General features: G+C 60.9%; 100 protein-coding genes and 2 pseudogenes (1 of these 102 running past the window's edge). 59 read left to right on the top strand and 43 right to left on the bottom strand.

Annotated elements, in window-relative coordinates:
* From EFR00_RS27560 to EFR00_RS27550, 3 genes are all read right to left on the bottom strand, one after another.
* Window positions 1–734: the 5' portion of an aspartate aminotransferase family protein gene (locus EFR00_RS27560; protein ID WP_077988861.1), read on the bottom strand. Its footprint begins 601 nt before the window's first position; 734 of the gene's 1,335 nt are visible here — the first part of the coding sequence; its start codon is at window positions 732–734; its stop codon lies beyond the left edge, outside the window.
* A 100-nt stretch (window positions 735–834) separates the two neighbouring features.
* Complete coding sequence (locus EFR00_RS27555) at window positions 835–1,932, bottom strand: phosphotransferase enzyme family protein (protein WP_245345103.1); 1,098 nt, start codon at window positions 1,930–1,932, stop codon at window positions 835–837.
* A 242-nt stretch (window positions 1,933–2,174) separates the two neighbouring features.
* Window positions 2,175–2,843: a haloacid dehalogenase type II gene (locus EFR00_RS27550; protein ID WP_077988863.1), complete on the bottom strand. Its 669-nt coding sequence runs from the start codon at window positions 2,841–2,843 to the stop codon at window positions 2,175–2,177.
* A gap of 406 nt (window positions 2,844–3,249) precedes the next feature.
* On the opposite strand from EFR00_RS27550, the gene EFR00_RS27545 reads away from it, so the two are divergent.
* From EFR00_RS27545 to EFR00_RS27535, 3 genes are all read left to right on the top strand, one after another.
* Window positions 3,250–4,245, top strand: a complete 996-nt coding sequence (locus EFR00_RS27545) for an ornithine cyclodeaminase family protein (RefSeq protein WP_077988864.1) — start codon at window positions 3,250–3,252, stop codon at window positions 4,243–4,245.
* Entirely contained in the window at window positions 4,242–5,219 is a 978-nt protein-coding gene (locus EFR00_RS27540) for a threonine/serine dehydratase family protein (RefSeq protein WP_170961468.1), read from the top strand. Before EFR00_RS27545 ends, EFR00_RS27540 begins: the two co-directional genes overlap by 4 nt.
* Before the next feature lie 195 nt (window positions 5,220–5,414).
* Window positions 5,415–5,798 (top strand): aldehyde dehydrogenase family protein, encoded by a 384-nt coding sequence (locus EFR00_RS27535; protein ID WP_342635102.1) that lies wholly within the window; start codon window positions 5,415–5,417, stop codon window positions 5,796–5,798.
* Window positions 5,799–6,268: 470 nt separating this feature from the next.
* Here EFR00_RS27535 and EFR00_RS27530 read toward each other — a convergent pair whose 3' ends face one another.
* Window positions 6,269–6,958 carry a haloacid dehalogenase type II gene (locus tag EFR00_RS27530; protein WP_077988866.1) on the bottom strand — a complete coding sequence of 230 codons (690 nt, stop codon included), beginning with the start codon at window positions 6,956–6,958 and terminating at the stop codon, window positions 6,269–6,271.
* A gap of 527 nt (window positions 6,959–7,485) precedes the next feature.
* Here EFR00_RS27530 and EFR00_RS27525 point away from each other — a divergent pair.
* The 3 genes from EFR00_RS27525 to EFR00_RS27515 all read left to right on the top strand — a co-directional run bounded on the left by EFR00_RS27525 (window position 7,486) and on the right by EFR00_RS27515 (window position 10,728).
* Complete coding sequence (locus EFR00_RS27525; protein WP_077988867.1) at window positions 7,486–8,562, top strand: phosphotransferase; 1,077 nt, start codon at window positions 7,486–7,488, stop codon at window positions 8,560–8,562.
* An 8-nt stretch (window positions 8,563–8,570) separates the two neighbouring features.
* Window positions 8,571–9,941, top strand: a complete 1,371-nt coding sequence (locus tag EFR00_RS27520; protein ID WP_077988868.1) for an aspartate aminotransferase family protein — start codon at window positions 8,571–8,573, stop codon at window positions 9,939–9,941.
* 145 nt (window positions 9,942–10,086) lie between these two features.
* Window positions 10,087–10,728, top strand: a complete 642-nt coding sequence (locus EFR00_RS27515; protein WP_225882578.1) for a GntR family transcriptional regulator — start codon at window positions 10,087–10,089, stop codon at window positions 10,726–10,728.
* 40 nt (window positions 10,729–10,768) lie between these two features.
* Here the strand turns inward: EFR00_RS27515 and EFR00_RS27510 are convergent, their stop codons facing one another.
* From EFR00_RS27510 to EFR00_RS27500, 3 genes are all read right to left on the bottom strand, one after another.
* On the bottom strand, window positions 10,769–11,617 hold the full coding sequence (locus EFR00_RS27510; RefSeq protein WP_077988869.1) for a GNAT family N-acetyltransferase: 849 nt from the start codon (window positions 11,615–11,617) through the stop codon (window positions 10,769–10,771).
* 146 nt (window positions 11,618–11,763) lie between these two features.
* On the bottom strand, window positions 11,764–12,117 hold the full coding sequence (locus tag EFR00_RS27505) for a cupin domain-containing protein (RefSeq protein ID WP_040112450.1): 354 nt from the start codon (window positions 12,115–12,117) through the stop codon (window positions 11,764–11,766).
* Window positions 12,118–12,199: 82 nt separating this feature from the next.
* On the bottom strand, window positions 12,200–13,708 hold the full coding sequence (locus EFR00_RS27500; RefSeq protein ID WP_077988870.1) for an NAD-dependent succinate-semialdehyde dehydrogenase: 1,509 nt from the start codon (window positions 13,706–13,708) through the stop codon (window positions 12,200–12,202).
* Window positions 13,709–14,385: 677 nt separating this feature from the next.
* On the opposite strand from EFR00_RS27500, the gene EFR00_RS27490 reads away from it, so the two are divergent.
* A complete protein-coding gene (locus EFR00_RS27490) occupies window positions 14,386–14,829 on the top strand; it encodes an Lrp/AsnC family transcriptional regulator (protein ID WP_077988871.1) in 444 nt (147 codons plus the stop codon).
* Window positions 14,830–14,863: 34 nt separating this feature from the next.
* Here EFR00_RS27490 and EFR00_RS27485 read toward each other — a convergent pair.
* A pseudogene (locus EFR00_RS27485) lies at window positions 14,864–14,990 on the bottom strand (NAD(P)-dependent oxidoreductase); the annotation flags it as partial.
* Window positions 14,991–15,128: 138 nt separating this feature from the next.
* On the opposite strand from EFR00_RS27485, the gene EFR00_RS27480 reads away from it, so the two are divergent.
* A complete protein-coding gene (locus EFR00_RS27480; protein WP_077988872.1) occupies window positions 15,129–16,058 on the top strand; it encodes a LysR family transcriptional regulator in 930 nt (309 codons plus the stop codon).
* Here the strand turns inward: EFR00_RS27480 and EFR00_RS27475 are convergent.
* From EFR00_RS27475 to EFR00_RS27455, 4 genes are all read right to left on the bottom strand, one after another.
* Window positions 16,052–17,476: an aldehyde dehydrogenase family protein gene (locus EFR00_RS27475; RefSeq protein WP_077988873.1), complete on the bottom strand. Its 1,425-nt coding sequence runs from the start codon at window positions 17,474–17,476 to the stop codon at window positions 16,052–16,054. The genes EFR00_RS27480 and EFR00_RS27475 overlap by 7 nt on opposite strands.
* A 974-nt stretch (window positions 17,477–18,450) precedes the next feature.
* Window positions 18,451–20,886, bottom strand: a complete 2,436-nt coding sequence (locus EFR00_RS27465) for an ImcF-related family protein (RefSeq protein WP_077988874.1) — start codon at window positions 20,884–20,886, stop codon at window positions 18,451–18,453.
* Between the two features lie 32 nt (window positions 20,887–20,918).
* Window positions 20,919–21,818, bottom strand: a complete 900-nt coding sequence (locus EFR00_RS27460; protein WP_040112456.1) for a M15 family metallopeptidase — start codon at window positions 21,816–21,818, stop codon at window positions 20,919–20,921.
* 5 nt (window positions 21,819–21,823) lie between these two features.
* Window positions 21,824–22,594, bottom strand: coding sequence for a PP2C family protein-serine/threonine phosphatase (locus EFR00_RS27455; protein ID WP_077988875.1), 771 nt, complete (start codon window positions 22,592–22,594; stop codon window positions 21,824–21,826).
* 120 nt (window positions 22,595–22,714) lie between these two features.
* On the opposite strand from EFR00_RS27455, the gene EFR00_RS27450 reads away from it, so the two are divergent.
* Window positions 22,715–23,455: an OmpA family protein gene (locus EFR00_RS27450; protein WP_077988876.1), complete on the top strand. Its 741-nt coding sequence runs from the start codon at window positions 22,715–22,717 to the stop codon at window positions 23,453–23,455.
* 34 nt (window positions 23,456–23,489) lie between these two features.
* Here EFR00_RS27450 and tssH read toward each other — a convergent pair whose 3' ends face one another.
* A complete protein-coding gene (gene tssH / locus EFR00_RS27445; RefSeq protein ID WP_077988877.1) occupies window positions 23,490–26,222 on the bottom strand; it encodes a type VI secretion system ATPase TssH in 2,733 nt (910 codons plus the stop codon).
* A 147-nt stretch (window positions 26,223–26,369) separates the two neighbouring features.
* Between tssH and EFR00_RS27440 the strand changes: the two genes are divergently transcribed.
* The 18 genes from EFR00_RS27440 to EFR00_RS27355 all read left to right on the top strand — a co-directional run bounded on the left by EFR00_RS27440 (window position 26,370) and on the right by EFR00_RS27355 (window position 48,417).
* Window positions 26,370–28,463 (top strand): serine/threonine-protein kinase, encoded by a 2,094-nt coding sequence (locus EFR00_RS27440; RefSeq protein ID WP_077988878.1) that lies wholly within the window; start codon window positions 26,370–26,372, stop codon window positions 28,461–28,463.
* Between the two features lie 92 nt (window positions 28,464–28,555).
* The gene (gene tssA / locus EFR00_RS27435) at window positions 28,556–29,722 is read left to right on the top strand and encodes a type VI secretion system protein TssA (protein WP_077988879.1); all 1,167 of its coding nucleotides are present in this window, start codon (window positions 28,556–28,558) and stop codon (window positions 29,720–29,722) included.
* Window positions 29,719–30,255, top strand: coding sequence for a type VI secretion system contractile sheath small subunit (gene tssB / locus EFR00_RS27430; protein ID WP_009990230.1), 537 nt, complete (start codon window positions 29,719–29,721; stop codon window positions 30,253–30,255). Before tssA ends, tssB begins: the two co-directional genes overlap by 4 nt.
* Before the next feature lie 3 nt (window positions 30,256–30,258).
* Window positions 30,259–31,767, top strand: coding sequence for a type VI secretion system contractile sheath large subunit (gene tssC, locus EFR00_RS27425; protein WP_077988880.1), 1,509 nt, complete (start codon window positions 30,259–30,261; stop codon window positions 31,765–31,767).
* Between the two features lie 20 nt (window positions 31,768–31,787).
* Window positions 31,788–32,237, top strand: a complete 450-nt coding sequence (locus EFR00_RS27420; RefSeq protein ID WP_064684110.1) for an Hcp family type VI secretion system effector — start codon at window positions 31,788–31,790, stop codon at window positions 32,235–32,237.
* Window positions 32,224–32,985, top strand: coding sequence for a type VI secretion system baseplate subunit TssE (tssE, locus tag EFR00_RS27415; RefSeq protein WP_077988881.1), 762 nt, complete (start codon window positions 32,224–32,226; stop codon window positions 32,983–32,985). The genes EFR00_RS27420 and tssE overlap by 14 nt, the downstream gene beginning before the upstream one ends.
* Window position 32,986: 1 nt before the next feature.
* Complete coding sequence (gene tssF / locus EFR00_RS27410; protein ID WP_009994446.1) at window positions 32,987–34,861, top strand: type VI secretion system baseplate subunit TssF; 1,875 nt, start codon at window positions 32,987–32,989, stop codon at window positions 34,859–34,861.
* Complete coding sequence (tssG, locus tag EFR00_RS27405) at window positions 34,825–35,895, top strand: type VI secretion system baseplate subunit TssG (RefSeq protein WP_077988939.1); 1,071 nt, start codon at window positions 34,825–34,827, stop codon at window positions 35,893–35,895. The genes tssF and tssG overlap by 37 nt, the downstream gene beginning before the upstream one ends.
* Window positions 35,886–37,157 carry a type VI secretion system-associated FHA domain protein TagH gene (gene tagH / locus EFR00_RS27400; protein WP_009993829.1) on the top strand — a complete coding sequence of 424 codons (1,272 nt, stop codon included), beginning with the start codon at window positions 35,886–35,888 and terminating at the stop codon, window positions 37,155–37,157. Before tssG ends, tagH begins: the two co-directional genes overlap by 10 nt.
* Window positions 37,157–37,618: a type VI secretion system lipoprotein TssJ gene (gene tssJ / locus EFR00_RS27395; protein WP_077988940.1), complete on the top strand. Its 462-nt coding sequence runs from the start codon at window positions 37,157–37,159 to the stop codon at window positions 37,616–37,618. Before tagH ends, tssJ begins: the two co-directional genes overlap by 1 nt.
* Before the next feature lie 17 nt (window positions 37,619–37,635).
* A complete protein-coding gene (gene tssK / locus EFR00_RS27390) occupies window positions 37,636–38,970 on the top strand; it encodes a type VI secretion system baseplate subunit TssK (RefSeq protein WP_077988882.1) in 1,335 nt (444 codons plus the stop codon).
* A 4-nt stretch (window positions 38,971–38,974) separates the two neighbouring features.
* Window positions 38,975–40,300 (top strand): type IVB secretion system protein IcmH/DotU, encoded by a 1,326-nt coding sequence (gene icmH / locus EFR00_RS27385; RefSeq protein WP_077988883.1) that lies wholly within the window; start codon window positions 38,975–38,977, stop codon window positions 40,298–40,300.
* A gap of 1 nt (window position 40,301) precedes the next feature.
* Window positions 40,302–43,826 (top strand): type VI secretion system membrane subunit TssM, encoded by a 3,525-nt coding sequence (tssM, locus tag EFR00_RS27380; RefSeq protein ID WP_077988884.1) that lies wholly within the window; start codon window positions 40,302–40,304, stop codon window positions 43,824–43,826.
* Window positions 43,808–44,356 carry a type VI secretion system-associated protein TagF gene (gene tagF / locus EFR00_RS27375; RefSeq protein WP_077988885.1) on the top strand — a complete coding sequence of 183 codons (549 nt, stop codon included), beginning with the start codon at window positions 43,808–43,810 and terminating at the stop codon, window positions 44,354–44,356. The genes tssM and tagF overlap by 19 nt, the downstream gene beginning before the upstream one ends.
* On the top strand, window positions 44,353–45,465 hold the full coding sequence (locus tag EFR00_RS27370) for a DUF2169 family type VI secretion system accessory protein (RefSeq protein WP_077988886.1): 1,113 nt from the start codon (window positions 44,353–44,355) through the stop codon (window positions 45,463–45,465). The genes tagF and EFR00_RS27370 overlap by 4 nt, the downstream gene beginning before the upstream one ends.
* A complete protein-coding gene (locus EFR00_RS27365; RefSeq protein WP_077988887.1) occupies window positions 45,462–46,505 on the top strand; it encodes a beta-ketoacyl synthase N-terminal-like domain-containing protein in 1,044 nt (347 codons plus the stop codon). The genes EFR00_RS27370 and EFR00_RS27365 overlap by 4 nt, the downstream gene beginning before the upstream one ends.
* A complete protein-coding gene (locus EFR00_RS27360; protein ID WP_064684120.1) occupies window positions 46,505–47,491 on the top strand; it encodes a DUF4150 domain-containing protein in 987 nt (328 codons plus the stop codon). The genes EFR00_RS27365 and EFR00_RS27360 overlap by 1 nt, the downstream gene beginning before the upstream one ends.
* Window positions 47,488–48,417: a hypothetical protein gene (locus EFR00_RS27355; RefSeq protein ID WP_077988888.1), complete on the top strand. Its 930-nt coding sequence runs from the start codon at window positions 47,488–47,490 to the stop codon at window positions 48,415–48,417. Before EFR00_RS27360 ends, EFR00_RS27355 begins: the two co-directional genes overlap by 4 nt.
* Here the strand turns inward: EFR00_RS27355 and EFR00_RS27350 are convergent.
* The 7 genes from EFR00_RS27350 to EFR00_RS27320 form a co-directional block, all read right to left on the bottom strand.
* Window positions 48,408–48,758 carry a hypothetical protein gene (locus EFR00_RS27350; protein WP_077988889.1) on the bottom strand — a complete coding sequence of 117 codons (351 nt, stop codon included), beginning with the start codon at window positions 48,756–48,758 and terminating at the stop codon, window positions 48,408–48,410. The genes EFR00_RS27355 and EFR00_RS27350 overlap by 10 nt on opposite strands.
* Window positions 48,758–49,183 carry a DUF6484 domain-containing protein gene (locus EFR00_RS27345; RefSeq protein ID WP_009983572.1) on the bottom strand — a complete coding sequence of 142 codons (426 nt, stop codon included), beginning with the start codon at window positions 49,181–49,183 and terminating at the stop codon, window positions 48,758–48,760. The genes EFR00_RS27350 and EFR00_RS27345 overlap by 1 nt, the downstream gene beginning before the upstream one ends.
* 11 nt (window positions 49,184–49,194) lie before the next feature.
* Entirely contained in the window at window positions 49,195–51,501 is a 2,307-nt protein-coding gene (locus tag EFR00_RS27340) for a type VI secretion system Vgr family protein (protein WP_077988890.1), read from the bottom strand.
* Window positions 51,502–51,688: 187 nt separating this feature from the next.
* Entirely contained in the window at window positions 51,689–53,965 is a 2,277-nt protein-coding gene (locus EFR00_RS27335) for a glycosyltransferase (RefSeq protein WP_077988891.1), read from the bottom strand.
* Between the two features lie 64 nt (window positions 53,966–54,029).
* The gene (locus EFR00_RS27330; RefSeq protein ID WP_009990188.1) at window positions 54,030–54,350 is read right to left on the bottom strand and encodes a hypothetical protein; all 321 of its coding nucleotides are present in this window, start codon (window positions 54,348–54,350) and stop codon (window positions 54,030–54,032) included.
* Window positions 54,351–54,521: 171 nt separating this feature from the next.
* A complete protein-coding gene (locus EFR00_RS27325) occupies window positions 54,522–55,781 on the bottom strand; it encodes a phosphoribosyltransferase family protein (protein WP_225882581.1) in 1,260 nt (419 codons plus the stop codon).
* Between the two features lie 95 nt (window positions 55,782–55,876).
* A complete protein-coding gene (locus tag EFR00_RS27320; protein WP_077988893.1) occupies window positions 55,877–58,018 on the bottom strand; it encodes a caspase family protein in 2,142 nt (713 codons plus the stop codon).
* Window positions 58,019–58,754: 736 nt separating this feature from the next.
* Between EFR00_RS27320 and EFR00_RS27315 the strand changes: the two genes are divergently transcribed.
* A complete protein-coding gene (locus EFR00_RS27315) occupies window positions 58,755–59,924 on the top strand; it encodes a glycosyltransferase family 87 protein (RefSeq protein WP_077988894.1) in 1,170 nt (389 codons plus the stop codon).
* Here the strand turns inward: EFR00_RS27315 and EFR00_RS27310 are convergent.
* The 6 genes from EFR00_RS27310 to EFR00_RS27285 form a co-directional block, all read right to left on the bottom strand.
* The gene (locus EFR00_RS27310) at window positions 59,903–61,282 is read right to left on the bottom strand and encodes a hypothetical protein (protein WP_245435276.1); all 1,380 of its coding nucleotides are present in this window, start codon (window positions 61,280–61,282) and stop codon (window positions 59,903–59,905) included. The genes EFR00_RS27315 and EFR00_RS27310 overlap by 22 nt on opposite strands.
* 207 nt (window positions 61,283–61,489) lie before the next feature.
* On the bottom strand, window positions 61,490–63,109 hold the full coding sequence (locus tag EFR00_RS27305) for a hypothetical protein (protein ID WP_077988896.1): 1,620 nt from the start codon (window positions 63,107–63,109) through the stop codon (window positions 61,490–61,492).
* Window positions 63,106–63,855 carry an SDR family oxidoreductase gene (locus EFR00_RS27300; RefSeq protein WP_077988897.1) on the bottom strand — a complete coding sequence of 250 codons (750 nt, stop codon included), beginning with the start codon at window positions 63,853–63,855 and terminating at the stop codon, window positions 63,106–63,108. Before EFR00_RS27300 ends, EFR00_RS27305 begins: the two co-directional genes overlap by 4 nt.
* Window positions 63,852–65,174 carry an FAD-binding protein gene (locus EFR00_RS27295; protein WP_077988898.1) on the bottom strand — a complete coding sequence of 441 codons (1,323 nt, stop codon included), beginning with the start codon at window positions 65,172–65,174 and terminating at the stop codon, window positions 63,852–63,854. The genes EFR00_RS27300 and EFR00_RS27295 overlap by 4 nt, the downstream gene beginning before the upstream one ends.
* Window positions 65,175–65,180: 6 nt before the next feature.
* Window positions 65,181–65,615, bottom strand: coding sequence for a GtrA family protein (locus EFR00_RS27290; RefSeq protein ID WP_077988899.1), 435 nt, complete (start codon window positions 65,613–65,615; stop codon window positions 65,181–65,183).
* A gap of 7 nt (window positions 65,616–65,622) precedes the next feature.
* A complete protein-coding gene (locus EFR00_RS27285) occupies window positions 65,623–67,164 on the bottom strand; it encodes a UbiA family prenyltransferase (RefSeq protein WP_077988900.1) in 1,542 nt (513 codons plus the stop codon).
* A gap of 152 nt (window positions 67,165–67,316) precedes the next feature.
* On the opposite strand from EFR00_RS27285, the gene EFR00_RS33705 reads away from it, so the two are divergent.
* Window positions 67,317–67,628: a hypothetical protein gene (locus EFR00_RS33705; RefSeq protein WP_009987828.1), complete on the top strand. Its 312-nt coding sequence runs from the start codon at window positions 67,317–67,319 to the stop codon at window positions 67,626–67,628.
* Window positions 67,629–67,827: 199 nt separating this feature from the next.
* On the opposite strand, the gene EFR00_RS27275 is transcribed toward EFR00_RS33705, so the two are convergent.
* From EFR00_RS27275 to EFR00_RS27260, 4 genes are all read right to left on the bottom strand, one after another.
* Window positions 67,828–68,748, bottom strand: a complete 921-nt coding sequence (locus EFR00_RS27275) for an NAD(P)/FAD-dependent oxidoreductase (RefSeq protein ID WP_077988903.1) — start codon at window positions 68,746–68,748, stop codon at window positions 67,828–67,830.
* An 81-nt stretch (window positions 68,749–68,829) separates the two neighbouring features.
* A complete protein-coding gene (locus tag EFR00_RS27270) occupies window positions 68,830–69,660 on the bottom strand; it encodes an SIR2 family protein (RefSeq protein ID WP_077988905.1) in 831 nt (276 codons plus the stop codon).
* A gap of 177 nt (window positions 69,661–69,837) precedes the next feature.
* Complete coding sequence (gene ligD / locus EFR00_RS27265) at window positions 69,838–72,474, bottom strand: DNA ligase D (RefSeq protein WP_077988906.1); 2,637 nt, start codon at window positions 72,472–72,474, stop codon at window positions 69,838–69,840.
* Window positions 72,475–72,522: 48 nt separating this feature from the next.
* Entirely contained in the window at window positions 72,523–72,831 is a 309-nt protein-coding gene (locus tag EFR00_RS27260) for a hypothetical protein (protein ID WP_040142320.1), read from the bottom strand.
* A gap of 181 nt (window positions 72,832–73,012) precedes the next feature.
* Here EFR00_RS27260 and dinB point away from each other — a divergent pair, with 181 nt between their 5' ends.
* The 4 genes from dinB (at window position 73,013) to EFR00_RS27240 (ending at window position 76,233) form a co-directional block, all read left to right on the top strand.
* Complete coding sequence (gene dinB / locus EFR00_RS27255) at window positions 73,013–74,101, top strand: DNA polymerase IV (RefSeq protein ID WP_077988908.1); 1,089 nt, start codon at window positions 73,013–73,015, stop codon at window positions 74,099–74,101.
* A 158-nt stretch (window positions 74,102–74,259) separates the two neighbouring features.
* Window positions 74,260–74,796: a hypothetical protein gene (locus tag EFR00_RS27250; protein ID WP_010058678.1), complete on the top strand. Its 537-nt coding sequence runs from the start codon at window positions 74,260–74,262 to the stop codon at window positions 74,794–74,796.
* Entirely contained in the window at window positions 74,789–75,205 is a 417-nt protein-coding gene (locus EFR00_RS27245) for a phage holin family protein (RefSeq protein WP_077988910.1), read from the top strand. The genes EFR00_RS27250 and EFR00_RS27245 overlap by 8 nt, the downstream gene beginning before the upstream one ends.
* Window positions 75,205–76,233: a DUF3618 domain-containing protein gene (locus EFR00_RS27240; RefSeq protein WP_077988911.1), complete on the top strand. Its 1,029-nt coding sequence runs from the start codon at window positions 75,205–75,207 to the stop codon at window positions 76,231–76,233. Before EFR00_RS27245 ends, EFR00_RS27240 begins: the two co-directional genes overlap by 1 nt.
* 158 nt (window positions 76,234–76,391) lie before the next feature.
* On the opposite strand, the gene EFR00_RS27235 is transcribed toward EFR00_RS27240, so the two are convergent.
* Window positions 76,392–77,141 (bottom strand): sulfite exporter TauE/SafE family protein, encoded by a 750-nt coding sequence (locus tag EFR00_RS27235; RefSeq protein WP_009987183.1) that lies wholly within the window; start codon window positions 77,139–77,141, stop codon window positions 76,392–76,394.
* 323 nt (window positions 77,142–77,464) lie between these two features.
* Between EFR00_RS27235 and EFR00_RS27225 the strand changes: the two genes are divergently transcribed.
* Complete coding sequence (locus tag EFR00_RS27225; RefSeq protein WP_077988912.1) at window positions 77,465–77,653, top strand: hypothetical protein; 189 nt, start codon at window positions 77,465–77,467, stop codon at window positions 77,651–77,653.
* Window positions 77,654–77,841: 188 nt separating this feature from the next.
* Here EFR00_RS27225 and EFR00_RS27220 read toward each other — a convergent pair whose 3' ends face one another.
* Window positions 77,842–78,192, bottom strand: a complete 351-nt coding sequence (locus tag EFR00_RS27220; RefSeq protein WP_009990789.1) for a hypothetical protein — start codon at window positions 78,190–78,192, stop codon at window positions 77,842–77,844.
* Between the two features lie 94 nt (window positions 78,193–78,286).
* Between EFR00_RS27220 and EFR00_RS27215 the strand changes: the two genes are divergently transcribed.
* Window positions 78,287–78,676 carry a VOC family protein gene (locus EFR00_RS27215; RefSeq protein WP_040142327.1) on the top strand — a complete coding sequence of 130 codons (390 nt, stop codon included), beginning with the start codon at window positions 78,287–78,289 and terminating at the stop codon, window positions 78,674–78,676.
* A gap of 165 nt (window positions 78,677–78,841) precedes the next feature.
* Window positions 78,842–79,981 carry an ROK family transcriptional regulator gene (locus EFR00_RS27210; protein ID WP_077988913.1) on the top strand — a complete coding sequence of 380 codons (1,140 nt, stop codon included), beginning with the start codon at window positions 78,842–78,844 and terminating at the stop codon, window positions 79,979–79,981.
* Here the strand turns inward: EFR00_RS27210 and EFR00_RS27205 are convergent.
* Entirely contained in the window at window positions 79,978–81,024 is a 1,047-nt protein-coding gene (locus tag EFR00_RS27205; RefSeq protein ID WP_077988914.1) for a Gfo/Idh/MocA family protein, read from the bottom strand. The two genes, EFR00_RS27210 and EFR00_RS27205, sit on opposite strands and share 4 nt — an antisense overlap.
* A gap of 351 nt (window positions 81,025–81,375) precedes the next feature.
* On the opposite strand from EFR00_RS27205, the gene EFR00_RS27200 reads away from it, so the two are divergent.
* The 9 genes from EFR00_RS27200 to repC all read left to right on the top strand — a co-directional run bounded on the left by EFR00_RS27200 (window position 81,376) and on the right by repC (window position 91,914).
* Window positions 81,376–82,674, top strand: coding sequence for an extracellular solute-binding protein (locus tag EFR00_RS27200; RefSeq protein ID WP_077988915.1), 1,299 nt, complete (start codon window positions 81,376–81,378; stop codon window positions 82,672–82,674).
* A 237-nt stretch (window positions 82,675–82,911) separates the two neighbouring features.
* Complete coding sequence (locus EFR00_RS27195) at window positions 82,912–83,841, top strand: carbohydrate ABC transporter permease (RefSeq protein WP_040112497.1); 930 nt, start codon at window positions 82,912–82,914, stop codon at window positions 83,839–83,841.
* Complete coding sequence (locus tag EFR00_RS27190; RefSeq protein ID WP_040112498.1) at window positions 83,838–84,680, top strand: carbohydrate ABC transporter permease; 843 nt, start codon at window positions 83,838–83,840, stop codon at window positions 84,678–84,680. Before EFR00_RS27195 ends, EFR00_RS27190 begins: the two co-directional genes overlap by 4 nt.
* A 43-nt stretch (window positions 84,681–84,723) precedes the next feature.
* Complete coding sequence (locus EFR00_RS27185; RefSeq protein ID WP_077988916.1) at window positions 84,724–85,962, top strand: ROK family transcriptional regulator; 1,239 nt, start codon at window positions 84,724–84,726, stop codon at window positions 85,960–85,962.
* 29 nt (window positions 85,963–85,991) lie between these two features.
* Window positions 85,992–86,846, top strand: a complete 855-nt coding sequence (locus EFR00_RS27180) for a sugar phosphate isomerase/epimerase family protein (RefSeq protein WP_077988917.1) — start codon at window positions 85,992–85,994, stop codon at window positions 86,844–86,846.
* A 22-nt stretch (window positions 86,847–86,868) separates the two neighbouring features.
* Window positions 86,869–87,930, top strand: coding sequence for an ABC transporter ATP-binding protein (locus tag EFR00_RS27175; protein WP_077988918.1), 1,062 nt, complete (start codon window positions 86,869–86,871; stop codon window positions 87,928–87,930).
* A 237-nt stretch (window positions 87,931–88,167) separates the two neighbouring features.
* A complete protein-coding gene (gene repA, locus EFR00_RS27170; RefSeq protein ID WP_077988919.1) occupies window positions 88,168–89,376 on the top strand; it encodes a plasmid partitioning protein RepA in 1,209 nt (402 codons plus the stop codon).
* A gap of 68 nt (window positions 89,377–89,444) precedes the next feature.
* A complete protein-coding gene (gene repB, locus EFR00_RS27165; RefSeq protein WP_077988920.1) occupies window positions 89,445–90,416 on the top strand; it encodes a plasmid partitioning protein RepB in 972 nt (323 codons plus the stop codon).
* Between the two features lie 214 nt (window positions 90,417–90,630).
* Window positions 90,631–91,914, top strand: coding sequence for a plasmid replication protein RepC (repC, locus tag EFR00_RS27160; RefSeq protein WP_077988921.1), 1,284 nt, complete (start codon window positions 90,631–90,633; stop codon window positions 91,912–91,914).
* Here the strand turns inward: repC and EFR00_RS27155 are convergent.
* Window positions 91,907–92,377: a ProQ/FINO family protein gene (locus EFR00_RS27155; protein ID WP_009995655.1), complete on the bottom strand. Its 471-nt coding sequence runs from the start codon at window positions 92,375–92,377 to the stop codon at window positions 91,907–91,909. The genes repC and EFR00_RS27155 overlap by 8 nt on opposite strands.
* Before the next feature lie 233 nt (window positions 92,378–92,610).
* Here EFR00_RS27155 and panC point away from each other — a divergent pair, with 233 nt between their 5' ends.
* The 3 genes from panC to EFR00_RS27140 all read left to right on the top strand — a co-directional run bounded on the left by panC (window position 92,611) and on the right by EFR00_RS27140 (window position 95,924).
* Window positions 92,611–93,528: a pantoate--beta-alanine ligase gene (panC, locus tag EFR00_RS27150; RefSeq protein ID WP_009995656.1), complete on the top strand. Its 918-nt coding sequence runs from the start codon at window positions 92,611–92,613 to the stop codon at window positions 93,526–93,528.
* Entirely contained in the window at window positions 93,525–94,346 is an 822-nt protein-coding gene (gene panB / locus EFR00_RS27145) for a 3-methyl-2-oxobutanoate hydroxymethyltransferase (protein ID WP_077988922.1), read from the top strand. Before panC ends, panB begins: the two co-directional genes overlap by 4 nt.
* Before the next feature lie 177 nt (window positions 94,347–94,523).
* Complete coding sequence (locus EFR00_RS27140; RefSeq protein WP_225882576.1) at window positions 94,524–95,924, top strand: pilus assembly protein TadG-related protein; 1,401 nt, start codon at window positions 94,524–94,526, stop codon at window positions 95,922–95,924.
* Here EFR00_RS27140 and EFR00_RS27135 read toward each other — a convergent pair.
* Window positions 95,914–96,852 carry a hydrogen peroxide-inducible genes activator gene (locus EFR00_RS27135; RefSeq protein ID WP_077988924.1) on the bottom strand — a complete coding sequence of 313 codons (939 nt, stop codon included), beginning with the start codon at window positions 96,850–96,852 and terminating at the stop codon, window positions 95,914–95,916. The genes EFR00_RS27140 and EFR00_RS27135 overlap by 11 nt on opposite strands.
* A gap of 144 nt (window positions 96,853–96,996) precedes the next feature.
* Here EFR00_RS27135 and katG point away from each other — a divergent pair, with 144 nt between their 5' ends.
* Both katG and EFR00_RS27125 read left to right on the top strand, forming a co-directional pair.
* A complete protein-coding gene (katG, locus tag EFR00_RS27130; RefSeq protein WP_077988941.1) occupies window positions 96,997–99,183 on the top strand; it encodes a catalase/peroxidase HPI in 2,187 nt (728 codons plus the stop codon).
* Window positions 99,184–99,634: 451 nt separating this feature from the next.
* Window positions 99,635–100,360 carry an SDR family oxidoreductase gene (locus EFR00_RS27125; RefSeq protein ID WP_077988925.1) on the top strand — a complete coding sequence of 242 codons (726 nt, stop codon included), beginning with the start codon at window positions 99,635–99,637 and terminating at the stop codon, window positions 100,358–100,360.
* 81 nt (window positions 100,361–100,441) lie between these two features.
* Here EFR00_RS27125 and EFR00_RS27120 read toward each other — a convergent pair whose 3' ends face one another.
* The 4 genes from EFR00_RS27120 to EFR00_RS27105 all read right to left on the bottom strand — a co-directional run bounded on the left by EFR00_RS27120 (window position 100,442) and on the right by EFR00_RS27105 (window position 102,635).
* The gene (locus EFR00_RS27120; RefSeq protein WP_077988926.1) at window positions 100,442–100,846 is read right to left on the bottom strand and encodes a type II toxin-antitoxin system VapC family toxin; all 405 of its coding nucleotides are present in this window, start codon (window positions 100,844–100,846) and stop codon (window positions 100,442–100,444) included.
* The gene (locus EFR00_RS27115; RefSeq protein WP_077988927.1) at window positions 100,843–101,103 is read right to left on the bottom strand and encodes an antitoxin; all 261 of its coding nucleotides are present in this window, start codon (window positions 101,101–101,103) and stop codon (window positions 100,843–100,845) included. The genes EFR00_RS27120 and EFR00_RS27115 overlap by 4 nt, the downstream gene beginning before the upstream one ends.
* 81 nt (window positions 101,104–101,184) lie before the next feature.
* Window positions 101,185–101,736 carry a DUF3299 domain-containing protein gene (locus tag EFR00_RS27110; RefSeq protein WP_009989453.1) on the bottom strand — a complete coding sequence of 184 codons (552 nt, stop codon included), beginning with the start codon at window positions 101,734–101,736 and terminating at the stop codon, window positions 101,185–101,187.
* 443 nt (window positions 101,737–102,179) lie between these two features.
* Entirely contained in the window at window positions 102,180–102,635 is a 456-nt protein-coding gene (locus EFR00_RS27105; RefSeq protein WP_077988928.1) for an SgcJ/EcaC family oxidoreductase, read from the bottom strand.
* 238 nt (window positions 102,636–102,873) lie between these two features.
* Here EFR00_RS27105 and EFR00_RS27100 point away from each other — a divergent pair, with 238 nt between their 5' ends.
* The 4 genes from EFR00_RS27100 to EFR00_RS27085 all read left to right on the top strand — a co-directional run bounded on the left by EFR00_RS27100 (window position 102,874) and on the right by EFR00_RS27085 (window position 107,131).
* A complete protein-coding gene (locus EFR00_RS27100; RefSeq protein WP_077988929.1) occupies window positions 102,874–103,953 on the top strand; it encodes a sensor histidine kinase in 1,080 nt (359 codons plus the stop codon).
* Entirely contained in the window at window positions 103,950–104,609 is a 660-nt protein-coding gene (locus EFR00_RS27095) for a response regulator (RefSeq protein ID WP_040141498.1), read from the top strand. Before EFR00_RS27100 ends, EFR00_RS27095 begins: the two co-directional genes overlap by 4 nt.
* Complete coding sequence (locus EFR00_RS27090) at window positions 104,606–106,522, top strand: sensor histidine kinase (RefSeq protein WP_077988930.1); 1,917 nt, start codon at window positions 104,606–104,608, stop codon at window positions 106,520–106,522. Before EFR00_RS27095 ends, EFR00_RS27090 begins: the two co-directional genes overlap by 4 nt.
* 141 nt (window positions 106,523–106,663) lie before the next feature.
* The gene (locus EFR00_RS27085) at window positions 106,664–107,131 is read left to right on the top strand and encodes a response regulator (RefSeq protein WP_009994873.1); all 468 of its coding nucleotides are present in this window, start codon (window positions 106,664–106,666) and stop codon (window positions 107,129–107,131) included.
* A gap of 41 nt (window positions 107,132–107,172) precedes the next feature.
* Here EFR00_RS27085 and EFR00_RS27080 read toward each other — a convergent pair.
* Window positions 107,173–107,744 (bottom strand): annotated as a pseudogene (locus EFR00_RS27080) (pyridoxamine 5'-phosphate oxidase family protein).
* Between the two features lie 14 nt (window positions 107,745–107,758).
* Complete coding sequence (locus EFR00_RS27075; RefSeq protein ID WP_077988931.1) at window positions 107,759–108,463, bottom strand: SDR family oxidoreductase; 705 nt, start codon at window positions 108,461–108,463, stop codon at window positions 107,759–107,761.
* A 106-nt stretch (window positions 108,464–108,569) separates the two neighbouring features.
* Between EFR00_RS27075 and EFR00_RS27070 the strand changes: the two genes are divergently transcribed.
* The gene (locus tag EFR00_RS27070) at window positions 108,570–109,445 is read left to right on the top strand and encodes a LysR substrate-binding domain-containing protein (protein ID WP_077988932.1); all 876 of its coding nucleotides are present in this window, start codon (window positions 108,570–108,572) and stop codon (window positions 109,443–109,445) included.
* Between the two features lie 43 nt (window positions 109,446–109,488).
* Here EFR00_RS27070 and EFR00_RS27065 read toward each other — a convergent pair whose 3' ends face one another.
* Window positions 109,489–109,833 (bottom strand): nuclear transport factor 2 family protein, encoded by a 345-nt coding sequence (locus tag EFR00_RS27065; RefSeq protein WP_009989094.1) that lies wholly within the window; start codon window positions 109,831–109,833, stop codon window positions 109,489–109,491.
* Window positions 109,834–110,089: 256 nt separating this feature from the next.
* Here EFR00_RS27065 and EFR00_RS27060 point away from each other — a divergent pair, with 256 nt between their 5' ends.
* A complete protein-coding gene (locus tag EFR00_RS27060) occupies window positions 110,090–110,461 on the top strand; it encodes a winged helix-turn-helix transcriptional regulator (protein WP_040142348.1) in 372 nt (123 codons plus the stop codon).
* 394 nt (window positions 110,462–110,855) lie between these two features.
* Here EFR00_RS27060 and EFR00_RS27055 read toward each other — a convergent pair whose 3' ends face one another.
* Window positions 110,856–111,824, bottom strand: coding sequence for a zinc-dependent alcohol dehydrogenase family protein (locus EFR00_RS27055; RefSeq protein WP_077988943.1), 969 nt, complete (start codon window positions 111,822–111,824; stop codon window positions 110,856–110,858).
* A gap of 54 nt (window positions 111,825–111,878) precedes the next feature.
* Between EFR00_RS27055 and EFR00_RS27050 the strand changes: the two genes are divergently transcribed.
* The 3 genes from EFR00_RS27050 to EFR00_RS27040 are packed head-to-tail and all read left to right on the top strand — an operon-like array spanning window position 111,879 to window position 114,993.
* Window positions 111,879–112,295: an acyl-CoA thioesterase gene (locus tag EFR00_RS27050; RefSeq protein WP_009988151.1), complete on the top strand. Its 417-nt coding sequence runs from the start codon at window positions 111,879–111,881 to the stop codon at window positions 112,293–112,295.
* Window positions 112,296–112,298: 3 nt separating this feature from the next.
* The gene (locus tag EFR00_RS27045; RefSeq protein ID WP_077988934.1) at window positions 112,299–113,822 is read left to right on the top strand and encodes a class I adenylate-forming enzyme family protein; all 1,524 of its coding nucleotides are present in this window, start codon (window positions 112,299–112,301) and stop codon (window positions 113,820–113,822) included.
* A complete protein-coding gene (locus EFR00_RS27040) occupies window positions 113,800–114,993 on the top strand; it encodes a thiolase family protein (RefSeq protein ID WP_077988935.1) in 1,194 nt (397 codons plus the stop codon). The genes EFR00_RS27045 and EFR00_RS27040 overlap by 23 nt, the downstream gene beginning before the upstream one ends.
* The last annotated feature ends 350 nt before the right edge of the window (window positions 114,994–115,343 follow it).

The following is a 115,343-nucleotide window of genomic DNA, read 5'->3' as shown; positions in this document are numbered from 1 at the left end:
TCGCGCACCGCCTTGACTCCGTCGGCGATGAAACCCGGCGGGTCCACCCAAACGCCGTCGCTCGAGAAAATGCTGTCGAAAAGCAGCGCCGCAATGCCAATGCCTCGCCGGTTCAGGTCGGCGATAGCGGAGCGAACCTGTTGTTCAAAGAATGCCGCGGCTTGCTCCTCGGGTATGCCCGCAGGGCCGTGTAGCGACACCATGCGAACGGCGGGACTGAGATTGACGGCGTCGCCCAGATTGGGTGATACCATCGCCGTCGCTGCGCTTGTGCCATGATAGGCATGAGAAGAGACGATCACACCTTCCCGACCACTGGTCAGCCGGGCAATCCGCAGCGCCAGATCGTTGGATTCACTACCTGTGCAGGTAAAGACAACGCGGTTCAGTTCTTCGGGGAAAGTGGCCACGAGCCGTTCGGCATAGTCGACAAGCCGCGGTTCAAGATAGCGGGTATTTGCGCTGATCCGGCTGGCTTGTTCCGCCATGGCAGCATTGATCTCTGGATTGCAATGCCCGAGAGAGGGCACATTGTTATAGAAATCCAGATAGCGACGTCCGTCGGGGTCGTAGAGCCACATGCCTTCGCCGCGCACGAAATGTACCGGCCGGCGATATTGGAGCCTGTAGGAAGCTCCCAATACGCTGTAGCGCCGGGCGATCAGTTCAGATTCGCGGGGGGGAATTGTGGCTTCCCCGGGGGTAAAGCGGTTGGGCATGAGATCTGTTGACATGTCTTTGATCCTGCTTGAGTTTCCATTCGCGAGAAGATCGCGGGGGACCGTGCCGATGACCAATGTGAGGGCAATGCGCGTGTAGGGATACGGGTACGGGTTACGGCAACGCGCGCCTCACCGCCCTCTCGCCATCCCCGGGGCATAATGCCGACAGGATGGACAGCCCGTGTTCGGCTCGGCCCACGTTCTTCTTGATATATGCTGCTTCGGCCGGGAAGAGGTTTGCTCGCCAGTAGTTGATTAGGATAAGGGCGCTTTGGCGCGCCCTTATCAGTCCGACGAGCAGTTTTGCTTCGAGAGGGCGGAGCGGAATCACCGAGGCATAGCCAGCGATCAGATGTTCCGCGCCGCCCAGAGCCAGAGACGGGTCCGTCACGAAGTGGCTTGCCGCAATCGCCAGATCCTGAATCCGTGGCCCCCAGCAGCCGTCGCCGAAATCAATGAAGGCGATACCACCATCGGTCAGGAGTGTATTGAAGGGGCTAGGGTCATTGTGCGTGACCTGCCAGGCTACATCGCTTAGTTGCGGCTCGATCAACTCGACATAGTTGTTCATGGCAAGACGCACGGATGCCGCAACTGGTCCCGATGGCAGATGCTCCTCCAGTTCCATCAGGTTTGACCAGCATCCTACGTGCCAAAGAACCGGGCGGTGCATGGCGGAGAGGTTCAGTGGCTCGAGAGCCAAACTGAGCCTGCCGAGCGCCCGGCCGACCCGGTAGAGGATTTCCGGAGTAGGGTTCGCCTGATGCAGCGGTGCCCCTGAAAGTCGCGTCTGAAGGTAGCCACAAATCTCATGCTCTTCGAACATCAGCATAGCGTCACCGGTGCGCACAATCCGAGGTGCTGCGAAACCGAAAGCGCCTTCCAGCCCGGCGAGGGCTTCAACCTGGAAGCGGAAACTGTCTCTTCCTTCGGGCCGTGCCGAAGTTTTGAGGATTAACTGATCGCCGTTCAGCAGGGTGACCTCCGTGGTACACTCGACCTCAGAGGATAGAACTCTCATCGCTCCCTTCAGGCCGTAGTGGCGCAGTAGCAACTCACCCGACAGCTGGGCTTCTGCTGGGCTCGGCTTTGTCGCCAGAATAGCGGCAGCGGCCCCAAAATATGCTTTGGTGAACGGCTCGCGGACTGACTGTTTCCCGCCGGGATGACGGGCGTTGTCGTCTGAAACCGGATCGCTACAATCATTCACGACTGAGATCCTCGCACTGTTGGAGTCGACGGCATGCGCATCGGCAAGCGACCGTCGGAATGGCATCGCGGCCGCCGCGCCCGACCCTGAAAAGCGTCGGGCGTTTATGACTGAGGGCAATACCCGGTTTCCCGCCTTCGGACTGTCGCTCGGGCCCGGGCTCTTAAAGTCTCCTCGCCGGCGTCGCCATCCATGATTGCGCCGCCGGACACTGAGAAATATTCAGACGTACTAAGGGTTCCTCAGAGCCCGACAACGCCCGGCAAATCCGAGATCCCGGAGATTTCTGTATAGCCGTAATAGGGATTGGCCGGCTCGTGACCGCGATTGACCCAAACCTTGTTCTTGATCCCGAGGTCATGTGCGGACATCAGATCGTAACGGAACGAGGAAGAGCAATGCAGTATCTCCTCCGGACCGCAACCTAGCATATCGAGCATATATTCGAAGGCGCGGAAGTGTGGCTTATAGGCGCCGGCGTCTTCGGCCGTGTAAACGGCGTGGAACGGCGCGCCGAGCTTCTCGACGTTGGACATGATCTGCGAGTTCATCGCATTTGACAGAATGACCAGGGGAATTTCCTTGGCGACCTTGGCAAGACCCGCCGGAACGTCGGGATGCGGCCCCCAGGTGGGGACCCGTTCGTAAACCATCAGCGCGTCTTCATCCTTGAACTCGATGGCGTTGCGTTTGCAGGTCCTTGCCAATGCGTTATGGACGACCTCCGCATAGGGTTTCCAGTCGGCCATGACTTCATCAAGCCGGTATGCAGAGAAGTCGGCGATGAACTGCAGCATTTTCTGCTCGCTCATGCGCTCGGAATAGAGATCGCGTGCCGCCTCCGCCATCTGAAAGTTGATAAGCGTACCATGGCAGTCGAAGGTGATGTATTTCGGGCGGAAAGGAGTCATGTGCTTCGTCCTTGCTTTGCGGGGAGTTGTTCAAGTCATGATCAATCATAGCCCGGCGGGCGCTTTTGAATTACCCGGACATGTCGGATCATCAGCAGAAAATGCTGGAGGGCGACGTCATTTGCCCTTGTGATTGCGGGTCGAGAGTGATCCGCGATCGCTTCAGGCATCGACTGACACCAATTAGCCAACCGGTCTCTGTGGAAACAACCGGGGACTTGCTCGGCAAAATCTCCGGAACGGTGGGCGTCGAAACTCTCTGCCAAACCCTCCCGCGAAAACAAAACAATCTGCTCAAAGCCCCCTGGATTGCGGCCAATAGACCCACCGCTCACCTATTATAGTGATTGGAGTTCAGCTCCTGCTGCACCGATGCACCCGATGAATTGAAATGGAGGGATCACGCATGAGAACGCTGCTGCTCAAGAAGGACGAAGTCAGAAGGCTCGTCAGCAAGACGGACGTCATCGGCGCGGTCGAAGAGGCTTACAAGGCATACAGCAGTGGGCAGGTGGAGCAACCTCCTTATCTCGGAATACATCTCCCCTCTCGCCGTGGGGAAATCGACTTCAAGCTTGGCTACTATAGCGTCAACGAAATTATCTCCATGAAAGCGCACTCCGGAGGGTTCAAGAACAACCCCGCAGAACATGGCGTGCCCAACAGCATGGGCACGATTCTCCTGTTTGATGCCAGGAGCTGCGCATTGATTTGCATCATGGATGGAAGCTTGATCACTGGCATCAGAACGGGGGCTGCGGGGGCCGTCTCCGTCAAAGCATTGGCGAGAAAGAACGCCAAGACAATCGCATCGATCGGCACCGGCAATCAGGCAAGGATGCAAATCCGGGCGATCAACGAGATCATGAAGATCGAAAAGATCCACGCCTGGGACAGCACCCCGGAAACGGGTTGCAAGTACAAGGCTGACATCGAGCGTGAACTGGGTATTCCCGTCATCGTCGCGAGCTCTAAGAAGGAGGCGGTCGAGCAGGCCGACATCCTGGTTACGACGACACGTGGGACGGGGTCACTGGTGGAAGCGGATTGGGTGAAGCCCGGCACACACATTGTCGCAATCGGCACAGATCAACGCGGCAAACAGGAGCTGGATCCGGAGCTTTTCAGGAACGCGAAAATTATCGTCGATTCCTTCTCACAATGTACGGAGAAGGGCGAGACTTGGCACCCTCTGAACAAAAACATCATCGCAAAAGACGACATCCATGGCGAAATCGGCGAGGTATTGCTGGGAAGTAAGCCGGGACGAGAAAGTGACGATGAAATCACCATCTTCGATTCCACAGGGATGGCCATACAAGACAATACGACCGCCAGCAAAATCTATCAGAACGCCATAGCCAATAACGTCGGCACTTTCTTCCAGTTTTTTGAGGAATGACCATGCGCAACTATCCAACCATTCAGGACATCCGCGAAGCTCAGCAACGACTAAAGCCGCATGTCAGGCACACGCCGCTGTTGCGTGCCGACAAAATCGAGAAAGCGGCTGGTTGTCAGCTCTACCTCAAGCCGGAAACCCTGCAGATCACGGGCGCATTCAAGATCCGCGGCGCCCTGAACAAGGCTCTCTCGCTCCCCCGAGAGGAGATCGCAAACGGCATCATTGCGACCTCGTCGGGCAACCACGCCCAGGCGCTTGCTTACGCAGCCAAGATGCTCGGCGTAAAAGTGATTTTGGTGCTGCCGGTCACCACACCCAAAATCAAGATCGCCAATACGGAAGCCCTTGGCGCCGAAGTCATTCTTTTTGATGGTGATAATGCCGCTAGATGGAGAAGAGTCTACGAGATCGCCGAAGGAAACAATTATGCGGTCATTCACGGCTTCGAGGACCCCGTCGTAATGGCTGGTCAGGGAACGATCGGGTGTGAGATCCTCGAAGACTTGGAAGATGTGGACACGGTTATCGTACCCGTGGGCGGTGGAGGGCTGATCTCGGGGATCGCCACTGCGATAAAAGAAACCAAGCCATCGGTGCGCGTTATCGGGGCAGAGCCTGCCTTGACACCGAAGTATTTTCACAGCCGGATAAACAAGGAGCGCACATCGCTTCCGTTAAAGAACACGATCGCGGATGGTTTGAGGTTGAGTGTTCCGGGTCAAAATCCTTACCCGATTATCGAAAAGTATGTCGACGAGATTGTTCTTGTTGAAGACGAGCACATCATTGCCGGAATGCGTGCTCTTGCCAAGGATGCGAAATTGATCGCTGAACCCGCCGCCTCCATAGGAATAGGAGCACTGTTAGCGGGCAGCTTAGACGTAAAGCCTGATGAGAAAGTATGTGCGGTTTTGTCTGGCGGAAATTGGGATCTATCCGACCTTGCCGAGATTTACAATGTGGCGCCGTGATCCGTTTCACCTTCGGTCAGCACACCAACCCGATCGCCGTTGAACATGTGCGATCCGCCATATCCTCTGTGCAAATACAAATGGTCTGCCGCGGGCGAACCGCGGCTTTCATTCGGCAGGGACGACAGACCGAGTATGAGAGCGACCAATGAAACACGCCCACAGGTTTTATATTGAAGGGGGGGTCGCTTCGTTGTGTCGAGAACATGTGAGGTCATCGATCCCTGTACGGAGCAATCGATCGGTACGATCGCACTCGGCAGTGCCGCCGATGCGGAAAAGACGGTCGCGGCCGCGCGGCGGGCCTTTGCCTCCTTCTCGCAGACGACCAATGAAGAGCGCATCGAACCACTGAAGCGCATTGTTGGTGATCCAGAAGCGCCGCAACTACGAGCTAGGCGAAATCAGCTCACGGGAAATGGGCGCGCCGCCCTCCATCGCCCGGGCCGAGCAGGCGGGCATGAGCGCTGTCATTTCGAGCAGGCGATCAAGGCCATCGAGAAGCTTTGCCTTCGACTACCCATAGCAGGGTTGTCGAAAGTGGTTACCGAACATCGGGCTTTTCCCGACACTGGCTGAAGCGGATAAAGGTCGCCTCACATCGACAATAAGACGGGAACATGGCCGCCGCTGTTGCTCGGCCACCAGAGGCTGGAGAGCACCGGCGCAATACTTCGGGATCGAAGTCGACCACACCTTAACCATTCCAGAGCGAGTTGAAACGGAGCTTGTGGCTGCGGCTTCTAATTGAAGCGCCCTTTCTGCAGGATCCAACCGAAGATCGACTTGGCCCAGCCATCTCCCACGCTTGCGGACGAGCGCTGTGGGCCCCAATCAATGGTTGAGGAACAGCCTCGGTTATTCGAAAGCGGACATGGATAGCGGCAGCGCACCAAACGCGCCCCGATCCCGACGTTCGGATCGCACCACAGCCGAACGCCGGCAAGTCACGCGTACGCAAGGGAGGCCATGCTTGCCCTCCGAACGATAAAGAGAAGGGGCGAAGGACCGCCCCGGTCTCATTAGCAAAATGGCCTGAGCCCTGATTTTCAGGCACGCTTGAGAGCTGGCTCCAGGCCAACGGCGGCAGCCAACCCGCCGATATCCTTGATCTCAGTGTATTCGTAATAGGGATTGGCCGGCTCATGGCCGCGGTTGACCCAGACCTTGCTCTTGATGCCCAGGTCATAAGCGGTCATCAGGTCGTAGCGGAAGGATGAGGAGACATGGGTAATGTCTTCCGGTCCGCAGCCGAGCTTGTCGAGCATGTATTCGAAGCCCTTCATCAGAGGTTTGTATGCCCCGACTTCTTCTGCCGTGATTACCATATGGATGGGCGCGCCCAGCTTTTCAACATTCGACATGATCAGGCTGTTCATGGAATTGGACAGGATGACCAGCGGGATTTCCTCGGCCACCCTGGACAGACCAGCCGGGACGTCAGGATGCGGACCCCAGGTTGGCACCTCGTCATAGATGCGTTGCGCGTCTTCGGGTTTGAATGGGATACCGATGCGCTTGCAGCTGCGTTCGATTGAATTGTGCACTACTTCGACAAACGGTTTCCATGGCCCTAGCACCTCGTCAAGGCGATAGCCCCTGAAAGCCTCGACAAAAGCGGCCATCGCTTGAGAGGAGAGGCGCTCGCCGTAGACGCGCCGAGCAGCGCCGGCCATATCGAAATTGGTGAGCGTGCCGTAGCAGTCGAAGGTTACGTACTTCGGTCGAAATTGGGTCATTGTGTGTATTCCCTCCAATTTTCATGGCACGGTGTGCCGATCCAAGGTCATCGTAGCGGGCCTGCCGCCTGTCTAATAAGGTCGCCGTTCCGATAGACCGCGATGCAGCAGCGGCGCAGGAAACTCTGCGAATCCGTAACTGGTCACTTCCGCTGCCTTTGTTGATCCCGGCTAATCCAGCCAACCGGAAGACTCCAACTAGTTTGCTGCATTCCGACCAGTGGGTGCACACTGACATAACTTTGTCGCTATGGCAAGAGATTGTCCAACAATCCTTAGTATTTTCTCTTGGGTCGCTTTCCGACGACTTGTGTGTCGTCGCTCCTCAACTTACAACCGAGTGGCCATTTTCATTGTTTTAACGCTGAAATATCTAGTCGATTTTCGAGCAGAATATCCAATAGACCCCGCTCTTTCGTCGCCAGCGAATCGACCCGATCTCTCCATCGCAGAAAAAATTGTTGTACAAAAATTGCGGATGTGAAATATTGCGGTCCATCGAGCCCCACTCTCGAGGCAGGATCTGAATGAGTTTGAAGATGGGTCATAAGCATCAGCGCGGGCCAGCACGCGCCGCTGAGCTGTCCGAGGCGTGCCATCCCGTTGGCGCTACGGAAGCTGAAGCAATCGCCGAACGGCTCTATGGTACACGCGGCTCCGCAACCCGCTTTGAAACCGAGAAGGACGACACGTTCCTCCTGGACTGCGCGGCCCAGGGGAAGTTTGTGCTCAAGATCGCTCATCCTTCTGAACGCATAGAGGAGCTCGATTTCCAGGTCGCGCTGATGCGTCATCTCGAGCAGCGAGCCCCCGATCTACCCATCCCCCGCACACTTCGCGACGTCGACGGGGTGGATTTGCCGATCGTCACCACGAGTGCCGGCGAGCGGCGAGTGGTGCGGCTCATTAGCTTCATGGCCGGCACCCCGCTCGACCGAACATTCTGCACAGCCCCACAGCGCGAACGGATCGGGGAAATTCTGGCAAAGCTGCGTCATTCCATGGCCGATTTCTCGCATCCCGCTGACGGTCGGGCGGTGGCATGGGACGTCAGCCATCTGCTCGACCTCAGAGATCTATTGAGCTTCATCCCTAAAGGCAGCAAGCGGGCATGGACAGTCAGCGCGCTCGAGCGGTTTGCCGAAATCAAGCCTGAACTCGACCTGTGCCGGCGGCAAGTGCTCCACAATGATTTCAATACGTCGAACCTGGTCGTCGATCATGCCAGCCCGCGATTCCTGACCGGCGTCATCGACTTCGGCGATGCGGTCCGCACCGCCATCGCCGTCGACGTCTCCACGGCGTTAATGAATCAAATGCCAAAAACATCCGACCATGGGAACCGGTGTGACCTGTTCGACGCACCGCGCGACGTTTTGCGCGGCTATCTCCGTCATGCCGACCTGACAGACGAGGAGCTTCGACTCATCCCGTTCCTAGCAATGGGCCGTCTTGCGGTTCGTGCGCTGCTGACGTGCTGGCGCGCCGAGATATTCCCAGAGAATAGCCGCTACATCCTGCGCAATACCGAAGCCGGCTGGGCCCACCTCGAGTGGTTCCACTCGATTTCCGCCGCCCAGATTTCCGATCTTCTGACACGATAGGAACCACAATGTCCAAGCAAGCGACTACTCTGCCTAAGGGCTTCCGTGGCGACATGCCAAATGGCTTCAACCCTCAGGACACGTCTCATCTCACAAGTGAAGATCTGGCGCATGTCGCCAGGCGGCAACGGCTGCTCGGGCCGGCTTATCGGCTCTTCTACAAGTCGCCGGTTGAGATCTCACGTGCCAAGGGCGTTTTCCTCTATGACAAGCACGGCAACGAATATCTCGATGCCTACAACAACGTAGTATCGCTGGGTCACTCTCATCCGCGTGTCGTCGAGGCGATCCAGAAGCAGCTCGAGGTGCTCTGTACCCACACGCGTTACATGCAGGAGCCCCTGCTGGACTATGCCGAAGCACTGATCGCTACGTTCGGTGGCGAACTCGGCCGCACCGGATGTGCAATGTTCACATGCACGGGCTCGGAAGCGAACGATCTCGCCCTGCGAATCGCGCGTTACCACACACGCAAGACCGGTGTCATCGTCACGGCGGAAGCCTATCACGGCAACAGCGGCGCGGTAGCGGCAATCTCGCCGTCGCTCGGCAGGAAGTCGGCTTTGGATCCCTATCTCCGGACGGTCGCCGCGCCAGATTCCTATCGCCTGCCTGTCGAGGAAATCGGCCGGCGGATGGCGGAGGATGTCGCGCGGCAGATCGCCGACATGGAGCGGCATGGCGGCGGCCTAGCGGCCTTCATCGCCGACTCCGTCTTCTCCTCCGATGGTCTCTACGTCGAACCCACGGACGTATTGGCGCCGGTGGCGGAAGTGGTGCGCAAGGCGGGCGGCCTGTTCATTGCCGACGAAGTGCAATCCGGATTCGGGCGGACCGGCACCCAATTTTGGGGTCACCGGCGTCACAGGGTCGATCCGGACATCGTTACTATGGGCAAGCCCATGGGCAACGGCTATCCCGTCGCCGGCGTAGTCCTGCGGCCCGAACTCGTCGCCGACTTCGGATCCAGCATGCGCTACTTCAACACGTTTGGCGGCAACTCCGTCGCTATCGCCGCTGCAAGGGCCGTACTCGACACGATCCTCGAAGAGGGACTGTTAGACAACGCCGTCAAGATCGGCGCAGAAATCCTCGATGGCCTCAGGGACCTGCAGAAAAAATATGAATTCGTCGGCGATGTTCGTGGGACCGGCCTCTATTTCGCGGTCGAACTCGTCAAGGATAGAGACCGGAAAACGCCGGACATGGACCGTGCGCTTGCAGCCGTCAATGCCTTGCGCGATCGGCGCATTCTCATTTCCGCGACGGGAGCGGACGCGCATATCCTGAAGATCAGGCCCCCGCTCATCTTCACATCGGCCAACGCGGCGCGTCTGCTCGAGGGCGTCAACGAGGCGCTTCGGTCCGTGCAGACATAGAACCCGCCACCATGCAGCCAGTAGGCACAATATCATTTCCCTTGCCCGCGTCGCCGCATGTGGCGTAGGCATGCGAACTGATCAACGAGCAGAGCCAAAAGCCATGCCGCCGCTGCCCGCCAAGAATAGAGCCGAAGATCCAGAGATGAACGTCGAGCCCTTGCCGGCCAGCGCGGTTGACATCCTGACCCACGCGTTGCGACGGCGCATCTTGTCGGGGGATTTCCGACCGGGCGAGTTCCTCCGCGACGTGAAGATGTGCGAAGAGCATTCGACCTCGCGGCACACATTCCGTACAGCAGCCCAGGTGCTCGTCACCCAGGGCCTGCTGCGTCAAATACCGAACCGAGGCTTTGTAGTGCCCGAATTCGGGCCGGACGATATTGTCGATATCACACGCGTGCGCGGCGCCATTGAGGGCGAGGCCATTCGACTGATCGTACTGACCGGCGTCATCCCGTCCCAAGCGCTGGAGGCGGTCGACATTATGCACAGGTCGACTCTATCGGCCGACAGATCCCTGTTGGTTGCTGCGGACCGGGACTTCCACCGCGCGATCATCGCCGCTAGCGGTAGCGCTCGCCTGAAGCGGACCTATTCAGACCTCGAGGGCGAGATCGAACTCCTTCTCGCACAGCGGCAGGATTTCTACGCCACCGCCGAAGAAATGGCGGAAGAACATGAGCGGCTCATCAACAGCTTGAGAAGTCGCCACTATGATACGGCGCGGGATGCGTTCCAGGAGCACTGGGAAGATCTCCAGATCAAATTGCTAGATCAACGCTGACCAATCCGCCGTGAATGCGTCGTCACTTCAGACCTTCAGGTCAGCCAACAGCTTGGCTCGCCAGGCAGAAGGTTTGAACGGCCGGTGTTTGAGGTCGGCCTCCAGCACGCCGGACCATCGCAACGACACCACCCTCGTTACGCAGCCCCCATTCTTCGAGGAGGGATGAAAGGCCGCTGTCTTCGGGGATGTCAACTCGCACGACACGACCTTCCTTGCCGGAGAGGATGAAGGCCAGCAAATCCCTCGCCTGTCCAGCGTTTGCCGCAACGACCGGCCCCACGACTTCGCCCTTGCCGAACAGCCGCGTCGCCGCGAAGGCGACAATACCGTCACCGTCCCGAATGGCGGCGAATGTCCCCTCGTTCGCCAGAACATCATGCAGCGCGTCCCGATCGGCGCCGAATGCCGCACTATCGAGCGCCTTGATCGCAGGCAGGGCGGCAGACCCGATCCATTCAACATTTGCAGGAGCATCGACGCGACCGGTGACGCCCTGGTGGCGGGTGATTTTGTGCGTCGTGACGAAACCCAGCTTTTCATAAAGCGGCAAGCCGTCGCTGGTGGCCCTCAAACGGCATTCTCTATCACCGGCGAGTTCCAACACGGCAGTGGTCAATTTTCTTCCCAATCCCTGGCCTCGCTGGCTTTCGTCGACAATGATCATGTTGATGGCTGCACAGGTATCGCCGAAGGGAGTCATAAAGGCGGTACCCACGACCCGATCACCTGCAAGGGCAACGCGTCCCTCACTCAGGGACCATATCATTTCCCAGTCTTCTCTCCTGTGCGCCCAGCCAGCCGCACGCGACAGCGCCACGGCACCATCAAGATGATGAGCCTCGAAAGGCGCAAGAACGATCGATTCCCTTTGCAAGAATTCATCCATTTCGTGGTCTTTCTTAAATCGAGGCGAAGATTGCGGTAACCGCGATTACACTGGTGTCTGTTGAACCATTAAGGGCGTGCCGGCCGGATCGCGCCGTTTGCCCCCGCGAAATTGAGAGGCAATTCGAGGCGCACGACCTCGAATGATCAGGTGACGGTGACGAAGATCTTCCGCACCGTTTCGATCGTCTTCCAAACGCCGATGTAACCCGGCTTCATCACGAAGCTATCGCCGGCGCGGTAAATGACCGGCTCTTTCCCCTTCTCGGTCAATTCGATCACGCCATGGACGAGATGACAGAATTCAAACGTCTCGCCCTTGATGGAGTGCGTTTCACCGGGCGTCGCCTCGAAAACCCCCGTATTCACTGTGCCGTCTTTTGCGGTGTCCTGCAGCCAGGTCTTGAAAGCCGGGCTACCAGCTATGAGGCGATCCGGCTCGGCAATTCGCTGCTTCGGCTCGAATGACGGATTCGGGTCAATGGTTTTCAGCAGGGACATTGATCTCTCCTATTCTGGCTGGAGCCACCCGCTTTGTCCGGATAGTTCCAAGCCGATCTGATCTGAGTTGATCGCGGCGCACCTACCAGGTGGCGGCGATATATTTCGTTTCGAGATATTCGAGCATTCCGTGGTGGCTGCCTTCGCGTCCGAGGCCGCTCTGTTTCATGCCGCCGAACGGCGCGGCAGCGTCGGAGACAACCCCGCGGTTGATTCCGACCATCCCGCTTTCCAGCCTGCCCGCGACAGCGAGCGCCCGCTTGAGGTCCTGGCTAAAGACATAGGATACCAGCCCGTATTCGGTATCATTGGCCAACTCGACGGCCTCATCCTCGGCATCAAATACAATCACCGGCGCAACCGGACCGAAGATTTCTTCGCGAAGGATCTCCGCGTCCGCAGAGACGTCGGCCAGAACGGTTGGCAGATAGTAGAAACCTTCGCCGTTTACTCTGCTCCCGCCGGTCACCAGGCGGGCACCCTTGGCGATAGCGTCGTCGACTAGGCGCTCCACCTTGGCCACTGCGGCATCCGTTATCAGCGGACCAAGCTGCGTATCCGCCAGCAGCCCTGGTCCGACATTGAGCGCTGCCATCTCTTCCGCGAAGCGCCGTGTGAAATCAGCCGCAATTCCCTTTTGAACGTAGAACCGGTTTGCAGCCGTACAGGCCTCCCCGCCGTTGCGCATCTTGGCGACCATTGCCCCGGCGACAGCCGTCTCCAGGTCGGCGTCATCGAATACAATGAAAGGCGCGTTGCCGCCCAGCTCCATTGAGCAACTGACAACCTGGTCCGCGGCCTCGCGCAGCAGTATCCTGCCAACGCCTGTCGACCCGGTGAACGACAGTTTCCGGACCCGCTTGTCATGCAGCATTGCGCTGACCACTGGGCCTGCCTTTTTCGTGGGAACGATATTGACCACTCCTGCGGGAACGCCTGCCTGCCGCATGAGTTCTCCGATCGCGAGCGCCGTAAGAGGCGTCTCGGCTGCGGGCTTGAGGATGCAGGTGCAGCCTGCAGCCAAAGCTGGAGCAATTTTTCGGGTCGCCATTGCTGCCGGGAAGTTCCATGGCGTTACCAATACCGCGATACCAATCGGCTCATGACTCACGATGATCTGGTTTGCGCCCGAAGGTGATAGTCCAAATTCACCCGGGGCCCTTACCGCTTCCTCGGCATACCAGCGGAAAAACTCCGCCGCGTAGGCGACTTCCGATCTCGCATCCGGAAGCGCCTTGCCATTCTCCACGGTAATCAGCTGCGCCAGCCACTCTGCTTGTTCGACAAGAAGGTGAAAACACTTCATCAGAATATCCGCGCGCCGGCGTGGCGAGGTTAGCTTCCAAGCCCCGGCCGCCTTTTCCGCCGCGTCGACGGCCGCTATTGCATCCTGGATATCACCATCACAAACCGTAGCGATCGCATCGGCACTCGAGGGATCGATCACATTGAAAGTCCTGCCAGCTTTCGCCGAGACCCATTCGCCGCCGATGAACAGTTGGCTGGGCGCATTGCTTGCTACAGCAGCTGCCTGCGAAGGGGCAGCACGGCCTTTTTCTAGTGTCGGAGTTGTTTTCACGTTCAGCACCATTAGCTACCAATCAGGATTGTTGTGCGATCAATATAGAATTGGTTTCGTGATTGGTGTCAACATAGATCAAATTGGTCTCGTCGATTATTTGTGACATGGGGTCCCTTGCCCCAAACCGCTGCGCACAACAAACGGCCGCGCCACTCTGTGGCTGCCGATCGATTGGCTGCCGTCGTCAGCTTCGTACCAGGCGCCTCACCTAGGTTTGCAGGCCCGGCCAAATGCCTAAGCCCGGGTCGTGTGATGGCTCGATCCACACTGTCTTGGAACGACGGGCAAAGCGCACATCAACTGATCTTCCGACCGGGGCAGTTAATGGCACATTAGTCCAGGGGAACGTCTTTTTTCTCGGCGATGAAGTCAGCGGGGTCATCAACTTCAGGCTACAGCATGAGGATGCGCCCGCGTCGGAGCTTGCTGACGTGCTTGTCGGTTGGGCGGGCGAAGCCACCGGGAACCTGAGCAAAGAGAGGCCGCGAGCGCTGCTGCAGGTTATCAGGGAGCGCGATGCGTGACGGATGCGATGCGGAAAGGGAGGCGCTGCCAGGTTTCACAATGGCTTCGATTTCGAGGCGATATACGAGCCGGAAAGAAAGAGCCTTACTGCCGGAGATCTCCGTGTTAGCTTATCGGCCGGTAACGCCGGACATCCTAAGGTTAGCGACCGTTCAAGTTCCATGAAATATCTTCTCGATCGAACTGACGAACAGATACTTGTCGAGTTGAAGGCTAATGCCCGAATCTCGCATGCGGAGTTGTCGGCGAAGGTGAACCTTTCCCGCAATGCCGTGCGGGTGCGGATCGAACGGTTGGAGCGAGAAGGCTTCATCAAGGGATATACGATCGTTACCGGCGATGGAGGCAAAAGCCAACACGTCACGACCGCATTGATTTTCGTCTATCGTCACGATCGCATGAGGGGCGGCGACGTCATTCAGGCGTTACGGAAGATTCCGGAAGTTGTGGCTTGCGACGTGATGACGGGTGATTTCGACTTGCTCGTTCGGGTCGAGTCCCACGAGGCTGACCGCATCCGGCAGATTTGGCAGTTGATTGCCGAGATGCCCGGCGTGCGCGATACGCTGACTGCGTTCGCTCTCTCCTCTGTAATCCGAAAATAGTCCAGTGTATCGGTTCGGCGTTCAAGCCCAATCGAGCCGCAATGAGCGCGTCGTGATCGAGTTGCGGGCCGCGCCACACGTGGACGAGCGCCGCGCTGGCTGGCAGCCGTCTCGAAGCGCCCGGCGTCGAGCAACCCTTCCGTCTCTTGCGTCAGCGGCAGCGGCAGAAGATGCCACATGGTGGGCTCCGTCTGGGGCTAGAATCCATTAATCCGATTTCCAACCCGAGGCTCATCTTGTCGCCAAACCCTAAAGATGGCAATTAACACTCAGTGAATTAGCGCTTCAGGTACAGATTAATGCTCACGTCCGACGATCTAGCTTTCTTTTCGGTTCTCACGGGCTCGAAATCTCTCGCGGAAAGCGCACGAAAGCTGGGCGTGACACCTCCGGCGGTGACCCAGCGCCTGCGCGCGCTTGAAGAGAAAGTCGGGGTAAGGCTGATCGACCGGTCCGGACGCCATCTTCGTCTGACCGAAGAGGGCTCACTGGTCGCTTCTCACAGCGTCATTGTCAGCGATGCCATAGATTCCCTTGCTGAAGCCTTGGCTGATCGGAAGGGTGCAGTTCGCGGGCACCTAAGGGTCGCCGCGCCTCACGGGTTTGGAAGGATCTACGTGGCCCCGGTCGTGGAAGCGTTTGCTCGAGAGCATCGCAGTGCCTCCGCTACCCTGCAATTGTCCGACCATCCCACAGCGCTGATCGTCGACAGTTATGAGGTGGTTGTTCACATCGGGGCATCCGCGCATCTGGACCAGGTGGTGACGACACTGGCGCCGAACCATCGAATTCTTTGCGCAAGTCCAGAATACCTCGCTTCGGCTGCGCCCATTTCTACGCCCGCCGATCTGGCGCGACATCGCTGTCTCGTCGTTCGCGAGAACGAGGAGGATGTAACGCTCTGGCGGTTCAAGGGATCGCGGCAGGAAAGTGCGACAGTGCGCGTTAATCCTGTCATGTCGAGCAACGATGGTGCCGTCATTCGGGATTGGGCGCTGGCTGGTCAGGGCATCTTGATGCGCTCCGAATGGGCCGTTGCAGAAGACCTCGCCAAGGGACGGCTGAGACAGGTGCTTCCCAACTGGAAGCTTCCGTCAGCCGATATCGTCGCCATCCTCGGATCGCGGCACGGCCGAAGTGCGCGGACGGCCGCTTTCCTGACGATGCTTCGTCAGTCGCTGAAACCACTGCCCTGGCGAGCCGACCCCGCCGAGCCGCCCAGTCAATAACCGAGGATGGACTTCGTCTCGAGATACTCTTCGAGCCCGTATACACCATACTCGCGGCCATTACCGGATCGCTTGTAGCCACCGAACGCGGCCGCTCCGTCCCATGCGGGATAGTTGATATGAACCTGGCCGGCACGAATGCGCAGCGCCACCCGCCGCGCCCGCTCCGGATCTGGAGACTGGACATGGGCGCCCAAACCATAGACGGTGTCGTTGGCAATGCTGATTGCCTCTTCCTCGTCCTTGTAGGGCATAATCGAAAGTACAGGACCGAATATCTCCTCACGAGCGATGCGCATGTCGGGTTTCACCTCCGAAAAAATCGTCGGCTTCGTGAAAAAGCCGCTGTCGAGGCCCGCCGGCCGCCCCAGACCACCGCACAGCAGTTTGGCGCCATCATCGATTCCCGCCTGAATCATGACCTGCACGCGGTCAAACTGAGCCCGATTGGCAATCGGGCCCATGTCGGTCGCCGGATCAAGCGGGGCGCCGACTCGGATGGCCCTCGCAGTGGCGCTTGCCAATTCCTCCACCTCCTCGAGCCGATGTGCGGGGACGAGCATGCGCGTCGGAGCACTGCACGACTGGCCCACATTGCGCATACCGGCAAGCACGCCCTTCGCAACCGCCTCACTGAAGTCGGCATCGTCGAGCAAAATGTTCGGCGACTTCCCGCCAAGTTCCTGAACCACGCGCTTCACGGTCGGTGCGGCCGCCTGGGCGACGAGTACTCCTGCGCGGGTGGAACCGGTGATCGAGATCATGTCAACGTCAGGATGGCTGGCGAGTGCTGCTCCGACGCTCTCGCCAGTGCCGTTGACAAGATTGAACACGCCTGGCGGAACGCCGGCATCGTGCATCAACTGGGCGAAGAGCAGAGCGCTAAAAGGTGACAGTTCACTAGGCTTGAGCACGACGGTGCAGCCTGCCGCGATCGCCGGAGCGACTTTGGCGGTGATCTGGTAAAGCGGCCAGTTCCAGGGTGTGATCAGCGCGCACACCCCGATCGCTTCCTTGGCGGTCGCGGTGCGCCCGTCAACGGTCACGAACCGATACTTATCGAGTATCTCCATCTGGACACGGATGTGCTCGGCAGCAAATGGCACTTGGGACGCTTGCGCGAAGCTGATCGCTGCTCCCATTTCCATGACGAGCGCTTCTGCGAACGTCTTCGCTCTTTCCATGAGGAGCGAATGCATCCTGCCAAGCAGGGCGAGCCTTTCCGGCACAGATGATTGAGAAAAGGCGGGGAAGGCCCTGCGCGCCGCGGCAACCGCTAAATCGACATGATGAGCATCGCCCGCGGCAATCTGCCCGACGACTTGTTCCGAGGCGGGATCCACGACCGGTAAACGAGCTAAATAGGCGAATTCCTGCCATTCCCCTCCAATATAAAACTGGTTTTTCTCACTGGTCACCGTAGGTTCACCTCGTGTCACAAAAAAGCGGCCGTTCGAACTCTGCGAGAAAAATGCCTGAAACCACTAAGATGACAATTCATGTTGCCTAAAGGGCCGCTTAAGACAGGTGTTAACAATTTCGCATGTTGCACCGGCTACATCTCGCATATTTCTACTTCGAAACCACAATGGCTGGACAGCGAACTTTCACTCAATCCACCCCTGCACAATGGGTTTGGCGGACACAGCTAGCAATGCTGTTTCTTTCCCTCAGTCACATGCTGAAGAGCAAGACAGGCTGCATCAATTCCGTGTCGCGGAGCGCTAGCTCAGTCAGATAGGCCGCACCGCCGCTTCCAGTACCATAAAGGCAACGAGCAGAATGAGGGCATCGATGCCGAGGCCCCTACCGCCCAGTACAAGAGGCGGCTGTGTTCTTGCTGTGTGCCAGGGCGCATACGCCAGTATGCACGTGGGCCTCGGCGATTTCGCTTTAATACGATCACCGAACAAAATAATATTGCTTATTGATCGGCAACTTCAGCAGCCCACCACTCCCTGGGGTGCTTAAAGTAACAAGTGTGGGACGGAGACCTGAAGCCAAGTGCAAAGCGCCGTTCACGTGCCTTTCCCCTCCCAGGGTATATTGGCTGCCGTTGAACAGGTCCGTCGGCAGCAGTTTTTTCTGCACGCAGGAGACACAGAAGATCATTGAGCGCTTCTGCCCTGGGCTCAGAGTCCCGCAGCCGCGTGATTGAGGAGCGGCAACTCGCCAGCGAAGAGCGATGATCGAGGCTGCGGAAATCCGTCATCCTGGCTAATTGAGAGGCAGGGCAAGACCTTGGCTGATCAGGGTGCTCCCGACATCCTTGCCGTGACCCGCAGCGTTCCGCAGCGCCCATGGTTGCACTTGCTGGTACCTTGAGTGCCTGCCGGACAGGCATACGTGACTTTATGAGACGCGTGCGTCCGCCTTTGCATCCGTGGTGACGTCAGAGACTCGATGGACATGTCAGTTCCCGCATCAGAAGGCGCACGGACACAGGGTTGGCAGGCTCGGCGAACGACATCTGCAGGTAGGCGCGCGCGCCGGTTGCCCGCACGTCTATGAGAAAACGCCGGCCGCCGTCGCGTGGCCGCAAGCGTGATCCGTCCAGAAAGCGCAACAGGCCCCACGGCCCGGGCGCGCTCTTTTTCTCGACAGTTCTGACGCTATCGAAGGAGATTTCGAGGCCGCGTGATGGCAAGTCCCCCGGCCAGTTGAAGGTCACCGCCCCGCCTGACGTGGTAACCGGAGCGTGAGCGCCGCCGATCGAGATGGTAGCCGCACCGCGCTGCGCAAGTGCCTCCAGCGATACAGGGAGGCGCGGCGCGGTCCCCTGACGAAAGAGCGCGTCACCGATCGCGGAAGCTTTCTGAAAGAACGTTGCGCTTTCGGGCGCGTAGCCGGAAAGCCGTGCCTCCGGTTTCCAGCGCCACGGGGTCGTTGATGTGTCCATTGAAGGCGCCAGTTGCGTCCGGAAATAGGTCGCCACCAGACCATTCGGCGCGAAAATGCGCGCGACTTCGGCCATATCCGCGTCCGACCCGTCAAAGAACGGATAGCGGCCTGCCACAGCGGCCTGGCAGGCCATGGCAATCTCGCCCCAAGCCCCCGGCGGCCTTCCTGTCGGGACCAGATCCTCGGCCTTTTCTATCGCCTTTGGAGAGGCCGTTTGGGAGATCACGTCTTCGACCATTTGTACGACGAGCAGCGGGGCCTGCTGCAGGGCGACGATGGAGTTGGCGCGTTCCTGTGCATCCATCAGCGACCTTTTGCCGATTTCTGAATTTACGTCGAGAAGTGCAAGCGCGACATTCAGCGACACAAAAAGCCGCGATATTTCCGACATGCGACCCTGCTCCACGAATTGGATGGCAGGCCCGATTGTGGCGGCGATGCGAAGCTGGTTCGCATGGCTGCGGCTGCGGTCGGTGCCACCCGCCTGGCGCCATACCTCACGGATCAGGGCCGAGAGCGGCGAGTTGGTGGCGCTTAGCACACCGCTGACAATAACCGCGCTCGGTTGGTCGGTGAACGGCCGGACACGAAGATCGCCGAGGTAGTGAGACCACGTCTCCAGCGTTCGCTTCTGAAGAAGGTCCATAACTGCATCAGCACTCGCCATGTCGGCGGCTTGCAGGAGGTTGGTAGCTTCGGTTTTCGCCTTGCCGATCGCCTCTTCTGCAGCACCAGAGCGTGCATAAGCCCATCCTGCCTCAGTGTAGAGACCGGGCACGGCCTGCTCGATGGGCAGTCCGGACCTGCGGATCAATATCCTGTCGAGACCAGGTGCTGCCTGCCCGAGAGACCAGGCTGGAAGGCCCGCAGTTTTCTCGGCACGGGCGAGTTCGAGCATGGCTCGCTCGTTTGCAGAGCCCTCTGAAGCAAACTGTGTTGCTTGAGCAATTGCTTCGGGATCCGGCTGTTCAAGATCTGCTGGAGGTCCGGACATGGCGGCGACATGCACTGCCATGCCAGCAAGTTCGGGAAATGTCTGGGCTCGATCGTCCACCCAGCCGGCCAGGAACCGTGGTTGCCAGTCCGAGGTGCCCTTCAAGATAGACCAGGCGCGCAGGGAATCGTAAAGTGCGGTCGCCTCTCCTTCCGTGGCGAGAGCAACACCAAGGGCTGCAGCAAGCGGACCGCTGGCCAGGGCGTCGACGGCTTGGCCATAGCGCCGACGCGCGGCCTCTGCCGGATCGAACATACCTAAATGATGAATGAGACCAAGGGGTGAACGCTGCGCATCCTGCTCGACAAGTCGAACTCCCGCAAGGAATGCATCGAGTTGGGCTGCGCGCGCTGCCGGTGTTGCCACGCGTCCGGCTTCTACGACACGTGCGACATCGGGCAGTTGCGACAAAAGCCGCTCACGAAACCGCCATTCGGCCCATGCCGCCCAAACCAGCAGAATTGCCAGGAAAAGTCCGATCACAAGGGCAGCAAGACCGCGATCCGCGAGCGTTTTATGCTGTGTGCCCGATAGAAGGGCCGCCTGGACAGCGTCGTTACAGTGACCGAGGAAGCGGGCGAGATCCCGGCTCGCGGGCCCTGCCTTCGCTGCCGCCCTCGCCCGTTCGGCCAGCCTGCTGGCCGTCATAACGCCCCCAATTGGAAGAGCAGCGGCAAGCGCGCGCTCCCATTTTCGGATTGACAATGCGGGATTGTTACGCGCTCGCGCATCAACCAAAGCAACAAGGGCATCGCGAGCATCCAGGAGCCAGTCCTGCGGGACCTTCCTGCGTCGTGCTTCCGTCTCGAAAGCGGCGACGAGGGTCCGTGCCATTGCCGCAAGCTCGCGCGGATCTGGCTTCTTTTCGCTCTCGGCACGTCTTGCAAGATCCAGCAGCGGCTGTGCCAGTGCGGCAAGCACATCTGCCTGCATAGGGGCTGGACCCGGCGGTTCGAGATCCCCCTTCACAGCTTGCCCTCAGCCGCCCATTTTCGCAGCAGCGCCTCGCCGACCTCGAAATGCATGGAATCTTCGCGGCTATAGCCCGCACCCCAATACCAGCCAGCCTCATTGAAGAACTCCGCGAGCACCACGAGCCCGAATTGCGTGCTGTTATCGCCCATGTTGTCGAGGTTCTTCTTGAGCGTCAGGTCGACGGCCGCCCCCCACGCATGTGAGGACACCGACTTCGAAGACCCCCGTACATACCTTGCACAGAGCGCGCCCGCGGTTCCGATGGCGGAATAGATGTCTGGCTCTTCTTTTTTTAGGCGCGCCATGATCTGCTGAAGCGAATCGAGCGCCGGTCTGATCATGGTCAGACGAATACCGCCGATGTCGCGGGTTTCTAGTACATGCAGCAATTTCGGATTGGTGACCGGTGCACAGGTGGTTGAATAGGTGCTTCTCGGCTCGCCCAATATCTGTCGCAACACGGCCGGGGTCGGGCGTATGACATTCTCGTTGAAACGCTTCTTTGCCAGTTGCATCGGTTCAGTCAGATTTCCTTCCTCTTCACGCGGTGCCATACCGCCGAACTGGTCCGTGAAGAGGGGTGAAGGTGCAGTCTCTTGGACGGCTTGCGGATTAATGACGGGGGCTGTCTGAGCAGGGCTGGGAGGTGGAGCTTTTTCCAACTCCATCACCCTGCCGCCGACGTCCGACATCTGTCCTTTGAGGGTGTTCAACTCAGAGCGCAGCCCCCGAATTTGGCTGTCCTGCTCGGCAAGTTGCTGTGTGAGCCGATCTATTTTGCCCGCATTCGGATCATGCTCCGTATCTTGCAAGAGGTTTCCGACAAACGCAAAGATGACGGCTGCGAGAATGATGCTCATACCGATGACGATGGCCGCGATGGCACTCATTTGCCTCAAGATACCGCAGCTCCATCAATCTGGACGACAATCACTGAGACGTTGTCGGGGGCACCGTTATCGAGAGCAGCGCCGATCAATCGCTGACAGGCGACTGCCGGCGTGGAAACGGCATCCATAAGGGCAGCGATCTCGGCGTCCGCCACACAGTCGGTTAGCCCGTCAGAGCAAAGAATGAAGACATCACCCGGGCAAAACGACACTTCCGTGGTTTCGACGACAAGATGATCGGACGCTCCAATCGCGCGTGTTACAACATGCGCTTGCGGGTGCTGCCAGGCCGCCGCGGGAGAAAGGCGCCCATCGTCGAGAAGCTCCTGCACGACCGAATGGTCGCGCGTCAGCTGCTGTAATTCACGATCGCGCCAGCGGTAGGCCCGGCTATCGCCAGCCCATGCAAGCGAAATAGTGCCTCCGTGCAGAAGCGCAGCCACCACGGTTGCACCCATCTGCGCCACGTCGGCCGAGGTTGCCCATCGCCGAATGGCGGAATTGGCTGCTTCGAGCGCGCCCACCAGATCGGCGCTCGAAATTGGATCATGGGGAAGCAGGGCTAGATGCTCGATCACCAGGCCTGCCGCGACGTCGCCGTGGCCATAACCGCCCATTCCGTCGGCAACCGCCCAAAGCGCGCCTGTGGGATCTATGAGTATTGCGTCCTCGTTGCGGTTGCGAACATGACCGGTGTGGCTGAGCCCGGCCCCATTCGGCCTGCGCGGCCAGCTCGGGACCCGCGTCGAGGGACTATCGGGATACTCCGGGGTCATGACCGGAAGAACCTCATCATTCGCTCCGCCCTGAGGGCCGCCACGGAAGCGGTTGCACCCACGGTCATCCTATAGTAATTTTTTGGCCAGGCGAAACATTTTTGCCGAGAGGAACCTAAAATGAAGCGCCTGCTGACTTTGAAGCTGCTGGTGTCTCTCGCTTTATTCTTCACGTTACAAAGTGAATTGCGTGCACAGGAACTAAACGAGACGGCGCTCAAGGAACGTTTCCAGAGGCAAATGGAATTGTTCAAGGCGGCCAAGCTCGGGCCGTCCCGCGGCCTCGTGCTGACCAATTCCGGGCCTGCGCCCGAGGCAACGCCAGTGCCGATCGCTACGCCCGAGACCCCGCCGGCCAAGATCGGCTCTACTCAAGCGAGTAGCAACCCGGGCGCTTCGGCAAATGTGGCTAAGCAGGCAACAGTCGAGGCCGGCCCGACTCCCGGACAGGGGCCGGTGGAGACTTCACCAACAACTGCAGCAGCGACGATAACAACACCGCAGACATACTGGAAGCTGCCTGACGATGATCAGGTTAACTACCGCGTGCAGTTTGCCTTCGATTCCTCTGCCATCGCACCCAAGGAGAAGCCGATGCTGCAGAAGCTCTGCAGTGTGGTGAAAGAAATGGATATCAAGCTCATTCGCATTGTCGGTCATACCGATGCCTCCGGCGGAGCGAGGTACAACCAAAATCTCTCGACGCTGCGTGCAAGGGAGGTGGCCCGCTTCTTCACAGAGGATTGCCAAATTCCTCGTGAACGGCTCGAGGCTGTTGGCGTTGGCGAGCAGTTTCTGCTCGATCCACAAAAACCGAGAGCTGACGAGAACCGACGCGTCGAATTCCAGGCAGTCAGCTAAACGCGTATAACAGCTGCAAAATGCGATCTAATCGCTATTCGAAGGCGTAGGTGAAGCCGTCCGCAGACGCTCCGACCGTCGCCTTCGTCAAGCGTTTGCCGTCCAGCGCCCAGTTCAATATGCCGGTGCTGAGGGCCGGCAGAAGCGTGTTGGTCAAGATCGCATCGATCATGCGACCGCCCGACTCCACTTCGGTGCAGCGCGCCTTGATCAAGTCGATAACGCCCTCACCTATGACCAGTTCGGCGTTATGGCTCGTACGCAGTCGCTCGGCGATCTTCGCAAAATTTGCCTGCGCGATTGCTTCGATCATCGAATCCGAGAGGGGATAATAGGGCACGACGATGACGCGCCCGAGGAAGGCGGCCGGGAACACCTGCAGCAACGGTGTCCGCAACGCGGCTTCGAGTTCTTCGGGCGGCGTGCGGGAGAGCCCGTTGCCGGTCAGCCTCATGATGACATCCGAACCGACGTTGGAGGTCAGCAATATGAGTGTATTTCTAAAATCAATCCGTCGACCCTCGCTGTCGTCCATCATCCCTTTGTCGAAGACCTGAAAGAAAATCTCATGGACATCGGGATGCGCTTTTTCGACCTCGTCGAGCAAAATAACGGAATAGGGCCTGCGTCGAACGGCCTCGGTCAGAATACCTCCCTTGCCGTAGCCGACATAGCCGGGGGGTGCTCCCTTCAGCGTAGAAACCGTATGGGCCTCCTGAAATTCCGACATGTTGATGGAGATCAGGTTCTGTTCGCCGCCGTACAATGCCTCGGCAAGGGCGAGCGCCGTTTCCGTCTTACCGACACCGGACGGTCCACAGAGCAGGAAGACGCCGACCGGCTTTTCGGGCGACCCAAGTCCTGCGCGGCTGGTCCGTACCCGACGTGCGATCGCTTCCATGGCAAGGTCCTGACCGACAACGCGTTCGCCCAGAATTCCGGCGAGCTTGAGCGCCCTTTCAGTCTGACCGGCGAGCATTCGCCCGACGGGAATACCTGTCCAGTCCTGGACCACCGAGGCGACCGCGTTGCGGTCTACCGACAGCAGCATCAATGGCGTTTCGCCCTGCATCTCGGCAAGTTCGTAGGTAAGTGCCCTTAGGCGCGAAAGATCAGCATTTCCGTCGGGAGCTTCTTCTTCGTCTTCGCTGGGCGCTGAGAGATTTCGGTCGGGGGCCGTGGCAACGGTCGCGGTATCGCCCTGTTGCGACAACGCCGCATCCAGGCCAACTCCCTCGCTGCGCAGCCTGGCCCGCAGGTCGAGAATGTCAGACACCATCGACCGTTCCTCTTCCCAGCGAGCTCGCGCCCCGGCAAGGGCCTTCTCCGCCGCGCCAAGGGCGTTGTCGACCTTAGCTTGACGGTCTGCAACCTCAATGCCGATGGACTTTTCGCGGCCGATGATCCCCTGCTCGATCTCGAGAGACTGTTTGCGCCGCAGTAGATCTTCAACCTCGGCCGGCGTTGCGTGCTGTGATACCGCCACGCGGGCGCAAGCTGTATCGAGCAAGCTGACTGCCTTGTCGGGCAACTGGCGGGCGGGAATGTAACGATGTGAAAGGCCGACCGCCGTTTCGATCGCCTCGTCGAGGATCTGCACCTGATGGTGTTTCTCGAGGATTCCCGCCACGCCGCGAAGCATCAGAATGGCGTCTTCTTCGCTGGGTTCCTCAATCTTGACGACCTGGAAGCGCCGGGTCAGCGCCGGGTCTTTCTCGATATGCTGTTTGTACTCCGCCCATGTCGTTGCCGCGATCGTGCGTAGCTCGCCGCGCGCCAATGCTGGCTTCAAAAGATTTGCGGCGTCCCCCGTTCCCGCAGCCCCGCCCGCTCCGATCAGTGTATGTGCTTCGTCGATGAAGAGGATGATCGGCGTTTCCGATGCCTGAACCTCGTCGATGACCGTCTTGAGGCGTTTTTCAAACTCACCTTTGACGCTCGCTCCGGCCTGCATCAAGCCAACATCCAGCATGTGGAGCGCGACCCCTTTGAGTGGCGGCGGCACGTCTTCTACCGCGAGGCGAAGCGCGAAGCCTTCAACGACTGCCGTCTTGCCGACCCCGGCCTCGCCCGTCAGGATCGGGTTGTTCTGCCGTCGGCGCATGAGAATATCGACGATCTGGCGAATTTCCGGGTCGCGACCCACAACCGGATCGATCTTCCCTTCTCGAGCACGCCTGGTCAGATCAGTCGCATATTTCGCCAACGCGGAATCGCCGGCAGCCGGTCGTTCCTTGCGCACCGGTTGCCCAGCGTCGCGTCCGCCGCGATTTTCAAGCGATTGAGAGAGTACGTCGTCCAGGCGAGCAAGGACGGAATCAGCTTCGATCCGGTCGAACTCACCGCTGATCTTCAACAGCAAGCCATCAAGCACCGGCACCTTTCTACAGGCGAGAAGGACGTAAGCGCCGCGCACCTCTTCCGAGCCGAATTGAAGGCTTGCGAGACTCCAGGCTTCCTGGACAGCGTGAAATATGTGATCTGAAAACTCTTCTATGGACGTCGCGCCATAGGGCAGTTTGTCGATCGACCGTGCCATGTCGGCCGCGAGGCGGCCGAGGTCCACGCCAGCATCGGCGAGGATCAGCTGGAAATCCGCGCGGTCGACGAGCGCCAGTTGCTCGATCCAATGGACGAGTTCGACATAGGGATTGCCCCGAAGCTTGGCGGCGTCGGCTGCCGCCTTGAATGCACGCAGGCATATAGGGTCGAGCTTGCCGATCAGTTCTTTACGTTTGAAGCTGTGAGAAGACATGTTCTGTTGCATGCCGGTCGGGCTCCTGCCCACGTGCTCTCGAATGAACGAGCCTAGTCTTCAAATCTCAATGGCAAACTGCCACATTATAGTGTTCTTGACAAATATTCGAACCGCATGTCTTTGATGAATAGTGACGGCGTGGTTTGGAGTTACCAGATGATCGACCCATTGCCCGGTGACATCTTCCGCAAGAACCAGGTACTCAACAATACCTACGAGATCGAGGGTGTGCTTGGCCGCGGCGGAACGGGCGAAGTCTACCGCGCCAGCAACAAGATCACCGGCCGGGTCGTGGCGCTTAAGGCACTCAAGCGGGAGCTGTCCGCCGATGCCGGCTATCTGGAATTGATGAAGCGGGAAGAGGAGATGCGCGGCATCTCGCATGACGCGGTCGTGCGTTATACCGACTGCAGCCAGACAGCCGAGGGTTACGTCTATCTGGTCATGGATTACGTCGCAGGTACGCCACTCAACGATTATCTCGAGCGGGGCGGGATTTCTTCAAGAGACCTGCTGGTCGTGGCCCAAAGAGTGGCCGAGGGATTGGTAGCGACGCACGAACGCAAAATCGTCCATCGCGATCTGTCGCCCGACAACATCATCTTGCGCAGCGGCCGGCCGGAGGAGGCCGTCATCATCGACTTCGGCATTGCCAAGGACAGCAAGACGGGCGCACGCACAATCGTCGGCAAAGAGTTTGCCGGCAAGTACGAATATGCAGCGCCCGAACAATTGCACGGGCAGGCCGAGCCTCGATCCGACCTTTATGCCCTGGGCGCATCCTTGCTCGCTACTTTTCGGGGAAAAGTTCCCGATGTGGGAACAAGTCCCGGTGAGGTTATCCGCTACAAGGAACGCCGGCTGGACACAGCGGGCGTTCCGGAGCCGCTCAAGGCCTTGATCGACGATCTCACCCAACCTGATCCTTCGCGACGCCCGCCGACGGCTGCCGCCGTCGTCAAGCAGGTGGCGGAGCTGTTGCGGACCGATCGCGGCGGCCGGCAAGAAGGCGGGCGTGGCGACAGGTTCGGCTGGCGGTCCTGGCCGGCGATCGTCGTCGTTGCTGCGGTAGCGGCAATCGCGGGGCTTTGGTTTGCCGGCTTTGGTGACAGCCTGTTTGTGAAAACCCTGCCGGTCGAGGCGCCGTATAAACTCAGCGCCGGGCTCGACGGACAGCATCAGGCGACCTTGTCCGGATTTGCTCCCGATGCCGACCAGCAACAGGCGATATTGGCGGCTTTTACGCGCGCAGCCGGGCTGCCGGCACCCAAGGATGCGCTTGCACTTGCGAAGGGGGAACCTTCCGAGCGCTGGGCACAGGACATCGACAGCTTTTTTGCCGCCGCCGACGGGCTGGACGAGTGGAGGCTTGATGTCACGGACCGCACCGTTCGCCTCACCGGCCTTGCTCCCGACACGTCAGCGCGTGATACTGTCGTCAGCCGGTTCAACGAGGCGAGCAGGGCCGCCGGCTACCAGCCTGTCGTGCGGATCGCCGCAGGACCGAGAAGCCTGACGCCTGACCAGTTGAAATCGGCCATCGCACCATTGGAGACTTGTGGCCCGCTTGTCGTCCAGGCGCCGGAGGGGGCGAACTTCCCTCTTGGGTCGACGGTCGCCATTCGGGGAAACGTCGCCGCGAGCGGCGATATCGAAGCGCTCCGGCAAGCGCTCGCACCGCGTCTGGGTGATCGCGATCTGCGATTTGATACGACAGTGCTCAATAATCAGTTGTGCGTCGTCCAGTCATTGTTGCCCGACGTGCCGCAAGGGCCCATGGCGATCGTGCTCGGTTATGGGGACAAATCCGAACCGAACATGTCTGGCGTCTACTCGGTCGGCGACAATCCGGTCATCGATGTGCTGGCTCCAGCAACGATCAAGGACGGCTACCTCTGGGTGGCGATCGCCGACGTCACCGGCAATCTGTTCAACGTCCTTCCCAATATCAAGCGCCCTGACAACGCTCTTGCCGGTCTCGGGACGGTGTCCGATGGCATGCGTACCATCCGTGTCGCCTACTCCACCGCAGATGGAGCGACCGATCCCGCAAAGCTTTCCTTCGCGGTCGACAACACGTTCGGCAGAAGTCTGATAATCGCGATGCAAACCGACCGTCCTCTGTTTGCGCAACTTCGCCCGACAACTGAATCCACCAAGTCCTTTGCCGAGGATTTACATGCAGTTATTGCCAGCGGGAAGGTTTCGGTCCTGTCGACTACGACCCGATTGATCGACACTCGGAATTAGTTCCCACTCGTCGATAAGTGGCATTAGTACAGAGCAAAAATATATGCTAAAACAGGATCTGGAGAAGAATATTCGGTAAAGCGGGGGATCTGTTGTTCGACTCTGCGCTCTGGTTGAATCCGATAAACGGTGACAACCCGTCCGGCGAAAGCCTACGGAACGACGGACGATTCCACGAGCTCGAACGTCTCGTGCAGCCCCAGATCGAAATCAGCCGAGACGAGCGCAACAACCCCGTCGCACGAACGGAAGTGCCGGTCGACTGGTCGATCGTGCTACGCAAATCTGAGGAGCTGCGGGCGCACGGGCGCGACCTCAGGCTGCTTGTGATCGTAACGCGTGCCCTTGCAAATGAGCGAGGACTGGCAGGCCTCGCCGAGGGATTGAACCTGATCGGCCAAACCTTCGACATGCATTGGCAGACGATGCATCCGGAGCTTCGCGACGGCCTGCCTCCCCGCGAGGCCGCTCTTCGCCGCATCAACGCACTCATCCAGCTTCAAAATGACAAGGATGGTCTGCTCGGCGATCTGCGCAAAATGACGTTCTTTACGCCTCGTGGCGCTGGTCCGGTGACGGGACGCGATCTGGAGCGGGGGTCGGTCGACAGCCGCACCGTTCTTAACGAAGCGGCGCCTGGTCTGAGTGCGGCCGAGAAGGCTTCGCTGGTCAGCGAACATGATCAATTGGTCAATCGCGTGCGGTTCGGTTGCGCGGCATTTGCCGAACAGGCCCCTGATGAAGCAGCGGCGCTGGCCGCCGATGCACGGGCTGCCGCTGCAGCTCTGGAGGCGGCCGAACAGTCGCTCAACCTGCAGATCGGCGGCGATTTGCGCGTTACCCTGCCAGATCTGAGCCGGTTTCTGCAACGCGTGGCGGCGACCCTGGAGCGTGCCAATCGTCACGCGCAACAGGAGAGCCCGAAGGAGGACACGGCCGGCGGCGAACCTGCGCCAGTTGCTGCCACCAGCGCTGCGCCAGACCAGGCCCCAAGCGGGCCGGCGACGGTCTTCCCCTCGCGTCTGAGCTCGCGAGACGAAGTCACGCGCTGCATCGACCTCATCATCGCCTTCTACGACCGTACGGAGCCATCAAGCCCCATTCCCCATCTGGCCCGCAGAATCAAGCGCATGGTGCCGATGGATTTTCTCGAGCTCATGGAGGACCTTGCGCCTTCCGGGCTGAAAGAATTCCGGCTTCTGGCCGGCGTTTCGGAAAGCAAGAAACCTGCCCCTGGGACAAAAGGTGACCAGCAATGAGCGAAACTAAGGCGAAGGTAATTGAACGCAACAGGGCGCCTCGCGTCCAGATCGCCTATGAAGTGGAAACATATGGCAGCCCGACCACGATCGAATTGCCTTTCGTGATGGGGGTGATGGCAGATCTCGCCGGTGCGTCCGAAACGCCTGAGGCTCTGAAATCGGTGCGGGACCGGACCTTTGTCGAAACCGACGCTAACCGGTTCGGTCGCTTCATGGAGGCGCTGAGCCCGCGGGTCAAGGCGCGAGTCAAGAACACGCTTCCCCAACCGCCCGGCGAAGAGCGGGACGAGGAACTTGCCGTCGACCTGACCTTTACCAGCATGGGCGACTTCGCGCCGGACCGGATTGCCGAACAGGTTCCACAGCTCGCCGAACTGTTGAAGATGCGCCGCCAGCTCGAGGAATTGCTGGGCTTCATGGATGGCCGCGTCGACGCTGAAAAGCGCATCGCCCAGCTTTTGAACAACGAGCCCCTTTTAGCAAAAATCGCCGACCAGGCGATTGATGATGGCAGCAAGTCGGAGGGCTGAACCATGGCCGAACAGGAAAGAACCGCCGCTGTCGACGTCAAGGAAGCCGAAGGCGTCGATCTTCAGGAATTCAGCGACCTTCTTGAAAAGGACTTCAAGGTCAAGAAGGATGACAGCGACAAGCTGCAAACCCTGGTGCAGAATCTCGCGCTTGCAGCGCGCGCGCGCTCGCAGTCGACGACAATTTCCTCGAATGCGATCAAGTCGATCAAATCCCTGATCTCCGGCATCGACAAGCTTCTAACCGAGCAGGTCAACGAGGTTCTCCATGCGCCCGAAGTGCTGCAGCTCGAGGGAACATGGCGCGGCTTGTGGTATCTGGTCAACAATACCGAGACGGATCAGAAGCTGAAGATCCGCGTCATGAATATTTCAAAAGAAGCCCTGGCCGACACGCTCGAAGACTACGAGGGCCAGATGTGGGACCAAAGTCCCATATTCAAGAAAGTCTATACGGACGAATATTCGATGCTTGGCGGCAGCCCGTACGGCTGCCTGATCGGTGCCTACGAGTTCTCCAACCACCCGAAGGACGTCGCTCTTCTTCGCAACATGTCCGGCATCTGCGCGTCGGCGCACACGCCCTTCATTGCAGCCGCCGCCCCGCGACTCTTCCGCATGGAAAGCTGGCAGGAACTGCCAAACCCCCAGGACCTGCAACAGATTGTCTCGTCGCCCGCCTACGCGTCCTGGCAGTCGCTGCGAGAGAGCGAGGATGCGCGCTACATCGGTCTGACGATGCCCCGGGTCCTTGCGCGCCTGCCCTACGGCGCGGAAACCATTCCGGTAAAGGGCTTCGCCTTCGAGGAGGAGGTCCAGGGCGATCATCATCGCTACGTGTGGATGAATGCCGCCTTCCCGATGGGCGTCAATATCAATCGAAGCCACAAGCTGTTTGGCTGGGGCACGCAAATTCGCGGCGTCGAGAATGGCGGAGCGGTCATCAATCTTCCAGTCCACAATTTCCCGACTGACGATGGTACCGTCGCGATGAAATGCCCGACGGAGGTAGCCATCGACGATCGCCGAGAGGCAGAGCTTGCCAAGCTTGGGCTCATGCCGATCCTGCATCGCAAGAATACAGACATCGCAGCCTTCATCGGTGCGCACTCGCTACAGGATGACGAGACGCGCGCCGGGCGCCTGGTCGATCCGGATGCACAGGCCAATGAGCGCCTGAGCGCAAATCTGCCGTATCTGTTCCCGGTTTCGCGTTTCGCCCATTACCTGAAGGCAATCGCCCGCGACAAGATCGGTTCGTTCAAGGAGCGGTCCGACATGCAGATCTGGCTGACGGAGTGGATCAATCGCTACGTTCTTGCCAACCCTGCCTTTGCCGACGACAAAGCCCGCGCCAAACGGCCGCTGGCTGCGGCCGAGGTTCAGGTCGACAGCGTCGAAGGCCGCCCGGGATGGTACAATGCCCGGTTTTATCTGCGCCCCCATTATCAGTTGGAAGGCATCAATGCGTCACTGCGTCTCGTATCGGAGCTGCCGTCGACGAAGAGCTGAATTCACAAGGGAGGTTATTCATGAAAATTGACGGTTTTCTCAAGGTGCCGGATATCACGGGACCGAGCGTTCGCGATGGCCACGAAGACGAGATCGAAATCCACGGGGTGGAGTTTGAGATGGTCGCCCCCTACGATCCCAATTCGCTGTCGCGACGGGGCCGCGTCAGTCTTGGCATGATCAATTTCATCAAGCACTATGACAAATCCTCGCCCTATCTGAAGAAGGCGCTGTTCGACAACACGCTTCTCGGCGAGGTCAAGTTCTCGGCGCGCAGAACGATCGAAGGCGAGACGAGCGATTATCTGGTCGTTACGCTGAAAGAGGCTTCGGTCACCCAGTACAATATGAAGCCAAGTGAGGACGAACCCGATCTCATCGAGGAGCGCGTCGGCTTCGCCTACAAGAACATCACGTTCAACTACGACGACAAGGACGAGGTCGAAATGGATGTCTATGTCGGCAAGTGACGGCTGGCGAAGAGAAGTTGGAAGGGAGTCGAGACCGCTTGGCGGGCACCAGCGCGCAACCCGCGAAACGATCCAGCCATCCTTGTGGGATCGCCTGGTCAATGACCTGCCGGGGCTCGGCTCCGAGATCAAAGATCTCCGGCAGATGTTGCAAAGCGAGATAGACGCAGAGCGGCTGGACGCGATGGTGACCGGCGGCGTCGGGCAAATAGAGTCTGCAACGGATCTCAGTATCGAGCAGAAAAAGAACATCCATCGTCTGCTTTCCCTGGAACGTCGTCGCATGGAATTGGAAAGTCGCGGCGTGGTGGTTTCGAGCGATGTGCTTCGTGAAGCGGTGCGGCGCGACATCGAGGCGCTTTTCAATATGCAACGTTTCGAATCCTCGCCCCTTTTGACCGATGCCGAGGCCGACCTGGCTGGCGACAACCCTCCCTCGCTTGAGGATTTTCCGCTGGTGCGCCGCAGTGTGGTCAATTACGGGGTGCCGCCATTTTCGGGCCGCTCATCCCGGGACTTCGACCGTGAGGAACTCGCCAAGGAGATCGCACAAGTGCTTGCGGCCTTCGAGCCCCGGCTAAAGGAAGGCGCAACCAAGGTGACCGTCAGCCTTGGCGACAAGTCGATTGGCCTCAGGATCGATATCGACGCGCTGCTCCTGACGACGCCGGCGCCAGAACGGCTACGTATCCGCACCATTCTCGATCTCGACAACGGCTCGGCGAGAACCGAGTTGAAGGACACCTGAAATGGATCGGGTCTTCCTTGAATATTATGAGGAGGAACTCACCCATATTCGCGCGCTTGCCGCCGAGTTTGCCCATATGCACCCCGCGATCGCGCGCAACCTTTCTCTGGATAGCATTCCGTGTCCGGACCCCTTTGTCGAACGGCTTCTTGACGGCGTCGCATTTCTGGCCGCCCGCACCCGCCAGAAGGTGGATGCCGAAAGCACGCGCTATGTCCGCAGCGTGCTTGAAAACTTCTATCCGGACCTCGTCTCGCCGGCGCCGGCGACGGCCATGGTCGTGCTGAAGCCCGGCCAGCAAGTTCAAACCATGCTTGCAGGTCACCTTTTGAAGCGGGGAACAAGGCTCGTTTCAAGCGTCCGGCCTGGCATTTCGACGAGGTCCATCTTCACCACGGTCCAGGACGTGACGCTCTGGCCGCTTGCGATCAGCTCCGTGACCTACATACAGGACCGAAGCGGACTCGCGGCGGCTGGGATCGGCGCCATCGACGGAGTTGCCGGCGCCTCCGGATTGAGCATCACCATCAATCGAACCGGCAAGGGCAAGCTGGCCGACTTGTCGCTCGATCGCCTCGACCTTTATTTCAGTGAAAAGAGCAAGGCGCCGTTGCTCTTCGATACGCTGTTCGGCGCCTGCGGTGGCGTTGGCGCGCGCCCGGAGGGGCGGGACAATCCCTTGAAGCCGCTGCCCGCGCCCGAGATGGTCGGCATATCGGACGACGAGGCGCTCATGCCTCGCACACGCGAAACTTTTGAGGGCTACCGGCTCCTGCGCGAATATTTTATCGCCCCCGAGCGGTTTCACTATGCACGTGTGACGGGGATGCGGCCGGTCGTTCGCCGTTGCGGCGAGAGGCTGGAGCTGGTCTTCCTGCTTCGCCGGCCAGTTCCTGAGCTTGCGGGCCTCACCGCGAAGGATCTGGAGCTTTTCGCAACGCCGATCATCAACCTGTTCGAACGCTCCTGCAGCGTCATCGAGCTCGATGCGCGGCGGACCCGGCAGGTCCTCCATGCCGATCGGACTCGGCCGCGCGATTTTGAAATCTATCGTGCCGTGCGTGTGGAAGACGCCGATGCCGAAGGTTCTGATGCGGAGATACCGGCACTTTTCAGTTTCGGACAGAACCGCACAAACGGTTGGGTCTATTTTACAGAACGTCGCCCGCGGCGTCCGAGCGAGGACGAGCTTCGCCAGGGACAAACCCGCACATCCTATGTCGGAGACGATGTCTTCATCACACTCTCACGGCCGGCGCAGTCGAAAGCGGGGCGACCGCTCAAGCGGATTGAAGTGACGGCCCTGTGCACCAACAGGGACCTGCCGATACTGGACGACACGCCCTCCCTTACGCTCGAAAGCGGCGATCCTGTCGAGACCGTGCAATTGCTTGGCGCGCTGCGCCAGCCCTGGCCTGCCATTCCGGCAACGCTTCCTGCCGGCGCCGTCGAAGCCTCAAGAGCCGACGAACTCGCCTGGCGCTTTATCGCACAATTGTCGCTGAACTTTCTCAGCCTGGCGGAGGAAGGCCGCGGGGTCGACCCTCTTCACGCCCTGCTCGATCTTTATGCCCAGCGGGGGGATCCAAGCCTCTCGCGGCATGTACGCGCCATTGCGAGAGTGGAGGCCCGACCTCTCATTGAGCGCCTGCCGATCGCTGGACCGATGTGCTTTGCCCGCGGCAGCGACATCACGCTCCACGTCGACCAGTCAGTGCTTGCCGGGCATAGCAGTTTGTTGCTTACGGCGCTGCTCTCGAGGCTTTTTGCCCGCTACGCGGCGATTAACGGGTTCGTGCGCACGAGAGCGCGGATCCTGCAGAAACAGGAGGATGTGCTATGGCCGATAACGCCGGGCAACCGCTTCCTGATCTGAAGAATGACGCCGTCCGATCCGCCGAGCAGTTCGACTTTTTTGAGCTCCTGCGGCGGCTCGAAAACGCAGACAGGATCTTCGGGCAGGCAGGCCCACCGCAGCGGGAACCAGCCAGGCTCGGGCAGCACATACGGCTGGGTTTTGCCGTGCAGGACATCGCAAGGCTCGAGCCTTCCACCGAAACAGCGCCCGCCCGGGTAACGGTGGCCACGATCGGCTTGCTCGGTCCGGAAGGTCCGATGCCGCTTTATCTGACGCGCTGGGTGCTGGATCGCCTGTCGCAGCGCTGGTTTGCCGGCGCCGACATGCGCGAGGTCAGCGACACCACGTTCGTCGACTTCATCAATGTGCTTCAACATCGCATGATCGCCCTTTTCTATCGGGCGTGGGCGGATGCGCACCCGGCCGTCCAGATCGAGCGCGCCGAGGGCGGACGCATTCGTGCCATGGCTTCGGCCATGGCAGGCATCGGCCTGCGAGGCAGGACAGACCGTCAACCGACCGCGGTCGACATGACGAAGCTTGCTCACGCCGCAGCCCTTGCCCATCAAGTCGATGGACCTGAAAGGCTCATGCAGTTTCTCGGTGATCATTTCAAGGTTCCCTTCAGGCTTCGGGAGTTTGTCGGCGTCTGGATGGACATACCGCAAAGGATCCAGTCCCGCCTTGCCGGTGCCTACGCACAGCTCGGCAGAAGCGCCACGATCGGGCCGAGAACATTCCAGCGACAGCAAAGGATCGAGCTTTCCGTCGGACCATTGACGCTTGGTGACTACGCAGGCTTTCTGCCCGGCAGTGAGCGGCGTGCACTCTTGCAAACGGCAGTCCGCGACCTGGTGGGAAACGGGCTGGATGTGGATGTCAGGCTCGTGCTCAAACGAGACGAGGTTCCTGCAGCGCAGCTGGGAAAAGCGCGGCTCGGGCATATCGCCTGGCTTGCTCCGAAACGGGATCGAGGCGACGCAGCCGATTTGTGCATGCGCACCCTCGTTGGTTTTCGTCCTGAGATTGCGGAGGCCGCAGCATGGCCTTGATCCTTACCCTCGAACAGTCCCCCATGCCCCAGGCCGTGCGCCAGATGCGGCTCGTCGAGGGCGAGCTCGTCATCGGTCGCAGCGCAGACGCCGACTGGCGACTTGACGATCCGGACATGTACGTTTCCCGTGCCCATTGCACCATTGCTTGCGTTCACGGTCGATACCAGGTGACGGATACGTCAAGCGGCGGTCTCTTTATAGACGGGTCGCGCGCACCACTTGGAGCGGGAAATTCCGCTCCGTTGTATGACGGCGCCCGGCTGCAGCTCGGCAATTATGTCGTCCGCGTCGAGCTGCAAAGCACGCAGGCAGAGCGCCCGCATGAACAACCGACATCGCCGCCGCCGGTCGGTTTCGAACGGGATACGTTCTTCTCCGAACGCAGCGAGCGGGTTGACCCCCCCCGGCGACCCACCGGATTGCCTGACCCGTTCGAACACCCCGCTGCGGCGCCGTTTGCCGATCCCGACCGACAGAAACCAAATAGCGCGCCCCTGTTCGACGATCCGTTCAGCCTCGATCCGCTGCCGGCCCAGCGGCAGGATGATCGGGGCTGGGATCTTTTTCTGCCGGGCACGGCTGCAGGGCAGCCGGCTCCTGAGCTCGCCACACCACAACTCAGGCCGCAAGCCAATCCGGAACCATCGCCGGAGCCGCGACAGCAGAAGTCAGCGCCTATCGAGACCGACCTTCGCGACGCCTTTCTGCGCGGTTTGGGCTTCAGTGGCGAAGAATTTCCGTCTGCCGATCCCGTTGTCCAAATGGAGAATTTCGGTCGGGAATACCGGACGATGCTGGAAGGATTGATCCATCTCCTGCGCAAGCGCGCCGAAGAAAAGGGCGAGGCCCGGATCGCACAAACCGTTGTCGGGGCCTCCGAGGTCAACCCTCTCAAATTCATGCCGACGGTCGACGATGTAATCGCGACGTTTCTCACGCAACGCAATGCCGGCTTCCTGCCGCCCGAAGCAGCGATCAACGGCTCCATCCGCGATCTCGCCCACCATCATGTGCGCACGTGGCGCGGCGTCCAGGCCGCGCTGGCAAGGATGGTGGACCGCTTCGATCCGGCCGCGCTGGAAAGCGAATTGAAGTCTCAATCGGCCTGGGACGCGCTGCTTGCGGGCGGGCGACGGGCAAAGCTCTGGGAACTTTACGAGAAACGCTACCGCGAAATAGCCAGGAGCGCATCAACACGCTTCCTCGGCGAAATCGGCAGCGATTTCCGGGACGGCTATGAAGAGAGGGAGAAAGAATGATGCTTCAACGACGTGGTTTCTTGATGATGCTCGGCGCGACAGGTTTGATTTCCGGCTGCGTGGGCGGTCCGCCAAAATCCTCGACCGTGACCGTAAACGCGGCAGGTCAGGCGGGGATGAATCTTGCCGCTGATGGCGGGGATCGCCCGGTGACCGTGCTCGTTCTCAGGCTCAAGGACGTCGGAAAGTTCAATTCTGCCGATATTTTCGCCCTCCAGTCCGACCCTGCCTCCGCACTCGGGGCAGACCTCCTCGGCTCCGACCAGTTGACGGTATCTCCCGGCGGATCGGCCACCAAGACGGTGGCGTTCCCGCCGGAAGCCACGTTCCTCGGGGTGGTCGCCTTTTTCAGGACCCCCGGCGGTCGTGTCTGGCGGCAGGCCGTCCCGATCAGGCCGGAATCGACGGTGACGGCGAATGTAGCATTGAGTAGCGGCGGCATGGCGCTCGCGCTCGCCTGAAGGGAGGGCGTTCCAGCATGACGGACACGAATAAGGTGCTCTGGTCCGAGGGGCTCTTCCTTCGGACGCAGCATTTTCAGCAGCAAGACCGGTATACCGAGGCCCTGATACGCGGCGCGCTGCAGGCGGGGAGGTTGCAGACCTTCGGCTTTCGATCCCTTACGCTGGACACCGCACAGCTTGAAGCAGGCCGCGTTGCCGTCTTGTCGGCGCGCGGCATTTTTCCGGACGGTACGCCCTTTTCCATTCCCGAGACGATGGATGCGCCGGTTCCATTGACCATCACCCGCGACATGGGTGCGGGGGCGGTGCAGCTTGCCCTGCCGCTGGAACCGCCGGGCGGAGCGAGCTTCGATGCCGCTCATAGCGAGCCGACCGGAGCGCGTTATAAGGGGCAGATCGAACGCGTGCGTGACGCCGTGCATGGGGGCGCCGACCCGGAAGAGATCGAGATCGCCCGCCCCCAAGCCCTGCTCCTGTCGCCGGTGCAGATGACCGGCGGCTATACCTCGATGCCGGTTGCGAAGGTCAACGGGCTGCTGGCCGACGGCAGCGTCGCGATGGGGGAAAACTTTCTGCCGCCAGCCCTGACGACCGGCGCCGTGGCCTTTTACGGCCAGTTGATGCAGGAGGTGATAACCGGACTCGACCGTATCGCCGATGCACATGGCAAAATGGTTCTCGGTGGCGCTGGGCGCAGCGTGGAAAATCTGCTGGTACTCGATCTTGCCAACACGGCACGTCCGCGGCTGGCCCACATGCTTCCCCAAGAGGTTTTTCACCCAGCGGAACTCTTTCTGGAATTGAGCGGGCTTGCGGGGCGAATGGCGACCTACGGGTCCGGCTCCCGGCGGCTGACCGAGCTTCCGACCTATGATCACATGGCGCCGGGACCTGCCTTTGCGGCGCTCGCAGACACATTGCGTTCGCTGCTCCTCAGCCTGCGTTATGTCGAGCCCAAGTCGCGGGCATTGCCGGTGCTCAAACACGCGACCAACGTCTGGAAGGTTCGGGTCGACAATCCCGAATTGCTGACCGCCAGCCGCATTGTCGTGCGGGTCGGATGTGACATGTCCGAGGACGCGCTGCGCAAAATCTTCGTCGATCAGGTGACGGTAGGTGCTGCCGACGAATTCGAGGCGCTGTGGAAGTCACGACTGCCGGGGATCCGCCTGAAGCCGCTTCATTCGCAGCCCCGAGAGATCCCCTATGACGGTGACCGTCTATGCCTGGAACTCGATCAGCGCAGCGAGCATTGGGAATCTCTTCTGCGTTCGCCCGGCTTCGTGATCGGCGTGTCGGGCGTTTTGCCCAGCGAACCGCAGGTCGATTGCTATTCGGTTAACAGGTAGCGCCATGGCAAGTGAGGATCCATTCGGTCTTTCGGGCGATAAGGGTCGTACACGCATCCGCCCGGCGCCCTCGGCGAGCGCAAGACAGGTCCCTGCTGCCGGAACCCTGGCAAGAAGGGCGCGCTCTCATCCAAACAGACTGATCAGTGCTTTTGCCAAATTGCTGGAATTTGCACCGGAACTCGAAAGCGCGTTGCCACCGAGCGATCCAGAAGTGCTGCGAACGAGACTGATGGAAGAGCTTGTTGCGGCCCGCGACGCTGCGGTAGCCTCCGGTTCGGCGCTTGCGCGGGCGGACTCCGCTGCCTGGGCTGTCGCCTCGCTGCTCGACGATCTGGCGCTGAACACGCCCTGGGGTGGAGCAAGCGCATGGCCGCGCCAGCCGCTGGTCGTCATGCTCCGCGGCGATGTCGATGCCGGAGCGCAATTTTTTGCCCGGTTGGAAGAATTGGAACGCCATCCCGGTCGTGATCAGGAATTGCTCGAGCTTTATTATTTCTGCCTGGCGCTTGGTTTTCGCGGCAAGTACCGTGTGCCTGGCCGTGCCGGCGACCGCTCGATCAGCGCCGTTCGCGCCGCCGCGGCTCGGTTTCTGCGTGACGCCGATGCTGAAGCTGCACCGCTCTCGCCCAGATGGGAGGGAGTTGCGGCGGCTGACGAGCCATCCCGTTTTGCCGTGCCGATCTGGGTCCTTGCCGTCGTTGCTGCAGCGCTGTCGACGGCAATTTACATGTTGCTGTCGATGCGGCTCGATACCAAGGCGGAGGAACTCGCAACGCTGGTTCGGGCACTGCCGCCACCTGAGCGGGCGGAAATATACCGCCCCGAGAAGCGGACACCACCGCCGAACGCATCACCCGTGGAGCCCGTTATTTTCCAATTGCTGCCGGAATTTCGCGCCGCAGCGCCCGCCTCCCTGCTGCCGGCACTGAAAGGAAATGAAAACGCCTCGTCGGTCACGCTTCTTTTGCAGTCAAGCACACCGGAGCTCTTCCAGTCCGCTAGACCCGAATTGACGAAGAGCTTTGAACCGCTTGTTGCTTCCATCGCAGCGGTTCTCAAGCAAAATGCGGAGCTGATCGGCGGCATTACCATCACCGGGCATACTGACAATGTCCCGTTGCAAGCGAGCAATCCACTGTCCAATAACCAACGCCTCTCCGAGGCCCGCGCTGCAACGATTGCCTCATTGTTGGCCGCCTCCGGCGTGCCGACCGGACAGCTGAAATCGCAAGGACGCGCGGCGACACAGCCGCTTGCCGGAAATGACAGCCGCGAGGGTCGGGCCGCCAACCGCCGCATCGAAATCCTTATTCAAAAGAGGCTCTGAGATGGCGATCTTCCGGTTCCTCTGGGCTGTTCTCACCTCTCGCTGGCTCTGGACCTTCATCGGCCTCATTTTGCTGTCTCTCATCGTCTGGATCTTCGGCCCTATCGTAAGCGTCGGAGACAGTGCGCCGTTTGCTTCCGAGATCGTGCGACTGGTCATCATCGGCCTTTTGTTCCTCGTGTTCATCATCTGGTGGGTTGCAGCGCGGCGGCGCGCGGTGCGCGCCAACCGCCTCTTCGTTTCCGAGATTGCCCCTCAACCTGAGGCTCCGCCAAGCCCGGCTGAAGAGGGCGTTGCCGCCGTCGGGGCGAAATTCAGGGAGGTCATGGCTGGTCTCAAACGCCAGAAGGTCGGCGGCCGAAAGTTTCTCCGCGAGATGCCATGGTATGTCATCATCGGCCCCCCTGCGACCGGCAAGACAACAGCCCTCCGGCAATCCGGATTGAGCTTCCCGATCGATCTGACCGACGATCTTCACGGCGTTGGCGGCACGCGCAATTGCGATTGGTTCTTTACCGAGGAGGCGGTGCTGATCGATACGGCCGGTCGCTACGTTCAGCAGGAGAGCCAGCCGGAGGTCGATGCAGCGGAATGGCTGGGCTTCCTCGATCTCTTAAAAAAGCACAGGGGCCGTCGTGCGTTGAATGGGGTGATCGTGGCGCTCGGCATCGACACGCTGTCGGAAGACGATGCAGCGATCCGGATGCATGGCAGGCAGATCCGCAAACGCCTGGCCGAGCTTCAGGAACGCATCGGCATCCGCTTGCCCGTCTATCTCATGCTGACGAAAGCGGACCTGATAAAGGGCTTCGAGAGCTTTTTCGGGGCGCTCTCGACGGCCGATCGTGAACAGGTGTGGGGAGTGACCTTCCCGCCAGGCGCCCGCATCGAGGGTACCGAAGTCACAGCGGAAATCTCGGCCTTGGCGGGCGTGCTCGAACGACGTCTCATTCCCCGCCTCGAAGGCGAAGAGAATCTGACCACCCGGGCGGAAATATTTCGGTTCCCAGCCCAGGTAGAAAGCCTTTCAGAACCAGTTCGTGTGCTGATCGAGACCGTCTTCGGCGAAAGCAAATATGCGGAAAGCGCCTGGTTGCGGGGGATCTATCTGACCTCCGCCACTCAGGAAGGGACGGCAATAGACCGGCTGACGGCAGCATTGGCGTCATCATTCGGCCTGCCTGCCCAACCCGCTGCATCTATGTTGCGGGCCGAAAAACGCAGCTTCTATCTCAAAGACCTGCTGACGAAGGTCATTTTCAAGGAGGCTGGCCTCGGCACCTTCGATCCGGCGGCAGAGGATCGGCGTATCTGGATCTGGCGCGGTGCCGCCGTGGCAGCAACAGGATTCGTGGTCATTGCCGGCCTGTTGTTCACGATATCATATCGAAAGAACGACTCCGCCCTGGCGGCGCAGGCCGAACAGCTCGAGGCCCTGCAGCTTCCCCTGACGCCGGTTGCGGCACGCCAAGCGCCGGTGGATCCCCTCGACATTGATTTGGCGCTCGAAGCCGCCACGGAAGTGGCGAATGCACGGACAGACCAGCCAGGCGGAATAGCCTCCTTGATAGGTCCTTCCGCTGAAACCGAAATTCTCCAGGCGCAATCGGACGCCTACCACCGCACCCTGCGCAATATATTGGAACCACGCATGGTCGCGCTGCTCGAGGCGACGATGTGGCGGCAGATCCGCGATCCCGAGTTCCAGTTGGGGGCACTGAAAACCTATCGCATGATGACCGGCCTGTCGCCGATGGACACGGACTTCGCCAAGCAATGGTGGACGGAGAAATTGCCTGAATCGGCGCCCGTGCCACCTTTCAAGACCGAGGTGGCCGCAGATCATCAGCTTGCTGCGATCGACAATATGGCAACGGAACAGGCCTTCGTCGCACCTGACGAAGCGCTGGTAGGCGAAGCGCTCCGTACGATCTGCTCGATCCCGTTGCCGGTTCGCGCCTATAGCGCGCTGCTCTCCGATCCGGAGGTCACGGCGCTGAAGGAATGGATCCCGGCAGATCATGTCGGCCCGAACGGCCTGAAGGTTCTCGCGCGGCGCTCCGACAAGACGCTAAGGGTCGGCATCAGCGGCGCCTTCACCTATGACGGATTCCACAACGTGATCCTAACCCGGCTTGAAGACGTCGCAACGCAGGCCGCGCTGGACCGCTCGGTTTTTGCCGGCGGATGCTCCGAGAGCGCCAGCCCGTCGGTTGCCACACTCTCGCAGGATATCCTCAAGCTCTACTATGACGACTATATCGCCAAGTGGGACAGCTTCATGCGTGACGTCAGGCTTGCACCACTGGCCGACCTGCAGACGGCCAGCGAAAACCTCAAGGATCTCTCCAGCGCCGATTCCTCAATGAAGCGTCTGCTGACCGCGATCGTGCGCGAGACGGAACTGACCCGTGCCGATGACGGCGGCCAGGCTCCTCCGCCAGGAGCATCCAAGCTTTTGTCCAAGCTTGGCAAGATCGGCAAACTCGCCGCCAAGGGCGTGAAGATAATGCCCAAAGCCGGCTCCAAGTCGGATGTCGATCTTTCGGGCGCGCTGGTCGCCGAGCATTTCAAACCCATCAAGGCGGCCATTGTCGAGGTCGATGGCCAGCCTCCCGCACTCAATGATGCAGTCGCAGCCTTGACCGCGCTGTCGAACATGCTTCAGACCGTTTCGGCAAGCCCCGATGCGCAGGATGCAATGAAAAGACAGGGCGGCCTGGCGGAGCTGACCGGTGCAGTGGCGAAACAAGCCGTGACCCTTCCCGATCCGCTGGACGACTGGCTGGCCGGACTGGCCGGCAATACCAGCGCGCTGGCAACAGGGGCAGTCACTTCTGAGCTCAACGCCATCTGGCGTGCCGACGTGCTTCCCTTCTGCCAGGCGGCGCTAACCAATCGCTATCCGTTCGTCCCCGACAGCGCAATCGATGTGAATGTCGTTGACTTCCAGCGCGTCTTCGGTCCCGGCGGGCTGATCGACAGCTTTATCAATAATAATCTGGTCAACTACATCGACACGACCAGCCACCCTTGGAAATGGCGCTCCGACATCAAGCTCGATCCCAGGCCTCTGGCGGCGCTGGAGCAGGCGCGGCTGATCCGCGACAGTCTCTTTCCGGGAGGCGCGGGGCCGATCCTGACCTTCACCCTCGAGCCGAAAGATCTTTCGCCGACAGTCAGCCGCGTGACCTTGAATGTCGACGGTCAGAGTCTCTCTTACTTCAACAACCCGACGCGCCCGCAGCCGATGACCTGGCCCGGCAAGGATGGAACCGGCGTGATCACCCTCGCCTTCCAGCCTCTCGACGGTTCGCCGGAAGTGATGGTCAGCGAGACTGGAAGCTGGGCGTTTCTGCGGATGCTGCGCGCCGGTCGGCTGAGCGGGACCAATCTTGCCGAGCTCTTCAAGCTGCGCCTTGCTGCCCAGGGCTACTACGCCGATTTCGAGCTTCGCGCGGCAAGTGTCGCCAACCCCTTTGATTTGAAGATGTTTGCGAGGTTCTCGTGCCCGACGCAGCTTTGATCCTGCCCGGATTCTTTGGAAAGCTGCCGGCGATGGGCGATTTCGTCACACGCCGCCTGCCGGCCTCCTTCGTCGGGCGGTGGGACCGCTGGATCAGCCGGCATCTGGTTCACCGATTTTCGCAAGGGCCGATGGAGAACGCTCCGGTCCTGCGCTTTCTGGCCGGCGGGGAGACATTCGGCCCGATGACCGGCGTGATCCTGGCCAGCGCTGATCGTGCCGGCCGGCGGTTTCCGCTGACCATCGCCGCGGCGCCCCCACTTGCCGCCATCGAGATTGCAAGCGTTGCCTCAGACTGGTTCGATCGTTTGGAAGCGACAGGAACGTCAGCAAGAGACGATAGGAGGGACGGCGACGCGTTGGCCAACGCCCTTGCGGCACTGCCATTTCCGGCGGCCAAAGCGTGCGACCGGCCGCTCGGAGACATGGTTTTCTGGACATCGGAGCGTAAGATCACGGCGATCGACGCTGCCATGCCCGATGCCGCGCTTGGGCAGTTTTTCCCCGAAGACGAGAGCCATGTCCGATGAGGATCTGGAACCAAACGGGTTACCCCACCGAATTCACGATGGGCATGGATAAAGAGGGCCGGGAATACATCCTTGTCGTCGTCAAGGGAACCTTCGACTTCCCCGATGTCGCGGGCGGAGTCGCGCAGAAATCCCTTGAGCAAGTCCCGCTGGTCATGGCCGACACCTATACCGGCGAACCGGGTTTTTCTGCAACTCTTTGGGAATCCGACTTCGCGTTCCGCAAAACGTTCTGCGACGTTATCGCCAATGGATGCGCCTACGCTCCACAAGGCCGTCCAGCCGACCGCGTCACGGTCGGAATCAAGGTTGGCAACTGGTCAAAGGTTTTCGAGGTCCTCGGACATCGCGAGTGGCGGGCGCTGGGGCCGGCCTTCATTGCTCCCGCCCCGCAACCCTTCCTGCGTCAGCCCTTCTCGTATGATACGGCCTGGGGTGGCATCGACCGGCTCGATCCCGACGAAGAGATGCCCGCAAGTTACAAGCAAAACCCCTTCGGTACCGGTTGGGCGCGCACGAGCAATCAGCGCCTTGTTCCCGGCCTGCCGCTGCCGAACACGCAAGCGGTAGACGAAGAAATCCGCTCGCCGTTCGGAGACTATCGGCCGATGAGTTTCGGCCCATATGGTCGGGGTTGCCCGGGCAGGATCGAGTTCGCGGGGACCTATGACCAGAACTGGATCGACAACATCTTCCCGTTCCTGCCTCCCGATTTCGATGAGCGTTATTTTCAGATGGCGCCAGCCGATCAACAGATATCTCACCCCGAGGGTGGTGAGCAGGTGATACTCATCAACCTCACTCCCGAGGGGAAGACATGGTTTTTGCTGCCCGATACGGCACTGCCAATGACGATCTTTCGCGATAACGAGGTAGTGCTCGACAAGGTCATCCGACCCGACACGCTGCTATTCGACATCGAGAGCAGGCGCCTATCAATGGTCTGGCGAACGGAGGTGCGGATACGGAAAGTCATTACCGAGTTCGAGGAGGCCTGGGTCGGTCGTCCGACAGCGACGATGAGAAGAGCTCGGGAACAAGGCAAGCAATATATCCGGGATGTGGCAACGCAGAAGGAACTGGTCGCTGATGATGAGGTGGGCGCATGACGGCCCGTGCGCTGGACGTCCTTGCCTGCGGGATGGTGACCGCCGTTGGTCTCGATGCGCCTTCGGCCTGTGCTGCCATACGTTCGCGCATTGATGGATTTCAGGAAACCCGATTTCAGTCCGGCCCGGATGAGCCGATCATCGGCGCTCCGATCCCTTTGATCCCCGAAGTTTTGGGCGAGCAGCGTATGGCCTACATGGTTGCTGCCGCGATCCGAGAAAGTCTGGATTCCTTGTCCACCCCGCGTGCAATGGCCGCCCAGCTGGTACTTTGCCTTCCAGAGGAAGGCCGTTCCGGTTCACCGATCGAAGATAGCGTGCGGCTCGTCCGCCGAATTGGCGATCTCCTTGGGAATTCTGCCACCGGGCCCACGCGCGTGATCAGCGAAGGAAGGCCGGCAGGACATGCCGCTTTGCGAACGGCAGCGCGATTGTTGGCCGATTCGGATACAGACCACGTCGTCATCGCCGGTGTGGATAGTTATCTCACGGCTGGAACGGTCACGCACTATCTGGCCGAGAACCGATTGCTGACGCCAGACAACGCCAATGGTTTCATTCCGGGCGAAGCAGCCGGCGCGATCCTCTGCGGCCGGGCGGGACAAGGCAATTTCCGACTCGCCGGGCTAGGTCTCAGTCGAGAACAGGCTTTCATCTACAACGGGCTCGATGCGGACGGGATGCATCTACCATTGCGTGGCGATGGCATGACGGCAGCCTATAGGGAGGCCCTGGCGGAATGCGGGATCGAAATGGCGGGGCTTGGCTATAGGATCGCAGATCTCATCGGTGAGCAATATTGGTTCAGACAATCGGCCCTTGCGTCGATCCGGCTGGTTCGCGGGGCCCACGACTTCCAGGATATCCGGTCTCCCGCCGAATCGCTCGGCAACGTGGGAGCCGCCGTCGTGCCGATCATGGTCGGAATGGCGATGACCGCAGCCGCCAAAGGCTATTCGGGCGGCAGCCCCGTCCTCATCGAGGCATCCAACGACAGCGGTGCCTGCGGTGCTGCCATCTTCTCATTCAGGGTGCAGTGATGGGAAATGTCTTTGCGAACGGATTGGAGATTTCGGGCAAGGACACCGATGGAAAGACCATTGCCGCATTTCCCGACACCTGCTTCACTCCGCCCCAGACGCCCGCTACGCCACCGGGCGTGCCCGTTCCCTATCCGAGCTTCGGCACCTCGAGCGATACCGACAAGGGCACGAGCACGGTCAAAATCGGCGGCCAGACGGTCAACATCAAGAACAAATCCTATCTGTCGAAGACAACTGGCACAGAAGCCGGTTGCGCCCCCAAGAAAAACCTCATCACCTCAAGGAATACAGGCAAGGAGTATTTCCACTCCTGGTCGAATGACGTGAAATTCGATGGCGAGCCGGTCATTCGATTCAGCGATATGGCGACCAATGACCACGCATCGCCACAGGCCGGTACGCCGCCTTGGCTTCATGTGCTCTCGGCAAATGTCGGAGGAATCACGTGCGGCACGCTGCTGCAGAAGATGAACCTACGTCTGCATCCGCACAACAAGAAAAATTGTCCGCAGGGATATCAGTCGGAACACTATGTCGGAAACGAATACTTCCAGCCCGATCGTGCTCATAATACCTCCTACGATCAGTGGAAGGATTACAGCGTGCGCACGGCACCATGTGTCTGCATCCGGTCGATGAAGCACAAGAAGGGCGGCGGGTTCCAGGAAACCGGCAAAGGAAGCCGCAAGGACACTCCCCACGACACGAAGACGAAGGCGGTCAACGACTACAACGCAAAACTGGAAGCTCAGACAGGCAGGTCCCCTAAGTTACGGGGGGCTGTCGCCAAGGGAACGAAGTCGATCTCCGAACAACACAAGGAGTGCAAGAATTCGAGCCCTGCCACGCAAGAGAAGGTCGCGAAATGTCTAACCATGATATTTATGGCCTATATCCAGAGCGTCGTCGGTCCCCCTCCTCCCAAGAAATCAATGGAGGAACTTAATGAGATGCGGACGATGCGTCACAGGACAGTGGCATGACCGGGCGCAAGACAATAGACGATGTGCCTTCACAGGAAGTCTACCTGGAGGCAATGCGCGGCTATCACCTTGGCGGCACGCTTTTTGGCGTGTCGATTGAACTCAGCGATGAATATAGGGAGTGCGGCCGTTCCTATCTGCTGTTAGTGGATTTCACTGGGCGGAGCGCCCGGTTTCATGTTCTCTTGCAGCTGGAAAACCAGATGTTGTCGCACATCAGCGGTTCGCAAGATGATCACGTGTTGCTGGAGGTCGGCGGCCTCACCCATTTCCTGCGCGGCAGTTCGCACACCATCGCACGGGCGCCAGAGCCCTTCTTTCACAAGCTGTTCCGCCTGCCCGATGGAACTCTCTTCACCTACGGCGAGGACGGCTGCGTGTGTCGTTTTGACGGCATTTCGTGGCAGCCGATCCAACCGCTGGTATCGTCATTCCTGAGGGCCATGCATGGGCCGTCGGCCGAGCTCCTTCATGTGGCGGGCAACAATGGTACTCTCCTCCATCTACAAGGGGACCGTTGGCGGCAGGTCCCGCTCGATTTCAACCGCTCAATCGAAGCGATCCATGTCTCGCCCAACGGGACGGTCAGCATCGGCTGCGAAGACGGCATCTGCTTAGAGTACCGAGACAATCTGTTGAAAGAGATCAAGGCGCCCGACAGTGATTTCATGTCGATATGTGACTTCAAGGGGGCGCGGTTTTGGGGCGATAATGACTTCGGGGTTTTCGTCCAAGACAATCACGTCCTGAAAGAGTTCCGGGCCTTGGGCTTTGCCTATGCGATGCAGCCGTCGCCCGATTTGCTCGTCGTCACCGGGTGGAAAGAGATCTTCGTGTTTGACGGAAATTCCTGGTCGGGGTTCGAATTTGGCTACGACGGACAGCTGTATATTCAGGTCATCGACATGAGCAGGCGTTATCTCTGAGCGCTTGCGCCGTTGACGGTCAGATATTCGCGGACCTTGTCCAGGTCCAGTTCCTTCACAGCGATCAATCGTCTGGCGCTCAGCATCCGCACCACAAATAGCTCGCCCGCCTCGGGAAATTCCGCATATCGCTCCTTGGCGATATCCTGCCCTGCCTGCCCCGCCACTCTTAAGCCGTCTAAATGGGCCTCAAGCCGCTCGACCAGCCGAGCAAGCCGCTCCTCATCCATGTCAGGATTTTCGTCCGGGTGAAGCAAATGATAGTCATAGACGGTCCATAAGAACGCCGCCATTTCGGCGTGTTGGCGGACGATCTCGCGAAGGACGGGAGCGGCGGGCATTAGTTGAGGTTCACCGATCCACCACGGACGCGATTGGCTGCGCTAGCGTGGCTCGTCACATAAGTGCCGCGGATGGTGATGTGCCCATCCTTTTCCATGATGATCGTCGCTTTGCCGCAACGAAGCTCGATCCGCTCTCCGGCTGTGATCTGAACACGCTCGCCGTCACGAACGACATTCGGCGTCGGCGCCCCGCGCGCCGGATCGACGATGCGCCCTAGGATCAGCGGCCGAGACGGGTCCCCACCCTCGAAGAGTAACGCTACCTCAGCCCCGACCATGGCAGAAGTGAGCTCTGTCAAGCTTTTCGCACGGAGCGCTGTCTCCACGGGATTGCCGGGAAACACGACCAGTGGCACGCCTGCATCGAAACCCAGCAACAGCCCGATGACCACTCCCTCAATCCGCTCCAGAATGTCGGACATATGACCCGTCCTCAATTATGATTGATCTTGCTGCCCTTCCATGTGACCTCTCCCGAGGCCTTGCCATTGAATTTGCCCGAGGCGTTGATCGAAATGTCCTTGCCTTCGATCGAGATCGTGCCGTCCTTCTTCATCGCGATGCTTGCTGAGCCGCACTTGATGACGACCGAGTCCCCCGCTTCGATCAGCAGGTCCTGACCGATCTTGATCGCTCCGTCTTCACCCACCTCGACAAGACTGCCCCTGGCGACTTTCACCGCCCTACTTCCGCCGATCTCCGTGGAATCGTCATCGCTGATCTTGGCGCTACGCGCCTTGCCGATGCTGCTTGTCTGCCCGCCGCCGATCGACACGCTCTGGTCTGAGCCGATTTTCCAGCTGTCGGAGGCGCCGATGTCGTGGCTCTGGCCGGCACCGACGCTGACGGAACGGGACGCGCCGATCGTATTCGATTGGGTCGCGCCGACCGATCTGGTCTCTGTCGCGCCGACGCTATCGACGCGTGCGGCGCCAACGGTCACCGTCTGGACGATGGCAACGGTCTGGGTGTGATTGGCGCCGATCGTCTCTGTGGAATTTGAGCCGATACTGATCGTCTCATTGGCGCCCACAGTCAGAGATCGATTGACCCCCACCGTCTCGGTATCATTCGATCCGATATTGACGGTGCGGTCGACACCAACCTTGGTCGTCTTGTTGTTGCCGACATCCTCGTCGAGGTTCACGCCGACGGAGTGCTTGGCGTTGTTGTCGATGCGATCCGACTGATCGTGTTGGACGAGTTTGCTGCGATCGTGCTTGATCAGGAGGTTGTGGTCTTTCTGCGCCTGGAAATAAACCTCCTCCGATCCGGCTTTGTCTTCGAAACGCAGTTCGTTCCACCCGCCCCCGCCAGGAGACGAATTCGTCTTCAACCCGGATTGGGTGGCATGTCCGGGCAGTTCGTAGGGCGGCATTTCCTTGCCGTTATACACCCTGCCGGTGATGATCGGCCGGTCAGGATCCCCTTCGAGAAAGTCGACGATCACTTCCTGACCGATACGGGGGATTTGGATAAACCCCCAGCCCGCACCGCTCCAGGTTTGCGAGACGCGCACGAAACAGGAGCTGTTCTGGTCCTTCTTGCCGAGCCGGTCCCAGTGGAACTGCACTTTCACGCGTGCATATTTGTCGGTGAAGATCTCCTCGCCGGCAGGGCCAACCACGGTCGCAGTCTGCGGCCCGCGCATGATCGGCCGGATCGTGTTGCGAGGCGGCCGATAACTGATGGAGGTCGGAGCCACCTGGAATGTCGCCCGAAAGGTTTCCTCCTCCGCATAGGCTGCGGGCCGGTAACCCGGATCGAAGAGACGATAGTCGGCGCGCAGCACGACGTATTCCGCGTTCTGGTCCTTGCGCGGGAAATTCTCGAGCTTGAAAGTGCATCCGGAAGCCAGACCCCGCACCGTGCCGCCAGCGGCGATCCGTTGATGTGCCGCCTGAATTTCCTCCCGCCGCACGACGGCAACCGCGTCGCCGCGGCCGACCGTCAGATGCGCGCCGGGATGGCGATAATGTTCACCCTGTGCTTCCGCGTGTGAGAAAGGTTGCGCCGATTGCGCCATGAGGTCGGCGCCCGGTTTGGTGAAGTCATAGTCCGTGTGGGCGAAGGTGCCGGGCAGGACGGAACTGGTCGAAACCCAGTCCGTCATATATTCCTCATCCCGGCGCACGGGGTCGCCCTCGGCCCGGAACTTGACGCTGCCATAGCCTGGCGCTGGCTTCAGCTTGTTCATGGCATCGGCAAGAACCAGAGTGTGTTCGCCCTCATCATATTCGAAGAAATACATGATGCCTTCGTGCTCGAGCAGCCGCTGCACGAAGTCGAGGTCGGTTTCGTCATATTGCACGCAGTATTCCCGAGCCTCGTAGGAACCCTGCAACCGCTTCTCGAATTTTGCCGCCTTGTATTTCGAGAATATCTTCTCGACGATTTCGACGACGCTCATATTTTGGAAAATGCGGCAATCGGTGCTGTTGCCGAGCAGCCAAAGCCAGGGCCGCACCTCCGCCTCGTAGTAGGCAAACCTTTCCTCGATGCGCGTCAGGCGAAAATCGGTGACCAGCCCGCTGAACCAGCGCTTCTTGTCTCCGCCTTCGCCTTCTACTGACAAGGATTTTCCGAGCAGCTTCAGTGCGTCGACATTCTCTCCGGAACTGATGAAGCCGACAGTGAAGGCAAAACACCGGCTGACCGCATCGCCGCCGATGAGATGCGTGAAAGTCAGCGCTTCGGATCCGAGCGGCGTCTGGACGGTTGTCTTGCGATCATCAGCCATGCGGAGAATGCCCCTGTCTCGTGACGCCGGCGATCCTGATGGAGAAGCCTAGCACAAAGGCCCCTCGCCTCGGAAGTGACATCGATAGTGCAACAATCCGATGCCAGTCGCCTGGCCTTCCGGTCGACCGCAATACGCCCGAAAGGAGCCCCGGTCTGACCTGCGCAACCGGGGCGGTGCGAAAATGTCATACGCGGGCGATTGATCCCCCGAGCGCTCGATCCGTCCTGACAGAGAATGCGAGCTCTTCGATTGCCAGCGCCGCTTCACGCGCTCCATTGGCAAAAACGATGCGGCTTGCTCGTGTGCGATGCTGGGCAAGAAAATCCTCCGACAGAGCGAGTTCGATCGCCTCATGCGCTCGTTCGGCATCCACCGATCTCAAACATAGCCCCAATCCGGAGCTTTGCGCATAGGCCGCTCTTACGGCCTGCTCGTCCATCTCGGGCGCTTCATTCGGAACGAAGATTGCCGGGATGCCGCCATAAATACATTCGTGGTAGCTGTTGTAGCCGGCATTCGTAATCATCAGGTCAACGGCGTTGAAATATCTGGCGATCGGATAGATCGCCTTTTGCACGGTGCCCCCGATATGATCCTCGCGCTTCGGGGCGAGGGGATTGACCGCGTCGACGACCTGGACTCCATGCTTGAGCAGTCCGTTGATGATCGCCGGCCGCAGCCGGCTGACGTCTAAATTTCGTTCCGAACCGAGCTGCACGACGGCGACAAGACCGGCAGGATCGACACCGAGAGCCGATGCAGCTTCTGCCCGCGAGAGCCTGTCGTCATTGTCAACAAGGAGGATCGGAGAAACGCCGATCACGCCAGCGCGCAATTGCGCGGTGATGCCGTGGTCTTCGTCCGCGGCGAACTCGCCCGGCTCGATCACCATGTCGAACCGATGCTGCATCGACGGATCGAGGCTATGACAGGATGCCCACATCCCGCGGCGGATCCAGACCCAGTTCAGATCGGGACGGGCGGTCAGCACCTTCAGTAAGCCAGGATAGGGATGGTTGCTGTCGAAGACGACGCTGTTGATGGCAAACGCCTCCACGGCGGTCAGCAATTCCTGTGCGAAGACCTCGTTCCAGCTGTCGTCCGTCACACCGATCTTCGAGGCGGACGGTATGTAGTCTACCGGGTGCCCACGTGCTTCGATAATCGAAGATCCGGCCGACATTGTCAGGAAAACGGGCTCCATGTCAGGCGACATGCGCTCGGCGATTGCCATTAATCGCGTGATATGGCCAAGGCCTATGCCGTTTGTCGCGACAAACAGGACGCGGCGCCGTCCCATCAGCGACCGTTGCGATCTTCGCGGCCCGGAACGGACCGTTGCGTGTCCGCTCGACCCGGAGAACGCGTCAGCGCCAACCGCCTTGCCGACCGTGGCAAGCGCGGCAGGCGAGCAAAGTCCGAGTTCGTCATAGATGGCACGCATTCTTTCCGGGTATCGGCTTTTCGAAAACTTCTTCTCGACCAATGTGCGCGCGGCTGCCGACTGGGCGCTGAAGGCCTCGGGAGACGCGAGAAATCTCTCCAGAACGTTGGTTGTTTCGTCGGGCCGGCAATAGACCGCACCGTCTTCGAACAGGTCACGAAACGATGGGTCGAGGATGGTCACAAGCCCGCTCGCCATCGCTTCGGCAATGCCAATGCCAAACGCCTCAACCCATCGCCGGCTGTGAAAGAACACATAGAAATCAAGCTTGTTCAGAAACTGAGGCACACCGCTGTTCGAGTAAGGCGAGATGTTCCAGTTGGATCCAATCAAAGGCACGACTTGGTCCGGCACACCGCCCATGACCTTGATCTGGACATTACCAAGATCGGGATAGGCCGCGCGCAATTCAGCCTCGGTATCCGGCCATTTCAGGAGATCGCGACGTGAATGTCTGCCGATAACCGCCCTTTCGCGCGGCGGCAGCGCGGTCCTGATCGGCCACTCGTCAAGGTCGATCAGATTGAACAGATCATGACGCAAGAGCTCGGGCCTGCCGGCGATGATGTCTTCGAACTGATTGCGCACCCTGGGGCCCACCGGTGCGAAGATGACGGGCGCCCCGAACATTCTCTCCAGATTTCGTTTCACCACGTCGATATTATATTGCGCATTGCCGGCTCCGTCGAAGGGCGGATGCTGGACCGAAAGGAGGACGACCTTCGATCTGAGGCGCAGCGGCCGTGTCGGCATGTGCGCGAACGCCAAGGGATTATGAGCGAAAAGAATGTCGCACTCGACTGCCTCCTCGCCCGTCAGCCACGGCACCTCCTGACGCTCAAGAACGTCGAGAAGACGTTCCTCGAACCGTCTGGAACGGATATCGGAAACGCCGAGAAATGGAAGCAGAGCCGTCGAGAGGCCAAATTGCCGAGCGGACTGGATCTCGATCCGCACGGCCGATGAGGAGCCACCATAAAATCGAGGATCGGCTGCATGGACAATATCAAAATGCATTCGAAAGCCAGATTGGGTCTATCAATGCTACTAGGGTCAATTCTCAGTTGTCTGGTCCGTTGCTTCAATAAGCGCTGCCGCTGCGGCCGAAAGACGGGTTCCGTTCGGGACGGTTCAAATTCCTCACAGCAACGGGCTTTGGCTTGACCGACCGGGTGATCCTTGATGCCGCGACCGGGACATAGGAACTGTTCGGATAGCTGCTGATAAAATTGCGATAGGCTCGATCAGTGTTGCTTCGCCGTGCGTTGCGCCAAGCCACTTCTTCTGCGGCGGTCGGCGCATTTCGGTAACCGCTGATGATTGACGCCAGCGTCATATTCGAGCCTTGAGAGGTGCATGAGGCAAGTATCAGCGTTCCGAGGATAGAGATTTTGCGAAGCATATATTGCCCTCCCCGCAGCTTATTTTAGTAAGCATTCACAAACTACGAAAGTCAATGCCCGCAAGGTGAAACTCATTATTTTCGATTGTCCGATGCAGCCTTGAAGGACTTCTCCGGCCTTTCAGGCAACGAATAGATGCAAGTTTCAACTGGAAGAACTCGGCGGCGTGTCTAAGTCGACCCGCCTCTTCGCAATGACAACTGTTCGGCGAGGAATTCCTCGAAGCTCAAGCCCAATGTCACCTCACGCGAAATCGCCCATTTTCGCAACATCAGGTCGTAACGCCTGCGCACATAGTCCTGATATTGGCCGGACGAAAGCGATGGAAGGTGGTGCACTTGCGGAATGAATTCGGCCGGCGTCTCTGCCCGGGACATGAGTTCTTGATGAAAATCGGAAAGAACGATGATCGGATATTCGTTCTTGGCCGTGCAAATCTTGCGGATGGACTCAATGGCTTCGAGAAAGCCGTCTGGTCTTGACCCGAGCCAGCTGACAAGAGTTCGAGATTTTGCGCAGTTGTGCGCGTCGGCAATCGTGTATCGGAGCTCCTCGGGCATAGTTTGCTCTCGCCTGAAAAACGCGAAAGCGTCGAAAGGCATTCTCATATTGAACAAGCTGCGCAAAGGGGTGTTCGGCAAAACCATCTGATGGGTCTCCGTGCAAAGAACCGGCTTGTTCGATATCCTGGCAATCTCGTTCGCCTGCCTAAGATTACTCTCGACAAAGATCTCGGCATTACACTGCCGATAGAAGGCGGCCTTGAACCTTGCATGGGTGCCCCGCCGCCGACGCTCCGCCGCGCTCGGCAGATCGAGCATTATGAGCTTGCCGTAGTCGATCGAATTTGTACGAAGCCAGGTTTCGGTCAAGGATCGGTACTTTTCGAGCCGGCTGGTCACGAGATAGGCGATGAAGCGCGTCGGTTTGTGAAGCGCCCGTGCATTTCTCAAGAAGGCTTCATAGGCCGGACCATCGTCATTTTCCGTATCGGTCGGGTCGAGGCAGAGCACCCCGTCAATGTCGATGCACGCCTTCGATAACAGGCCGTGATGCATGAAATTCCACTGGAACAGCCTTGGCTGTTCGACGACCTCGAATATGAAGTCGACACCCTCGACGCTGTCGCGCAGACCATAGACCGCGGCGAAGACAAACTCAGCGCGACTTTCGCATGCCATCAACTTGGCTTTGGCTTCGCGCATGGCGCCACCGGTATTGATGCTGTCGTCGAGGACAAGAACCCTTCGAACGTCGGATGCGCTCCTGAACGAAGCCGTATTCTTTGTCGCACCGAAGGAGTAAACGCGGCCTTCGATGAAGCTGTCCAGATCGGTCATCGGTAGGTTGGCGACCAAGCCGAGCATGTTGGCGGCCAGCAGGCCGCTGCGTGGAATACCGACGACCAGATCGATCTCGCGAGGCAGCATGTGCAACCCGTTGACGATGGCTTTGTGAAGATCCGATATCGAGCGATACTGCATCCCCATGCCGATGCTCCCCCGTTCAGGTCAGCTCCGAACCGTCATTTGCCGTTCTGTTCCAGAAAGAGATCGACCTGGGCTTCCATCCTTTGCCGTGTTGCCGTGTCGAGTTTCTTGCCGATCGCGGCGCGCGCTTCATCGGCCCGGTTAACGCCCAGCTTTTCGGCCAGCACCCCATAATAATAGGCAAGCGGCACATCCGCCTTTCCCGTGAAGCTGCCTTTGTCGTAACCGAAGGCAAGATCGAGATTGGCCAACTCAAGTCCACGATTGGCAGATAACTTGAAGAGGGAAAGCGCGCGGTTTCGATCAGCAGGGAGTTTATCGGCGCCTTTCAGGTACAGCCTCGCGGCGTAATAGGGCGCGTATTTGTTGCCCATGTCCGTTGCCTTGAGCAGGGTCTCCAAGCCACGTCTAAGATCCTTCTTGGTGCCCTCTCCACTGATATAGGCCTGCCCCAGATTTGCCATGGCGTCGATCTGGCCCGTATCGGCCGCCGCCATGTAAAGTGCGACCGCCTGCGAGGCATCCTGCTTTACACCGGTGCCCAGCCTGTAGCAGTCACCCAGCGCGGTGATGGCGTTGGCCCATCCGCTGGAAGCGGCAAGACGATACCAGAGAATGCCTTCTTCTGGGTCCTTCGAGACACCCTGGCCAAGAATATAGGCCGTGCCGACGTTCGTGCGTGCGCGCAGGTTGCCCATTTTTGCGGCCGCCATGTAGTAGGAGAGAGCCTGGTCGTAGTCGACCTTCCGGCCGATCCCCATGCGAGCCATATAGCCAAGATTGACGAGAGCGGCGCTATACTGCTGGCCGCCGGCGAGTTTATAGAAATATTCCGCCCAGTTGTATCGGCCGGCGATCTCGAGAACACGACCAAGCTGATACTGCAGCCGGGGATTGTTCTGATCTGCTGCAAGCGCAAAGGCGCAGGCCCGCAACGCGTCGCGCACATTGACGAGACCATTACTGACGCCGGGGACCTGTCTCTGCGGATCGTTCGGGTCAGCACCGTAAAGATCGCATTCGGTCACAAGACTGCGCATGCCGCTCGCCGTCTCGGGCAGTGCACTCGGCCACATCCTGAACGTTTCGCTCACCGCACGCTCGCCCGATTGCTGGAAGACGAACTCCTTAGCCTCGGCGTCGTCCGTACTCGGCACCTGGCTGGCAATGGATGAGGCGACAAGGCTTTCACGCACATAGAGCCCGCGTTTCGAAAGGGCGGCAACCTTGACACGGCTCTTTTCCTCCGCCTCGGCCGCGTGCGCGCTTTGGGGAAAGATCTTGGCAAAACGCTCGAAATCGGCGGGATCCGGACTATCCTTGATGAAGGTCCACAGCACCTCGTCAATAGCAACCGGGCTCGAGGTCTCGGTGGGCGGAACAACGGCTTCCGCGTTCAAGATCGCCGCCTGTGGTCGGAACACGAACCGTGTTTCGATCGAGCCGGTGATCCAAGGTATTTGGGCATTGCCGGTCGCTTGCCTGACATCGCCGCGAACCGTGCGAAACGTGTCATAAACATCCAGGTTCGGTCGCTGCAGGGCATTGGCGAGCGCCGACGAATAGGGGCTGTTCAGCCCCGTGCCATCATAGGCGACTTCACCGGCGCTCGTTGCATAGGCCACCAAGACCTGCCCGCTTCCCGCCTCAGTGTCCGCCAGCCCCTGACGAAGACCCTGGAAATTTGCAGCCGGATTGTTTCGGCATGCGTCAAGAATGAAGAGCTTCAGCCCGACAGGATCGTTCTTGACGATATCGATGAGGTCATTGAGAACGAGTGCATCGGCGACCACCCGCTGCGCAGAGCTGGTATCGACGTCCACGGGCAACAGGAGATTGCGCCCAGCGGCCTGCAAGGCGTGGCCGGCATAGTAGAAGACGGCAATATCGGCACCGACCAGATGCGTCCGAACGGTCTCTTTGAGGTCTCTAACCGCCTCTTTCTTCAGGTCGTAAAACAAAAGCACGTCGAAATTCAATTCGGTCAGGGTATTGGCGATCAGCTTGGCGTCATTCTGGGGATTGCTCAACGGCGCAAAAGGATAGTCACTATTGCCGATGACGATCGCCGCGCGCTTTTCTGCGTGAGCAGATCCCGCGAAAACTTGACACGCGATCAGCAGAAACAGGCAGATAAAAAAACGTGGACCTCGCCCCTGCGCAGATATGGAAACCATCACTGTCGCTCCAATGAGAAGACCATGCCCGAAACCATCGGCGCAAAGCCTGAACGTTGCTTGTCTGCCTGCCACTCTCGCGATCGAGAATTCGAAGTATATTAGCCCCGGATAATCTCAGCCAGTCTACCAATTTACACACCAAGCGGTAGCCGTTCTGCAATACAAATCGCAGACCGGCGTCGAACGAACCTCGCGGGCCGAAACGCAGTAGGGTGGTGGTGAGGACAAAGCTGGAGGACGTCGATGCAACCGCAACAAGATCGGGGTCGCGGAATACGACATCTCGGAAGCCGGCATCGAAGGCGTGGTCTATGAAAACCGCGCGTTCATCCGCGTCGTGTGAAATTTTCGATTCCCGCCTTAGCGATTTCGATGACTTATTTTGAAAAAGTGGAACTAGCTGGGTGTCGACAACGTCAGGGCGTTCGAGAAACTTCATCGCTATCACTTCGGTGAGGCCTGAGGGATGTCCCGGACAATGCCCGGGTCTGCGACGTGAACGAGAAGCAGACCGGCTAACAAGCCAGGAAAACGTAGCCACGCTCTTTCAGTGCCGCCCGCACGGAACATCCTCCTCGGCAAAAGGTTAGCGAGTGTTTAGCGATGACACGGCGTTCCGCGCGCCGATCGGGACTTGGGGAGCATCGCAATGAAGCATTAAAATGGTAGGTTGCTTGAGAGCAGTCTTTCGCTTCAACCACCTGGTGCTCGGCGCATTGATGGAGGTCTCTCGATGGAAGGCTCTGCTTCTACTGAACCCCGTGATAGGCCGCTTCAATTGCTCGCGACAATCGCGCTTGCCGGCATCTGCTTGTGGGTGATCCGCACCGAATTTCCGCGTGTCGTTTCAGATCACGGCCTCTGGGACTTCGGCGCATTCCTCGCGTCTGGGCGCGCGGCAGCTGCTGGCTTGGACCCTTACGGCATATACCCACCTCTCACCCCGCACGTCATCTTTCCGGGATTTGAGGCTTGGAACCCCAACCTCAATCCTCCGATCTCGGCACTTCTGTTCCAAGCCTTCGATATCGTGGAGCCCGGGTGGTCGCTGCGTATCTGGTGGGTGATTTCGATTGCCAGCTACGTCGCTGCGGTCGCCTTGCTGCTGCGACGCTACAGCTACGGCCTGCACCACGGATTGATCGCCATCTGGGCTTTCGCATTGGCCGGTTTTTGGGACACGCTCTACCTAGGTCAGATCTACATGCCTCTGGTCTTGATCGCCGTCATCGCCTGGCTCCGCCTGGAAAGAGGCGATGACGTATTCGCCGGCATCATGATCGGCCTGCTCATTTCGATGAAACCGAATTTCGCAGTCTGGCCGGTGCTGCTCTTTCTTGCCGGCCATCGGCGACCGAGCTTGATATCGTTTGCCACCGCGGCCGTCATTGCCGCCATGCCACTCGCCATTTTCGGTCCTGGAATCTATCTCGACTGGCTGCGCCTCGTTGCGACGGACGGCGAACGTGCGGTCTTTCTCACGAATGCTTCCTTTGCAGGTCTGGCCGCGCGTGCCGGCTTCCCGTCGGTGGGCACGGTTCTAGCCGTTTTATTGCTGCTTGCCCTCGCCGCCTGGGCATTCCGCCGCCGTCCGCCGGTAATCTCCGTCAGCGGGCTGGCGCTGATTGCGTCTCTTCTGGCCTCCCCGCTAGGATGGATCCACTACACGCTCTTCCTGCTGCCCGTCCTGCTGCACCATTGGCAGAGACCATGGGCATGGTTGGCAGGTACCGCGCTGATAATACCGGTCCCGATCATACTCGGCTACTTCGGCGCTCCCCGCCTGATCCAACTGACGGCAGGATCTGTGTACGCGTGGGCGCTCGTGCTGGTGCTCGCCGGTCTGGTCATTTCAGAACGCGGAAGACAATCTGCTCCAGCTCAGGAAGGGTTTCTGCGGTAGATGCGCCAATCGGCGGTCTCCCGCACGAGGTCATAGTGGCGGGCTATATAATGCGCATAGATGTCCCGCATGCCGTTCCCTGTCCAGATTTCGATGGGCCACTTCGGGTCGAGGATCAGGTCCACGTCGGCGAACATCTCTTCCGCGGCTGGACGATACTCAGGCCCGAGAGTGCGTCCCCAATGATACCAGACGCTATCTCCGGCGGGCGGCGTGAGGCGGAGACCGGCGGTAAACGGATTGACGAAATCCAGAACGGCAACACGCTCAGACCCAGCATCCAGTTGCGAAAGGGCGGCGGAGGCGTCGGCAAGCGTGCGGTTGTAACCTTGGAAATATTCGAATTGGCCGGCACTCCACATCTCCACCAGCCGAACCCCGGAAAAGGCAGGCAGCGGAATAGCTTCGCCTCGTCCGCCAGCCGAATAATAGGCATGAATGGCAAGCGACGCAGCATTGCCGACCGCAGCCGGCATGAGCAGAAATGCTGCGAGCAGCGGCGGGGCGATCCGCGCTCTTGCATTCCCAGAGCGAAGCTCGGCACGAAAGAGACTTTCCGACAGCACGGCAGCGCTCGCGCCAAGCGTCAGAATCCCAAAGAATTGGAAGTTCTGCTCGATCAGGAGGATTCCTGATGTCATGCAGAAGCCGACAAAGAGCAGATGCCGGCAGCTTGGCGTCAGACTGAGAAGGATGACGGCGACAGCGAGATAAGCGAGAAGGTCGGCGAAATTATGCCGTACCACGTGACCGATAGCCGTCATCGTCGGGAAACCGCCGCTGTTCTTCCCGGCAAGACTGATGTCGAGGAGGTAGTTGACCCCTCCGCCCCAGACCATCTCAATCGCCAGGATGCTGGCGGCGACGATCCCAAATGTGAGCGCCACCCAGCCGGTCTGGCGACGGTCAAAAAGCATGAACATCAGAAAAGCAAGGCCCACGACACCATAGGTGATCTTGGTGTAAAGCATCAGCAGCACGAGGAAGCTGGCGCATGCTGCGTCCGCGCCTTTGCCGCTGCTGGCGCCGGGCAAGCGGCACAGGTACATGACCAGCAGCAAGCCGAGTGACGCCCAGCCGATCCGGTTGTAGAACATGGCGAAGCTGAGTTCCCCGATCCGTTCGCCGGGGTTTGCAGGAACCGCGAGCACCAGAAGCAGATAGCTTGCCAGCGGCAGCCCGAGCGCCCAATGCATTCGGCTGCCGACGATTTCGGCGGCGACCAGCGAGAATAACAGGATCAGCAGGGACAGTCCCACTGGCATTGCCGCGCCCATGCTGCCGGACAGAGCGTAGCCGACAGCCGGGATATAGAATGTCAGCGGCCCGAGAGGTGTGTGGAAATCAACGTTCGGCACCTGTCCGGCCGCGATCCGATGTGCGCCATCAAGAAAAACGAATAGATCATTGACGTATTTGGTTGTGACCGTTGCGCCTGGCAGGGCGAGGAGTCCCGCAAGAAGCAATCCAATGCCGGGGACAATGGCACGCCACCAGTTCAACTGAACGGCCGGCCGCGATGTATCCTTCTCCGGTATCGACGTCGATGCTTGCGTCACCGTGCCTCACTTTGCGCCTTTGCCTGGGCGCCACTGATAAATCGTCCATTCGGATGTCTTCCGCACCACATCGAAATTCGCAGCAAGGAATGGGCCATACAGCTCCTGCAGCGGCAGGCTGTTGATGCCGGTTTTGGGCACCATGACGATCTTGACGTCGGCAAAGAGCACGTCCGGCGGGATATAGGACCTTTCATTGATGTTGCGATTCCAGTGAAGCCAAGCGGTGTCGCCGGCAGGCGGGCGAATGCCGAGTCCGGCCGAGAATGGGTTTGCGAAATCGAGGACGAAAACCCGTTCGGCTGGAACCGGCAGAGATTGGAGAAGCGCGCCACCGGTGACGATGTTATCGAGGTAGCGTCTTATGAAATCGGGCTCGCCGCCCGGCGGATCGACTTCCCGGACATCGTCAAATTCCGGCAGCCCCAGAGACTGCCCGGCTTTCTCAGTCGCGAGCGCCGTATGCAGGGCGACGGCCGCGCTGTGGTGCACGATCGGGGGCAACAGGAACAAGATGCCGATCAGCGGCAGGGCGCCGGCAGCACGAGCCAAGCGTCCTGCTGCGCGGCTTTCATTGCCCGGTTCAACCCAGGCCGTCTTCTGCGACAGCACGATTGCCCCGCAATAGAGCGTGATGATCCCCCAGCTGTGGGCATTCTGATTGATGAGCGCCACGCCGGCGCCGATGCAAAAGCCACAGAGGACAAGATCTCGAAGGCTGCGGCTTTGCCAGAGGGCGAGCGAAGCGACGGCCGCGAACACTGTGAGATCGGAGAAGTTTTCCCGAATATTCTTCAGAATGCTGCCGACATCATGACCGCCGCTGACGCGCGCCGCCGCCCGCAGATCCTCAATGTGCTGCGCCGTTCCGCGCCAGAAGAACTCGATGGCGACCATTGCCAGTGCCGTGAGCAGCAGGGCTGTCACCCCCCAGCGGCGCTGGTGCCGATCGGAGAAAATGATTGCGATAAGGCCGATCCCGGCGAGCCCGTAGGTCACCTTGGTATAGAACGAGACAAGCAACAGGAAGAGGGCTGCGAGAGCATCGGCAATATCATTGCGCCTGGCTGGCGAATGCGGTGCCAGATACATAACCAGCAGCAGGCCGAGAGCGACCCAACCGATGCGGTTATAGAACATCGCGAAGGAAGGATACCAGATGGAACTGCCGAGATTGATCGGAGCCGCGAGAATGAGAAGAAGGAATATGCCGAGCCCGGCAGCCAATGAAGGTGCGAGGCGCGACCCAAGGATGCGGATCATGGCGGGGATGAAAGAGACGAGGACGATCGCCATGCCCAGAGGTATGGCAGCCCCGAAATTTCCTGACAGAAGATATCCCGCAGCCGGAATGTAAAAGACGAGAGGCCCGAGCGCGGTGTGGAAATCGCGGTTCGGCACCTGGCCAAAGGCGATGCGATGCGCACCGTCGATGAAGATCAGCACGTCATTGATGAAGGCGGCATTGATGGTCCTGCCCGGCAGCGCGAGCATGGCGGCAGAGGCCAAGGCGACGACGATGATCGCGCCTTCTGCCGACAGCAGTCGCCGTATCCAGGCTGCAGGTCGCCTGTGGGCACGAGTTCCCGCTCCGATGTAGGCTGCCTGATTTATGGGTTCCGTCACAGCCGCAACCTCTTGAAGATGGACTCTGGGATTGACCGGATTATCGTCATGAGCGGTCGCCAGACCCCTCTGACGTAGACGACGTCACTGCGGCTCCCGCCCTCGGCGGTCGCGAAAATCTTTTGCGCCACCTCCCGCGGTTCGGCCGTCAGAAGCGGCGGAAGTTTCATCCCATCAGTCATCCGCGTGCGAACAAAGCCGGGCTTCACGGTCAGCACGCGCACGCCGGACCGGGACAGCCTGTTCCTCAGGCCGGACAAGAAGGCGGTCAGGCCGGCTTTGGCGGCGCCATAGACATAGTTCGACGCTCGTCCGCGATCGCCGGCGACAGAGCTCGTGCCGACGATCGTGCCCGATCCGCGCGCTGCGAAACGCTCGGCCATAAGACCAAGAAGCAAAGCCGGGCCCTCGAAGTTCGTCCGCATGACCATGGCGGCATATTCGAGCTCCTGTTCAGCCCGGGACTGCTCACCGAGTTCGCCAACGACGCAGACCACCGTGTCCGGCAAGGGTGACACGGCGCCGAGGAAGGCCTCGAAGCGAGCAGTCTCCAGGATATCGAGCTCATGAACGGTGACAACTGCTCCCGTCCGCGCGGCGATGTCGTCGGCTTCACGTTGAACGGCCGCGCGCGCCCGTCCCGCCAGATGAATGGCCCAGCCTGCCTCGGCATAGACAATTGCCGTCGCCCGGCCAATATCCGAGGTCGCGCCGATCATGAGCAGTGTCTTGCCGGTCCCCTTCATATGCCGAGCCTTTTTGCCAAGCGGGAGTTGAAGCGACGATCGGCTCCGGTTGCTCTTCGCAGCTCTTTGAACGCGTCCAGTTTGGGGTAGCCGGATTCGAATGTATGGCGGGACTGGCGCGCATCCTTGGCCAGATAGAGACGCCCCCCTGCCTTGACAACCAGCTTGTCGATTTCGTCCAGCAGCCGCAACACGTCCTGCGTGGCCGGCAGGTCGAGCGCGAGCGTATAGCCCGGCGCAGCAAAGGAGAGCAGACCTGCACTGCCTCGCAGCCTTTTGAGAACGGCAAGAAATGAACCTTTGCCCGAGTGCGCAAACCGGTCGAGGATGCTCGCGAGAACCTGGAGCGAGTCAGCATCCGGGACCACGCATTGATGCTGGATAAAGCCTCGTTTGCCGTACAATCTGTTCCATCGAAGGATGCGGTCGAGAGGGAAGAAGTAATTATCCCAATGGACCAGCAAGGGCTTGGCTGACTTTCGAATACCGGACCGGAAGTAGAGCTCATTGAAGGCGGAAACGCTCGCCTTGTTCAGGAGCCAACCCGGCATATCGAGCGGCAGGGAAAGGGCCGCGCTGGTCGGCGAAGGAAAGCGATCGGCCTTCGGCGTCTCACCAACCTGATCCTGTGTTGCGTGCTCACCCGCAAAAATCAGCGAACGTCCGAGAGAAGCGCCTTTCGACAGGCAATCGATCCAAGCCACCGAATAGGTCGCGTCCTCCGATTGCCGCAGCGCCGTCAATGCTTCGCTGAGATTCTCGGCTACGGTCGTCTTCTGGGTGATCCAGCCGGTCTCGATCGGCCTCAGGCGAAAGCTTGCCTCGGCGATGATGCCTGTCAGGCCCATCCCGCCGATAGTCGCTGAAAAAAGCTCCGCGTTCTGCGAGCGGCTACAGGTGAGGATCTCGCCGCTGGCGGTCACCAACTTCAATTCGTCGACGTGATCGCCGAATCCACCGTGGCAATGATGGTTCTTGCCGTGGACGTCCGATGCGACCATCCCGCCGATGGTGACGAACTTCGTGCCCGGAACCACCGGCGGAAAATAGCCGCGGGGCACCAGCGAACGCAGGACGTCGGAAAGCATGACGCCGCCCTCTACGGTGAGGACGCGATCGGTAGCATCGAACCTTTTCATCCGGTTCAATCCACCACACATCAAGGTGGAATTCTCGCCGATCGCAGCGTCACCGTAGGAGCGGCCATTGCCGCGAGCGATCAAACCTGAGTGCGATGCTGCAATCCCGCCCAGGGCCTCCGGAAACCGGCAGTTCAACACCTCGCTCTCATGACGCGGATAGCGTCCCCAGCCCTCCATCGTCCGTCACGCCTCCCTTGGCTTGAAGACGAACTTTCGGTCGAGAGCATATTTCAAGATATAGCCGATCGCCAGGCCGATCGCTCCGCCGGTGTATTTGGCAAGTTCCGTCTTCCAGATTGTCCAGAAGGCAATTTCGAACCCCCAGAATATGAGCGTCGTCAGCACGCTGAACAAGCCGTACAGCGCGACCTTCGACATCTCGTCGCTATGAGAGGAGTAACGGTCAAAGAAGATCCAATTTTTGTCGAGAACATATTTCAGGGCGAAGCCGGCGGCGGTGCCCGCGAGGATCGATGGCATCAGGCCCGACCACGGCGCTGTTTGGAGAACCATCGCCTGGACCAGGAAATTGGCGGCGGTGGAGAGCACCGCGAAGCAGACATAGCGGACCGCGACCCCGGTGGGAGTGCTTCGCTGCTGGAACTGCGAGCCCGTCATGACCACCTCACATCGCGGCAAAGACGACCAGGCTGGCGGCCCCTAGCGTGGCAAGACTGACCTTGTCCCTGATAGCGAAGACCACCGGATCATCATGCATCTGCCCCCGATGGGCGAGCATGAGGATGCGCGCGATCCAGCAGGCAAGGACCGGTCCGGCGAACCATAGCATCCCCGGCCGCTCATAGACATCTCGCGCGTTGTCGCTCGCGGCGTACAGGGCAAACAGCGTCAGCGCATTCATCCCCGCCCCCGCTGCCAGGGCACCCACCATGCCGATGTCGGCCTTCCTGTAGTCCCGGCCCTTGGAGTCCGGCAGGCGCGCGGCGCGACGTCCAATCAACTCGGTGTACCGTTTGACCAAAGCGAGCGAGAGGAACCAGCTCATCATGAAGGCCAGGAGCCAAGGCGATGGCCACACAGAGAGGGCTGCGGCCCCTCCGATCACCCGCGTGGTATAGAGAGATGCGAGGGCCACGACATCGAGGATCATCTTGCGCTTGAAGAGAAACGAATAGGCGGTGGTCAATGCAAAATACCCCGCCAACACAAGAACGAACCCTGGCGTCACCATGACGGCTACCATGAGCGATAGGAGAAGCAGGATTGGGATGACGGCAATGGCATCCGAAAGCGCGATGTCACCGCAAGCAAGAGGCCTGCGGCATTTCGTGCGGTGGCCGCGGTCGTCTTGGAGATCCACCAGATCATTGAGGATATAGACGCCGGAAGCACAGAGTGAGAATGCGAGGAAAGCCAGACCGGCGCTGACCATGCTGTTGATATCGAAGAGCTGATTTATCAGAAGCGGGACAAAGACCAGGCCATTTTTGACGTACTGATGCACACGCAACAGCCGCGCCCAGCTGCGCCAGGTCGCCTTTTCACACGGAAGATGTTGGACGTTGCCGCACTGCCGGCTGAGTTTTTGCGCGACCGCGGGCGATGTCCGTATGGCATAGGATTTGGCGGCATGGCGCCAAACAGGAAGATCGGCCACGTCGTTGCCGATATAGTCAAACCCGCCTTTCCCGAAAGCGGCGACGAGTTGTTCCGCTTTGATATCGGCAGCGCAGTTGGTTGTTTCGTTGGTTGCAAACCAACCGTCGAAAAGGCCGAGATGTTCGGCGACTGCGGAAACCAGACGCTCATGGCTCGCTGACGCGAGATAGACGGGTCGTCCCTCCTCCCTTGCGGCCCGGATCACCGTCAAGACCTCCTCGTCATAAGGGAGGAGAGCCGGGTCGAAATCCGATGGTTGCGAAAGACGGTGCTTCAGACAGGCTTTCCCGCCGCACAGGGCCTTGACGAGATCCACCGCCGAGTGAGGGCGACGAGCCAGTTCGGCGAAAGCGGTTTCGATCAGCAGATCTGATCGTACGAGGGTGCCGTCCAGATCGACCACCAATGGACAAGGCTGCAGCAACGATTCGAGGTTTCCGGGACAGACCGCCGACGGCGGCGCATGCGTTGGCTCGAGGCGCTCATCCTCCTGGAGTCCCGGCAGAAACTCTCTTTGCAGGAGGAACTCACGTTGCAGCTCGCTCAAAGGAATTCCCCTCCGCTTCAAACCTCAGGAGTTCGTCGAACGCCGGCCGAGGCGGTTAGTTCCATTGTTACAGAAATGCTCCTACTGGTTGCGCTTCTCCAGTCCGTTCTAAAACATTTCCCGGAAAACTCGTGGCCTGCGAGGGAGGATGATTGACTCAAGGCCTCCGTTCATCCGCGATGTGTCTCATCGACGAAGTGTCGAAGAATGGAACAAAGCTGGCATGCGCCGGTTCGATGATCGAAAGGTTTGGCAACAGAGCGAGAGATGTGATGAATTTAGCCTTGCTTCTAGGCGCAATGACGCTGATGTGCTGGATGGTGGGAGGAGCTGTCGCGGTGCTGGGCACTGCCGAGCATTCTCGTCATCACCGGCACGAGATGGCGGAATTCATTTCGCTGGGTCTCAACCTCCTCGGGGTCGCATGCGCGATTGCGATGGCAGGCGTTGTCCTGGCGGCATGACCTGACGTGCAACGGTGCTCTTGCGCATGGGCGACGAGATTCACTCGCAGGTGCTCAGATGTTTCCCGGGTTATGAACCGCAATGACGACCCCGAGGCTTTCAGACGTTGGTTTGAGGTGGCGGGACAGATCCCGGTGCGATGCGGCCAAAGCCTATCCATTCGACGTTTGCGGGCAGCAGCTCATGCTAGCCGAAAGGTTATTGTTCTCGCACTCGCCACAGGCGGTTATGCACCGCGACCGCCGCTATTTCGCCTTGTGCCATGGACACGCCGAGTTGATTGAGGCCGGTCACGACGTCGCCAACCGCATATAGGCCTGGGATCCGGGTCGCCTGGTGTGCATCAACCTTTATGCGCCGGTCCTGTTCCAACTCCGCCCCCAGCTGTTCTGCGAGCTGCGAGCATGGACGAATCCCCAACGCCGAATATAGGATCACACCTTCCAACGTGGCCGCGTCCTTCATGATAAGATCGACGGTTCCGTCCGCGGAACGCGAGCAGCGTACCAACGGGTCTAAGCGGATTGAAACGCCATGCTCGATCAGCCGGGCCATCATAGCGTCCTTCACATCCAGTCTTTCGCCGAGCGTTGCGATTGTGATCCTTCTCGTGAACGATGTCAGGAACAGGGCTTCGGAAGCGGCCCGCTCTGTCGCGCCGATCACCACCGCCGATCTTCCGGCAATTTCGTAGCCGTCGCAGATCGGGCAGAGGCGAAGATGTCCTGACCGTGTGAGGTCGCTGGCTTTACCGATGGGCGGGAGCTTGTCTTCGACGCCGGTCGCAAGGATGATGTTTTCTGCGTATATCGGCCGGCCGGCGAGTTCAGCGATGAAGCCGCCTTCAGCCCCCCGCTCCACCCGCGATACCGCCGCTGCCACGACCTCGATACCTAAGTTCTGCAGTTGCGTTCTCATGCGTCTTGAAAGCTCACCACCTTCGATGCCTTCCGGAAAGGCCGGATGATTGCGCGAGAGCGGGATAAGCAGCGCACGGCTGTGGCCTGAATCGACGGCGACCACGCGCCGGTTTAGCCGCGCCAGGTAAAGAGCGGCTGTCATGCCTCCCGGTCCTGCCCCGATCACTAAAGCATCCAGTCTTGCCGGCGTCGTCGTCATCACTGCAGCTCCTTTGCAATCAGTGCTCCCGACCTTCACCAGCTTCCATGGCTGCGGACGTCGCAGCGGACAATCGAAGTGTCACTGATCCGGTTCCGAGCGTTGTTCGACCAGACGCTTGAGGAAACGAGAAAGGGAGTCGCCGGAGCTTTCGCCATCGCCAGAGATGACGGTTACACCCCATCTCTTCAGGACATGCGTCTGAACTTCACTCGGCTCGTGCATGAACAGAAATAGCGGCGGCCGGTGACGGTCCAGCCCGGTCTGCTGCCAGATCGACCAAAGGCGATGAAGCAGGAAGCGGATATTCAAATCGGACATGCTGTAGCCGACGAAGAGCATGGTCGAGGCGAAGGCGTCGCTCCTGAACTTTATGTCGAGGGGAGCGTCGAAGGAGAGTCGATCGAAATAGTCCGACTCTGTCAGGACGAGTGTATCTGGATCGGAGAAATCCCCGTGGTATTTGACGATATGTGTCAAGCCCACAGTGGCGGTTGCGATGTCCTTAGCACTTGTAATGCGAGCGTAGGGTCGTCCGAGCGCCTGGTAAGAGAGCTCGAGATTGGCATCGTAGTTGGTTGTATAAATCAGAGGAAAATCCAGCGCAACGATAAGCCGATGCAACTCCGAATTCTTCAGTTGCTCCGGAGAGATCTGCCATTCACGCTTCATCCAATCGACCAGCCGCGACAAGGAGCCGTGCTTCAAACGATAGTACTCGGCAATTTCCTGGTACGTTGCGTCACGGCCCATCGACGACTGTGCAAGATCGAGATCCGCCAACATATGTTCGATAAGGCAGGTCCATGAAGGCAGCCCGACATTCATCGATATCCCCGCGCCTACGAAAAGAATTGCCTGCCGCCGTTGAAGCGCAGTTGCGATCGCGGATATGTGTTCGTCGTGTGGCACCTGTCCTCCAGTCCAGAATGAAATCCGCCTGGAGGAAATTGGTTTCTGTCCGCTAGCGCACCTCCGGCCGGAAGTTCCGTAAGGATCCGCCGCCCGTGTGCGCCTCGGCGCACGCCCACAGCGGCGGCCGAGGAAGACGTCTCTGGTTTTCTTCGTCTGGCGCGGCGCTTGTCGCGCTCACGCTGCGTGTCGGGATTTTCCGAGACGCTTGATCGCCTGTTCCAGCGGCCGCTCGCTGTCGCAATAGTCTTGCCAGGCGGAGCTTTTGGTCAGAAGCGCCGGCACCGTTCGAAGCGTAAAACGCTTCGGGTCGAGATCGGACTTCACCTGCGCCCAGGTAAGCGGCATGGACACGGTGGCGCCGGCGCGGGCGCGCGGGGAGAGCGGCGCAACGGCCGTCGCCATGCGATCGTTGCGGAGGTAATCGAGGAAGATCCTGCCGCCACGGAGACTCTTGGTCATCTTGATCAGGTAGAGGTCTGGATTGTCGCGCGCCATCTGCTGGCAAACGTCATGGGCAAAGCCCTTGGCTTCGGCCCATGACAAGGCTTTGCGTTTGTTGGCGGTCAGCGGGGTCACGACATGCAAGCCCTTGCCACCGGTGGTCTTGCAGAAGCTGACGAGGCCGAGTTCATCGAGACGGTCGCGCATCTGGCGGGCGGCTGCGACCACCGTCGCAAACGGCACGTCAGGACCAGGGTCGAGGTCGAACACCAGACGGCCGGGTACTTCCGGCTTGCCGGGCTGGCAGTTCCACGGATGCAGTTCAACGCCGCCGATCTGGGCGATCGCCGCCAGCCCCTCGATCCGATCGATCTGCAGGTAAGGCTTCTTGTCCCCGAAAACCTTCACCAATTCGAGCAGGTTCGAAGTGCCGGGCATCGCGTGACGCTGAAAGAACTGCTCGCCGCCAATGCCGTCGGGTGCTCGAATGATCGAGCATGGTCGGCCCTTGATATGCTCGATAAGCCAAGCACCGACGGTCTCATGATAGCGCGCAAGGTCCTCCTTTGTGACGGGCTCACCATCACCGGCGTCCGGCCACAGCGGCTTGTCGGGATTGGAAATGAGAACACCCATGACCTCGGCCTTCGCGCCTTTGCGGCGGGCAGACTTATGTTTGGCAGCCGCGGCCGGTCCCGCGGTTTCAGTCTGGGCAGGCAGCGCCGGCTTTTCGGCCTCGACCTCTTTCGCCGGCTTGTCCTCGCGCAGGCCTTTGAAGGCAGCCTGGCGGACGAGGCCGTCCGTGGTCCACCCTTCAAATTCGATTTCGGCGACAAGCTCCGGCTTCAACCAGACCACTTCGGCCTGCTTCTTCGGAGCACCGATACCGCCGAAAGGCGATTTCGTCGTCTCGAGCGCCTTCAGTTTCGGCAGCAGCATTTCGACTTTCTTCGCGCCGTAGCCGGTTCCGACACGGCCGACATAGACAAAGTGATCGCCGCGGTGAACGCCGACCAGGAGAGATCTGAACCTGCCGTTGGTCTTGGCATAACCGCCGATCACCACCTCGTGTCCGGCGCGACATTTCGACTTTGCCCAGGTGTCGGTGCGGCCGGACTGATAGGGTGCGTCCATCTGCTTGGAGATGACTCCTTCGAGGTGCAGCTTGCAGGCGGAGCGCAGCACCGCGTCGCCACCGGATTGGAAATGTTCGACGTAGCGGATGCGAGGATCGTCGCCGGCAGCGGTGAGAAGGTTTTGCAGCCGCTCCTTTCGCTCGAACAGGCGCATCGACCGCAAGTCCTCTCCGCCATCGAAGAGCAGGTCGAAGGCGAAATAGACGAGGTTACCGGTCTTGCCTTCCGACAGAGCCGCCTGAAGTGCGGCGAAATTCGGTGCGCCATTCTCATCGAGCGCGCAGATCTCGCCATCGATGATGCAGTCGGGCAGTCCGGACGCGGCTTCCGCAATCCCAGAATATTTGGACGTCCAATCGAGGCCCTTGCGCGTCTTCAGCGTCACCTCTCCATCGGCGACCCGCATCTGGATCCGATAGCCGTCGAACTTGATTTCGTGCAGCCAATCATCGCCGGCGGGTGGCCGATCGAGCCTATCGCAAAGCTGCGGCTCGATGAAATCTGGCAGGTCGGCCGCCGTGGAGGTTGCGACATCCTTAGGAGACTTCTTCTTGCGCTCGTCGGCGGCCAGACCATGCTTGCTGTCCCACACGGCGTCCGCCTCGACGTCCGCCTTCGCCATCATGAAAGGTCGCGGCTTGCGGCCCTTGCCTTCGGCGATCTCATCCATGCTGCGGCCGGATGCGACGGAGGTCGCATTCTCCTCCAGGATCGCCGCACCGTTTTCCTCGACCGAATGTTCGTCGTGATGTTTGATCAGCAGCCAATTCGTGCGCTTGCCGCCATCGCGGTCATTACGCATCCGAACCAGGACGAAGCTGCCGTGCAGTCGCTTGCCTTCAAGCGTGAACTTGAAGTCGCCTTTCCTCAAAGCCTCTTCCGGAGACTTGCGGCCTTCCGGCTCCCAGTAACCGCGGTCCCACAACATCACCGTGCCGCCGCCATATTGGCCCTTCGGGATCGTACCTTCGAAGTCGCCGTAGTCGAGCGGGTGATCCTCGACCTCGACAGCGAGCCGTTTGTCATGCGGATCGAGCGAGGGTCCCTTGGTCACCGCCCAGGACTTGAACACGCCATCGAGCTCGAGCCTGAGGTCATAGTGAAGCCGTGTCGCATCGTGCTTCTGGATCACGAACCGCCGGCGGTTCGACGGTTTGACGCCCGCTTCCCCGCTCGGTTCGCGGGTCTTCTTGAAATCGCGCTTGGCCCTGTATTTCGAGAGGTTGTCGGCCATGAACCTGTGACTCCTATCAACGTAGACCAGCGCCAGCTTCCTTTCCGCTCAGCGCTGTGAAACCCGCAGTGCGCCGGCATCTCCAAGACTGCGCTGGACGGCGGCGAGCTGACTGGATGCGATATCGGCCGAAACCTCGATCTCGCCTTCGAGCGGAGCGTCGCGACGGACGCCATCGTTATGTGAAACGTCGCCACCCGATGGCGCCGAGCCGGCGGTGTTGCGATCGGTCGCCGACTGGATGAAAATGTCGGGCCTCGCGATACCGTGCTGCTGAACCAGATGTTCGACGGCGAGATCGGCTGCCTCTCGCGTTTCAAAGATCGCTCTGATCGTCATGGTGCTGTCGTCCGCCATCGGGGGTCTCCTGAGATCGATTTCCACAGGGTGAGAACGCCTGCGGAGGCTGGTGGTTTCGACGGAAGGATCAAGGCGCCTGTCGAAATGGTTGATCTCGCGTTGAAGCCTGCTATGTTCTCTTTTTGTTTCGGCGTAAATATCTCCAGGTGCCGATGCCATTGCGATCGCTGAAGCGGCCATGAACGAGATGAGTGCAACGCCAATCCGAAAGATCGTCCACATCGACATGGATGCGTTTTATGCGTCGGTCGAGCAGCGCGACAATCGAGACTTGCGGGACAAACCGATTGCCGTTGGCGGATCGGCCGCTCGCGGCGTGGTGGCGGCAGCAAGCTACGAGGCACGGGTCTACGGCGTCCACTCGGCCATGCCGTCAGTCACCGCCAAGCGGAAATGTCCGGACCTGATTTTCGTGCCGCCGCGCTTCGACGTCTACAAAGCCGTGTCGCAGCAAATTCGTGAGATCTTTGCCGAATACACGCCGTTGATCGAGCCGCTTTCACTCGACGAAGCCTATCTCGATGTCACAGACAACCTCAAGGGCATGGAAATCGCCACCGAAATTGCGACGGAGATCCGCGCCAGGATCAAGCAAGTCACCGGCCTCAACGCATCGGCCGGGATTTCCTACAACAAGTTCCTGGCCAAGATGGCGAGCGACCTTAACAAGCCGAACGGCCAGGCCGTCATCACACCGAAGAACGGGCCGGCCTTCGTCGAGGCCCTCCCCGTCAAGAAATTCCATGGCGTCGGCCCGGCAACGGCCGAAAAGATGCACCGGCTCGGGATCGATACCGGCGCCGACCTCAAGGGAAAGACGCTGGAATTCCTAGTGGAGCATTTCGGGAAGTCAGGACCCTATTTCCATGGTATCGCCCGCGGCATCGACGAGCGCCAGGTCAAGCCGGACCGGGTGCGCAAATCCGTCGGCGCCGAGGATACCTTCTCAAAAGACCTCCATGCCTACGAGCCGGCCCGCGAAGGTCTTCAGCCGCTGATCGAAAAGGTGTGGGGCTATTGCGAGGCCAATGGGATCGGCGCCAAGACGGTGACGCTGAAGATCAAATATGCCGACTTCAATCAGATCACCCGCAGCAAGACAGTTCCGGGCCTCTTGCCGGCGATCACGGACCTCGAAGAGATAATCAGCCTGCTGCTGGCGCCGATTTTTCCGCCGCCAAAGGGCATCCGGCTGCTCGGCATTACTCTGTCGTCGCTGGAACGGCGGGCCCCAGGAACAGAACCGCAGCTGCGACTGGCGTTTTAGATCGCAACCATCGGCTGAGGAGAAGCTTCGGACTAACATCCTCGCGCGTCAAAATCGCCCTCACCGAAGAAGGAGACGAGGAACTTCTTACCCTGCTGGAACAAAGCGGGAAGATTGAGGTTCGGCGCTGGCACACATTACAAGCCATGGAGGCCTCAATGACTGACGTATTTTCCGCGCCGGAAGGAGAACGCAGTCGGCCTGCGGACGCCTCTCCGACCACTGAGCTGAAAGACAAGATCAGCGACGATATCAGCGCGACCAAGGAGATGGTGAAGGAGGCATCCGACGCCGGCCTGGATAAGGCAAAGGAGGTGGTTTCCGAGCAGGTGCACTTTGCCGCTCACCAGCTGAGCGGAATTGCAACCGCGTTGGAGAAGGTAGGGGCGGAGCTCGAAAGCTCCGATCAGCGGCACGTCGGCCGCTACGCTCGGGAACTCGGTCGCAGCGTTGCCAGCGCGGCAAGAAGGGTGGAGGACAAGGACCTCGGGGAGATGGCTATCCTGGCTGAGGATTTCGGTCGCAGGCAGCCGATCGCATTTCTGGGAATTGCCGCCCTCGCCGGGCTGACTGCAAGCCGGTTTCTGACCGCCTCCGCCAAACGGTCCGACAAAGCACAGAATGACAAGGCTCGGACAACTGCTCCGTCTGCACCGGCATTCGTTTCGGGAAGCAAGGACAACCAAAATGGTTAAGCCAGCTGAAAACACACCATTGGCCGAGCTGATCGGCGGGCTTTTGAGTGACGTTACTGGTCTGCTGCGCAAGGAGATCGACCTCGCCAAAGCGGAAGCATCGGAGAAGCTCTCTGCCGCCGTAAGCGGCGTCGAAATCCTGCTGATAGGAACGATCCTGGCAATCGGTGCCGTCGGCGTGCTGTTGAGCGCCGTCGTCAGCGGTGTCGCGGCGCTGTTCGTGGCGCAAGGGTTCAGCGAGCCTACGGCCAGTGCGCTCGCTGCGATCATCGTCAGCATCGTCATCGGCCTTATTGCCTGGATCATGATCCGGCGGGGCCTTGCCGCTTTCCGTCGCAGCAATCTGGCCCTTGAACGCACCACGACTTCGCTTCGTCGAGACGTGCAAACCGTGAAGGATAAACTCTGATGGAAACGTCTTCAGACAAGTCGTCGCTGCAGCTTCAGCGCGAAATCGACCAAGATCGCCAGCGACTTGGGGAACGTATCAACGCGATCCAGGAGCGCATGTCACCCGGCCAACTGGTCGACGAGGTTATCGCCTACGCCAAAAACAGCGGCGGCAGCGAGTTCATCGGAAACCTCGGCCGAGCGCTTAAGGAAAATCCGCTTCCGGTGGCGCTGATGGGCGTCGGTCTCGCCTGGCTTATGGCCAAAGGCACTCCTTCATCGGCGACCGGTTCAACGAACTCAACCGAGCCGGAATACGACCTCTATCCCGTTCAGGGGCCTGTGCGCCGCCTTGGGCCGCCGACCTCCGTCGGGGGCGTTCGATACAGCCATTTCTCCGACAGCACCGGCAAGACGCTGAAGGCTCTCACTGATGAAACGGGACGCCGCGCGGGTCATTTTGTCGATGAAACGGGCCAGACCTATCGCGGTTTCGTCGATGCCAGCGGCAAGCGGGTCGACCAGATTGTCGATGAGAGCGGGGCTGTCCTGGACGCTGCATCCGGTTGGGCCGCCGAAAAGTGGGAGCAAGCCAAGACTGCCGTGCAAGGCGTTTCCGACCGCGCGACGGGAACGGCGAGTGCGCTCGCCGACCAGGCCTCTTCTGCTGTAACGAACCTGCACGAACAGACAAACAAGCTCAATGCAATGATCCTCCACCAGTTCCGCGATCAACCGCTGGTCGGCGGCGCATTGGCTTTTGCAGTCGGAGCCGCGATCGGCGCGGCACTTCCGAGCACCGAAATTGAAGATGAACTCGCTGGCGAAGCATCGGATGCCACCAAGGAAGCGATAAGCGAACAGACCTCTGAACTTGTCGATCAGGGCACCGCCATGGCTTCAAACGCCTATCAACACGCGGTCGCGGTTGCATCCGACGCCCACGACGACATCAAGGATCGCCTTGCTGAAGAAGTCGAATCCCGCGCAAGCCAGGAGCCCGGGAACCGACGATACCGGGCTGACCGCGAGCCGCAGCCTGACTGAAGTTCAACCGGTCGTGTTGACAGTCCGGCTTGATCGAGCTGTCCGCCAACGACGATGGCGAAGCCGGCATGGACGAACATGATGCCGCGCTGAGGGGCGCTTCCAATCGGAACGCCGGATTTAAGTTCCTCAGATGGTCGAGGGTCCCGGACCTCCGCTCAAAGATAAGCTCGCGAAAAGAATACCGCGGTCGTCAAAAGGGCGACCGCGAGGGTTAGCATCCGGACGATCGATGACGGCAGCCTGCGTCCGACATGCGCTCCGATCCACCCGCCGATGACGGCTCCGAACGTCATGGAAATGCACTGTTGCCATACGATCGCCCCGGCCAGTACGAAGACGACGACGGCGACCGCGTTTGCGGCAGTTACCATTACCATTCTTGTCGGATTCAGGCTCTTGATCTCCCCGCCCCCGAGCACGCTCCATGCCGCGAGCATCATAAGGCCCACCGCGCCGCCGAAATAGCCGCCATAAAGACCGAGAAAGAACTGGACCGTCGCGAAGGCCAGAACACTCGGATGTGCCTGCGTCTGCAGCTTGGCGCTGAGCCTTGGCCCTGCAGCCAGCATCAATGTCGCCACCAGCAAAAGCCATGGCAGCATTCCATCGAAGATCCTGGAGGGGGTTAGAAGTAATAGAACACTTCCGGCCACACCACCCAACACCGTCACGATAGCAATGGCCACGACATTGATACCGCACACACTCCCAACCCCATCACGGTAGACCCACGAGCTCGCCATACCGCCGGGAAACAAGGCTAAAGTGCTTGTCGCGTTTGCGGCAACCGACGGCACTCCGACCGATATCAGAGCAGGCAGGGATACGAACGACCCGCCGCCCGCCAGCGCATTCATGCTGCCTGCCAACAAGCCGGCCAGGAAAAGAAGAATAATATCGTACATGTTCAGGTCGCCTTAGCACCGAAGCTCCGCCGAGACACTTGTCTAGAATCGTGGCCCAAGACAATCGCGCCTGTGTAAGTCCTGTGGAAAAGCAGGCGGCTTGAAAGGATCCGAGTCCTCGGCGGGTTGGGAGCATTGTTGAGGTCATGCAACGCGACCATCAGTATCATTGGCTCGGATGGGCAAGGCAGAAAGCCAACGCCTTTCAACGAATAACGGAATCTTGATCGGGCGCAACAGTTTACCGATCGCCGCATCGGCCTATCTGCGCGGTCATCACACTGACGACGCCGGCTCTCGGCTGGCGATGAGGAGGGGTAGGGATGTTGCAGATTCGCAAATCATTGGCAGCCGTCGCAGCCGTCATCGCGGTTGCCGTCTCGTTGCCCTCCTGCACGACCAGCTCAACCGACTCGGTGCAAACCGGCTCGGTCGGATATGGCAGCGTCGACTATGGCCTCAGACCTGCCTGCCGCGACGGCTTTGGCAACGATCGTCCCTGCAGCTACTAGAAGCAAACGCTGCTCGAAAGAGCGCGCCAGGACCAATCACGGAAGTCGCAAAAATTCCGGGCGCAATCCGGGTTGAGTTGACATTCAATCCGTGGACTATCTGCCAAGCCCGGCTTGCCGGGGTCTTTTGTTCCTAATCGGTCGCCGCCATCTCGGTAAACCTTTGGCCAACTGGCATTCGCAATGTCTCACTCCCCGTGGATGCCAATTCCGATGGCGGCGGTCATGAGAAACACGCAGGATCCGACGACAACGCCCGCGAAGACCCCTGCAGCCAATCCCGTCCTCTTCGCCACAAGAACAGTAGCAGCAGGAGGCCCCACCAGGAGAAGGAGCGCTTGCACGACGCCGAAAGCGCTATACTGGACAACTTCGGCAACCCCCTGGAGCGTAATGATCCACAAGAACATCCCGCCGAAGACAACTGAGGCAGCGCAGGCAGCCAAGATCCAGCCGTAGCGTCTGGCCACATAAGCAAACTCCCAGAGAGCGGGCGGCAATGCGAGTATCCAGGGAATAAAATCAGTCAGCGAGCGCATCCGCGAACCTCCACACCGAAATGTTTCAAGCCTGGGAAGCTTGCCAGTTAAAGTCGTGACACTAGAACACCGCCGACAAAACGGAGGCAATCAGTTGCAGTTGAGATTGGAGCTATTTGTCGAAGCGCCTGAAAAATCGCTCGACTTCTACCGGCGGGTTCTTGGCTTTGCTGTCCAGGGTTCAGCAAGCACAGAATATGCCATGCTCAGAAACGGCGACGCTGTGATCGCGATCAATTCGCGAAGCGCTCTTTCTAGCGATCATCCCCTGCGAATCCAAACCGACGAGAGAGCTGGCCTCGGCATCGAGATCATCCTGAGCGTTGGTGACATTGAGGATACCTATCGCACAGCAGAAGAGAGTGGCTGGCCGCTTTCCGATCTTGTGCAACAGCCTTGGGGGCTCCGCGACTTTCGGCTCATTGATCCTGACGGCTATGATGTCAGGGTGACCAGCTCGCATACGGGCTGTAGGAGAACGTGAGCCTTCACCTCCATGCTCTGGACTTCGCCAGCGCGCTGCCACACCCGATGACACTGGATTGGCTTCGAGCAAGTGAACCTGTTGGTCATCCCGACCGATCAGAAAACTGTTACGAACGCCCACAAGCGTGATACACACCGCAATAGTGCTCTAGGAAAGACGGTCATGCGGCATCTTCGGTCAGGGCCGCGTCGGCTTCACACCCAGGAGCTGGGCGGTCCGCGCGCCAAAACGGTGGGTCTGAGGTCGGGCGAGATCGCCGACCGGAATATTCGCGTCATCCTGGAAGCGATCCGCCGGCATGGGCCGCTGACGCGCACCGAGCTGGGGCGACATAGCGGGCTGACCGGGCCGGGCATCACCAATATTCTGCGGCGGCTGGCGGAGGAGAAGCTCGTCACCTCGAACCGCCGCATCGGGCTTGGCGGCGGCGCGACGGCGACGGAATTTGCGCTGCGGCCGGAAGGCGCCTTTTCTGTCGGGCTCAAGCTTCGCAAGCGGCGCGGCGAGATGGTGCTCGTCGATCTGAGCGGCCAGGTGCATGAGCGGGCTTATTTTGATGTGGACCCGGCGGACAAGGTCAGGCTGGTGCAAGCAGCCGTCCGCGACATGGTCGATCGGCATGCCGGTCTGCCGGTCATCGGGCTCGGCATCGCCGCCAACGAGTGGACGGAGGATGAGAGCGACGCGATCGCCACGATGGCGACGATCGCGCGGCCCTATGTCGAGAACGAATGCACAGCCGGCCTTCTTGCCGAGCGCACGATCGGCAGTGCCCTGCCGGAGGGCGGGCTCGCGATGATCATCATCGACGACGACGTGCAGGCGGGCTTCCTCATCCGCGGCGTCCCCTATTCCGGCGTGCACGGGCGGGCGGGCAGTATCGGCGAAATGCTGACCGGGCCGGACAATGTCCAGCTCAATGACGTCGTCGGCTTCAGCTCCCTGCGCGCGCGCATCGGCGACGATGACTTCGCCCGGCTGCTGAAGGGCGAGGAATTCTCCTGTCCCTTGCTGTCGCAATGGATCCGCGAGGCCGCGGGCCATCTGCTCGATCCGATCATCGCCATGGCCGGTTTCCTCGCCCCGAGCACCGTCATGATCGGCGGAGATCTGCCGCAGGGCGTGATCCAAGCGCTGATCCACCAGCTTTCGATCGAGCGGCGCGATACGTCGACGCGCCCGATCATCACGCCGTGGATTTCACCGATGCGGCCGGCAAGCTTCAGCGGGGGCGGCGTGGCGCTGGGTGCGGCGCTACTGCCCTTCCTCAACACGCTGCTGTTGCCGCCGGCTTCGGCCTAAGTGAGCGCCTCGTCTTTGTGGCTGAGGTCTGAGGCCAGCGCCTTGTCGAGCACCTTCTGGATGTTGGCGGCGCGGCGGAAGGACGGCTCCTGGGTCTTGCCCGCCCGCACCGCCTGAACGAAACGCTGATAATTGGTCTCGACGGGATCGAAGGGCACGTCGCGCCAGGTGGCGGTGTGCACGTCCTCGCCGATGCAGGCGCGCAGCGTCGAATTGCCGGTGTCGTAGATCATCTCGACCGAGCCGGTTTCGCCATAGACCCTGAGGCGCAGCTGATCCATCTGGCCGGCGGCGGTGCGCGTCGCCTGGATCGTGCCGATCGCGCCATTGGTGAAGTCGACATTCATCGTGAAGCTGTCATTGGCGTCGAGATCGTATTCGCCGATCCTGTGATCCGGCGCCTTGTCGAAGGTTTTCAACCGCGCGAACACGTGGGCGACCTCGAGGCCGGAGCCGTAGGAGGCGAAATCAACGATGTGGATGCCGATATCGCCGAGCGCGCCGTTCGAGCCGTGCTTCCGGCTCAGCCGCCAGAGCCATTTGCTTTCGCTCTTCCAGTCGCCCCAGTGGCGGCCGACCAGCCAGCTTTGCAGATGCGACGCCTCGACATGGCGCACCGCGCCGATCTCGCCGGCCAGCACCATCTGCCGTCCCTTCTGCAGCGCCGGCGAATTGCGATAGGTGAGGTTGACCATGCCGACCTTGCCCACCCGCTCGATCGCCTCGGTCATCTCCATGGCCTTGACAGCATCGGTGGCGAGCGGCTTTTCGCAGAAGACATGCTTGCCGGCGGCAATCGCTTGCAGCGTCGTCGGGTGGTGGATGCTGTCGGGCGTGACATTGGCAACCGCATCGAACTCGCCCCAGGCAAGCGCATCCTCGAGCGAGAGGAAATGATTGGCGATGCCGTGTTCAGTGCAGAAGGCCGCGAGCCGCTCCGGAACGACATCGACGCCGCCGACGACGCTGACGCCTTCGATCGCCTTGAAACGTGCGGCGTGCTGGTTGGCCATGCCGCCGGTGCCGAGAATGAGTAAACGCATCTTCTCCTCCACAGAGTTGGATTTCCGGCAGCCGCCGGGCAAAAACCACCGCTTGCGGTCACGGCCATCCGCGATCGCTCGGGCTCTTCCTCGGGAAAATTGCGGGCGGCTGCGCCGCGCGTCTAGGAGAGACGCACGAACGTGCCGGACCGGCGCAGCCCTCGCGAAGTCGACTCGATTTTCGCCGGCGGCGCGCTAGCTGGTGTTGAATGTCGCCAGCATCTCGATCCTCCCAAAGCTCTGGCTTGACATCAAATCAAAGTAACTTAATCTAATTAATGCAGCACGGAAATGAGGAGAGGTCAACTGACCGCCAGGCTGTAATCGTTCAAAATGGGGAGGAGACCCATCATGAAGAGCGCGACCGTCAGCGCATTGACGCTGAGCACTATCTTATTTTCAGCATCCGCCATTTTTGCCCAGGAACTTGCCACCAAAGACCGGATCGGCCTTGCCGATGCCGCCAAAACCCTCGTCGTCCGCCTGACCAACGATAGCCCGAACAACTCCGACCCCGCCATTGCAGAGGGCTATCAGAAGCTGTTCGTCGAATTCATCAAGAAGCATCCCGAGTGGAAACTGCAGATGCAGTTCATGTCCTCCGACATCGGCACCGAGCAGGCCAAGATGCTGGAGCAGGCCAAGGCCGGCAATGCGCCGGATTGCGCCGCCGTCGACTCCTTTGTGCTGTCGCAGTTCATGGTCAACAAGGTGCTGGCCGATTTCACGCCCTACTTCTCGAAGGAAGAAGTGGACGATCTCTTCCCCTTCATCCGCGCCGGCATCACCGACAAGGACCAGACGGTGCGCGCCTGGTGGTGGGATACGGACCTTCGCGTGCTCTACCGCAACAAGTCTGTCGTAGCAGATGCGCCTGAGACCTGGGACGACCTGAAGAAGGCCGCCCTTGCCTCCACCAAGGAAGGCATGGAAGGCGTTCTCTTCAATGGCGGACGCTGGGAAGGCACGACCTTCGACTGGCTGGCCAATTACTGGGCGCTCGGCGGCAAACTCGTCGACGACAGCGGCAAGCCGGTGTTCGGCGAAGGCGAGAACAAGGAGAAATTCCTGAAGGCGCTGAACTACTTCAAGGATCTCGTCGATTCCGGCGCGGCCCCCAAGCGCGTCAGCACCATCGCCAATTACGACGACATGAACGCGGCGGCCGCAGCCGGCACGACCGCCCTCTTCATCGGCGGCAACTGGCAATATGCGCAGCTGAAGACGACGCTCGAGGAAGACGAGTTCACCAACTGGACCTTCTCGCCGATCCCCGGCCCGACCGCCGATCAGCGCTCGACCGGCACCGGCGGCTGGACGATCGCCTCCTTCAGCAAGGACAAGGAGAAGATCGAGATGTGCGCCAATCTGGCGCGCGAGGTCTATATGGGACCGGCCAACGCCCTGCAGCAGCAGCTGCCGACGCGCAAATCGCTGTTCGACAAATATGAGGTCTTCTCCACCGAAGCCAACAAGACCTTCGCCCAGGCTCTGGTCAACGGCCAGGCCCGCCCCGGCGTGCCGATCTATCCTGAAATATCCAACCAGATCCAGATCATGATGGGCGACGTGCTCTCGGGCACGAAGAAACCGGAAGAAGCTCTGGATGCCGCCTTCAGCGCGGCGATGGAGGCTTACAAGCGGCTGTGATGCTGCGGCGTCGCTAGCCAGCCCCTCATCCGGCTGCCGCCACCTTCTCCCCGCCTGCGGGGAGAAGGGAACACGCCGCAAGCTCCCCATTTCCATCTACCTCTCGCAGGGCACGTCCCCTCTCCCCGCGAGCGGGGAGAGGGTTAGGGTGAGGGGCAGCTACTCCAACGCTTCAGACAGCGGCGGCGCCTGGCCTTGAGGCGCCGTCGACAGTGCCAAACCCGGACAGAGAAGCCAATGAGCCCCATTGCCATCGAGGCCGACGGCCCGCCTCAAAGCAGAACGTTCATGCGCCGGTTCGCCGGCGCGCCCCTGCCCTGGATCATGCCCGTGATCATCGTCATCGGCATATTCTATCTCTACCCCGTCATCGATGTTTTCCGGCTTTCCTTCACAAACGCGACGCTGATCGGCGACAATCAGGACTATACGCTGGGCTCGATCACCAATGCGCTGAGCTCGCCGCAGCTGCCCGACATCTTATGGGCGACGCTGATCTTCGTCGGCGGCAGCGTCATCGGCCAGCAGATCCTCGGTCTTGCCGTCGCCGTCACCGTCATCCGCGGCGAGAAGCGCGGCCTGTTCGGCACGACGATCCTGAGAACGACGGCGCTCGTCGCCTGGGTCGTGCCCGGCATTGCCGGCGGCATCATCTGGCAGATGCTGTTTTCCGAAGCGCCCTACGGCGCGCTGAACAGCATTCTGAGGCTGATGCACATGCCGACCGTTGCCTGGCTTTCGGATCCCGCAATCGCGCCATGGTCGACGCTGATCTCCAACATCTGGCGCGGCACCGCCTTTTCCATGGTCGTCATGTATGCGGCGCTGAAGGCGATCGATCCATCGCTCTATGAAGCGGCCGAAGTCGACGGCGCCACCGCTTCGCAGCAGTTCTTCTTCGTCACGCTTCCGCAGCTGCGCGCCGCCATCCTCGTCAACATGATCCTCATCACCATCCAGACGGTGAACACCTTCGATGCGATCATCACGCTGACCGGCGGCGGCCCCGGGCGCGCGACCGAGGTGATCTCGCTCTATGTCTTCAACATCGTCTTCCGGAACTACGATCTCTCCGGCGGCAGCGTGCTCTCCGTGCTGATGCTGATCATCAGCCTCGGGCTCGCCTTCATCTATGCCTCGTTCCTGCCGAAGGAGGAAGAGCAATGAGCCAGCGCACCGGAACCCGGCTCGGCGATGCCATGAGTTATCTCTTCATGCTGGCGATGTTCATCTTTTTCGCCGGCCCCCTCACCTATCTCCTGTCGATGGCGATGCGCGACAAGCGCGAGATCTATCGCGGCGCGGCGCGTTATATTCCCAACAATCCGACCATCGACAATTTCATCACCGTTCTCAACAACAGCTATTTCCCGATCTATCTCTGGAACGGCCTCAAGCTCGCGGCCTTGAGCGGCTTCGGCGTGCTGATCGTGGCGCTGCCCGCGGCCTACGCCTTTTCCCGCTTCAATTTCCGCGGCAAGGGCCTGTCGATGATGGGCCTCCTGCTTTTCCAGATGATCTCGCCGCTCGTCATCATGGTGCCGCTCTACCGCTACATGAACCGGCTCGGAATGCTCGATACGCATTTTGCCGTCGTCATGGTCTATATCGCGCTCGGCGTACCACTCGCGACCTGGCTCTTGAAGAGCACGGTCGACGGCATTCCGCGCAGCCTCGACGAGGCGGCGATGATCGACGGCTGCAACCGCTTCTCGGTCTTCTGGCGGATCATTCTGCCGCTGTCGGCGCCGGGCATCGCCTCAGTCTTCATCATCACGGTCATTGCCGGCTGGTCGCAATTCCTGGTGCCTTTCCTGCTGCTCACCAAAAATGACCTGATGCCGATCGGTGTGGGAATCTTTAACTTCCGCGGCATGCAGACCGACTCGTCCATCCAGCTGCTTGCCGCCGCCTGCCTGATCTCGGTCGTTCCGGCGATCGTGGCCTTCCTGTCGCTGCAGAGGCTGATCCTCGGCGCGATGACCAGCGGCGCGGTGAAGGGATGAAACGGTCTGATTCATTCTTGACGCGTGAGGAAGGATCGAACGCATGAACCAGACGCTCGGCGCCAAGCTCTCCTCGGATCTGACGGGAGCCAATGTCGAAGATGCCGGCGAGCACAACCGAGCCGTCGTCCTGCGCTGCATCCACCGCCAGGCGCCGATCTCGCGGGCCGAAATCGCCAGGCGCACCGGTTTCACCAAACCGGCCATCGCCCGCATCGTCGATCGGCTGCTCAACGAGGGCCTGATCATGGAAGCCCGCCGCCGCCATGGGCTGCGCGGCCAGCCGGCAATCGAGCTGGAGATCAACCCGGATGCCTCATACGCCATCGGCATCAATATCGACCGCGATCATCTGACGATCCTCGCCGTCGATGCCGTCGGCAATGTCCGCGCCCGCGTGCATCACGAAAAGCGCTTCATCCTGCCTGGTGAATTCATGCAGCTGACATCGGATGCGATCTCGCATTTTCAGCGCAGCCGGCTGATCGACGATGCGCGCCTTTGCGGCATCGGGCTGGCGGTGCCGGATTGGCTCGGCGAAATCTCGTTGCTCGGCAAGCCGGATGCCTATCAGGAATGGACGGAATTCGATGTGCGCACCGCACTCGAGAACCTGACACAGCATCCCGTCTTCATCGAAAACGAGGCCAATGCGGCAGCCCTTGCCGAGCTCGATTACGGCCTCGGCGCCGAAAGCAGCAGCTTCTTCTATGTCGCCGTCAATGCCTGCCCGGGCGGCGGCCTGGTGCTCGACGGCAACGGCCATCGCGGCGCCATGGGCCTCAGCGGCGAGATCGGCTGGCTGCCGATCGCCGACGGCCGCGACGGCAAAAGCCAGAAGGTCCAGCTTCTCGGCGAGATCTTCTCGCTGTTCTTCCTCTATGATTTCCTGGCCAAACACGGCATCGAAGTGAGCGTTCCCCAGGATCTGTTGACACTCGACGCGCATGGAAGGCGGCTCGTTTCGCAGTGGCTGAAGGAGATGAGCGCCCATCTGGCGGTCGCCGTCAAACATATCGCCATGATCGTCGATCCCGACGCCGTGCTCGTTGGAGGCAGGCTGCCGATCCGCATCGTCGATGAATTGCTGCGTTATGTGCACGAACATCTCGACGCCGGGGATACCAACCTGCCCTCGCTGCATCGCGCCTCGATCGGTGAGGACGCCTCGGCCATGGGCGCGGCCGCGATGCCGATGGCCGCCGCCCTGATGCTTGCATCGGCGGATGTGGCGCAACGCACGCGCTCGCCGCTGAAAAACATGGATCGGCTGAACAGTTGAGACGGCCGCTAGGCCCCCGGGAGGAATTGATGAAGATCGGCTTTTACACATCGACATTCAATGACCGCCCGCTGGAGGAAGTGGTGGATTTCGCCGCCTCGGCCGGTTTCGACGCCATCGAGATCGATGTCAGCGGCCATATCAAGACGCCGGACCGGGTGGCGGACGCCGTCGCGCTTGCGAGGCACCGCAACCTCTTCGTCTCCTCTGTCACCTATTTCGGCAATCAGCTCGATGCCGACCGCGACAAGCGCCGGGAGCTCAGGGGTAAGACGGTGGAATTCGCCCGGGCGATCGGCGAGACCGGCGTCCCGATCTTCGTGATCTTCCCGGGCCGGGACGACAGCGCGAGCGACGAGGCCAATTATGACGATTTCGCCGATTTTGCGAACGGACTGATCGAGGAGACGCGATCCTCCGGCCTGACCTTCGCGATCGAGAATTGGCCGGGGCCGAAAGACAATTTCATCGGCACGACTCCAAAGGGTTGGCAGGAGCTTTTCGCGAGAATCCCGGATCGCCGCTTCGGGCTGGAATTCGATCCCTCGCACCTCATCCGCATCGGCGTCGATCCCTATCGGGCGATGGAGGCAGTGAAGGATCGCATCGCCATCCTGCACGCCAAGGATACGGCGATCGACAAGGAGGCTCTGCAGGCGATCGGCTATCACGGCAGGGGCTGGTGGCAGTACAAGCTGCCGGGGATCGGCCTTCTCGACTGGCCGCGTTTCCTCAGCCAGGCCCGCGGCTACGGCTTCGACGGCACGCTTTCGATCGAGCACGAGGATGCCGCCTATGGCTGGCCGGGCAAGGATCTCTCCGCGCGCAAGGAGGGCGAGCGCCTCGGCCTCGATTATCTCAAAAATGTCTTGAACGGACTTTGACGGCGAATTCTGGAGGACTTTCATGGCCCATGTTTCGGTCAGCAATGCGCGCAAGGATTACGGCGCGTTCAAAGCCATCAAAGGCGTGTCGGTCGATATCGGCGACGGCGAGTTCGTCGTCCTCGTCGGCCCCTCCGGCTGCGGGAAATCGACGCTGCTCCGGATGATCGCCGGTCTCGAGGGCATCACCTCGGGCCAGATCCAGATTGGCAAGCACATCGTCAACGAGCTGGCGCCGAAGGATCGCGACATCGCCATGGTGTTCCAGAACTACGCGCTCTATCCGCATATGACGGTCGCCAAGAACATGGGCTTCTCGCTGCGGCTGAAGCGCATGCCGAGGTCGGAGATCGACCATCGGGTCGGCAACGCAGCCAAGATCCTCGGCCTCGAAAATCTCCTCGAGCGTTATCCGAAGCAATTGTCCGGCGGCCAGCGGCAGCGCGTCGCCATGGGCCGGGCGATCGTGCGCGATCCGGCCGTCTTCCTCTTCGACGAGCCCTTGTCGAACCTCGACGCCAAGCTGCGCGTGCAGATGCGCTCGGAGATCAAGGAACTGCATCAGCGGCTGCAGACGACGACGATCTACGTCACCCACGATCAGATCGAGGCCATGACCATGGCCGACAAGATCGTCGTCATGAAGGACGGGCTGATCGAGCAGTCCGGTTCGCCGCTCGAACTCTACGACCGGCCGAGCAATCTCTTCGTCGCCGGCTTCATCGGCTCGCCCGCGATGAATTTCATCGAGGGCAGCATGGGAGAAGACGGCTTCAAGACGGTGGATGGGCTGCTGCTGCCGAGCGAGCGCCGTCCGCTCGACGCGGTCATCTACGGCATTCGCCCCGAACATATCAGGCTCGACCCTGATGGCATTGAAGTAACGACGATCGTCGTCGAGCCGACGGGCTCGGAAACGCTGGTCCTCGTCCGGCTGGGAGGGCAGACGCTCACCTGCGTCTTCCGCGAGCGGATCAGGGCCGCTCCCGGTGACATATTGAAGATCGCGCCGATCCACGATGCCGTGCACCTCTTCGCTGCCGACGAGCAGCGGATCACCACAGGCGAAGCGCCATTGAGCTAAGCCCGCCGAATGCCCCTCCCCTTCGGCCGGGCGTCGCCGGGGGCGCGTTATCAGCGCCCCCGGCCCAGAACCCCGGTCATTCCAGATGCTGTGCAGCAGGTCCAAGTGCTTGAATGAGCGAGGAAAAGGTTAATATGCGTTAACCTTAAATTTCTTGGTCGGCACCGGAGAATCGCGGATAATAACGGTTAGAGGGGCTTTTGATCCCGAAAATCGTTATCCGAGAGATTGCCGCCGATGAACGCTAATTTGAACGCCTTAAAGGCCGTGCCGCTCTACTTCGAGGATCAGATTCTCGAACATGGCGACGTTATTTCGAAGAAGCTGCATCTGCTCAGCGTGCAGCGTTTTCCGCCCAATGCGAAGAAGACGCTGCGCAGCTTCTCGCTGGCGGAGGTCGCCAATTATGTCGGGGCGTCGCAGAGCACGCTGAAGAAACTGCATCTCGAAGGCAAAGGCCCCTGCCCGCAGACCTCGCCTTCCGGCCGCCGCTCCTACAACGCCGAGCAAATGTTGGAGCTCAGGCGCTACCTTGATGCGCATGGCCGCTCCGAGAGCCGCATGTATGTGCCCCATCGCCGCGGCCATGAGAAGCTGCAGGTCATCGCCGTCGTCAATTTCAAGGGCGGCTCGGGCAAGACGACGACATCCGCCCATCTCGCCCAGCATCTGGCGCTGACCGGTCACCGCGTGCTCGCCGTCGATCTCGATCCGCAAGCATCGCTCTCTTCCCTGCACGGCTTCCAGCCGGAATTCGACCAGGCCTCCTCGCTCTATGAGGCGATCCGCTACGATGGCGAGAAGAAGAAGCTTTCGGAAATCATCCACCAGACCAATTTTCCTGGCCTCGATATCGTGCCGGCCAATCTCGATCTGCAGGAATACGAGTACGACACCCCGCTCGCCATGGCCGACAAATCGAGCAATGACGGCAAGACCTTCTTCACCCGCATCTCGCGGGCGCTTGCCGAGGTCGACGACCGCTACGACGTCGTCGTCATCGATTGTCCACCGCAGCTCGGCTATCTCACGCTGACGGCGCTGACGGCTGCGACCAGCGTCTTGATCACCATCCATCCGCAAATGCTCGACGTCATGTCGATGGGCCAGTTCCTGCTCATGCTCGGCGGCATCCTGAAGCCGATCCGCGCGGCCGGTGCCGAGGTGAACCTCTCCTGGTACCGCTACCTCATCACCCGCTACGAGCCGACCGACGTGCCGCAGGCGCAAATGGTCGGCTTCATGTCGACCATGTTCCACGAATTCATGCTGAAGCATCAGATGGTTAAATCGACGGCGATCTCGGATGCCGGCATCACCAAGCAGACGCTTTACGAGGTCGAGCGCTCCTCGATGAACCGGGGAACCTATGATCGGGCGATCGAGGCGATGGACGCCGTCAATGCCGAGATCGCCGGCCTCATTCACCAGGCATGGGGGCGGTGATTTGTCGGCTGACAAATTCGCCATTTCCCTAAAGCAAATCAATGGAATGACTGCAATCGGAGGAAACGATGGCACGGAAAAATCTGCTTGAGGGGCTGACCGAGATGCCCGAGGGCGCGGGCGCGCCGAACTACCCGATGCGCGGGGCAGGCCGCTCGCTCGTCCGCTCGCTGGATGAGCTTGCCAAGCAGGCGGAAAAATTCCTCGAGGGTGAGGCGGTGGTCGATCTCGACCCCGAGCTCGTCGAGGCCTCCTTCGTCAAGGACCGGCTGTCGGAGGATGATGAGGCGTTCCGCGCGCTGGTCGAGGCGATCCGCGCGCGCGGGCAGGACACACCCATCCTGGTGCGCCCCCATAGCAAGATTGATGGCCATTATCAGGTGGTCTTCGGCCACCGGCGCCTGCGCGCCGCCCGCGAACTCGGCCGCAATGTCCGCGCCGTCGTCAAGGCGATCGACGACCGCACCCATGTCATGGCCCAGGGCCAGGAAAATTCGGCTCGCGCCGACCTCACCTTCATCGAGCGGGCGCTCTTCGCCAACCGGCTGGAGGAGCTCGGCTATGACAGGGAGGTGATTTCGACGGCGCTCGCCGCCAATGCGGCTTCGGTTTCGAAGATGATGTCGGTCATGGAGCGGCTGCCGCAAGAGGTCGTGCAGGCGATCGGCCCGGCGCCCGGCGTCGGCCGCGAACGCTGGGTGGAACTATCGCTGCTCGCCGGCAGATCGGCCAATGCGGCAAGTGTCGCCAAGGTCCTCGAAGAGGACAATTTTCATCAGTTACCTTCCGACAAACGTTTCGAAGCGCTCTATGCGGCGCTCAACAAAAGCGCGCGGCCGGTGAAGAAAACGGCAGCGGCAAGGAAGGTGACATGGCAGCCGCTGGACAAGGCGGTGCAGGCGGAAATGAAGAATGACGGCAAGGCGTTCTCGCTCTCGATGAAGGCGAGGAATGCCGGCCGCTTCGGGGAATTTCTCTCCACTAGGCTGGATGCGCTCTATGAGCAATTCCTCGCCGAGGAGGGCAAACAAGGAGACTGAAACCGCAAAAGAAAAAGGCCCCCTAACGAACGAGTCGTGGAAGCCCTTCTCACATCCTTAAGCAAGAAAGAGAATCGCATTTTCACGAATCCCCGTCAAGAGTCCTGAAGCGCTCGCCCGCGTCTTTTCAGATGCGGCAATGACGCTGCAGTGCCCTCAACCCTCGCATCGTTTCGGTGAGCGGATTTCTCTTGCCTGAATAGAGGTGAAGGAAATGGAGAGTGAATCTGTGACGACGCCCTTCGGGCGGCGGCCGATGTCGCTTGCCCTGCTGATGAAACAGCGGCGCGGCGAAGCGATCGCGGCCGGAACGACGCGCAACAAATGGAAGCTGTTCCGATCGGTCTGCGAGGCGCGGGCAGGGCTCGGCGTGACCGACCGGGCGCTCACCGTGCTGGATGCGCTGCTGAGCTTTTATCCCGAGGACGAGCTCTCCGGCGAAAAAGGACTGGTGGTCTTTCCCTCGAATACGCAGCTTTCGCTGCGGGCACGCGGCATGGCCGCCGCAACGCTGCGCCGGCATCTCGCCGTGCTCGTCGAGGCCGGCCTGATTTCCCGCAAGGACAGCCCGAACGGCAAGCGTTATGTCCGCCGAGGCAGGGCAGGCGGCATCGACGAGGCCTATGGCTTCAGCCTGGCGCCGCTTCTTGCCCGTGCGAGCGAGATCGAAGCGATGGCCGCCGGCCTCGCCGCCGACCGGCAGATGCTGCGGACGATGAAGGAGCGGCTGACGATCTGCCGGCGCGACATCGTCAAGCTCCTCGCCGCAGCCGTCGAGGAAGCCGTTCACGGCGACTGGGAGCGAATGTCTTCGCTGTTTCATGCACTGCTGCAGCGCATCCCGAAGGCGGCAACGCTCGAAAATCTGCCGCCGCTGCTCGAAGAGCTGGAGACGATCCGACTTAGCATGATCAACACGTTGGAATTGCACGAGAAAATGCAAATTGCGAGCACCAATGAATCCCAGAGTGAGCGCCACATACAGAATTCGAATCCCGAATCCCTATCTGAATCTGAACCGGGTTTGGGAACGCAGCAAGAGGCGAGGCGGGACGACCAGCCGAGGACTGGACCGGAAAACCATGACCAGGGCAGGCGAGGGGACGGCGGGCAGGGGATTCGGGCTGTGTCCCGGCCGGATGCCGGCAGATTGAAATCCTTTCCGCTCGGCACGGTGCTGCAGGCCTGCCCCGATATTGCCGATTACGGCCCAGGCGGGGCGATCGGCAGCTGGCGGGATCTCATGACGGCGGCGGTCATCGTGCGCACGATGCTGCGCGTCAGCCCGCCGGCCTATGAGGAAGCCTGTTCGGTGATGGGGCCGGAAAATGCCGCGACCGTCATGGCCTGCATCCTGCAAAGGGGAGGGTGCATCACCTCCGCCGGCGGCTATCTCAGGGATCTCACGCGCCGCGCCGGACGCGGCGAATTCGCGCTCGGTCCGATGCTGATGGCGCTCTTGCGGGCGAAAAATCCGCCAATCGCCGAGGTTAGCTGACGGTGCTCTTTCTGCCGCGCAGAAGGGCGGCGCGGATCTGTTCGTTCTTGCTGAGGACGGGAGGGGGAACCGGCGCCGGCTCGGGCGCCTCGGCCTTGGCGCTCTGCTTGAGGCTCAGGAAGCGCTTCTGCGCGACCAGCCGGTCTTCGGCCGACAAGGGTTCGACCGGTTCGCCGTCGATGTTGTGGCGCATGGAATCGGGCTGCGCGCTGGCGAAATAATAGCGCCGGCAATGGACATAGGCGGCGGTCGCGCGCCGGAGCGTCGTCACCCCGGCCTCGGGGTTCAAGAGCGGGCGCAGCTCGTTGAACAGGCCGACGGCGAAGGGAAGGACGGGATCGCCGGGCTTGGCCGGAAGCACGCCGACCGGCCGGATCAACATGCTGTTGATCGCGTTCGCCTTCTCCACATCGAGCTCGGTCGCCGCAATCGGCCCGCGGCTGATCTTCCAGGGTTTGTCCATGCATCCTCCATAACGGCCGACTATGATGGTATATTGACGGACAGGCCAATAACGCCGCGGCCCGCACATTGCCAGCCCGCGGCAAGCTTCCATTTCCGGGCGGATATAGGTTCGGCCTTATCGGTCTGCCAATCCCATATAATCGTTTTTATCGCGGAATGTGCATTGACCTCCGGCATCGATTACACTTCTTATCCGCGCCCAAGAAGAATGACCGGCCGCGGGGAGGATATATGCGGGTTTTCTCGAGCATTGAAGAGCTGCGGCACACGCTCGATGCGCTGAAGCGGCAGGGGCGGACCGTCGGCCTGGTTCCGACGATGGGTTATCTCCATGCCGGTCATATGCAGCTTGTCGCGCGTGCCCGCGCCGAGAACGACATCGTCGTCGTCTCGATTTTCGTCAATCCACTGCAGTTCGGCCCGGCGGAAGATCTCAGCAAATATCCGCGCGATCTCGAGCGCGACGGCGCCATGCTCAAGCAGGCGGGCGTCAATTTCCTCTTCGCGCCCGGCGTCGAGGATATGTACCCGCGTCCAATGAAGACGGTCGTCGACGTTCCCGATCTCGGCCGCGAGCTCGAAGGCGCGGTTAGGCCCGGCCATTTCGCCGGCGTCGCCACCGTCGTTTCCAAGCTGTTCAATATCATCCAGCCGCAGACCGCTTACTTCGGAGAGAAGGACTACCAGCAGGTCGTCATCATCAAGCGAATGGTGGACGATCTCGCCGTGCCGGTGCGTGTCATTGCCGTGCCGACGGTGCGCGACAGCGACGGCCTCGCCTTTTCGTCGCGCAACGTCTATCTCAGCCCCGACGAACGCCGCGCGGCCGTGATCGTCCCTCAGACGCTCGACGAGGCAGAACGCCTGGTCGCTGAAGGCCTGTCGGATGCCGCGGAGCTCGAGGCAAAGCTCACCGCCTTCATCGGCCGCGAACCCCTGGCGAAGGCCGAGGTTGTCGCCGTCAGGGATGCCTCGACGCTCGCCCCGGTCGCTTCCATCGAAGAACCCGTCGTCGTGGCGCTCTTCATTAGGATCGGAACGACGCGGCTTCTCGACAATCGTGTGATCCGCAGCCGAGGCCCCGGGGACACTAAAATTGTCCGGGACAACCGCATGAGCGGGCAATCCGGAAAGGGAGTGAGCAGATGAGTGCGGTCGGATCCCAGAAGCGTTTTACCCCAGCCCGCATCTCAGCCATGAAGGGCGGCAAACCGATTGTCTGCCTGACCGCCTACACCACGCCGATGACGCGGCTGCTCGATGAGCATTGCGACCTGCTGCTGGTCGGGGATTCGCTCGGCATGGTGCTCTACGGCATGGAGACCACCATCGGCGTCACGCTCGACATGATGATCGCCCACGGCAAGGCGGTGATGCGCGGCGTCGCCAAGGCCTGCGTCGTCGTCGACATGCCGTTCGGCAGCTACCAAGAATCGAAAGAGGTTGCGTTCCGCAACGCGGTGCGCATCCTGCAGGAAACCGGCTGCGACGCCGTCAAGCTGGAAGGCGGCGAGGAGATGGCCGAGACCATCGCCTTCCTGACGAAGCGCGGGATTCCGGTCATGGGGCATATCGGGCTGATGCCGCAGCAGGTTCAGACCGCCGGCGGCTATCGCTCCGTCGGGCACTCCGAACACGAGACTTCGAAGATCCGGCGCGACGCGCATGCCATTGGCGGCTCGGGCGCCTTTGCCGTCGTCATCGAGGGCACGGTGGAACCGCTCGCTCGCGAGGTGACCTCTGCCATGCATATACCGACCATCGGCATCGGCGCCTCCGCCGCCTGCGACGGCCAGGTTCTGGTTTCTGACGACATTCTGGGGCTCTTCAACGATTTCACGCCACGTTTCGTCAAGCGTTACGACGAGCTCGGCAAAAGAGTTGCGGATGCCGCCGCCGCCTATGCTGGCGAGGTGCGCACGCGGAAATTCCCGGCAGCCGAACACACGTTCAAACGCCGCTCGTAAGGCGAGGGCGCCCGCCCTTCAAACGCGCGGGATATCCACAATCAGAGCCGGTTGTACGATTCGCGTCGGAAAATGCCCCCTGCCGCTCCCGCGCGGCGGGGCGTTTCCATGTCGTTAAGTTTGCCGCCATAGCGCTGCTCGAAACCAAAGAGAGATCTGAATTTCGAGCCGATGCCTATGCCCCCTCGTTTGTCCTTCCTCTCCCGCCTGATCGATGATCGCGACGGGGCCGTCGCGATCATCGTCATCCTGGTCGCCGTACCCATGCTTCTCGCGGTCGGCGCATCCATCGACTACATCAGAGCCTATAATGGCCGGACGGAGCTGCAAGCGGCCGCGGATTCGGCCGTGCTCGCGGCCGCCGCCAAATACAAGTCCGGCATGCCGGAAGCGACGATAGCGAAGACGATCAACGCCTTCCTGTCGGCGAATGGCGAGTTCGAGACCGCCGTCGCCGGCAAGCCGCAGGTGGCGAGCGACGAGTCGGAACTGTGCCTCGACGTGGCGGACGCCGTGCCCACCACCTTCATGAAACTGGCCAATATCCAGTCCGTTCCGATCAGCATCCGGTCCTGTGCGGCTTTGCCGGGAGTAAAGCAGTTGGAGATCGCGCTGGTGCTCGACGTGTCGAGCTCGATGATCGAGGAGAACCGCTTCACGCCGATGCAGACCGCGGTCGCCGGCTTTCTCCAGGCCTTTTCCTCCAACACATCGCTCGTCGACAAAACCAAGATATCGATCGTGCCCTTTTCCAGCCGCGTCAATTTCGGCCTGGCAAACACGGCATGGCTCAAATCCTATAATGGAACGGCTGCGGTTCCCAAGCGCTGGACCGACCCCGAATCGGTCTACACCTCCTCCAGCTACAAGCTCTCTTACTGGATCGACGGCGTCACGCCTGTCATGTCCACCTCGAAGAATTACTACTGGATGGGCTGCATCGAGCCACGTGCCGACGTCGAGGTCAGGGATACCGGTGCGATCGGTGACGGCATGGGCGACGCGCCGCCTAGTACCTCCGCCTTCGTCGCCATGGACGCCAATCCCAAATCGGGAACGAGTTTTTGCCCGCCACCGGTCACGCCGCTGACCGGCGACTTCGCCTATCTTAAAAGCGTCGTGAAGAACCTCACATCCGAAGGCTCCACCCGGCTGGATGCAGGCGTGGTCGCGGGATGGTATACACTGTCGCCGAAATGGCAGGGCGTGTGGGGAGACCAATCCTCACCCGCACCCGTCTCCGATTCCGTGCATAAGGTCATGGTGTTCATGACCGATGGCGAAATGAACACCAAATACGACCCCAACGACAAGTTCGACTGGATCTGCTCGCAAACTCAATCGTCGGCGTGCAACGCATTCGCCACCGCCGCGATGCAGACCGCGTGCACAGCGATGAAGAAGAGCGGCATCGAAATCTATACGCTTTCCTACAGCGCCGATGCCGATGTGGTGAACATCCGCAACTGCGCCACCAACACCGCACATTTCTTCACCGCATCACCGGCGACGATCAAGACCGTCTATGAAACGATCGCGGCGGCCATTCGCGGCGATACATTGCGGCTCACGCAGTAATCGCGAACGCTGCCGCCCCATCGGCATATTGCCCGCGCATCGTCTCCGCCGACCGGCGCACCACCTCGGCGACCTCCTGCAGCTGCTTGGCCATCGGCGTGGAGTTGCGCCAGACCATGCCGATGGTTCGCGATGGCTGGGGTGACGGGAAGCGGGAGATCGAGACGTGGGCCGAGCGCGTTTCGACGGGAACGGCCATCTCCGGGATCAGGGTGACGCCAATGCCGGCGCCGACCATCTGGACGAGGGTAGAGAGCGAGCTGCCTTCCATGATTTCCCGCGGGCGGGCCGGCCCGACCTTGCAGAAAGACAGGGCCTGGTCGCGGAAGCAGTGGCCCTCTTCGAGCAGCAGCAGCCGCATTTCGCGCAACACCTCGCGTTCGGGCACCGGCTTGCCGCCATCCTCGTGCCGTCTGACCAGCACGAATTCTTCCTTGAACAGCTCGAGCTCGGTCAGCGAGGGTTCAGACACGGGCAGCGCGACGATCGCCATATCCAGCTGGCCCTGCGCCAGTTCCTGAACCAGCTTGGCCGTCTGCGTCTCGCGCACCTCGATCTGAATCCCCGCGAAGCTTTTGTTGAGATCGTTTATAATCGCCGGCAGCAGATAGGGTGCGATCGTCGGGATGATGCCGATACGCAGGCGCGTCAGGAAGCTGTCGCGGGAGGCGCGGGCAAACTCGCCGAGCTCGTCCACGGCGCGCAGGATATCGCGGACGCGTAGCGCAAAGCTCTGGCCGAAAGGGGTAAGCTTCACCTCGCGGGCGCTGCGCTCGAAGAGTTCGCTGCCCAATTCCTGCTCAAGTTCTTTGATCTGCATGGAGAGCGCCGGCTGGGAGATGGCGCAGGCATCGGCGGCACGGCGAAAGCGGCCATCCCTTGCCAGGGCTTCAAAATAACGTAGCTGTTTCAGGGTAAGATTTTTCATAAGTTCAACTTATCGCAGCAATCAGTAAATCCAACTTAAAATTATAGAACGCTTCCGATATGAAGACTGCAAGGGAGAGAGTGGGGCGCCAGCTCGGCTCATCTTATTGAACCGCAGACAGATCAAGCAATGAAGGAGACGATCATGGACAACCCCACTGACACCGCAGGCAAATGTCCTGTGGCCCATGGCAATACGCCGCGCGGCCGAGCCAATCGTGACTGGTGGCCGAGCCAGCTGAATGTGCAGATTCTTCATCACAATTCCGGCCGCGCCGATCCGATGGGCAAGGATTTCGACTATGCCGAGGAGTTCAAGAAGCTCGATCTCGACGCGCTGAAGAAGGATCTCACCGCGCTGATGACCGATTCGCAGGATTGGTGGCCGGCCGACTTCGGCCATTATGGCGGCCTCTTCATCCGCATGGCTTGGCACAGCGCCGGCACCTACCGCATCACCGACGGGCGCGGCGGCGCCGGCCAGGGCCAGCAGCGTTTCGCGCCGCTGAACAGCTGGCCGGACAATGCCAACCTCGACAAGGCCCGCCGCCTGCTGTGGCCGATCAAGCAGAAATACGGCAACCGCATCTCCTGGGCCGACCTTCTGATCCTCACCGGCAACGTCGCGCTCGAATCCATGGGCTTCAAGACCTTCGGTTTCGCCGGCGGCCGCGCTGACGTCTGGGAGCCGGAAGAGCTCTACTGGGGTCCCGAGGGCACCTGGCTCGGCGACGAGCGCTACAGCGGCGAACGGCAGCTCGCCGAGCCGCTCGGCGCCGTGCAGATGGGCCTCATCTACGTCAACCCGGAAGGACCGGGCGGCAATCCCGATCCGCTCGCTTCGGCGCGCGACATCCGCGAAACCTTCGCCCGCATGGCGATGAACGACGAGGAAACCGTAGCGCTGATCGCCGGCGGCCACACCTTCGGCAAGACTCATGGCGCCGGCGACCCGTCCTTCATCGGCGCCGAGCCGGAAGGCGGCGCGATCGAGGATCAGGGCCTCGGCTGGAAGAGCTCGTTCGGCACCGGCGTCGGCAAGGACGCCATCACCGCCGGTCTCGAAGTCACCTGGTCACAGACGCCGACCAAGTGGAGCAACTACTTCTTCGAAAACCTGTTCGCCTTTGAATGGGAGCTAACGAAGAGCCCGGCCGGCGCGCATCAGTGGCAGGCCAAGAACGCCGAAGCCTCCATTCCGGATGCTTACGACACCGGCAAGAAGCATCTGCCGACCATGCTGACGAGCGACCTGGCGCTGCGTTTCGACCCGATCTACGAGAAGATCTCGCGCCGCTTCCTGGAGAATCCGGACCAGTTCGCCGACGCCTTTGCCCGCGCCTGGTTCAAGCTGACCCACCGCGACATGGGTCCGAAGGTCCGCTATCTCGGACCGGAAGTTCCGGCCGAAGACCTGATCTGGCAGGACGTGATCCCGGCCGTCGACCATCCCCTCGTCGACGACAAGGACATTGCCGAGCTGAAGGCCAGGGTTCTCGCCACCGGCCTCAGCGTCCAGGAACTGGTTTCGACCGCCTGGGCGTCGGCCTCGACCTTCCGCGGCTCCGACAAGCGCGGCGGCGCCAATGGCGCACGCATCCGCCTTGCGCCGCAGAAGGACTGGGAAGCCAACCAGCCGGCCCAGCTCGCCAAGGTGCTCAGCGTCCTCGAAGGCATTCAGAAGGACTTCAACGCCGCCCAGACCGGCGGCAAGAAGATCTCGCTCGCCGACCTGATCGTTCTCGCCGGTGCGGCCGGCGTCGAGAAGGCGGCGGCAGCGGGCGGCACCGCCGTCAGCGTGCCCTTCACGCCGGGCCGCATGGATGCCTCCGAAGCTCAGACGGATGCGCATTCCTTCGCAGCGCTCGAGCCGCGCATCGACGGCTTCCGCAACTACGTGAACAACAAGCGCCTGCAGTTCATGAAGCCGGAAGAAGCGCTCGTCGACCGCGCCCAGCTGCTGACGCTGACCGGACCCGAAATGACCGTCCTCGTCGGCGGCCTGCGTGTCCTCAAGGCCGGCCAGCCGGAACACGGCGTCTTCACCTCGCGTCCCGAAACGCTGACGAACGACTTCTTCGTCAACCTGCTCGACATGGCCACGCAGTGGGTCCCCGCCGCCGGCAAGGACGGCGTCTATGAAGGCCGCGACCGCAAGACGGGTGCTGCCAAGTGGACTGGCACCCGCGTCGACCTGATCTTCGGCTCGCACTCGCAGCTTCGCGCCTTCGCCGAAGTCTACGGCCAGGCCGACGCCAAGGAGAAGTTCGTCAAGGACTTCGTCGCCGCCTGGAACAAGGTCATGAACGCCGACCGCTTCGACCTCGTCTGATCGGTTCAGCAAATTTTTGCCCGGGCGCGGTTTCGGCCGCGCCCGGGCTTTTTTATGCGAATTCCTCGGGGCTCCGACCGTCCAAGCTTCCGATCCTCGCAGTACCTGATGGTGGTACGATGCGGGCACCACCTCTCCTCCGTCATCCCTGTGCTCGTCACAGGGATCCAGCGCGCCCAAGTCCTTGGGCGCGGGAGACTCTCTATCAACTACTTATTGAATCATTCACCGCGCCGACGCGCGGTGGCTGGATTCCTGTGACAGGCACAGGAATGACGGAGGAGAGGTGGTGCATCCGACTTCAATATCCAGTTTACGAGTGACTGGTGAGGAGTTTTGGGTTGGCCACCCGCCATTCTCTCCCGCACCGAAGCTTGCCGCCACGACGCGAACTTCTAGCCACGACCGACCCCACATGCGATAGATAATCGACGCAGCTGGAGGAGTTGATATGAACAGTTTGCAAGATAAAGTCGCAGCCATCACCGGAGCTGCTTCGGGCATTGGATTGGCGTCGGCAGAAGCGATCATCGCGGCGGGCGGCACCGTCGTGATGATCGACCGGGACGAGGCGGCGCTGAGTGCTGCCTGCCGCAGGCTGGGAGAGAAGGCGATCGCGCTGCCGCTCGACCTTCTCAAACCCGACGATTGCGCCGGTCTGCTTGACTGCATTCTCGCAAAGGTCGGTCAGCTCGACATCTTCCATGCCAATGCCGGCACCTATATCGGCGGAGATCTGGTGGAAGCGAACCTCGATGCGATCGACCGCATGCTCAATCTGAACGTCAATGTGGTCATCAAGAACGTCAGGACGGTCATGCCACACATGATCGAGAGAGGGACGGGAGACATCATCGTCACCAGTTCGGTCGCGGGCCAAGCAGCGGTTCCATGGGAGCCGGTCTATTCGCCTTCGAAGTGGGCGATGCACTGCTTCGTCCAGACCATGCGGCGGCAGCTCCTCAAGAACGGAATCCGCGTCGGATCCGTCTCGCCGGGCCCTGTCAGCAGCGCTCTGCTGAAAGATTGGCCGGAGGAGAACCTGCGCAAGGCAAAGGAGGCGGGTGCGCTGATCGAACCTCGCGACGTCGCGGAAGCCGTGCTCTTCATGCTGACCCGGCCACGCAACGTGACCATACGCGACGTGGTAATCCTGCCGAGCTCCTTCGACATCTGACACGAGACCGTATGTCCGGAGAGGGGCGCACTCCTCTCCGGACAGGTTGTCTGCGTGGGAAGCGTCCTCCCGGCGCAATTGTCAGATCGTCCAATCCTCGACATCAAGGCCATCCACGCGCCGGAACTCCCCGACATTGTTCGTGATGAGAACGAGGTCACGGGTCTTCGCCTGGGCGGCGATCAGCACATCATAGGGACCGATCGGCGTTCCCTTTGCTGCCAATGCCGCGCGGATCTCTCCCGATTCCAGCGCATCCTCGCGCTCGAAACCGACGGCGGGGAAATCCGCCATGAACAGGCGCAGGGTCTCGAGGTTGTAGGAGATTTTCGCGCTCTTATAGGCGCCGTAATAGAGCTCATGCATCACGATGGTGGAAAGCCCGATCGATCCTTCGTCGCTGTCGACCACGCGCTTCAGCAGCGCGTCGAATTTCCTGCTGATCAGCGCGATCACCGCATTGGTGTCGATAAGATGCGTGATCACTTGAACAGATCCTGAAGATCCGGCCTCTCCTCATCCTCCGGCTGCTCCCGTCCTTGCGCTAGAAAATCGTCGCTCAGACCGCGTTCGAGAGCGCTCTTCAGCGACGCCCAGCGCATGCCGGGATCGGCGCGCGGCCGCAAAATGACCGCATCGCCTTCACGCGTCACCTCCACCTGGTCGACGTCGAAGCGGAATTCCTTCGGCAGCCGGACGGCCTGCGAATTGCCGGATTGAAAGACGCGTGCATATTGCGGCATTGGTGCCTCCGCGATTTTGTATATACCGCCCAGTATATACGTGATCGGCCGCATTCGCGCAAGAAATCTCTGCAGTTTCCGCTAGCGCGGCACGACACCGAAAGGCGAAAGCGACAGCAGATCGGGGTCTTTCGTCGCTGCCGCCTTCGCCACCTCGGCATGGGCCATGCTGTAGCCGTAGGACAGGACGCGGACGCCGTCGATCATGAAGAACTGCGCCTGATCCAGGCCGGGCCGGAGCGTCCCCGTCACGGTGACGGTCTCGTAGATTTTTTCAAGGTGCAGAGGCTCCTGTGGAACGACTCGGACCAGCTGGTTGGGCGGCGGCGTGGGCATGTGGCTGCAGGCCCCGGCCCAGGGCACCAGCAGGAATTCATAGACGAGATCGCCGTCCTGATCGATCGGCAGGACGAAGCCCGTCAATTCGACCGGCTGGCCCTCCTCACGCCAGACCAGGGATTCGCCCTGAGGGCCGCTGACCGCTTTCGGCGACAGCGGAACTGTCGCCCTGGCCTGATCGGCCGGCCGCAAGGCGCTCCAGAAAATCGGCTGCGCCGCAGCGAGGACGCCGGACGCCGGCCAGGCCGCGCCGAGTGTGAGCACCGCAAACATCAGGTATCTGTGCTTCATCATCCGCATCTCCCGGGCGGCCGCTTTGCCGGCTCGCCGCTGCCCGAGGATGCTAGCCGATCCTGCCCGGCCGTCAAAGCGCTCGGGCATTTCTTCTGGCACTGCGATCTGATTTACTCGACGTCACAGAGCCACGACTATCGGCTTATACTGATAATTGCCCCTCAACCTAACCCTCTCCCCGTTTTGACGGGGCGAGGGGACGTGCCCTGCTATGGACCAGCGAGGGACGGCGGCGTTGCGGCATATCCCCTTCGCCCCGTTTACGGGGACAAGGTGGCGGCAGCCGGATGAGGGGCTCATCGATCTCCTAGACCGGGATGTCGCGCAGGTATTGAACCCTCCAAGCCCACGCATAACGAAAGGGACGCCGACAGGCATCGTCAGCAATCAAGAGATCCCGTATGGGGTGGACACGGGATCTCCCTGCCGGATCGGTCAGACCTTTACTTCTCCGGCATCATCGAGGAGTGGTGGGAGGTGATCAGCCAGTTCCCGCCCTTGAACTCATAGGTGTAAGTGTAGCGGGCGGGCACCTTGGAGCCGTCCTTCATGGTGAAGGTGTAGGTGCCGGCGTCGACGGCCCAGTTGCAGCCGGTCTTGATGGTGCGGCTGTCGATGTGGCCCTTGGGGCCCTTTTCCAGGAAGTGCTTGAAATAGTCGATCCGCTCTTCCTGGGTAAGGCGCGGCTTGTTTGCCAGCGTCGCCAGCAGCACGGAATCCTCGCTGTAGTTCTTGGCGACTTCCTCGGGATTGAGCGTCGCCAGCGAGGCGTTCCAGTGGTCGAAGAGCTTGGCGACCTGTTCTTCGCTCACCGAAGCGCAGGTCGCCGTTTCGGCCGCGTTGGCGGATTGGACCTGGACGAAACCGATGATAAGGGCGGCAGCAATGATCGTACGCATGTTTGACTTCCTTTGTGGCGGTTCCGGGCGACATCGCGTCGGTCAACCGCATGACCGATAGTTAAGCGCCGGAGCACCACGGCCCCATCTGCCGGGTGGCTTCGATCCGATCTGCCGAACGGCATAGATGACATTCCCGCCGGAATGACTATCGTGCCCCCGTCATTGATTTCTGGAGCAGCCCCCGCTGAGCACGGAGCAAACCATAGAGACGACGCACGCGCCCGATGTGGCGGAGATGAGGGCGCTTTACCGGGCGGCGGAAGCGCGGGCGGCGCGGCTGCGCTTCATCATCGAGACGCGCACCCTGCTCGATGCGCAGGCCTTCGAAACGGCCGCGCCCCAGATACTGTCGCGGCTTGCCGATTTCGCTGGCGCAACGCTTGCGACGCTGACCTTTGCCGCACCACAGGGAAAGACGCCCGCGCAGCTGACGATCGGCCGGCCGACAGGCAATGACGCGATCCTCTTTGCGTCCGAGGACGGCGCCGCTCTTTCCCTGACGCTGATCGGCCCAGCGAGGGCGCGCGCCATCGATGCCGACGACCGGCAGACGCTGGAGGTGGTGGCCGGGCAGCTCGCCGACGCCTGCAATCTCGAACGGCAGGCGGCGGAAAAGCAGGCGCTGCTCGGCGATCTCGAACTGCAGCGCAGCGAACTCGCGGCCCTCGTCGCGCAGCTGATCCAGGCGCAAGAGCAGGAGCGGCAGCGGGTGGCGCTCGATCTGCACGACGGCGCAGCACAGCTTGCCGCCGGCCTTAGTTACCGCCTGCAAGATCTGGCGGCCCGCATCGGCGAGGTGCATGCGCTGAAACCGGAGATCGATCAGCTCGCCGCACTTGCGCGCCACTCCGTCGCCGATCTTCGCGCCGCCATCGCCGATCTCCGCCCGCCCGAGCTCGACGATCTCGGCGTCGCCGCAGCACTGCGCACCCGTCTCGACGCGATCGACGGCATGGAGGTGATCGCCGATCTCGATGCCGGCGCCGACCGCTGGCCGGCCTCGACCGGGATCATCTTCTACCGCGTCGCCCAAGAGGCGATCACCAATGCTGTCAAGCACGCCGAGGCGCGCCGCCTCATCGTGCGCCTTTTCGAAGACGGCGCGGGGCAGGCCCATCTCGAAGTGATCGACGACGGCAAGGGTATCAGCGAGGCGCAGCATCCTGAGGTTCAGGGCAGGGGAGCCCGGCTCGGCATTGCCGGCATGCGCGAAAGGCTGGCGCTGCTCGGCGGCCGTTTCGAGATCTTCGCCGGCGCTTCCGGCGGCACGCATGTCCGCGCCGCAGCGCCGCTCAAGCAGGAGAGGGCGGGATGACCGCATCCATTCTCGTTGCCGACGATCACGACATCGCCCGCGCCGGCCTGATCGCCATGATAGGCGGCCAGGACGATTTCCATGTCGCCCTCGACGTGCGCGACGGCGCGGACGCGGTGGAAGCGGCAGCCCTGCACAAGCCGGATCTGGCGCTGCTCGATATCCGCATGCCCCGCATGGACGGGCTTGCCGCGACGCGGGAGATCCGGCGCGTCTCGCCGGGCACCCGCGTCATGATCATCACTATGCATGACAGCCTCGATTATCTCGAAGCGGCGATCGAGGCCGGCGCCACCGGCTATCTGCTGAAGGATGCGAGCCGCGACGACATTCTGCGCACGATCCGCCGCGTGCTTTCGGGCGACGCCTTCTTCGACGGCCCGCTGGTCGCAAGGCTGTTGAAGCGCGCCGCCACCAAGCCGCAGACTAATGCCAGCGCATTGGAAACGCTGACGGTGCGCGAGCGCGAGGTGCTGAGCAAGGTGGCCGAGGGCCTGACCAACAAGGAGATCGGCCGGGCGCTGAAGATCTCTCCCGGCACCGTGAAGATCCATGTCGAGCGCATCATCGCCAAGCTCGGCGCCGGCGACCGCACGCAGGCCGCCGTCATGGCGGTGCGCGGCGGGCTGGTGCAGACGGCGAAGGATGAGCCATGATGCCTCGCTTTGCCGACCTGCCGCTCAGGGCAAAGGGCATCGTCATCATCATGGTGCCGCTGGCGCTGCTCTTGGCCGCGCTCGCCTCGGTCTTCATCGCCGACCGGCAGAGCCGCATTGCCGAGGATCAGGTGCGTGTGACGCTGGAGATCCAGTCCGGCATTCAGGAGCTGCATGCCCTGATCGCTGAAGCGGCGACCGCCATGCGCGGTTATCTCCTGACCGGCAGGAGCGATTTTCTCGATCCATTCAACCGGGCAGAGGACAGGCTGCCCGTCGTGCTCGACGAGGTCGGCCGGCGCTTGCGCGACGAAGAGCAGAAGGCCCGCCTCGAGCGCATCCGAGCCCTGGTCGACGCCAAGTTCGACCGTCTGCAGCTCCTGAAACAGGCCGATATCCTGCGCGCCGGTGGCCGCGAGGATCTGGCCACCAAGCTCATCGAGGGCAAGCAGGTGCTCGACGTGCTGAGGCAGGAGATCGACGCGATGAACCGGCGCGAGGCCGATCTCCTCAACGCCAGAACGCAGGCGGCCGACCGGGTCCGTACCCTGTCGCGCAGCCTGATGATATCAGCCGGTTTTCTCGGCCTTGCCGGCGCGCTCGTCGCCGTTTTCCTGTTTTCGGCAAGCATCGTGCGCCGCGTGCACGCGCTGAAGGCCGAGGCGCACCGCCTCTCGCGAGGGGAAGTCGTGACATCGGCCGATCCCTTCCACGATGAGCTCGGCAATCTCGGACAGGCGCTCGCGGATGCGAGCGTGCTTCTGAAAAAGCGCGAGGCCGATCTGACCGAGAGCGAGGAGCGCTTCCGCCAGCTGGTCGAGGGCGTCAGCGATTACGGCATATTCGGGCTCGATCCGGATGGAGGGGTGGTGAGCTGGAATGCCGGCGCCGAGCGGATCACCGGCTATCAGGCCGAGGAGATTGTCGGCCAGCATTTCTCCCGCTTCTATCCCGCTGAAACCAGGGAGACGTTTCCGGGAGAAGAGCTTTCGAAGGCGGCCCTGCACGGGCGCACCGAGGCGGAAGGCTGGCGCCTGCGCAAGGACGGATCGCGCTTCTGGTCGCATGTCGTCGTCACCGCCCTCCATGACGAGACGGGGCGGCTGCGCGGCTTTTCCAAGATCACCCGCGACATTACCGAGCGCAAGCAGTTCGAGGAGGCGCTGCTTGCCGCCCGCGAAGATGCGGTGCGCGCCAGCAACGCCAAGAGCGAATTCCTGTCGCGCATGAGCCACGAGCTGCGCACGCCGCTGAATTCCGTTCTCGGTTTCGCGCAGCTTCTGGAAATGGATGTCGACGACGCCGAATCCAGGGAAAGCGTCGCGCAGATATTGCGGGCCGGCAGGCACCTACTGAGCCTGATCGACGAGGTGCTCGACATGGCACGGATCGAGGCCGGGCGCATGGATCTCACTGTCGAGCCGCAGCCCGTTGCCGAGGTGATCGAGGAAGCCGTGGCGCTCGCAAGGCCGCTCTGCGGCAAGCAGCAGATCCGCATCGAGGTCATCGAGGCCGAGCCGGATCTGACGGTGCTCGCCGACCGCCGGCGTCTCCTCCAGGTGTTCCTCAACCTGCTTTCCAATGCGGTGAAATACAATCGCCCGCAGGGCAGCGTCACCGTCAGCCACCGGGTGCTCGACGACCGCATCCGCATCGAGGTCAGCGACACCGGCCCCGGCATTCCGGCCGAGCGCGTCGCGCGCCTGTTCACCCCCTTCGACCGGCTGGGCGCCGAGCGCATCAGCCAGGATGGAACCGGCCTCGGGCTGGCGCTCTCCAGACATCTGATCGACGCCATGGGCGGCACGCTCGGCTTCAGCAACCGGGCGGGCGGCGCGACGTTCCACGTCGACCTGCCGCGCGCGCCTGCGGCGATGCGGGAGGCCGAGGCGCAAGACGTCGCGGTGCCGTAAGTTCCTCCGTCATGCTCGGCCTTGTGCCGAGCATCTGACCACGGTATTTGATTGGCAGGAAAACATTTATTTCCAGAAACTTAATTGGGCCGGCGTAGATCCTCGGCACAAGGCCGAGGATGACGTCGCGGGTTTGCGTCCATGACAGATACCACCGATATCCTGCGCGCTTCGACGATCCTGATCGTCGATGATGAGCCCGCCAATGTTTCGCTGCTGGAGCGCATCCTGAAGCGCGAAGGCTTTACGGCGCTGATCAGCACGACCGAGCCGCGCGAGGCGCTGCGGCTCTTCCGCGAGCATCCCGTCGATCTCGTGCTGCTCGACCTGATGATGCCCGATCTCGACGGCTTCGCGCTGCTGGAGACCTTCGCAAGGCTCATCCCCGACAACAGCTATCTGCCGATCCTGGTTCTGACTGCCGATGCGACCCTGCCGACGCGCCGGCGCGCGCTTTCGCTCGGCGCCAAGGATTTCCTGACCAAGCCCTTCGATGCGATCGAGGCGGTGCTGCGCATCTTCAACCTGCTCGAAACACGCATGCTGACGCTGGAACTCGCCAGGCACGGGCTGGCGACGCCGAGATCGGAACGTCCGAGGATCGATTGATCGCCCCTCCGCTCAACGTCTGAAAGCGCGGCGATTTCAGGTCAGGGATTGACCCAGCGGCGAGAGGAGAGGGCGCCGGTTTCGTCATAAGAGAACAATGCCCTGCGATTGTCCAGCTGGCGCAGCTGGAACCAGTCCAGCGTGCTGGCCCGAAAGATCAGCAGGCCGAAGCGCGCCTTTCCCTCGGCCTCATCCGCAGGCGCCGCCACTCCGATAGTTTCGAAGGCGCGCTCGTCCCCAGGCGGGCCGCCGGCATAAGTCATCCGCGTTCGCGCGGGCAGCCTGTCCCATGCGGTGCCGGCCGCTCCGCTTCCCGGCCCATGAAGCTCGACCTTTCCCTGAAGCCGAAGTTGCAACCGGCTTTCGGCGCTGAAGCCGAGGACCGTGACATGAGGGGTTGCGGAAAGCTCCCGCCATTTCGGGCTGCGCGATCCGTATGAAATTCGAGACGCCGCGCCGATCTGTCGGCCGCACGCAGCACAATCATGCGCGCCTGCGGCCTCGTCTCCGTATCGACGGAGCAGAGGTTGAGATAGCGGAAACCGGACTGCGGAACCACCGCAGCCGTTTCGAGCTTCGCCCATGCCGAGGCGTCGATATCTGGGAGATCCACCGGCCGGCTCCTGCTCAGACGGACCGGGCGATACCGCCGTCAACGCGGATGTTCTGGCCGGTGATATAGCCCGCGCCCTCGGACAGGAGGAAGGCGATGGTGGCTGCGATTTCCTCGCTTGTGCCGTAGCGGCCCATCGGAACGCTGTCGCGCCGCTCCTCTGTGGCGGGCAGGCTGTCGATCCAGCCGGGCAGGACGTTGTTCAGGCGGATGTTTTTGGCCGCATAGGTATCCGCGAAGATCTTGGTGAAGCTTGCGAGCCCCGCCCGGAAGACGGCCGAGGTCGGGAACATCGGCGAGGGTTCGAAAGCCCATGCCGTCGAGATATTGACGATGGCGCCGCCGCCCTGGCTTTCCATGATCGGCGCGACCAGGCGGATCGGGCGCACCGCGCTCAGGAAATAGACCTCCATGCCCTTGTGCCAATCCTCGTCCGAGATGTCGAGGATCGGCGCGCGCGGGCCGTGGCCGGCGGAATTGACCAGCGCGTCGATGCGCCCCCATCGCTCCATCGAGAGATCGACGAGCCGCTTCACATCGTCGTTGGACTGGTTGGAGCCGGTGACACCGACGCCGCCGAGTTCCCTTGCCAGCGCCTCGCCTTGGCCGGAGGAGGACAGAATGGCGATGTGGTAGCCGTCCGCAGCGAGTTTCCTTGCGGCTGCGGCGCCCATGCCGGATCCGCCTGCGGTGATGAGAGCGACTTTTCCTTCAGACATTGAAACCTCCCGACAGCTGATTTGCGCAGCATTATGCCAGATATGCTCTCTGCTTTCGCGCGAGAAAGAAACATGCGAGACTGTAGAAAATCTACTGGATAAGCCAATGATCCAATCCCGCCGCGCGCTGCCGCCATTGAATGCTCTGCGCGCCTTCGAGGCTTCCGGCCGCTGGCTGAATTTTCGCGCCGCCGCCGAGGAGCTCGGCGTCACACAGGGTGCGATCGCCCAGCAGGTCCGCGCGCTGGAAGATCAGCTCGGCCTCATGCTGTTCCAGCGCCTGCCCCGCGGGCTTGCGCTGACCGCGCAGGGTGCGGCCTATCTCTCCGACCTGACCCGCGCCTTCGATATGCTGGGCGAAGCGACCGGACGGCTTCTCGCGCGGCCGGAAACCGTGACGATCAGCGTCACCCCGACCGTCGCCGCCAAGCTTTTGATCCCGCGCCTCGCCGAGCTCTACAGCGCCCTTCCCGACGTGGATCTGAGGACGGTCGCCACCGAGACGCTGTCGGATTTCGACCGCGACCAGGTGGATATCGCCGTGCGCCTGACCAGCCAGGCTTTCCCGGCGGCGCTGGAGGCAAGGCTGCTGTTCCGTCAGGAACTGGTCGCGGTGGCGAGTCCGCATCTGGTCAAGGACCTTACCCTTCCGTTGAGCGGCGAAGAGCTTTGCAAGCTGCCGCTCCTGCATGACTCGCACGACCGCTGGGGCGTGTTCCTCGGATTCCGGGAGAAGCTGCCGGGCGCGGCCTTCAACCACACGACACTGGCACTGGATGCAGCACTTGCCGGCCAGGGGGTGGTGCTAGCCTGCCGGGCTTTCGTGGCGGCCGATCTCGAGGCCGGGCGGTTGGTGCAGGTGACGGATGCCACAGCGACCATCGGACCCGATTACTTTCTCGTCCGCAAACGCTCATCATCGCCGCGAAAGGCCGTGGACGCGGTGTGGGACTGGTGCGCGACGCGTCTGTCGCTCGCCTGACTGCCTGGTGATCGAGGCCGGCCATGAGCCGGCCCCATAATTTTCAGAACATGGTGTTCTTGTTGGCGGCCTCTTTCGGAACCGCCTGGATCACATCCCAGTGCTCGACGATCTTGCCGTCCTTGACGCGGAAAATATCGACGATCGCCTGGCCGCGATCGTCGGTGCCGTTCGTCGCATGTACATGCAGCCAGACGAGATCGCCATCGGCCGAACTGCGGACGATCTTGGCCTTCGATTGAGGATTGTCCTTAAAAAAGCCGGTGAAGAAGGAAACGAGAGGCTTCTTGCCATCCGGAACCTCGGGATTGTGCTGCCGGTACTCGTCCGCGACCACTGCGGCGGCCTCGATATCATGGATGTTGAAGAAGCGGTCGTAGAACTCCACCACCAGCTTCCGGTTGGCTTCCTCGGCCTTTAACCCGAGAGGCGGCGAAGGCGCCGGAAGGCATGGCGATGCCTGCCAGAATGGCGAGTGCGCAAAGGGATTTCCCGAATGTCATGCATCAATCTCCTTGGTATGAATCCGCGATCTAGTCTAAGAAACGGACTATAATGCTTGGTCTAGGACAGCGCGAAATGCCCGGCAAGAAGGCAGTTTTCAGTGCCGAGGTCAGCGCGCGATGACCGGAAAGGAGGAAGCCATGCCCTCGAAAACCGATCGGGCAGGAGAGCGGCCCGGGGCAGGATGCCCGATCAGGGGCGTGCTCGACCGCATCGGCGATCAGTGGAGCCTGCTGACGCTCGAGGCGCTGGAAACCGAGAAAAAGCGCTTCAACGAGCTGCTGCGCGAGATCGGCGACATCTCCAAGCAGATGCTCTCCAAGACGCTGCGGCATCTGGAGCAGGACGGCTATATTAGGCGCACCGTCTATCCCGAAGTGCCGCCGCGCGTGGAATATGAGCTGACGGAACTCGGCCGATCCTTCCTCATCCCGATGAAGGCCCTGGTCGGCTGGGCCGAGCAGAACCATTCCGAGATCATTCGATCGCGGCTACGGCATGAAACTGAGTAGGTTTGAATAGAGGCAAGAAGCAAGATCGGAGCGTGTCCTTCGAGGCTCCGGCCTTCGACCTGCGCACCTCAGGATGAGGGAGGTTGGTGGATGCCGCGCCGACAACAGCGGACGTTGATGGATGCCGCGACCTCTCTCCGACCTCATCCTGAGGTGCCCCGCAGGGGCCTCGAAGGACGAGAAGCGCGGTCGGAGCGCGTCCTTCGAGGCTCCGGCCTTTGGCCTGCGCGCCTCAGGATGAGGAAGGTTGGCGGGTGCCCCGCCGGCAACAACGGGCGTTGGAGATGCCGCGACCTCTCTCCGCCCTCATCCTGAGGTGCCCCGCAGGGGCCTCGAAGGACGAGGTCGGCCACCAGGGGCTAGGCGCAAGAAGCAAGGTCGGAGCGTGGCCCCCTCAAGCCAGCAGCACCTTGCCGCCAGTCCGGAAGGGAAGGGCAGCTTGCAGCGCCTCGCCGATCCTTTCCAGAGGAAACACCTCCCGCACCTCGGTGGCGATCACCTTTGCGGCGATCTGTGCGGTCACCTCGGAATAGGCGCGCTGGACATTATCCATGGTTTCGGAATGAACCCATTCCCGGAGATGGAAAAAGGAAAACCTGATATCGGGATGGGAGGCCCAGAAGGTATTCGGGATGCTTTGGCCCGAGAGCAGGCCATAATGCACGAAATGTCCGCCGGGCTTGAGCGCATCGGCAAGCACCGAGGCGCGCGGCCCGCCGACGCAGTCGAGCACCGCATCGAGCCCATGCCGGCCGGCGAGGCCGGCTGCCAGGTCGCTATCCTCCCTGTCGATGACAACGGTCTCGTGCCGGCCACGCAAGCGCTGGCGGGATTCCTCGCTGCGAACGATCGCCACCGGCTCGACGCCAACGGCATTCGCGAGGCCGATCAGGACCGATCCGATCGAGGAGGCAGCGGCGTTGACGGCGATGCGCATGCCCGGTCTCAGCCCGATCTTGTTGTGCAGCATCAGCCACGCCGTCATCGGGTTCACGTAGCTCGTCGCCGCCTCGAAATCGGAGAGCGCGTCCGGCACGCGCAGGCACCAGCTGGGGTCGGTGTCCTTGAATTCCTGCCACCCGCCGGCGCTGCGCACCGGCAACACGCGCGTTCCCAGCGGCAGTCCATAGACCGCTTCGCCGCAGGCTTCGACTACGCTGAAGGCTTCGAAGCCCGGAATGAAGGGCAGGGTCGTGCGGCCGGCATAGGCGCCTGATATGGTGATGATATCGGAAGGATTGATCGAGCGCGCCAGCAGCCGCACGCGGACGTGGTCGCGCCGCAGCGCCGGCAGCGGCGCCCGCTCGATCCCGACGACCTCCGGGGCCGGGCCGAATTTTCGCACGACCGCCTGATATTGCATTTGCATCCCCCACATGCTCGCGGTTAGAACAGCCCACCAATTTTGGATGATCGAATGAGCGTTGACGACAGGCCTTTAGCATCGTTCCGGGTCTCGATGCGAGACATCGACATCTATGGCCATGTCCACAATTCGGTCTATCTCGACTATTGCGAGGATGCCGTCGTCGAGTTCCTCAGGCACCGCGAGATCCTCGGCCACTTCCGCCACACGACCTCGGGTGTCGCCTATCACGTCAAGAAGGCGGAGATCACCTTTCACAATCCGATCGACGTCGACGATGTCGTCGAGGCGAAGGTCGCCGTCGAGAAGATCGGGCGCACCAGCCTCGCCTTTGCGATCGAACTCTTTCGCCGGCGCGACGGCGCCCATTGCGCAACGGCCGGCCTCGTCTGGGTCTGCGTCGGCCTTTCCGACAGCCGTCCGACGCCGATCCCGGAGGCGACCAGAGCCGCCTTGTCGCAGGGCTGATCCATGCCGATCCATGCAGAGCTTCTTCGACACGCCACGGAGAGACCGGACAAGCCGGCGGTGGTGATCGACGGCGGCGCGCTCGGCTACGGCGAACTTCATGCGCGCTCGCGGGCGATCTATCGCTTTCTCCAGCGGCTTCCCGGCACAAACCGCCGCACGATCGATCTGCCAGGCGTCGAGAAGCTCGTTGCGCTCAGCCTCGGCAATCATCTCGGCTTTGCCGAATATTTCGTCGCCGCCACCGCCTTGCCGAATGCCTGCGCCGTCATCGATCCGACGATGCCGGCCGAAAGGATCGAGCGCATTCTGGAGCGCCTTGCGCCCGACGTGCTTGTCGTCGACGACGAGGCGAGCGCAAGTGCGGAGATCGGCCGCCGGCTCGGCATATCGGTCGTCATCGCCGGAGCCGAGCCTTTCGATCTCACCGTACCGACAGAGGACCTGCCGGATGATGCCGGAGGCATCTTCCTGATCGGCTTCACCTCGGGCACCACGGCCGAGCCGAAAGCCTATTACCGCTCCCGCGAGCAGTGGCGCCGGAGCCTCGACCGGGGACGGCTGGTTTTCGAACTCCAGAACGCGCCCTCGACCCTCTGTCCCGGCGCCCTGGCGCATGGCCTGGCGCTTTACGCCCTGGTGGAAGCGCTCGATGCTGGGGCGACGTTTCATTCGGTGCGGAAGTGGGATGCCGGCGCGGTCGCGCGCGCCCTCGCCTCAGAAGAGATCGAACGGCTGGTCGCCGTGCCGACCCATATAGCCGGGATCGCCCGCGCATGGGCAGGCGAGCCCGCGCTCACCTGCCTGCGCGACGTGCTGACCGCCGGCGCCAAGCTGAACCTCAACGAGGTCGAGTCCATGCGCCGCCTCTTTCCCAAGGCGCGCATCCGGGAATATTACGGCGCATCCGAGATCGGTTTCATGACGGTCTCGACGCTTGCCGGCGGCGAGACCTATTTTCCGATCGACAGGGTGGGGCAGGCCTATCCCGGCGTCGCGATTACCATTCGCGATCCAGAGGAAAACGACGTCGGGACCGACGTGCCGGGCACCATCTTCGTCAACAGCGACCTGATCGCCGACGGCTATCTCTGGGGCGACGACGGCCAGTCGTTCCGGGTCACGCCGGCCGGCGCGACCGTCGGCGATCTCGGGGAGATCGACGCCAACGGCATGCTGCGGGTGATCGGCCGGGCCGGCGGCATGATGATTTCGGGCGGCAACAACGTCTATCCCGCCGAAGTCGAAAGCGCGCTGAAGACCTGCCCCGGCGTCGAGGAAGCCATCGTCTTCGGGCTGCCGGATGACTATTACGGCCAGAGGATCGTCGCCGTCGTCTCCGGGAAGGCGATCGATGCGAGAATCCTGGCGAACCATTGCGCGGGAAAGCTTGCAAGGTTCAAGATCCCCAGGCAACTCTACCAGATCGGCTCCTGGCCGATGACGAGCAGCGGCAAGATCGCCCGCGGCCAGGTGCAGGCATCGGTCATTTCGGGAGACGGCCTTGTCTTACGCCTATCAGCCTGACGAGGATTGGCAGCCGGTGGTGGTCGCCGCCTACCGCACGCCGATCGGCCGGGCCTTCGGCTCGCTTGCGACGGTCCCCTCCGAAGACCTGCTCGCGCCGATCATCCGCCGCATCCTTGCCGAGACAGGCATAGCGCCCGAAGCCATAGACGACGTGCTGGTCGGCAACGCTGCCGGCGGCGGCGGCAATATCGGCCGGCTGGCCGCCCTTTCCGCCGGACTGCCGATCGCCGTTCCCGGCGTCGCTATCGACCGGCAATGCGGCTCCGGCCTCGAAGCGATCATCATGGCCGCCCGGCTGATCCAGGCAAAGGCCGGCTCCTGTTTTCTGGCCGGCGGCGTCGAGAGCGTCAGCACCGCGCCATGGCGGGTCGAAAGGCCGAAAGCCAATGGCGCCCTGCCGCGCTTCTACGGCCGCGCCCGCTTCTCCCCCGATGCGATCGGCGACCCCGAAATGGGCGTCGCCGCCGAAAACGTCGCCCGCGCATTCGACATCACCCGCCAGAGGCAGGATGAATTCGCCCTTCGCAGCCACCGGCTCGCCGTCAAGGCGGCCGAAGGCGGCCTCTTCCGGGCGGAGACCGTCGCGATCTCCACCGGTCAAGGGCTGGTGGACCGGGACGAATGCCCACGCCCGACGACATCGCTGGAAGCGCTGGCGAGCCTCAAGCCCGTCTTCCTGGCCGATGGTTCGGTGACGGCAGGCAATGCCTGCCCTCTCAATGACGGCGGCTGCCTGGTGCTCGTCATCAGCCGCGGCATGGCGAGACACCTCGGCATCGAAAAAGGCCTCGCCATCATCGACAGCGCGGCGGCCGGCGTCGATCCCAACCTGCTCGGCATCGGTCCGGTCGTCTCGACCAAAAAGCTGCTGCAGCGCCAGCCCGATCTCGCGCTCTCCAACATCGACGCGATCGAATTCAACGAGGCTTTCGCCGCCCAGGTGCTGGCGTCGCTCGATCAGCTCGAAATCTCTCCGGATGCGGTCAACAAGGAAGGCGGCGCCATCGCACTCGGCCACCCCTTCGGCGCCTCCGGCGCGATTCTCGTTACCCGGCTATATACTCAGCTGGTGCAGAGCGGCGCTCCCGGCACAACCGGCCTCGCCATGATCGGCATCGGCGGCGGCATTGGGCTGACGGCGCTGTTCGAGGCGGTGCGGCTTTCGTGAGGGGAAGGATGCCGCAGCGTCTCGACTCCCTCTTCTCCCCAGCGGGGAGAAGGTGCCCGTAGGGCGGATGAGGGGGCCTGGGACGCAGGTTCTTCGGCAATATCCGGGCGGGCGTTCGACTGGAATGCCGGCATGGCCTTGCCGCCAATGTAGCGGAGTAGCTTAAACCGAGAGGGTTTTCCGTGCGGCCCCCTCATCCGCCTGCCGGCACCTTCTCCCCGCTGGGGACTGTTGCATAACCGGCGTTGCAGCTTGGGTCAGGCGATTGCCGTCATCTGTGCTTGCCCCGCTTCGGTGTGTGGCGGGGTGATGGTGGCTGAATTTGATGATTTGGCAGGCAGCTGGACGGA

This window comes from Rhizobium sophoriradicis (assembly GCF_003939025.1).
GTDB classification, from domain to species: domain Bacteria; phylum Pseudomonadota; class Alphaproteobacteria; order Rhizobiales; family Rhizobiaceae; genus Rhizobium; species Rhizobium sophoriradicis.
Note: the sequence above shows the minus strand (reverse complement) of the source record. Positions and strands in the feature narration are given on the sequence as shown.

Bases quoted from the DNA above. Each gene is read 5' to 3' on its own strand.
- EFR00_RS27220 (WP_009990789.1), bottom strand. From the start codon at position 78,192: ATGCGCTCGCTGACTGATTTTATTCCCTGGATACTCGCATTGCCGCCC.
- EFR00_RS27240 (WP_077988911.1), top strand. From the start codon at position 75,205: ATGGAAACGTCTTCAGACAAGTCGTCGCTGCAGCTTCAGCGCGAAATC.
- EFR00_RS27350 (WP_077988889.1), bottom strand. From the start codon at position 48,758: ATGCCCGCCGCTCCCGTCCTTCGCGAGATCGTCCGCCAACACGCCGAA.
- EFR00_RS27420 (WP_064684110.1), top strand. From the start codon at position 31,788: ATGAAAATTGACGGTTTTCTCAAGGTGCCGGATATCACGGGACCGAGC.
- EFR00_RS27440 (WP_077988878.1), top strand. From the start codon at position 26,370: ATGATCGACCCATTGCCCGGTGACATCTTCCGCAAGAACCAGGTACTC.
- EFR00_RS27545 (WP_077988864.1), top strand. From the start codon at position 3,250: ATGAGAACGCTGCTGCTCAAGAAGGACGAAGTCAGAAGGCTCGTCAGC.
- EFR00_RS27125 (WP_077988925.1), top strand. From the start codon at position 99,635: ATGAACAGTTTGCAAGATAAAGTCGCAGCCATCACCGGAGCTGCTTCG.
- EFR00_RS27315 (WP_077988894.1), top strand. From the start codon at position 58,755: ATGGAAGGCTCTGCTTCTACTGAACCCCGTGATAGGCCGCTTCAATTG.
- EFR00_RS27525 (WP_077988867.1), top strand. From the start codon at position 7,486: ATGAGTTTGAAGATGGGTCATAAGCATCAGCGCGGGCCAGCACGCGCC.
- EFR00_RS27110 (WP_009989453.1), bottom strand. From the start codon at position 101,736: ATGATGAAGCACAGATACCTGATGTTTGCGGTGCTCACACTCGGCGCG.
- EFR00_RS27345 (WP_009983572.1), bottom strand. From the start codon at position 49,183: ATGTCCGACATTCTGGAGCGGATTGAGGGAGTGGTCATCGGGCTGTTG.
- EFR00_RS27295 (WP_077988898.1), bottom strand. From the start codon at position 65,174: ATGGAGGGCTGGGGACGCTATCCGCGTCATGAGAGCGAGGTGTTGAAC.
- tssH (WP_077988877.1), bottom strand. From the start codon at position 26,222: ATGCAACAGAACATGTCTTCTCACAGCTTCAAACGTAAAGAACTGATC.
- EFR00_RS27155 (WP_009995655.1), bottom strand. From the start codon at position 92,377: ATGGACAAACCCTGGAAGATCAGCCGCGGGCCGATTGCGGCGACCGAG.
- EFR00_RS27490 (WP_077988871.1), top strand. From the start codon at position 14,386: ATGAAATATCTTCTCGATCGAACTGACGAACAGATACTTGTCGAGTTG.
- panC (WP_009995656.1), top strand. From the start codon at position 92,611: ATGCGGGTTTTCTCGAGCATTGAAGAGCTGCGGCACACGCTCGATGCG.
- EFR00_RS27500 (WP_077988870.1), bottom strand. From the start codon at position 13,708: ATGGTGCTGAACGTGAAAACAACTCCGACACTAGAAAAAGGCCGTGCT.
- EFR00_RS27250 (WP_010058678.1), top strand. From the start codon at position 74,260: ATGACTGACGTATTTTCCGCGCCGGAAGGAGAACGCAGTCGGCCTGCG.
- EFR00_RS27070 (WP_077988932.1), top strand. From the start codon at position 108,570: ATGATCCAATCCCGCCGCGCGCTGCCGCCATTGAATGCTCTGCGCGCC.
- EFR00_RS27455 (WP_077988875.1), bottom strand. From the start codon at position 22,594: ATGACCCCGGAGTATCCCGATAGTCCCTCGACGCGGGTCCCGAGCTGG.
- EFR00_RS27290 (WP_077988899.1), bottom strand. From the start codon at position 65,615: ATGACGGGCTCGCAGTTCCAGCAGCGAAGCACTCCCACCGGGGTCGCG.
- EFR00_RS27460 (WP_040112456.1), bottom strand. From the start codon at position 21,818: ATGAGTGCCATCGCGGCCATCGTCATCGGTATGAGCATCATTCTCGCA.
- tssF (WP_009994446.1), top strand. From the start codon at position 32,987: ATGGATCGGGTCTTCCTTGAATATTATGAGGAGGAACTCACCCATATT.
- tssJ (WP_077988940.1), top strand. From the start codon at position 37,157: ATGCTTCAACGACGTGGTTTCTTGATGATGCTCGGCGCGACAGGTTTG.
- EFR00_RS27205 (WP_077988914.1), bottom strand. From the start codon at position 81,024: ATGCGTTTACTCATTCTCGGCACCGGCGGCATGGCCAACCAGCACGCC.
- EFR00_RS27300 (WP_077988897.1), bottom strand. From the start codon at position 63,855: ATGAAGGGGACCGGCAAGACACTGCTCATGATCGGCGCGACCTCGGAT.
- panB (WP_077988922.1), top strand. From the start codon at position 93,525: ATGAGTGCGGTCGGATCCCAGAAGCGTTTTACCCCAGCCCGCATCTCA.
- EFR00_RS27275 (WP_077988903.1), bottom strand. From the start codon at position 68,748: ATGACGACGACGCCGGCAAGACTGGATGCTTTAGTGATCGGGGCAGGA.
- EFR00_RS27100 (WP_077988929.1), top strand. From the start codon at position 102,874: ATGAGGGCGCTTTACCGGGCGGCGGAAGCGCGGGCGGCGCGGCTGCGC.
- EFR00_RS27450 (WP_077988876.1), top strand. From the start codon at position 22,715: ATGAAGCGCCTGCTGACTTTGAAGCTGCTGGTGTCTCTCGCTTTATTC.
- EFR00_RS27465 (WP_077988874.1), bottom strand. From the start codon at position 20,886: ATGCAGGCAGATGTGCTTGCCGCACTGGCACAGCCGCTGCTGGATCTT.
- EFR00_RS27200 (WP_077988915.1), top strand. From the start codon at position 81,376: ATGAAGAGCGCGACCGTCAGCGCATTGACGCTGAGCACTATCTTATTT.
- EFR00_RS27195 (WP_040112497.1), top strand. From the start codon at position 82,912: ATGAGCCCCATTGCCATCGAGGCCGACGGCCCGCCTCAAAGCAGAACG.
- tagH (WP_009993829.1), top strand. From the start codon at position 35,886: ATGGCCTTGATCCTTACCCTCGAACAGTCCCCCATGCCCCAGGCCGTG.
- EFR00_RS27140 (WP_225882576.1), top strand. From the start codon at position 94,524: ATGCCCCCTCGTTTGTCCTTCCTCTCCCGCCTGATCGATGATCGCGAC.
- EFR00_RS27050 (WP_009988151.1), top strand. From the start codon at position 111,879: ATGAGCGTTGACGACAGGCCTTTAGCATCGTTCCGGGTCTCGATGCGA.
- tssK (WP_077988882.1), top strand. From the start codon at position 37,636: ATGACGGACACGAATAAGGTGCTCTGGTCCGAGGGGCTCTTCCTTCGG.
- EFR00_RS27505 (WP_040112450.1), bottom strand. From the start codon at position 12,117: ATGTCCCTGCTGAAAACCATTGACCCGAATCCGTCATTCGAGCCGAAG.
- tssC (WP_077988880.1), top strand. From the start codon at position 30,259: ATGGCCGAACAGGAAAGAACCGCCGCTGTCGACGTCAAGGAAGCCGAA.
- EFR00_RS27370 (WP_077988886.1), top strand. From the start codon at position 44,353: ATGAGGATCTGGAACCAAACGGGTTACCCCACCGAATTCACGATGGGC.
- EFR00_RS27115 (WP_077988927.1), bottom strand. From the start codon at position 101,103: ATGCCGCAATATGCACGCGTCTTTCAATCCGGCAATTCGCAGGCCGTC.
- EFR00_RS27210 (WP_077988913.1), top strand. From the start codon at position 78,842: ATGCGGCATCTTCGGTCAGGGCCGCGTCGGCTTCACACCCAGGAGCTG.
- EFR00_RS27060 (WP_040142348.1), top strand. From the start codon at position 110,090: ATGCCCTCGAAAACCGATCGGGCAGGAGAGCGGCCCGGGGCAGGATGC.
- EFR00_RS27085 (WP_009994873.1), top strand. From the start codon at position 106,664: ATGACAGATACCACCGATATCCTGCGCGCTTCGACGATCCTGATCGTC.
- tssB (WP_009990230.1), top strand. From the start codon at position 29,719: ATGAGCGAAACTAAGGCGAAGGTAATTGAACGCAACAGGGCGCCTCGC.
- repC (WP_077988921.1), top strand. From the start codon at position 90,631: ATGGAGAGTGAATCTGTGACGACGCCCTTCGGGCGGCGGCCGATGTCG.
- EFR00_RS27090 (WP_077988930.1), top strand. From the start codon at position 104,606: ATGATGCCTCGCTTTGCCGACCTGCCGCTCAGGGCAAAGGGCATCGTC.
- EFR00_RS27190 (WP_040112498.1), top strand. From the start codon at position 83,838: ATGAGCCAGCGCACCGGAACCCGGCTCGGCGATGCCATGAGTTATCTC.
- EFR00_RS27530 (WP_077988866.1), bottom strand. From the start codon at position 6,958: ATGACCCAATTTCGACCGAAGTACGTAACCTTCGACTGCTACGGCACG.
- EFR00_RS27355 (WP_077988888.1), top strand. From the start codon at position 47,488: ATGACCGGGCGCAAGACAATAGACGATGTGCCTTCACAGGAAGTCTAC.
- EFR00_RS27045 (WP_077988934.1), top strand. From the start codon at position 112,299: ATGCCGATCCATGCAGAGCTTCTTCGACACGCCACGGAGAGACCGGAC.
- EFR00_RS27510 (WP_077988869.1), bottom strand. From the start codon at position 11,617: ATGGATGAATTCTTGCAAAGGGAATCGATCGTTCTTGCGCCTTTCGAG.
- EFR00_RS27340 (WP_077988890.1), bottom strand. From the start codon at position 51,501: ATGGCTGATGATCGCAAGACAACCGTCCAGACGCCGCTCGGATCCGAA.
- EFR00_RS27320 (WP_077988893.1), bottom strand. From the start codon at position 58,018: ATGGTTTCCATATCTGCGCAGGGGCGAGGTCCACGTTTTTTTATCTGC.
- EFR00_RS27260 (WP_040142320.1), bottom strand. From the start codon at position 72,831: ATGGCGGACGACAGCACCATGACGATCAGAGCGATCTTTGAAACGCGA.
- tssM (WP_077988884.1), top strand. From the start codon at position 40,302: ATGGCGATCTTCCGGTTCCTCTGGGCTGTTCTCACCTCTCGCTGGCTC.
- EFR00_RS27325 (WP_225882581.1), bottom strand. From the start codon at position 55,781: ATGCTGCCTCGCGAGATCGATCTGGTCGTCGGTATTCCACGCAGCGGC.
- EFR00_RS27480 (WP_077988872.1), top strand. From the start codon at position 15,129: ATGCTCACGTCCGACGATCTAGCTTTCTTTTCGGTTCTCACGGGCTCG.
- EFR00_RS27180 (WP_077988917.1), top strand. From the start codon at position 85,992: ATGAAGATCGGCTTTTACACATCGACATTCAATGACCGCCCGCTGGAG.
- EFR00_RS27235 (WP_009987183.1), bottom strand. From the start codon at position 77,141: ATGTACGATATTATTCTTCTTTTCCTGGCCGGCTTGTTGGCAGGCAGC.
- EFR00_RS27095 (WP_040141498.1), top strand. From the start codon at position 103,950: ATGACCGCATCCATTCTCGTTGCCGACGATCACGACATCGCCCGCGCC.
- dinB (WP_077988908.1), top strand. From the start codon at position 73,013: ATGAACGAGATGAGTGCAACGCCAATCCGAAAGATCGTCCACATCGAC.
- EFR00_RS27550 (WP_077988863.1), bottom strand. From the start codon at position 2,843: ATGACTCCTTTCCGCCCGAAATACATCACCTTCGACTGCCATGGTACG.
- EFR00_RS27225 (WP_077988912.1), top strand. From the start codon at position 77,465: ATGTTGCAGATTCGCAAATCATTGGCAGCCGTCGCAGCCGTCATCGCG.
- EFR00_RS27540 (WP_170961468.1), top strand. From the start codon at position 4,242: ATGACCATGCGCAACTATCCAACCATTCAGGACATCCGCGAAGCTCAG.
- repB (WP_077988920.1), top strand. From the start codon at position 89,445: ATGGCACGGAAAAATCTGCTTGAGGGGCTGACCGAGATGCCCGAGGGC.
- icmH (WP_077988883.1), top strand. From the start codon at position 38,975: ATGGCAAGTGAGGATCCATTCGGTCTTTCGGGCGATAAGGGTCGTACA.
- tssE (WP_077988881.1), top strand. From the start codon at position 32,224: ATGTCGGCAAGTGACGGCTGGCGAAGAGAAGTTGGAAGGGAGTCGAGA.
- katG (WP_077988941.1), top strand. From the start codon at position 96,997: ATGGACAACCCCACTGACACCGCAGGCAAATGTCCTGTGGCCCATGGC.
- repA (WP_077988919.1), top strand. From the start codon at position 88,168: ATGAACGCTAATTTGAACGCCTTAAAGGCCGTGCCGCTCTACTTCGAG.
- tssG (WP_077988939.1), top strand. From the start codon at position 34,825: ATGGCCGATAACGCCGGGCAACCGCTTCCTGATCTGAAGAATGACGCC.
- EFR00_RS27245 (WP_077988910.1), top strand. From the start codon at position 74,789: ATGGTTAAGCCAGCTGAAAACACACCATTGGCCGAGCTGATCGGCGGG.
- EFR00_RS27185 (WP_077988916.1), top strand. From the start codon at position 84,724: ATGAACCAGACGCTCGGCGCCAAGCTCTCCTCGGATCTGACGGGAGCC.
- EFR00_RS27330 (WP_009990188.1), bottom strand. From the start codon at position 54,350: ATGCTTCGCAAAATCTCTATCCTCGGAACGCTGATACTTGCCTCATGC.
- ligD (WP_077988906.1), bottom strand. From the start codon at position 72,474: ATGGCCGACAACCTCTCGAAATACAGGGCCAAGCGCGATTTCAAGAAG.
- EFR00_RS27365 (WP_077988887.1), top strand. From the start codon at position 45,462: ATGACGGCCCGTGCGCTGGACGTCCTTGCCTGCGGGATGGTGACCGCC.
- EFR00_RS27175 (WP_077988918.1), top strand. From the start codon at position 86,869: ATGGCCCATGTTTCGGTCAGCAATGCGCGCAAGGATTACGGCGCGTTC.
- EFR00_RS27520 (WP_077988868.1), top strand. From the start codon at position 8,571: ATGTCCAAGCAAGCGACTACTCTGCCTAAGGGCTTCCGTGGCGACATG.
- EFR00_RS27075 (WP_077988931.1), bottom strand. From the start codon at position 108,463: ATGTCTGAAGGAAAAGTCGCTCTCATCACCGCAGGCGGATCCGGCATG.
- EFR00_RS27335 (WP_077988891.1), bottom strand. From the start codon at position 53,965: ATGCATTTTGATATTGTCCATGCAGCCGATCCTCGATTTTATGGTGGC.
- EFR00_RS27360 (WP_064684120.1), top strand. From the start codon at position 46,505: ATGGGAAATGTCTTTGCGAACGGATTGGAGATTTCGGGCAAGGACACC.
- EFR00_RS27055 (WP_077988943.1), bottom strand. From the start codon at position 111,824: ATGCAATATCAGGCGGTCGTGCGAAAATTCGGCCCGGCCCCGGAGGTC.
- EFR00_RS27515 (WP_225882578.1), top strand. From the start codon at position 10,087: ATGAACGTCGAGCCCTTGCCGGCCAGCGCGGTTGACATCCTGACCCAC.
- EFR00_RS27135 (WP_077988924.1), bottom strand. From the start codon at position 96,852: ATGAAAAATCTTACCCTGAAACAGCTACGTTATTTTGAAGCCCTGGCA.
- EFR00_RS27105 (WP_077988928.1), bottom strand. From the start codon at position 102,635: ATGCGTACGATCATTGCTGCCGCCCTTATCATCGGTTTCGTCCAGGTC.